Consider the following 115,343-nt stretch of genomic DNA (forward strand, 5'->3'; position numbering starts at 1 on the left):
CGCTTCATCCCTCTGGTCATCCGCATGCCGCGCCGTTGATGTCCGGCGCTGGCGCTGCCAGTCCCGGCACACCCTCCCCACCGTCATCCCGGCGAAGGCCGGGATCCAGGTTCGTCCCCCCACAAAGAACGCTGAACGCCCTGGTCCGGCGGTGATGGCCGACATGGTGGTCCGCACGCCCGGTCGCCTGTCCATTCCCGTGGACGCCTACCTGGATCCCGGCCTTCGCCGGGATGACGGTAGAGGGGGTGTGCAGTGGGTGGCGAGGTTTGGATCGGACATAGAGGTTTGAGGTCATGACCATTTGCTCTGGTCATGGAAACCCCGCAACCCGGTCTCCCGGGTTGTCGGTGGATTCAGCCCTCTGACCATCCGCGCGCCGCGCCGTTGATGTCCGGCGCTGTCGCTGCCAGTCCCGGCACACCCTCCTTACCGTCATCGCGGCGAAAGGCCATCGTCAGCGCCCATGCCGGATGGTGGTGTGCAGCCGGCCGGCTGCGATGCCGCCAGCTTCGACCGGCTGCATGAGCGGTTCCGGCGGGTGGCCGCGGAGCATGGGATCGGGTGGGAGGTGGGGGGCCTGTAAGGGCCGGGTGGTCAAGGCAGCAGATAGCCGGCTTCCTTCTGGTGCCGGAAAGCCAGCACATACACGGCCGTCTCGCCCGGAACATGACGGTAGAGCGCCGCATAGCCGGAGTGACCGAACGGGATCAGCAATTCCCGCAGATCCGAGCCGTCGGAGAACGGGCGACCGATATCCGGGTGAGAAGCCAGCGACACCAGGTATCGATCTATGGTTTGGCCTGCCCGTCGCGCAGCATCGGGCGCCTTGGCCGCCAGAAAGGCCTGGCAGCGCTGGATGCCGCGAACGGCAGTCCTGGTGACGATTACCTGTGGCACCGCGGTGCCGGCGTCTCGCCCTCGGTGCCCCAGCTGTTCAGCCAATCGCTGACTTCCTGGCCGGTCAGGTGCAGGCCGTCCGTCTGATACGCGGCCCAGGAGGCTTCGGCCTCCCGTCGGAAGTCGTCGCGGGCTTCCTCGCGTTCGACATATTGCCGGATCGCTTCAACCGTGACGGCATCGACGGAGCGACGGCGGCGGCCTGCTACCTCGTGGAGGCGCCGTTCGAGGTCGTCATCAATCTTGAGAGAGGTCGACATGACACTCACCTTCCGGAACGATCCCTTGATAATTTAGGCCCCTGTGGGACGGGAATCCAGCCTCTTCGCCTGCTGCCGGCGGTCCCGGCGCCGTCGCTGAACGGGCGGATGCCTTTCGGCTGTGCCGCGGCGGATGGGGCGCGTGAACGGATGGAGATCGCCCAGTGGAAATGTTATACTATTGATATTATTATTGAAAATACCGATAAGAATTGGAGCGCATAACCTGTTATGTAAATGAGCGCGACCCGACGGAAACCGTGCTTTTCGGAGGTCTCTTGACAAGGGTTTGGAAGGAGGGGAGTTTGAAGGCATGACCATTTGCTCCGGTCATGGAAACCCCGCAACCCGGTCCCCCGGGTTGTCGGTGGATTCAGCCCTCTGGCCATCCGCGCGCCGCGCCGTTGATGTCCGGCGCCGTCGCTGCCAGTCCCGGCACACCCTCCCCACCGTCATCCCGGCGAAGGCCGGGATCCAGGTTCGCCCCCCCCACAAAGAACGCTGAACGCCCTGGTCCGGCGGTGATGGCCGACATGGTGGTCCGCACGCCCGGTCGCCTGTCCATTCCCGTGGACGCCTACCTGGATCCCGGCCTTCGCCGGGATGACGGTAGAGGGGGTGTCCAGTGGATGGCGAGGTTTGGATCGGACATAGAGGTTTGAGGTCATGACCATTTGCTCCGGTCATGGAAACCCTGCAACCCGGTCCCCCCGGGTTGTCGGCCGATTAAGCCCTCTGGCCATCCGCGCGCCGCGCCGTTGATGTCCGGCGCCGTCGCTGCCAGTCCCGGCACACCCTCCCCACCGTCATCCCGGCGAAGGCCGGGATCCAGGTTCGTCCCCCCACAAAGACCGCTGAACGCCCTGGTCCGGCGGTGATGGCCGACATGGTGGTCCGCACGCCCGGTCGCCTGTCCATTCCCGTGGAAACCTACCTGGATCCCGGCCTTCGCCGGGATGACGGTAGAGGGGGTGTGCAGTGGGTGGCGAGGTTTGGATCGGACATAGAGGTTTGAGGTCATGACCATTTGCTCTGGTCATGGAAACCCCGCAACCCGGTCTCCCGGGTTGTCGGTGGATTCAGCCCTCTGGCCATCCGCGCGCCGCGCCGTTGATGTCCGGCGCCGTCGCTGCCAGTCCCGGCACACCCTCCCCACCGTCATCCCGGCGAAGGCCGGGATCCAGGTTCGCCCCCCCCACAAAGAACGCTGAACGCCCTGGTCCGGCGGTGATGGCCGACATGGTGGTCCGCACGCCCGGTCGCCTGTCCATTCCCGTGGACGCCTACCTGGATCCCGGCCTTCGCCGGGATGACGGTAGAGGGGGTGTGCAGTGGGTGGCGAGGTTTGGATCGGACATAGAGGTTTGAGGTCATGACCATTTGCTCTGGTCATGGAAACCCCGCAACCCGGTCTCCCGGGTTGTCGGCCGATTCAGCCCTCTCGCCATCCGCGCGCCGCGCCGTTGATGTCCGGCGCTGTCGCTGCCAGTCCCGGCACACCCTCCCCACCGTCATCCCGGCGAAGGCCGGGATCCAGGTTCGCCCCCCACAAAGAACGCTGAACGCCCTGGTCCGGCGGTGATGGCCGACATGGTGGTCCGCACGCCCGGTCGCCTGTCCATTCCCGTGGACGCCTACCTGGATCCCGGCCTTCGCCGGGATGACGGTAGAGGGGGTGTGCAGTGGATGGCGAGGTTTGGATCGGACATAGAGGTTTGAGGTCATGACCATTTGCTCCGGTCATGGAAACCCCGCAACCCGGTCCCCCGGGTTGTCGGCCGATTCAGCCCTCTGGCCATCCGCGCGCCGCGCCGTTGATGTCCGGCGCTGTCGCTGCCAGTCCCGGCACACCCTCCCCACCGTCATCCCGGCGAAGGCCGGGATCCAGGTTCGTCCCCCCACAAAGAACGCCACACACCCGGGTCCGGCGGTGATGGCCGACATGGTGGTCCGCACGCCCGGTCGCCTGTCCATTCCCGTGGAAACCTACCTGGATCCCGGCCTTCGCCGGGATGACGGTAGAGGGGGTGTGCAGTGGGTGGCGAGGTTTGGATCGGACATAGAGGTTTGAGGTCATGACCATTTGCTCTGGTCATGGAAACCCCGCAACCCGGTCTCCCGGGTTGTCGGTGGATTCAGCCCTCTGGCCATCCGCGCGCCGCGCCGTTGATGTCCGGCGCCGTCGCTGCCAGTCCCGGCACACCCTCCCCACCGTCATCCCGGCGAAGGCCGGGATCCAGGTTCGCCCCCCCCACAAAGAACGCTGAACGCCCTGGTCCGGCGGTGATGGCCGACATGGTGGTCCGCACGCCCGGTCGCCTGTCCATTCCCGTGGAAGCCTACCTGGATCCCGGCCGTCGCCGGGATGACGGTAGAGGGGGTGTGCAGTGGATGGCGAGGTTTGGATCGGACATAGAGGTTTGAGGTCATGACCATTTGCTCCGGTCATGGAAACCCTGCAACCCGGTCCCCCCGGGTTGTCGGCCGATTCAGCCCTCTGGCCATCCGCGCGCCGCGCCGTTGATGTCCGGCGCTGGCGCTGCCAGTCCCGGCACACCCTCCCCACCGTCATCCCGGCGAAGGCCGGGATGACGGTAGAGGGGGTGTGCAGTGGGTGGCGAGGTTTGGATCGGACATAGAGGCCAGGCTTTTGGGTGTGGTTTTGCGGGGGCATCCCGGGTCGCGGGGGTGTGTGAGCCGCAGCCGGCAATGGACGGCCCGGTGGAGCCATTGTCCTGTACACTCTCCCCACGGTTATGCCGCTCCGGCGCCCGCCCGTCTTCGCCCGATGCGGCCCACCCCGCTCAGAACACCGTGTTCTCGGCCGTGAACTTGGTCACCAGCCAGCCCTCCATCGCCTCGCTGCCGCCTTCCGAGCCGTGGCCGGACGCCTTGATGCCGCCGAAGGGGACTTCCGGGAAGCCGAGCGGGGCCTGGTTGATCGAGACCATGCCGCTTTCAAGGTCGGCCGAGACCGCCGCGGCCGTGCGGGCGCTGCCGGTATAAGCATAGGCGGCGAGGCCCCAGGGCAGGCGGTTGGCCTCGGCGATGACCGTGTCGTAATCGCGGAAGGTGGCGATGGGGGCGATCGGGCCGAAGGGTTCCTCGTTCATGATCCGGGCGGAAAGCGGCACGCCGGTCAACACGGTGGGCTGGAAGAAACAGCCCTGATTGCCGATGCGGGCGCCGCCGGTGCAGAGCTCCGCGCCCGCGGCCTGAGCATCGGCCACCAGCGCCTCCATGGCCTCCACCCGGCGCATATTGGCGAGGGGGCCCATGCCCACGCCGTCATCCAGGCCGTTGCCGACCCGGATCGCGGCGGCGGCGCGGGTGAAGGCGGCGGTGAAGGGCTCTGCGATGTCTTCATGGACCAGGAAACGGGTGGGCGAGATGCAGACCTGGCCGGCATTGCGGAATTTCTGCGCCGCCAGCGCCGCCGCGGCCTTGGCCGGATCGGCATCGGCGAACACGATCGCCGGGGCATGGCCGCCCAGCTCCATGGTGGCGCGCTTCATATGCCGCCCGGCCAGCGCCGCCAGCTCCTGCCCCACGGCGGTGGAGCCGGTGAACGAGATCTTGGCGATCACCGGATGGGGGATCAGATAGGCCGAAATCTCGGCCGGCACGCCGAAGACCAGGTTGATCACGCCCGCCGGCACCCCGGCATCGGCGAAGGCGGCGATCAGCGCGGCGCAGCTGGCCGGGGTTTCTTCCGGCCCCTTGACGATGATCGTGCAGCCGGCGGCAAGAGCGGCCGCCACCTTGCGCACCACCTGATTGATCGGGAAATTCCAGGGCGTGAAAGCCGCGGCCGGGCCGACCGGCTCGCGGGTGACGATCTGGACATGGCCGGGGGCGCGCGAGGGGATCACCCGGCCATAGGTACGGCGCGCCTCTTCGGCGAACCAGTCGATGGTATCGGCCGATCCCATCGCCTCGGCGCGGGCTTCGGCCAGCGGCTTGCCCTGTTCCAGGGTCAGGATGGGGGCGATGGCGGCCGCGCGCTCGCGCATCAGCCCGGCGGCCCTGCGCATCAGCTTCGCCCGATCGAAGGCCGGCACCCGTCGCCAGCTGCGGAAGGCGCGGTCGGCGGCCGCAAGCGCCCGGTCGAGATCGGCGGTCGAGGCATGGGCGACCCGGCCGATGGCGGTGCCGGTGGCCGGGTTCAGAACCGCCTCGTCGCGGCCGGTGCTGCCGGCGGTCCAGGCGCCGTCGATGAACAGGCGCGTGTCGGGGTAGGAGGTGGCGGCGGGACAGGAGAGAGCGGCGGACATGGGGGGGACGTCCTTGGTCTGTGAAAGCGGGGGCTTGGGTCGCGAAAGATCAGGCGCTGGCCTGGTGGTCGCCGTCCGGTGCGGTCTCTTCATGGCGCCAGCGCAGCCGCACCCCGCCCGAGGGCGTGGGATCGAGGGTCGGGATCGCCTGGAGCAGCCGCTTCGTATAGGGATCGGCCGGGGCGTCGAAGATCCGGTCGCGCGGGCCTTCTTCGACGATCCGGCCCTGGTTCATCACCACCACCCGGTTGGCCAGCTGTTCCACCACCGCCAGATCATGGCTGATGAACAGGCAGGCGAAGCCGTGGCGGCGCTGGAGATCGGCGAAGAGGTCGAGGATCTGGGCGCGCACGGTGGTATCGAGTGCCGAGACCGGCTCGTCGGCGATCACCAGCCGCGGCCGGCGGACGACGGCACGGGCGATGGCGATGCGCTGGCGCTGGCCGCCCGAGAGTTCATGGGGGTAGCGGGCGGCATGGGTGTCGTCGAGCCCGACCTCGGCCAGAACCTCCAGCACCCGGGCGCGGATGGCGGCCCGGTCCAGCCCCGATCCGCGGAGCGCCTCGCCGATCGCCTGGGCGACGGTCATCCGCGGATCCAGCGAGGAATAGGGGTCCTGGAAGACCATCTGGCAGTTGCGGCGATAGGCGGTCCAGGCCGGGCCCGACCGATCGGTCACGGGCTGGCCGTCGAAGATCAGCCGGCCGCCCCCCGGCTTTTGCAGGCTGGCGAGCACCCGGCCGAGCGTGGTCTTGCCCGAGCCCGAGCCGCCGACCACCGCCACCACCTCGCGCGGGCGGATGACGAGGTCGATGCCGTGAAGCGCACGCTTGTGCGCACCACGCCGGAACAACCCGCCGCGGCCGCCGAAATCGACCGTCAACCCCTGCACCTCCACCAGCGGCGGGGCGTCTGCCGCCACCTCGGGCACCTGCCGGCGGCGGGGCATGGCGCCCAGCAGCTTGCGGGTATAGGGATGGGCGGGGGCGCGCAGGATCTGATCGGTCGGCCCCTGTTCCACGATTTCGCCCCGGCACATCACGATGACGCGGTGGGAATAGCGCGCGACCATGGCGAGGTCGTGGCTGATCATCAGCACGGCGGTGTCGTTCTCGGCGGTCAGCGCCACCATCAGCTCCAGCACGTCGCGCTGCACCACGGCATCGAGCGCGGTGGTGGGCTCGTCGGCGACCAGCAGCGCCGGTTTGGGCAGCATCACCGAGGCCAGCATGATCCTCTGGCGCATGCCGCCCGAGAATTCATGCGGCCAGGCCGTCAGCACCCGTTCGGGATCGCTCAACCCCACCCGCCGGAGCATGGCGAGGATGGCGGCGCGGCGGCCGGCGGCATCGAGCCCGGTGTGCAGCGTCAGCGCCTCTTCCAGCTGCCGGCCGATGGTCAGCGAGGGGTTGAGCGAGGTCATCGGCTCCTGGAAGACCATGCCGATCCGCCCGCCGCGGAGGGCCCGCAGCTCGCGCGGGGTCATGTCGTCCAGCGCCCGGCCGTCGATCCGGATGTGGCCGCCGCGGCGGCGGATGGCGGGCGGCGTCAGCCCCAGCACGGCGCGGGCGGCGAGCGTCTTGCCGCTGCCGCTTTCGCCGACCACGGCGACGATCTCGCCCGCCCGGACCTGAAAGCCCACCCGGTCGACCACCAGCCGGCCGGTCTCGCCGATGCCGAGCGACAGCTCCGAGACGTCGAGCAGCGGCGTGGCGGCAGTATCGCGCCCGGTCATGCACCCGGTCATGCAATATTCCTCATCCGCGGGTCCAGGCGGTCGCGCAGCGCGTCGCCGAGCAGGTTGATGCCGAGCAGGGTCAACGAGATGCAGAGCCCCGGGAAGATGCCGAGCCAGGGGGCCTGGCCCATGAAGGCGCGCCCGCCTGAGAGCATGTTGCCCCAGCTGGGGGCCGGCGGCGGCGCGCCGAGACCCAGGAAGGAAAGCGCGCTTTCCGACAACAGCACCCAGCCGAACATCGAGGTCGCGAGCACCGTCAGCGGCGCCACGCAATTGGGCAGGATGTGGCGGACCATGGTGTAGGCCTGGCCATGGCCCATCACGCGCGAGGCCTCGATGAAGGCATTTTCGCGCAGGGACAGCACCGTGCCGCGCATCACCCGGGCGACCGAGGGCGTGTAGGCAAGGCCCAGCGCCAGCACGATGCCGCCGGGGCTTGCCCCCAGCACCACCAGCAGGCCGAGCGCCAGCAGGATGCCCGGGAAGGCGAGCAGGGCATCGTTGAAGGTCATCACGATCCGGTCGGTCCAGCCGCGGAAATAGCCGGCCAGGATGCCGATGATGCTGCCGGCGATGATCGCGAAGACCACGGTGGTGAGCGCGATGGTCATGCTGGAGGAGGCGCCGGCCATCAGCCGGCTGAGCACGTCGCGGCCGAATTCGTCGGTGCCGAGCAGATGGGCGCCGCCCGGGGCGGCAAGGCGGGCGCGCAGGTTCAGCGCCAGCGGATCCTGCGGCGTCCAGACCGTGGCGAGCATGGCCACCACGATCATGACACCGACCAGCACCAGGCCTGAAAGGCCGCGCAGGGACCTGAAGATCATCATCCGGGCCTCCCTCAATTCAGGGTCACGCGCGGATCGAAGACCGGATAGCAGAGGTCGACGATCAGGTTGACGATCACATAGGCGCCGGCGATGAACAGCAGGCAGCCCTGGATGACGGGATAGTCGCGGGCAAAAATGCCGTCGACCAGCAGCCGGCCGAGACCGGGGATGGTGAACACCGTCTCCACCACCGCGATGCCGCCCAGAAGATTGCCCAGAATCAGGCCGATCAGGGTCCAGGTGGGGGCGAAGGCGTTGCGGAAGGCATGGCGCCACAGCACCACCGGTTCCGACAGCCCCTTGGCGCGGGCATGGGTGATGTAATCCAGCCGCTGCACCTCCAGCATGCTGGCGCGGGCCATGCGGATGATCACCCCGGTTTCGTGCAGGAACAGGGTGAGCACCGGCAAGGTGAGGTAGAGCAGCCCGGCCCGGAAATCCTCGGCCAGCGACACATAGCCGATCACCGGCAGCCAGCCGAGTTCCAGGCCGAAGAGCAGCAGCAGCAGCAGGCCCAGCCAGAAGGTCGGGATCGACAGCAGCAGGGTCGCCACCGCGATGAAACCGAGGTCGAGCGCACTGTCCTGGCGCCAGGCGGCGATCATGCCGGCCGGCACCGCGGCGAGGGTGGCCAGCGCCACCGCGATCGCAACGATCGTGGCGCTGATCCCGAACCGGTCCAGGATCAGGGGCAGCACCGGCAGATCGGTGGTGATCGAGCGGCCGAAATCGCCGGTCAGGATCTGGCCCAGCCAGAGCACGAACTGCACCGGCAGCGGCTTGTCGAGACCCAGTTCCCGATGCAGGGCGGCGACCGTTTCAGGGGTCGCCATGTCGCCCAGCATCAGCGAGGCCGGATCGCCAGGGATCAGCCGGATCAGGAAGAACACCGCCGCCGCCACGATGAGCAGCGTGGGCACGCCCATGGCGATGCGTGAAAGAATGAAGCGTCCCATGGCCAGCCTCCTGCCCTGAAGATCCCGCTTGAAAAGGAGGCGCGGCTCAGGCGGCCGCCGCCACCGGGTCGCCGGTCAGGGTGTAGCGGGTGAAGCCCTGCTGCAGCGCCGGCAGGGGGGCCACTTCCATCACGCCCGCCGCCGGGTCCATCACCACCATGGCGACGGTCGCCGACAGATTGCCGGCCTGGTTGGGCCGGGGCGGGCGGCAGACGGCATAGGGCGTGCCGAAATCGTCGAAGAAGGCCCGCTTCATGTCGTCGATGCCGATCTTCGGCCCGGCCTCTTCCAGCAGCCGCTTCACCCGCCAGTCGCGATACAGGCTGTCGGGCATGTTGGCGATGCCGGTGTCGCGCAGCCTGGTGCGGGCGATCGGGCTGATCCAGTGATTGGCGTGAACGATGATCTCGTTTTCGGGCAGCACGGCGAAGGCCTCGTCGGGCGCGCATTCGAAATCGACCGCGAAGCCCTGGGCGGTGCTGATCATGATGTTGTTGGAGCAGGATTTGGGCGTGGTCGCCACCGCCCGGATCGCCTCGGCGAAATGGCTCTGTTCCAGCACCTTGCGGCGGATCAGCGACAGCGGCACGCCGGCGGTGCGGAAATCGCGCTCGCATTCCAGATAATTGGCGGTGATCGCGATGCCGGCCGCATTCAGCCCCGATCGGGCAAGCCCCCCGGCCTCGACGAAGGTCAGCAGATCCGGGCCGTCGGCGCGGTGCACACGCAGCACCACGCCGGTTTCGGCGCATTCCGACCGCCAGTCCCAGTTCTGGCCGTGGATCAGCCGGCCGGTGCGGCTGCGCCCGGGCAGGATGATCGCACCGGTGCAGCCGTCTTCGGGTTCGGAAGGCGCGTCGACGGCGGCGGGCGCCGCCGCCGCCAGCCGGCGGGCCTGCGCCACCACTTCGGTGCGGGCATTGATCATCACCACGTCTTCGAACGAGGTGCCGGACCCTTCTGCGATGCCGCGGATCTCTTCCAGGTAATGGGCGCCGAAAGCCTGAATGCGCGCGGCGAAATCGGCGATCAGCCGGCGGCGGAAATCCGCATCGGCCCCCAGACCGTCCAGCGCCCGGCCATAGATTTCGGCGCTCCGCGCGATCCGGTCGGGTACGGCTGCGCCATAGGCGCAGCCGCGGTCATAGGGCGTGCCCGCGACGGATACGAAGGGGAAGGGGGGGATCGCGGAGAGGGGGGTGGCTGTGGTCATGGGGCGCGGGTCTCGTCTGGCAGAACCGGGAGAGTCGGGGGAGAGGGGCGGGCGCGGCGGCGTCACGCCACCTCCCCCAGCGCCGTGCGGATGGTGTCGACCACCTGGCCCATCTGATCGGGGGTGATGATCAGCGGCGGCGACAGCACCAGATTGTCGCCCGCCACCCGGACCAGAACGCCGTCGTCGAAGCAGCGGTTGACGGTCTCAGCCGCACGCGCGCCCGGGGCGCCGTCGCGGCTGTCCAGTTCGATGGCGGCCAGCAGGCCGATATTGCGGATGTCGCGCAGATGGGGCGCGCCCTTCAGCTGATGGACGGCTTCCTCCCAGGCGGCGCAGATCTCCGGTCCCCGGTCGAACAGCCCCTCCTGCTCGTAGGTTTCGATGGTGGCGATGCCGGCGGCGCAGGCCAGCGGATGGCCGGAATAGGTATAGCCGTGCATCAGCTCCACGGCCGCCTCGGGCCCGGTCATGAAGGCGTCGTAGACGGCGGTGGAGGCGATCACCCCGCCCATCGGCACGGCGCCGTTGGTCATGCCCTTGGCGCAGGTGATCATGTCGGGGGTAACCCCCAGCGCATTGGAGGCGAAGGGCGCGCCCAGGCGGCCGAAGCCGGTGATGACCTCGTCGAAGATCAGCAGGATGCCGTGGCGGGTGCAGATCTCGCGCAGCCGCTCCAGATAGCCGACCGGCGGCGGCAGCACCCCGCCCGATCCGGTCACCGGCTCCACGATCACGGCGGCGATGGTCGAGGCGTCGTGGATCTGGACGATGTTTTCAAGCTCGTCGGCCAGATGCGCGCCCCAGGCCGGCTGGCCGCGCGAGAAGGCGTTGTGGTCCAGGTTGTGGGTGTGGGGCAGATGGTCGACATCGCCCAGAAGCGGGCCGAAATCGCGGCGGTGGCGGGGGATGCCGGCAACCGACAGCCCGCCGAAGCCCATGCCGTGATAGGCCTTGGCCCGGCCGATCAGCTTCACCCGGTTCGCATCGCCCCGGACCTTGTGATACGCCCGCGCGATCTTGAGCGCGGTATCGACCGCCTCCGATCCCGAATTGGTGAAGAACACCCGGTCGAGCCCGGCGGGGGCGAGGCCGGCGATCCGCTCGGCCAGCACGAAAGCGGCCGGATGGCTCATCTGGAAGGACGAGACATAGTCCATCCGCGCCGCCTGATCCTGGATCGCCCGCACGATCCGCGGCTGATTATGGCCGGCATTCACGCACCAGAGCCCGGCCATGGCATCCAGAATCTGCCGGCCGTCGGCGGTGGTGTAGTACATGCCGTCGGCCGCGACGAACAGGCGCGGATCGGCCTTGAACGCCCGGTTGGCCGAAAACGGCATCCAATAGGGCTGGAGATCATTGGGGGCCAGTCGGATATCGGGCGCGTGCCGGTCGGCGCCGGCCAGATCGGGGGCAGGGGACTGGACGGTCATGCCGCATCACTCCGCATCGGTGGGGATGACGGAACTATGATGCTACAAAAAACAAAATGCAAGGGGTGGTGTTGGAGGTGGACAGGGGGCCGTATGCCATCGTCCGTTCATGTCGGGCGCCGGCTCTGCCGGGGTCGTCGTGCCCCCGCCGCCATCGCCCGCCTATGTCAGGGGCCGGCCTTCGCCGGGGTCGCCCCGCCCCCACCACCGTCATGCGCCCATGTCAGGGGCTGGCCCTGCCGGGTTCGTCCTGCCCCTACCACCGTCATCCCCGCGGAGGCGGGGATCCAGGTTGGTTTCCACGGGAATGGACGGGCGGCCGGGCGCGCGGACGGTCATGTCGGCCATCACCGCCGGACCCGGGTGTGCGGCGTTCTTTGTGGGGGGACGAACCTGGATCCCGGCCTTCGCCGGGATGACGGTGGGGAGGATGTGCCGGGACTGGCAGCGACAGCGCCGGACATCAACGGCGCGGCGCGCGGATGGCCAGAGGGCTGAATCCACCGACAACCCGGGGGGACCGGGTTGCGGGGTTTCCATGACCGGAGCAAATGGTCATGACCTCAAACCTCTATGTCCGATCCAAACCTCGCCATCCACTGCACACCCCCTCTACCGTCATCCCGGCGAAGGCCGGGATCCAGGTAGGCGTCCACGGGAATGGACAGGCGACCGGGCGTGCGGACCACCATGTCGGCCATCACCGCCGGACCAGGGCGTTCAGCGTTCTTTGTGGGGGGCGAACCTGGATCCCGGCCTTCGCCGGGATGACGGTGGGGAGGGTGTGCCGGGACTGGCAGCGACAGCGCCGGACATCAACGGCGCGGCGCGCGGATGGCGAGAGGGCTGAATCGGCCGACAACCCGGGAGACCGGGTTGCGGGGTTTCCATGACCAGAGCAAATGGTCATGACCTCAAACCTCTATGTCCGATCCAAACCTCGCCACCCACTGCACACCCCCTCTACCGTCATCCCGGCGAAGGCCGGGATCCAGGTAGGCGTCCACGGGAATGGACAGGCGACCGGGCGTGCGGACCACCATGTCGGCCATCACCGCCGGACCAGGGCGTTCAGCGTTCTTTGTGGGGGGGGCGAACCTGGATCCCGGCCTTCGCCGGGATGACGGTGGGGAGGGTGTGCCGGGACTGGCAGCGACGGCGCCGGACATCAACGGCGCGGCGCGCGGATGGCCAGAGGGCTGAATCCACCGACAACCCGGGGGACCGGGTTGCGGGGTTTCCATGACCGGAGCAAATGGTCATGACCTCAAACCTCTATGTCCGATCCAAACCTCGCCACCCACTGCACACCCCCTCTACCGTCATCCCGGCGAAGGCCGGGATCCAGGTAGGCTTCCACGGGAATGGACGGGCGGCCGGGCGCGCGGACGGCCGTGTCGGCCATCACCGCCGGACCAGGGCGTTCAGCGTTCTTTGTGGGGGGGGCGAACCTGGATCCCGGCCTTCGCCGGGATGACGGTGGGGAGGGTGTGCCGGGACTGGCAGCGACAGCGCCGGACATCAACGGCGCGGTGCGCGGATGGTCAGAGGGCTGAATCCACCGACAACCCGGGAGACCGGGTTGCGGGGTTTCCATGACCAGAGCAAATGGTCATGACCTCAAACCTCTATGTCCGATCCAAACCTCGCCACCCACTGCACACCCCCTCTACCGTCATCCCGGCGAAGGCCGGGATCCAGGTAGGCTTCCACGGGAATGGACGGGCGGCCGGGCGTGCGGACCACCATGTCGGCCATCACCGCCGGACCAGGGCGTTCAGCGTTCTTTGTGGGGGGCGAACCTGGATCCCGGCCTTCGCCGGGATGACGGTGGGGAGGGTGTGCCGGGACTGGCAGCGACGGCGCCGGACATCAACGGCGCGGCGCGCGGATGGCCAGAGGGCTGAATCCACCGACAACCCGGGGGGACCGGGTTGCGCGGTTTTCATGACCGGAGCAAATGGTCATGACCTCAAACCTCTATGTCCGATCCAAACCTCGCCACCCACTGCACACCCCCTCTACCGTCATCCCGGCGAAGGCCGGGATCCAGGTTGGTTTCCACGGGAATGGACAGGCGACCGGGCGTGCGGACCACCATGTCGGCCATCACCGCCGGACCCGGGTGTGCGGCGTTCTTTGTGGGGGGACGAACCTGGATCCCCGCCTTCGCGGGGATGACGATAGAGAGGGCGTGCGGAGGTCGGCCGAGGGGAGGCCGGACAGGGGCGCCGTATGCCGTCGTCCGGTCATGTCCGGCGATGAACGGTGTCGGGCCCGTGCGGTCAGTCCAGCGGGGTCGGTCGGGTCAGGACGGCGGCCTGTTCCAGGTGGCGGCGGATCAGGGCGGCGGCGATTTCGCGCTGGTCCAGTTCCAGGCGGTCCAGGATCTCCAGATGTTCGCGGCACGAGACCTTGACCCGCTCCAGCCCGTAGACCCAGTCGTAATTGGAAAAGCGGCGGATGCGGCTCTGCTGGCGCAGCGCGTTCAGGATGAAGCGGTTGCCCGAGGCCAGGGCCAGACCTTCATGGAAGGCGGCGTTCATTTCAAAGAGCGTGATCGACGAGGTTTCGCTCCAGGGGGCCGCCATGAAGGCTTCGTGGCGGCGGCGCATGTCTTCCACCCAGGCGGGATCGAGGTGGAAGTTCTGCGCCATCACGCTGGCCGGTTCGATCAGCAGGCGGAATTCATAGCTTTCCCGCCGGGCGGCATCGTCCAGCACCGGCAGGAAGGCCCAGCCATGGCCGGGCTTGCGCTCGGCCATGCCGATTTCCGACAGCTGGGCCAGAACCCGGAGCAGCAGCGGCCGGCTGACGCCGTAGCGGCGCATCAGATCGGCTTCCGACACCTCGGCCGGCAGGCGGTTGCGCTGGCGGTCGCCGGCCAGACGGATGCAGAGCTGGTCCACCTCGCCCGGCGGATGCGGCGCCTCCATGGCCGGGGCCTCGGGCACCGCCCGCAGGCTGTAGCCGCGCCGGGGCTGATGGTCCAGCACACCCTGGCGGGCCAGTTCCTCCATCACCGCCCTGACCGGCGTGCGCGAGACCTGAAGATGCTGGGCAAGGGCAAGCTCGGTCACCCGGTCGCCGGGACTGAATCCGTTGCTGCGCAGATAGTCCAGCACCCGTGGCAGCAGATCGCGCTGCAGCCGGCTTGGCCCCTCTGAATCGACAACTGGCTCTTGCGTTCCGTTTTCTTGTCTCATAGCATCTCAAAATACAAAGCGGGGCCAGACAGACCGCCACCCCCGAACCCTGTCGCCCCCACCCTCTCTCACGAAGGCCGGAGACATCATGTCCGACGGGACTGCCGCCAGCTTTGCCGAAGGATCGGCACCGGATCAAGCATCCTCGCTGCCGCTCCACACGCTCGATGCCGGGGCCCAGGCCCGTCTGGTGCGCGAGGGCGGGGTGACGGCCACCCGTCTGGTCGAGGCGTCGCTGGCACGGATCGCGGCGGTGAACCCCGCCGTCAACGCCATCGTCCGGCGGATGGATGACGAGGCGCTGGCGGCCGCGGCCGCGGCCGATCGGGCGGTGGCCGAGGGCCGGCCGCTGGGGCCGCTGCACGGCGTGCCGGTCACGATCAAGATCAATATCGACCAGCAGGGCCACCCCACCGACAACGGCACCGCGGTGCATCGCGACCTGATCGCGCCGGCCGACAATCCGGTGGTCGCCCATCTGAAGCGGGCGGGCGCGATCGTGGTCGGGCGGACCAATGCGCCGGTCTATTCGATGCGCTGGTTCACCGACAACACGCTGCATGGCCCCACCTACAACCCTTGGCATCGTGATTTGACGGTCGGTGGTTCTTCGGGTGGTGCCGCGGCCTCGGTCGCGACCGGCATGGTGGCGATCGCCCATGGCAACGACATCGGCGGATCGGTGCGGTTTCCGGCGATGTGCAACGGGCTGGTGGGCCTGCGCCCCTCTTACGGCCGGGTGCCGTCGTTCAATGCCACGGCCAGGGGCGGCGGCTCGGTCGCGGCCCAGCTGATGGCCGTGCAGGGGCCGCTGGCCCGCACCGTGCGCGACACGGAAACCGCCTTCCGGGTGATGGCCGTGCCGCATGTCGACGATCCCCGCACCAGACCCATGGTAGGGGATCATCCGGCTGTGCCGCGGCGGGCGGCCGTGGTCTCCACCGCGGGCTGGCCGGATTGTCATCCGGCCGTGCGGGACGCGGTGGACCGGGCGGCCACGGCCCTCGCCGCTGCCGGCTGGGAGGTGGAGGAGGTGGTGCCGCCCTCGCTGGACGAGATCCACGATATGTGGGCCGAGATCAGCATTCCCGACATCATGACCCTGCTGGCGCCCGCAATTGCGGCTGCGGGGGACGAGAACATCCGCACCGCCGTCGACTATTGGCAAAGGGCCTGGCCGCGGGAGCTGACCCAGGGCGATGCGCTGGCCGCGGTCGCCCGGCGCCACGGCATGCTGCGGCTCTGGCAGCGCTTCTTCGAAAGCTGGCCGGTGCTGGTGATGCCGGTGTCGCTGGAGCCGGCCTTCCACCGCCTGGCCGATATCCGCTCGCCCGAGGATGCGCGGCGGATCATGCGGGCCCAGGGGCCGCTGATGGTGATTTCGGTTCTGGGCCTGCCCGGGCTGACGGTGCCGACGGGGCTTGCCTCTTTCGACATCGAGGGTCACGCGGTCACCATGCCTTGCGGCGTGCAGCTGGTGGCGGCCCCGGAACGCGAGGATCTGTGCTTCGCGGCCGGTTACGCCATCGAGGCGGCCATGCCGCGGCTCGGGGTCGTCGACCCCCGGCCCGGTTTCTGAACGAGCGGTTTCTGACGGAGGCGTCCCCATGCGCAGCACCCCCGGCCATGGCGAGATCCTGAGCTATTACGATTTCGGCCGCACCACCGTGCAGGTCTGCGCCGCCGATCCGCGCTTTTCGTACTGCGCCTATGTGCCGGAAAGCTACGACGAGGCGGGCGACCGGCGCTACCGGCTGCTGGTTGTCGTCCACGGCACCATGCGCGACAACGCCGCCTGCCGCGATGCCTTCATCGATCTGGCGGAGGCGCAGCAGCTGATCGTGCTGGCGCCGCTGTTTCCGGCCGGCATCACCGCCCCGCGGGAGCTTTCGAGCTATAAGCGGCTGCGCGGTCCCGGAGACGCCGATGCGAGGGGGGCGGGTCCTGCCTATGATCTGATCCTGTTGCAGATGATCCGCGAGATGCAGGCGCTCTACCGGATCGATGCCGACCGGTTTGCCCTGTTCGGCTTTTCGGGCGGCGGGCATTTCGCCCATCGTTTCCTCTATGCCCATCCCGAGCGGCTGGCGGCGGTGTCGATCGGCGCGCCCGGTATCGTGACCCTGCTGGATGATCAGGTCGACTGGCCGGCCGGGGTGCGTGATGTCGAGGCCATCTTCGGCAGGCCGATCGACCTCGCGGCCATGCGGCGCGTTGCCGTGCAGATGGTGGTGGGCGCGGAAGATACAGCCACATGGGAGATCGCCATCACGCGTGACAACCCCTGGTGGCAACCCGCCTTCGAGCGCCACGGTGCCACCCGCATCGAACGGCTGGCGGCGCTGAAGGCGAGTTTCGAGAGCCGCGGCATTCCGGTCACCCACGATCTGGTGCCCGGCACGGCCCACAGGCAGGAGCCCCTGCTGCCGGTGGTGAAGCAATTCCTGTCGGACCGGTTCGCGCAGGGAGAGCGCGATCACCGGCCCTGACGGGCGACGGCAGGGACTGGCCGCAGGCGACCGGGAAAGAGTCGCATCGGCCATGAGAGCAGCCGGCCACCCGATGGGGCCGGGCTGCTGGTCAGACAAAAAGCTGATCTGATAGGGAACAAGGTCATGAGATCAATCGCCCTGACGGGGCTTCGCGGCGGTGCGCTCGCCGGGTCGGCCGCGCTCGCCGCCCTGCTGGCCGCGGCGCCGGCGGGGGCTGCGGACGGCCCGAAACGCGGCGGCACCCTGGTGGTGTCGATGAATGCCGATGCCCGCAGCCTGGAGCCGGGCATCAACCGCGACTCCAATTCCGATGCGGTGGTGAACAACCTGTTCGAAGGGCTGGTCGGCTATCGCACCGATCTGAGCGTCGGCCCGGCGCTGGCCCGAAGCTGGACGATTTCCGAGGATGGCCGCAGCTACACCTTCACGCTCCGCGACGGCGTCACCTTCCACAATGGCGATCCGCTGACGGCCGAGGCGGTGAAATGGAGCTGGGAGCGCAAATCGGGCCAGGAGGGCTGGCTCTGCGCCCGCTTCTTCAACGGCCAGGCCGGCGGGCTGAAGGTGGAGGCGGTAGAGGCGCCCGACCCGAAGACGGTGGTGTTCCGCCTGGCGGAACCCTCGGGCCTGTTCCTCACCCAGCTGGCCAATGTCCAGTGCGGCATGCTGGTGGCGAGCCCGAAGAGCGTCGGTGCCGACGGGACATGGACGCCGATCGGCACCGGCCCGTTCAAATTCGGCAGCTGGAAACATGGCGACCAGATGGTGCTGGAGCGCTATGACGGCTATGTCCCGTCATCCGAACCCGGCAGCGGCTTTGCCGGGGCGCGCCAGGTGTATGTGGATGCGCTGCGCTATCAGATCATCCCCGATGCCGATGCGGCGGCGGCGGCGCTCAAGACCGGCGCGATCGACATCATCCCCCAGCTCGACACGATCAAGATCGACGAGTTGAAGGCGGCGGGCATGAAGGTGATGGCGGCGCCCGGGCTCAACTGGTCGGCCCTGCTGATCCAGACCGAGGATCCGCTGCTCTCCAACCCCAAACTGCGCCGGGCGCTGGCCCAGGCGATCGACATCGCCCAGATCACCGAGGTGCGCACCAACGGCCTCGCCAAGCCCAATCCTTCGGGCGTGGCCGAGAGCATGCGCGCCTTCTCGGCCGATTTCCTCGACTGGCCGAAATACGACCCGGCGGCAGCCGCGACGCTGGCGAAACAGGCGGGTTACAAGGGTGAGCCGATCAGGCTGCAGACCAACCGGCGCTATGTCGGCATGTACGACAATGCGGTGATGATCCAGGCGATGCTGTCCGCCGCCGGCTTCAACGTGCAGCTGGAAGTCCTGGACTGGGCGGCCCAGCTCGACAATTACGTCAACGGCCGCTTTCAGCTGTCGTCGTTCAGCTATTCCGGCCGCTTCGACCCGGGGCTGATGTATGCCGCGCTGATCGCCGACAAGGCGACGGCAAAATGGGCGCAGTGGGGCGACGCGCAGGCCCGCGAGCTCCTGGCCGAAAGCGGCACGCTGACCGACCAGACCGCCCGCGCCGCCATCTTCCGCCGCCTGCACGCGAAGATGAAGGAAGAGGTGCCGATCATCGGCCTCTATTATTCCCCCACCATCGAGGGCGTGAACCCGGCCCTGCATGATTACAAACCCTGGGCGGCGGCGATCCCGCTGGCCTGGGGGGTGTGGAAGGGGTGACGGGGGAGATTTAGGGACGAGATGAGATGGGAAATGCCGCCCCGGGGGACCGGGGCGGTGTTTTCCGTTTGGCGGCTGCGCACACCATCGAACGTGTCAGGTTATGACCGACCCGGCGCCCGACCGTCGCCGCGATGACGATGGAGCGTTTGCGCAGAACTGCGCGACGATGGCCCCGGACAGAAACGCCGGGCGTCTCTACGGGATCTTCTCACCGCCCGTACCGCCCAGGGACCACCCGCGAACCCCAAGCTCCCGTAAAAATCCCGGGAGGTTCGCGGACAAAATTATCCCCATTTTTCAGCCAGTTGAATTGTACATTTTATGCATGTTCATGCCAGTGCATGGCCTCCAACGGGGGTTCGCGCGGATCGCCTTTTTCCGGCGTTCGATTCAGGCTATTAAGAGGGGGTGGGTCGCACCCTTGCGGGTGCGTGGATTGAAACCCTGGCGTCGAGTTTATCCGTGGCAGTGAACCACTTGTCGCACCCTTGCGGGTGCGTGGATTGAAACGCAGTCACGGCCTCCAGCGCGACTGCGACCGTCGTCGCACCCTTGCGGGTGCGTGGATTGAAACGGCAAGGCGGGGTGGAGCCTCAGCGACATGGGCGGTCGCACCCTTGCGGGTGCGTGGATTGAAACTAACGCGGCAGCCGATGGGTTGTGGTATGATAGCGTCGCACCCTTGCGGGTGCGTGGATTGAAACCGTCCACTCTGTCCAGTATTACGCAGTATCAGGGTCGCACCCTTGCGGGTGCGTGGATTGAAACGTATGCGCTCATGACTTCTCCCCCTCGTCAAGGTCGCACCCTTGCGGGTGCGTGGATTGAAACGTATGCATATTCTTCGGAATACTTCTTTCCGGTTGTCGCACCCTTGCGGGTGCGTGGATTGAAACATCGACGCATTGAATGTAAACCTGGCCACGAACAGTCGCACCCTTGCGGGTGCGTGGATTGAAACGAGCCCCAGATCCATCACCTTCATCACCATGTCGGTCGCACCCTTGCGGGTGCGTGGATTGAAACGGGCTGATGGGAGCCGGAGGAACGAGCCGAAGGGGTCGCACCCTTGCGGGTGCGTGGATTGAAACTTTTAATCGTATAGTCTCTCGTAAATGTATTTCCATGTCGCACCCTTGCGGGTGCGTGGATTGAAACCACCACCCCCGTGATCCGGGCGGACACCAGCCCGAGTCGCACCCTTGCGGGTGCGTGGATTGAAACCGGCCCTATGAAGTGCGCCGCACCGTGCGTGGTGGTCGCACCCTTGCGGGTGCGTGGATTGAAACTCGTCGGCTTCGGCCTGCGGCGGCGGCCTGGACGTCGCACCCTTGCGGGTGCGTGGATTGAAACGTGGCGTGTGGCGTGATCGGCAGGCCTGCCGCCCGTCGCACCCTTGCGGGTGCGTGGATTGAAACGATCTCCCGCTCACGGAGGTGGAGTGCGATGGCGAGTCGCACCCTTGCGGGTGCGTGGATTGAAACGATCTCCCGCTCACGGAGGTGGAGTGCGATGGCGAGTCGCACCCTTGCGGGTGCGTGGATTGAAACGAGGTGCCGTGCCCCCTGTGTGGAGCGCGGCAGCGTCGCACCCTTGCGGGTGCGTGGATTGAAACTGCGCGGCGCGCTGGCGGATATGGCGCGGACCATGTCGCACCCTTGCGGGTGCGTGAACCGAGGCCGCACCCCCTCCCCAGCAATGGGGGGCTTCGCTTCTCCCTCCTCACCGCTTGATGCAGAACCAGGCCCAACCGGTTGTTCATGAAAGAAAATCCCGTCATCCCGGCGAAGGCCGGGATCCAGGTAGGCCTCCACAGGATCGGAGGGTGAACACCTGGCGGGAACCGTGCCGTCAGCCACCAGGGGGAATCCTCGGTCAGGGCCGGGGTTCAGGTCGTTGGGCGTTCTTCGTGTGGAGAGGAACCTGGATCCCCGCCTTCGCGGGGATGACGGTGGTACGTGTTGTGCGAGGAATATCGGCGCCCGTGCATGACACCGGCAGTATTCAGATCGGGAGAGCGGCGCTCATGTCATGTTCTCCGCCGGCAAGCCTTCGTCCCACATTTCTGCCGTCATCCCGGCGAAAGGCGGGGATCCGGCTTCCTCGCCGCATCGGAATCCCACACGGGCGGTGCCCGGCCGCTCAGCTGTTGCCCCAGGCTTCAAGCATGGCGACCCAGGCATCGAATTGGGGGCAGTGCCGCCGGATCGTGGCGAGGCCGATGGCTTCGGCGATCACCGGGCCGTGTTCGGTCTTGTTGTAGCTTCCGTCCGCAAAGGCGGCCAGGATCCGTTTAGAAGGCGCGGTTGCGCGGCTGTTGTTGATGTCTTCAGGCGTCGGGAACTGCGCGCGTATGGCGATCAGCCTCTGCCGGACCCCGGCATCCCAGCCGTCCAGAACGTATTGAAACTGTTCGACGTCCGAGAACAGCAACCCTTCGAATTCATGCATCTGAACATAGGGATGGATGAACCGGGTATCGATGCTGGGCGCATGTTTTGTGACATGCGTCAGAATGTCCTGTTCCAGTTCCGCACGCGTGCGGCCGCCGGCATCCTGGAACCCGTAGTAATCCACCAGGGTCGTCAGCCGGCGCGTCTCCCGATACTGATGGGACAGGAAGCGGGCCAGCCGTTCGACCGACACACGGCCACCGCGATGCCCGCCCGATGGCGCGCGCAGGATGGAGGGATAGGCGCTCACACCATGATCCATCAGATGTGGCGCCAGACACCTCTTGACGAACTCCACCTCGGTCGCACCCTCGCAGACGATGCAGACGCGATTCATCCGGCCACCCTGATCATCCGGGCACCCCGACGGGCATTTTCAGCCAGATATCCGACAGGAGATAGTCGTCATCCAGCCATTGCTGGTACTGCGCCCGGGGGAGGTTGCGCAGCGTCGTCGCCCCGTCGCTGGCTTCGGCGACCACGATATTGTCGAGGTCGAAGCAGTCCACCATGTAGGGCGACTGGGTTGCGATAAACACCTGCCGCGTCCTGGCCACCCGCTTGAGCATTTCAGACACCAGAGTAATGGCATGCGGGTGCAGGCCAAGCTCCGGTTCGTCGAAGAACAGGATGTCCGGAAGGCGTTCGTCGGGCAGACTCAACAGGGTCATCAGGCAGAACAGTCGCAGTGAGCCGTCGGAGGTGAGATGCGCGCCGAAGATCTTGTCGCTGTATCTGCTCTTCCAGCGCAGCAGAACCTTGCCCGCCACAGGCTCCAGCACGAAATCCTCCAGCGTCGGAAACACACGGCTGATCTGCTGCACGAGCTGGCGATAGCGCGGGGCGTCGTTCTCCCGCAGGTCGAGCAGGACCGCCGCCAGATTTCCGCCATCCGACCTCAGGCGAACCGAGTCGGAGATATCCCATCGCTGATGCAGCGAGGCATTGGCCGAGGTGTCGTGGAACTGATAGGTCGAACACTGACGCAGAAGTGCGTGGATGGTCTTTGCGGTTCTGTTGTCCTGATCCGGCAGGGCCGATTCTTTTGCCACACCGGACAGACGGCTCCAGGCCGCTTGTCCTGCCTTCCCGTTATCGGAATATCGATAGGCTTCATGCGTCAGCATCAGCGTATCGCCGGCCGACAGATGCGCCATACTGAATTGATAGTCGTTGTATCCTTTCTCGGTGGCGATACGGATCTCTGCGGTGATTTCGGGCGTGACCCGAGACCCCATGAAGAATTGATCGTCGCCACCGCCTTTCCGGAGCACGAACTCCTGGAGATTTCGGCTGCGCAGCATCCAGCCCAGCATCTCGAAAAATCGGATGAAGCTGGACTTGCCGACACCGTTCGCACCGATGAGGACGGTCAATTGCGGAAGCTGCAATTTCTCAATGTGCTTCAGGCTGCGGAAGCCCTGGATGGAAATCTCAGCAATACGTCCTTGCAGTCGATGTGGTTTGCGCTGGTCCATCGTGGTGATCTTCATTGCGACACTCCCTGATCATCCATTATGGATAAACCGAAGCCGCCGGCAAAGCCGTCCGATCACGAGGAGCTGACCCGTGGGCGGGGAGGTTGCCCCCTCACTTCGCCGAAATATGCCGGTTCAGCCGCCGGCGATTTGCGCTGGTCTTGCGGGAGATCACGCCGGTCCAGGCGCGGCCGGCGGCGACCATGGCGCCCATCGGGTCCATCGGGTCGCGGGTGATGGCGGCGCCGGCGGCGGCGGTGGCGGCAACCTGGGCCTGAAGGAAGGCGGCCGGCTTTTCGGCGATCATGCGCACTTCCTCGCCCGCCGGGCCGGTCTGGAACAGGCTCATGCCGGTGCGCATCATCATCACCGTGCCCGCTTCCAGCCACAGACGCACCAACGATCCCATCAGCGCTGCATCGGCAGCACCGCCGCTTTTATATCTCGTCATTCGACCCCGCCTCGCGACTGCCCAGGTTCTGCCGTGATCTGCGCGCGCGTTGTTCGCGCGTCGCGGCCGGTCCTCCCGAACCGGCATCCTCTCAAGCCGTTGAGTGTGCCCTATCCCGCAGGATCATGCGAGCGATTGCAGATGGCGGAACCTGCAGGGCCGGGCTGCGCCGACGGCAGGGGCCGGACCACGTGCATAGCATCAGCCGCGCATGTCGGGGATCAGGCGGTGCGCAGCTGCCGGATCAGGCGTTGCAGGCCGGGATCGCTGCCGGGCAGCGGCTGGCCGCCGCCGCCGCCGTCGGGTTGGCCGGCGGCGCGGGCCTCCAGCGCGGCGCGGCGGGCATCGCGGGGCGACAGGCCGAAGCTGCGGCGAAAGGCGCGGGCGAAGGCGGTGTCGTCGGTGAAGCCCCAGTCATAGGCGATGTCCGACAGCCGGCGATGGGCCTGGGCCGGATCGGTGATCGCCGCGAAACAGCGCCGGAGCCGCCGGGCGCGGATATGGGCGACCACCCCGCCCGAGCTTTCGAACAGGCGATAGAGGGTTGGGCGCGAGATGTGGAAACGCTGCATCAGCGCCTCGGGCGTCAGCTCCGGCGAGGTCAGATTGGCATCGATGAAGCGGTGCATGGCGCCGAGCACGGCATCGCGCACGCCGTGGCGCACCACCTGGGCGGCCTCGCCGTCGGTGGGGCCGGCCAGCGCCATGGCCCGGCGGAAACAGCCGGCGATCAGCCCGGCCGTGCCTTCCAGCACCGGGCCGGCCTCGGCCGGATCGATCAGCGCGCCCTGGGCCACCAGGCTTTGCAGATGGGCGGCCAGAATGCGGCCGGGTCCTGAACTGCCGTCCAGCACCAGCCCGTGCAGATCGTCGGGCGTGTCGACCAGCGGCGCCAGCAGGGTGCGGGGCAGCAGCAGGGTGACGTTCCGGAACCGCCCGGCATCGGTCTGCATGGTCCGCGACAGGTCGAACAGGCAGACATCGCCCGGGCGGACCGCCATGTCGCGGCCCTCGGCCTCTCCGTCGAAGCCACCCTGGCGGTAGAGCTGCACCAGGAAATGATCCAGGCCGCCCCGGGCGATGGTGCGGCCGTCGCGCCGGAAGCGCTGGCCGCCGGCATGGGTGTCGGTGACGACCGCCTGGCCGAAATCATGCGCGACGATGCCGCCCCGGAAGGGATCCCCGCCATCGCGCGGGCGCGAGACGTCGAACAGGCCGTCCAGCGCCAGGCGCCAGCCTTCGAAGGCGGCATCATGGGCCCCGGCATCGGCATCGAACAGCCGGACCACGCCGGCCGCCGGTGCGGGGGCGGATGCGGGCTGGTCCGGGCGGGGAACGGAAGGGTTGGGCACGGTCGGTGGTCTTTCATAACGGCCGCCGCGGATCGAGACGCGGGGCCGGGTATCTGAGACGCCGGGCCGGGTTTGCCGGCGGCGCCCGGGCTATGATAACGCCCTGGCACGCCCGTCGTCTCCCCCCAACAGATGTCCCGGACGTGCCGTTCCAAGGATCGTCGTCATGTCGAACGTCGCACAGTCTGAAACCGCCTTCCCGGTTCTGGAAGCGCTGGCCCGCAGGATCGCCGCCGATTACGCCCTGGCCGAACGGCTGGTCGCCCGCGCCCGCAGATCGGGGCTGAACGCCGCCGCCCTGGCCGAAGGTCATGACCTGAAAGACGTGCCGCTGCTGACCGCGGTGGCGCGCATCGCCGATGCCTTCGACGAGGTTCTGGCCCGCCGTCGCAGCCTCGCCGACGCCCCGCCCCAGCCGGCCTGAGAATCTCACCCACCCTGAGAAACCAGGCGCCCTGAGAAATCACGCACCCAGGGCATCGAGCAGGGCGGCGGCAAGCCCCCGCTGCCCGTCGGCCAGACCGCGCCGGCGGGCGGTTTCCTGCAGCGCGGCCGTCGCCTCGATGAACAGGCGGTACTGCCCGGCATTCTGGGGCACGTCGCGCGAGGGATCGTCGAGCAGCTGGCGGCAACGTGCCGCCGAGGTCGAGGTGAAGGCCCGGCAGGCCGGCGGCCGCACGTCATAGACGGTGCAGCGATCATCGGCGCCCAGAAGCGGGCAGCGCCGCCTCAGCCGCGCCGGATCGGCCATGGCCGCCGCCGCCCTTGCCGCGTCGTCCAGTTCCGCCACCAGCTGTGCCCGCGCCTCTTGCGGGCGGGTGGCGAGGATATGGGCCGCCATCGCCTCGGCCACCCCCGGCGGCACCGCGACGAACAGATGGCAGCAGGCGGCACAGCCGCCCGTGCAGGCGAGCGCCGGCTGGCTGGGAAAGGCCGCCCGGAAGGCGGCCACGGTCGCCTCGGCCATCGCCATCGCCTCAAGCGCCGCATCCGCCATCGTTTCCGCCTGATCGAGCCGCCGGGCGAGTGCGGCGCGAAACCCCCGGAAGATCGCCTCGTACCGCCCCGACAGGCTGCGGGTCAGCGCCCCCAGATCGGCGATGTCGTCGAGAACGGGGGTGAGCGGGTCTGGCTGGGGATCGGGCATGGGCGGGATCTCTGGCTGGGCGCGTGGCGATGATGGTCACACCGGCCGCGCCGGCCGTCCAGCGGATTGAGCCCCCTCCATGGACGCCCCCTATGGCCGGGCGCTTGAGAGAGCGCGGTCGATGCGCGCCGCGCGCGGCTGCATCCATCGCCAGATCCAGGCCATGGCCAGCATGGTGAACAGCCAGGCCAGCACCACATCCGACAGGAAATGGGCGCCGAACAGCACGCGGTTGCCCGCAATCATCATCAGCACGGGGACGAGGATCAGGGCGGCGATCCATCGCAGCCGCACGGGCACGAAGACCAGAAGCGACAGCGCCGCCGCAGCCCCCGCGGCCTCTCCCGAGGGGAAGGAACAGTTGCGCGCACAGGCGGCGGAAAACTGCCAGACCGGGGTGAAATCCGCCGCCCCGCCGGACTCGATCAGCTGGCGCGGCCGGGCGCGGCCGATCAGGGGTTTCAGGGTCTCGGCGATCAGCAGCGGGCCTGCGGCAAAGCTCATCAGCACGAAGAGCGGCTTGTGCGGCCGGCAGACCGCATGGCGCCGGGGCAGAAACCGGTGCGCCAGGATCAGCATCAGCATCAGGCTCAGAATCCAGACCGGGCTGCGGAGGCCGAATTTTCGCACAGCCTTCAGAAACGGGTCCTGCGCCAGAACGAAGACCGATCCTTCGGCAACACCGTGTGAAACCGCAAGGTCGATCGCGGGGAAGATCATGAAGACGAAGCTGATGCAGATGATCGCTCTGGCGATGACGGCCGGCGCCCTGTCGATGCCGTTTCGGGTGCCGTGCCGTGACAGGGGGGCGGAAGCTTCGGGCAGATAGCCCGGTAGGGCGGGTCGCATGCCGGCCTCTCCTTGGGGTGGAACGGCCGCAGGCTGAGGCGCGATTGTCAAGAAACGGCGAAGACCGGATCAAGATCCTGTGCGGACCCGGCCGGCCGGCCACCCGGGCATTGTCGGCAAGGGGCGAAGCCCGTATGGTCCGGCGTCGCTGATGGCGACGACGACCCGGTCAACGGCGGCAAGGTATTGGATATGGAGAATAATCTTGTCCTCCTGGTCGAGGACGAGCCGGCGATTGCGCGGATCCTGGACGGATATCTGGCGCGCGAGGGCTTCCGGACCGTTCAGGCCGCCGATGGCGAAACCGCCCTTCAGCATCACGCGCTTCTGAAGCCCGATATCGTGCTGCTGGACGTGCGCATCCCGAAGATCGACGGCTTCGCCGTGCTGGCCCGGATGCGGCAGACCAGTTCGACCCCGGTGATCATGGTGACGGCGCTTGCCGATGATATCGACCGGTTGAGCGGCCTGCATCTGGGGGCCGACGACTATGTCGTGAAGCCGTTCAACCCGCAGGAAGTGGTGGCGCGGGTCAAGGCCGTGCTGCGCCGGACCCTGGACCGGCCCGATGCCGTGCTCCGCCGCTTCCGGACGATCGAGGTGGATTTCGGCAGCCATGCGGCCTTCGTGAACCGCGACGGCGAGCGCCGGCTGCTGTCGCTGACGCTGAGCGAATTCCGGATCCTGGCGCATATGATCCGCCACCCGACCCAGGTGTTTGCGCGCGCCGACATTCTGGATGCCTGCCTGCCGGAAAGCGATGCGCTGGTCCGCACCGTCGACACCCATATCTCAAATCTGCGCCGCAAGCTGGAAGAGATGGGCGAGACCGGCTTTTTCCCGGCGGTGCGCGGCGTCGGCTATCGCCTGGCGGACCCGCAATGAGCCGGCCGACGCGTCGGCGGACATTCCGCGCCCTGCCGCTCGCCACCCTGACCGCGATCGCCATTGCGACCATGCTGATGCTCAGCGTCGGCATGGCCTATCTCGGCGTCACCTGGTATTCCGCCTATCTGGAAGACAGCATCAATCGCAGCCTGCCGCCCGAGGCGGCGCTCGCCTATACGCGCGTCTACGAGGGGCTGGTGCCCGACGAGGCCGGGCTGAAGACGCTCATCGATCATCTGGAGACGGCATCGGCCGCGGCGGATCTGAAGGTGCAGATCGCCACCCTGGCCTACAGCCTGCTGTCGGCGCTGATCTCTGCCATCATCGGGGTCTATCTGGCGCGGCGGATCGCCCGGCCGCTGGAAGACCTGACCGCGGCGGCCGATGTTCTGGGATCGGGCGATTTTTCCGCCCGCGTCGCCGCCTCGGCCGGCAGCACGCGCGAGGTGGAAAGCCTGGTCCAGACCTTCAACACGCTGGCTGCGAACCTTGAGCGGATGGAGACGCGGCTGCGTTTCAACAATATGGCGGTCGCCCATGAACTGCGCACGCCGCTGACGGTTCTTCAGGGCGGGTTGCAGGGCATACTCGACGGCGTCTTCCCGATGGACCGGAAGATGCTGGCGGATCTTCTGCTTCAGGTCGAAGGTCTGGGCCGGATCGTCGAGGATCTGCGCACCCTGTCGCTGGCGATCGGCCAGCAGCTGGTGATGCAGCGCCAGAGGCTGGATGCGGCCGGGGTGGTGGCGGCGGTTCTGTCGGCCGCGCGGCCGATGCTGGAGGCCGACGGCCTGACGGTCGAAACCGATCTTCAGCCGGCCCCCGTCTCCGCCGATCCGTCCAGGCTTCGCCAGGCCGTGCTGGCGCTGGTCGACAATGCCCGCCGCTATGCAGCCGACGGCGGCTGGCTGCGCGTCGAAACCGCCCCGCTGCCCGATGGCGGCGTGGTCATCCGCCTGCTCGATCGCGGCCCCGGTTTCCCCGAAGACATGGATGCGGTGGCGATCAACCCGTTCTGGCGGGGCGATGCCTCGCGGTCGCGCGCCACCGGCGGCACGGGGCTGGGGCTTTCGGTCGTCCAGGCCATCGCGGTTGCCCATGGCGGACATCTGACGCTGGCCAACCGCCCCGAGGGCGGGGCCGTGGTCGCGATCCATCTCCGCCCGGCATAGCGCCCCGCTACCGGTACCGGCACCTCTCTTCCGTACAGCCTCTGCCCGACATGCGCGCCGCATCGGCGCGCGTGCCGAATTGGCGTTGACATCAGTCCTCAATAAAATAAGCTGATCATTACGGGGAACATAAGTCCATTACAAAAGACATGCGGGCCTGAAGAGGCGGGATGGCGAGGCTGGGGAGCAGGCTCGTCGGCGCTCCGGTCGTGGGTGCTGCATGGCCGCCCGATGCGGCGGTGCACAGAGGAGGCATTGGACATGCGGTTCAACAGGCGTTTCCGCAGGGTCGACAGAGGGGCGACGGGGAAGGGGGCAGGGCGCAATCTTGCCGCCGCCGCCGTCGTGCTGGCGGCCATGGCGGGGCCGGCGCAGGCCGAAACCCTGACGGCGGTGATGCATTCGGGGCTGCGCATGCTCGACCCCATCGTCAGCACCGCGCATATCACCCGCGATCACGGCTATATGGTCTATGACGTGCTGGTCGCGGGTGATGGCGAGGGCGTGGTTCGCCCGCAGATGGCGGATTGGAGCATCTCGGACGACAAACTGGTCTATACCTTCACGCTCCGCGACGGGTTGCGCTTCCACGACGGCGCGCCGGTGACGGCCGCCGATGTCGTGGCCTCGCTGAAGCGCTGGGGCGCGCGCGACGGCGCCGCCGCCTTTCTGATGGCCGCCACGGCCGGCATCGCGGCCGAGGGGGACGACAAGGTCGTCTGGACCCTGACCGCGCCCTTCCCGCTGCTGCTGGAGGTTCTGGCCAAGCCGTCCTCGGTGCCGGCCTTCATCATGCCGGCGCGGGTGGCGGCGACGCCCGCCGATCAGACGATCACCGATTATGTCGGCTCCGGCCCCTTCGTGTTCTCGGCCGCGGATTTCCAGCCGGGGGTGAAGGTCGCCTATACCCGTTTCGACGGCTACAAGCCGCGCAGCGAGCCGGCCTCGGGGCTCGCCGGGGCCAAGGTCGTCAATGTCGACCGCGTCGAATGGGTGACGATGCCCGACAACCAGACCGCGATCAGCGCACTGATGGGCGGCGAGGTCGACCTGATCGAGAACGTCCAGATCGATCTGATCGACATCCTGAAGTCGAGCCCCGATGTGACGGTGGAGACCCGCGATCCGCTGGGCTATCAGGTCTTCGCGCGGATGAATTTCAAGCATCCGCCCTTCAACGATGTCCGCCTGCGTCGGGCGGCGATGGCGGCGCTTGGCCAGGAACAGGTCATGGCCACGCTGATCGGCAACCCCGACTACTATAAGCTGTGTGGCGCAATCTTTGGTTGTGGAATGCCGCTCGGCAGCGAAGCGGGGTCTGAAAGCCTGAAGGCGGGCGGCGATCCGGCCCGGGCGCGACAGATGCTGGCCGAGGCCGGCTATGACGGCACGCCGGTGGTGATCATGCAGGCAACCGATCTGGGCACCGTCGGCACCGCGCCGGTGGTGATCGCCGCCGCCCTGCGCCAGGCCGGGTTCAAGGTCGACCTTCAGGCGATGGACTGGCAGACCCTGGTGTCGCGCCGCGCCAGCCAGAAGCCGCCGGCCGAGGGCGGCTGGAACATCTTCACCAGCTTCATCAGCGGCATCGAATCCAGCACGCCGCTGATCAACCCCATCCTGCCCTCGACCGGCGATACCGGCTGGTTCGGCTGGGCGAACGATCCCGAACTCGAAGCCCTGCGCGCCGCTTACCTCAAGGCCGACGGGCCGGAGGCGCAGAAGGCGGTGGCGCACCGGATCCAGGAACATGTGCTGGACCAGGTGATCTTCGTGCCGCTCGGCAATTATCCCTTCGTGCAGGCGCGCAGCAACCGGCTGACCGACATGCTGCCGACCGCGGTTCCGGTGTTCTGGAACCTGAAGCTCGCCGACTGATCCATCCGCCGGCCCGGCCCTGCCGCCCTGCGGCGGGCCGGGCACCTGCCGCGCCCGGAGCCCAAGCCCATGCCAGGCTATATCGTCAAACGCATCCTCGCGGTCATTCCGGTGATGGCGATCGTGGCGCTGATCGTCTTCCTGATCCTGCGCCTGACGCCCGGCGACCCGGCCGCGATCATCGCCGGCGATGCCGCCACCCCTGAACAGATCGAAAAGCTGCGCCAGACCATGGGCCTGAACGAGCCGATCTACATGCAGTTCATCCACTGGGTGGGGCAGCTGCTGCAGGGCAATCTGGGCACCTCGCTTCTGTCGGGGGCCCCGGTCAATGCGCTGATCGCCGACCGGATCTGGCCCACGCTGAACATCGCGGTGCTGACCATCATTCTGTCGGTGGCGATCGCCGTGCCGCTCGGCACCTTCGCCGCCTGGCGCCATGGCCGCATCGGCGACCGGGTGGTGATGATCATCTCGGTCGCCGGGTTTTCGGTGCCGGCCTTCGTGGTCGGCTATGTGCTGATCAAGATCTTCGCCGCCGATCTGCGCTGGTTGCCGGTGCAGGGCTATCGCGCGCCCTCGGCCGGTTTCGGCGAATTCCTGCGCCACGCCATCCTGCCCGCGCTGACGCTGACCGCCGCCTATGTCGCGCTGACCGCGCGCATGACCCGCGCCAGCCTGCTGAACGTGCTGGGGGAGGATTTCATCCGCACCGCCCGCGCCAAGGGCGTAGGCGAAACCCGGGTTCTGCTGCGCCACGGCCTGCGCAATGCCGCGGTGCCGGTGCTCACCGTGGTCGGCACCGGCTTCGCCATGCTGCTCTCGGGCGTGGTGGTGGTGGAAAGCGTGTTCAACATCCCGGGCATCGGCCGGCTGACCATCGATGCGGTGATGGCCCGCGACTACCCGGTCATCCAGGGCATGATCCTGCTGACCAGCGGCCTGTATGTGCTGGTCAACCTGCTGATCGACCTTGCCTATACGCTCTTCGACCCGCGGATCCGCTATTGATGGCACAGATGTTTCGTTCGATCCGTCAGATGCCGGCACTGATCGTCCCCGGCCTGGCCGTGCTGGTGCTGGCGGCGATCGTGCTCGCCACGCTTCTGGCGCCGCTGCTGGCGCCGCATGATCCGCTGGCGCTGTCGCCGCTGAACCGGCTGAAACCGCCGGGGGGCGATTTCCCGCTCGGCACCGATGCGCTGGGCCGCGACCTCCTGTCGCGTGTGCTTTATGGCGGCCGGGTGTCGCTGCTGATCGGCATCGGCACCGCGGCGGTCAGCATCATGGCCGGCCTGGTCATCGGCCTGGTTGCGGGCTTCTTCCGCACCGCCGATGCGGTGATCATGCGGGTGATGGACGCCTTCATGGCGATCCCGCCGGTGCTGCTGGCGGTGGCGCTGGTCGCGGTCCACGGCGCCAGCGTCCTGTCGGTGATCCTGGCGATCACCTTCTCTGAGATCCCGCGGGTGGTGCGGCTGGTGCGCTCGGTCGTGCTGTCGGCGCGCGAGGAACCCTATGTCGAGGCGGCGACGACCCTGGGCACGCGCATGCCGGTGATCCTGTGGCGGCATCTGATGCCGAACACGCTGGCGCCGCTGATCGTGCAGGGCACCTATATCTGCGCCTCGGCGATTCTGATCGAATCGATCCTGTCCTTCCTGGGCCTGGGCATCGGCACCGAAACGCCCAGCTGGGGCAACATCATGGCCGAGGGCCGCAGCTATTTCCTGCTGAAGCCGTCGCTGATCTTCTGGCCGGGGCTGCTGCTGTCCCTGTGTGTGCTGGCGATCAACATTCTGGGTGATACGGCGCGCGACATGCTGGATCCGCGCATGCGCCGGCGGGAGGGCTGAGCCGATGACGAGCCGATTCAAGACCGCCTGCTTCGACGGGGCCGACGAGGTGCTCGCCATCGACCGGCTGTGCATCGACCTTCAGACCGCCGCCGGCCCCCGGCCGGTGCTCGACGACGTCAGCCTGAAGATCAGGCAGGGCGAGACCGCCTGCCTGGTGGGCGAGAGCGGATCGGGCAAGTCCTTGACCTCGCTTGCGATCATGGGGCTGCTGCCGCCCGGTGTGCTGAAGGTGCGATCCGGCCGGATCACGCTTGAAGGCACCGATCTTCTGACCCGCAGCCCCCGCCAGCTGCGCGGCCTGCGCGGCGACCGGATGGCGATGATCTTTCAGGAGCCGATGACCGCCCTCAACCCGGTGATGCGGGTCGGCGACCAGATCGCCGAGGTGCTGGATACCCATGCCAGACTGAAGGGACCCGACCGGCGCGCCCGGGTGCTGGAAGCGATGGAACAGGTGCATCTGCCCGATATCGCGCGGATCTTTCGTGCCTATCCGCACCAGCTGTCGGGCGGCCAGCGCCAGCGGGTGATGATCGCCATGGCGCTGATCCTGGAACCGGCCCTGCTGATCGCCGACGAGCCGACCACGGCGCTGGATGTCACCACCCAGAAGCAGATCCTGTCGCTGATCGCCGGGATGCAGCGCGCCCACGGCACGGCGGTGCTGTTCATCACCCATGATATGGGCGTGGTTTCCGAAATCGCCGACACGGTGCATGTGATGCGCCAGGGCCGGCTGGTCGAGACGGCCCCCGCCGACCGGTTGTTCCGCGCGCCCGGGCACGACTATACCAGGGCGCTGCTGGCGGCGGTGCCGAGCCTGCGGCCGCGTGCGGCCCGGGATCCGCAACCCCGCCCGCCGGTGCTCGACGTGGCGGGGCTGGGCAAGACCTATCGGAGCGGCGGCTTTCTGAAACCCGTCTCGGCGAAACGGGCGGCCGAGGATGTGAGCTTCGCCCTGAGGCCCGGCCGGACCATCGGTATCGTGGGCGAAAGCGGCTCCGGCAAGTCGACGGTGGCGCGCTGCGTGATGCGGCTGATCGACCCCAGCCAGGGCCGGATCAGCCTGGCCGGCACCGACATCACCCGTCTGAACCCCGGGGCGATGCGTCGGCGGCGCCAGAAGATCCAGATCGTGTTTCAGGACCCGTACCGCTCGCTCAACCCCAGGCGGCGGATCGCCGACAGCCTGATCGAGGGGCCGATGAATTTCGGCCGGCCGCGGGACGAGGCGCTGGCCCGGGCGCGGAGCCTGCTTCAGACCGTGGGGTTGACGGCCGACGCGCTGGACCGCTATCCCCATCAGTTCTCGGGCGGGCAGCGCCAGCGCATCGCCATCGCCCGGGCGGTCGCCATGGAGCCCGAGGTGATCGTGGCCGACGAGGCCGTGTCGGCGCTCGACGTCTCGGTGCAGGACCAGGTGCTGAAACTGCTGGAACGGCTGCAGGACGAGCTGGGCATCGCCATCCTGTTCATCACCCATGATCTGCGGGTGGCGGCCCAGATCTGCGACGAGGTGATCGTGATGCAGCAGGGCCGGGTGGTGGAACAGGGCCCGGCCGGCCGGGTGCTGGTCGCCCCGCGCCATGCCTATACCCATGCGCTGATCGACGCCGCCCCCGGCCGCGGCTGGGATTTCGCCGCCTGCCGCGAAATTGCGCCCCTCCGGCCGGGTGCATAACCTCCAACCGGGTCCGTAACCTTCCCTCTCATTGTCTTCTGTCATCGGGGATCTGATTTTCATGAAGGATTGCATCGTTCTGGGCGCCGGCATGGTCGGTGTCGGCACGGCGCTTGCGCTCCAGCGGCTGGGGGTGGCGGTGACGCTGGCCGATCGCCGCCCGGCGGGCGAGGAGACCAGCTACGGCAATGCCGGCATCATCCAGATGGAGGCGGTGGAGCCCTATCCCTTCCCCCGCCAGACGGGGGAGATCCTGTCGGCGGCGCTGGGCTTCAACGACAAGGTCCGCTGGCGGGCGGGATCGCTGCATCGCTGGGCCTGGCCGGTGCTGCGCTATTTCCTGGCATCGGCCCCCGCCAGCCATCGCCGCATCGCCGCGGTCTACAGCGCAATGATCCGGCAGGCCGGAGAGGATCACGCGCCGCTGATCGAGGCGGCCGGCGCCGGAGATCTGATCCGCCGCGACGGGTTTCGCGACGTCTATCGCAGACCCCGGAGCTTCGATCGGGCGGTGCACGAGGCCGAAAGGCTGCGGCAGGATTTCGGCGTGGTGGCGCGGATCGAAACCGGCCGGGACCTCGCGCAGGCCGAGCCCACGCTCCGCATCGACCTTGCCGGCGCGGTGCACTGGACCGATGCCTGGAGCTGCGCCGATCCGGGTGCGCTGGTCGCCGCCTATGCCCGGCTGTTCAGCGCGCGCGGCGGTGCCACCGTCATCGCCGATGCCACCACCCTCCGCCAGACCGGCAGCACCTGGCGGATCGACGGCCCGGACGGGCCGATCGAGGCCGAACATGTGGTGGTGGCGCTGGGGCCGTGGAGTGCGGACCTGCTCCGGCCGCTGGGCTATCGCGTGCCGATGTTCTTCAAGCGCGGCTATCACCGCCATTTCACCGGCGGCCGCGGCCCCGACCTGCCGCTGATCGATGCCGATCGCGGCATCGTGGTGGCGCCGATGCGCAAGGGGCTGCGGGTGCTGACCGGCGCGGAACTCACCGACCTGACCGCCGGCGCCACCCGCCACCAGATCGACCGCGCCCGCATGGCCGCCGGCGAGCTGTTCGACCTGGGCACCCCGGTCGAATCCGAGGCCTGGTTCGGCAACCGCCCCTGCATGCCCGGCATGCTTCCGGTTGTGGGCCGTGCCCCGCGCCACAAGGGCCTGTGGCTGAATTTCGGCCACGGCCACCAGGGCTTCACCCTGGGCCCGACCACCGGGCGGATGCTGGCGGGGGAGCTGGCGGGGAATGAAAGGGTGCCGGGGGAGTTGGGGTTGGGGGGGTGAGGGGTAGGGGCTCCTGAAGATCGCCCCTGGGTGGCCCATTCATCATTCTGCTCCAGGAGATTGGCGCCGAAGAGCCTTGTGATGGCAGCCCCGCCCGGAAAGATGCCGACGACCTCGGTAGGTGCTTGATCTCGCCGTTCCGGCGCTCGACGCTCAGGGCGGCAAACCGTTCCCGGCCTCTATGACGCAACGGAGCGGTAACGCGCAGCCAGTGGGGATGACCGGCGCTGCCTCGCCACCGTGATCACGGCCGGTGGGGAAGCGCATCGGCTTCGCCATCGTCTGGCACGATCGCCGAAACGCCCTCCCGTTCCGGACTGGTGACGCGCCGCCCCTGTCGTCGCCGGACAGGGCGCCCCATTGACAGTATCTTCTGAAGTAATTACGTTGTAATTACATAGGAGGATTTGGCGATGAAAGTGAACCTGATCCCGATCGGCAATTCCAAGGGCGTGCGGATTCCCAGCTCGGTCATCAAGGAATGCGGCTTCGGCGACGAGATCGAGATGCGCGTCGAGCACGGCGTCGTCGTGCTGGCGCCGGCGCGAGGCACACGCGATGGCTGGGACGGCGCGTTCGCGAGGATGGCCGCAGCCAAGGACGACCTGCCGCTTGTCCCCGACACGATGGAGCATGACTGGGACGAGGAGGAATGGGAGTGGTAGCCGATGTCCGACGCTATGATGTGTATCTGGTGAACCTCGACCCGACGGTTGGCTCGGAGATCCAAAAGACCCGGCCGTGCCTGGTCATCTCACCGGACGAGATGAACCGCCACATCCGCACGGTCATCATCGCGCCGATGACCTCCGTGCGACGTGACTACCCGACCCGCGTCGATGTCACCTTCCAACGGAAGAAGGGACAGGTCGTGCTCGACCAGATACGGACGGTGGACAAGGCGCGCCTTGCAAAGCAGCTCGGACGCCTGCCGGAGCCACGTTGCCGCGAGGTCGCGGAGCTGCTCCAGCAGATGTTTGCTTACGAGTAGCAGATGTTCGGTGTGGGACAGGCCTAGGGTCAAACCCCAACCTCTTGATGATGAGATCATCATGTGACTGGTTGGGTTTTGACCCTAGCCATGTATCCTCCCAAACTGTACCATCATGTGATGAGACAGTCTCGCTAGGGGCATCAGTTTTATGTCTGAACTGAAATTTGAGATTTTGATAGATGAATCTCTTTCTTCAGTAACATCGCTGGCACAGCTTACAGGAATAATTAATAATCATGTAATTAGCCTGATAAATGATTTTGAAGATGCGAAATGGCGTTATCCAAAATTTCAGAGCTACTTGTGGGATAATATCGCTCAGACGGCCCTATCTGAGAAAGAGCGATCTTCTCTTATTAATCAAAGTCATAGTAGTCTGGTCGCAGCGGCTCAGAATCTGAGGCTTACAGACAATGATGAGATTGGGCAAGGCAGTGAAATTGCCGAAGTCTTTTTGTATGGACTGATGCGTCATCGTTTCGGCGCACTGCCCGTTGTCCCGAAAATTTTTTATAAGCAGAATGTTCAGGATAACGCCAAGGGGGCGGACAGTGTTCATATCGTCATTGATGGAGACGATTTCACGCTGTGGTTTGGAGAGGCAAAATTCTACAATTCCATTGAGAATGCTCGCTTGGATTCCGTCGTCACCTCGGTCATGAATTCGCTTTCGACGAACAAGTTAAAAAAAGAAAATGCTATTATAACCAGTGTATCTGATCTCGATAATATATGTGATCTCGACGGCCGACCTATCGCGCCAAACCTTCTCGTCAATATAAAAGCTGCTTTGGACAATAGAGAGTCCATCGATAATTTGAAGGGGAAAATTCATATTCCAATTCTATTATTGCACGAATGTTCGATTACCGCGGGTGCAAGAGAGCTAAGCGACGCCTACAAGGCGGACATTATCAAATTTCATAAAGACCGCGCGGACGCTTACTTTCTTAAGCAAATTGAAAAATCGGGTTCGGTCCACAAATATGATGATATAAATTTTCATATCATCCTGTTTCCAGTCCCTAGCAAGAAGAAAATCGTCAACGCTTTTGTCCAAGCTGTCGCCTTCTATAAGGAGCAGAGCTAATGGATATTTTTGACACCTGCTACGAAATCAACAGGCTTCTGACGCTTAAGAACGAGATCTCCGCCAGAAATCTCCTGATCCGCCTACTGGCAGACCTTGATCAGTCAAAAATCCCTTATCCGCAAGTGGTCAATCATATGATCCGCGCAACGGGGTTATTCCCCTACCTGCAGCTGGAGAACGCTTCATGGGATCAGAAATATGTTCATCATGCATTTGAAGTTGATGTTGGTCGGCGCGTAGCAACACTCCACCGTGAACAGTCGAGTGTTCTCGCCAAGCTTTTTGATGGTAAGAACATAGCGATAAGCGCTCCGACTAGCTTCGGCAAGAGTTTCATCATTGATGCATTTATCGCAGCCAAAAGGCCGAGCAATGTAGTGATTATAGTTCCTACTATCGCCCTAATGGACGAAACGCGCCGTCGTTTATTTAAAAAATTCTCCGAAGAATATAAAATCATCACAGCACCAGATACGAAACTTGGAGCGAAAAATATACTTATATTTCCCCAAGAACGTGCCTTTGGTTATCTGAAGGCGCTTGATAGTATAGACTTGTTAGTGGTCGATGAGTTTTACAAGGCCAGCCGAAAACATGACCGTGATCGTGCGCCCGCCCTCATCAAAGCAATCTTGAAGCTCTCGAAGAAGGCGAAGCAGAGGTATTACCTTGCACCAAACATCAAAAAATTGAGCGAGAACGCCTTTACTCGCGATATGGAATTCATCGAACTGCTTGATTTTAATACAGTATATCTCGATATTAGGGAACTATATAAAGAATTTGGAACAGATGAAGCCAAAAAAGGAGAAAAGTTAATTGATTTGATTTCTCCGCGAACACAAAAATCATTGATATATGCTGGGTCATATTCCGAAATAAAAAAAATATCGAAACTCGTCATATCAGAAATTCAGCCTGTTGAGCGTACATATACAAGCGCTTTTGCCAAGTGGCTTAGGCAGAACTATCAGTCGGACTGGAGTCTGGCCGACTTAGTTGACCGTGCGATTGGGGTTCATAACGGCAGTATGCATCGTTGCCTCAGCCAGCTACAAATACGTCTTTTTGAGTATGATGATGGATTTGATAGTATTGTATCTACTTCTTCAATAATAGAAGGAGTTAATACGTCCGCACAGAATGTCGTTATCTGGAAAAGCAAACTAGGAAATACAAATATCAAGGATTTCACATACAAGAACATTATTGGACGAGGTGGTCGAATGTTTAAGTATTTCGTCGGAAATATATACCTTCTTGATGCTCCACCGAAATCTGAGGAGATTCAACTTGATATCGATTTTCCAGAAGAAATACTTGGAACCCTTGATGAGATGCGGGATTCGGATCAACTCACAGAGCGACAAGTGGAGCGAATAATTGAATATCGCACACAAATGTCCGCGATCATTGGCGAGGAAAATTTTGTGCGCATAAAGCATGAAAACATCCTGCAAGATAGTGATGCGGATTTCTTGCTCCGGCTAGCAATGGATATGAGAAATGATCCCGACGATTGGCGAGGATTCGGTTATCTCAATTCCGAAAACCCCGAACATTGGGACCAGATGCTTTACAAGGTTCTACGGCTTAAGCCCGGGAATTGGGACACACAATTTGGAAAAATTGTGAAGGCAACTAAGGCAATGGCCCGCAATTGGGATCGCGATTTACCTCAAATAATATCAACCCTTAAAGGCGATGGCATCGATATCGACGATTTTTTTAAGCTCGAACGAACCATGACATTCAAGCTGGCGGCCCTTCTGAGCGATACAAACGAACTTCATAAGATGATTGTCAGTCCGTCGGTCGATATTTCTGCCTTTATAGGCAGAATGAGCAGTGCATTTTTACCTAGTGCAGTTTACCATCTTGAGGAGTATGGCCTACCACGCATGATTTCCAAAAAAATTCATACATCCGGTTTGATTAACTTTCAAGATCCTGGCATGGACTTATTGAGGGCAATTGAGCGCTTTAAATCTCTCGGAAAGGATAAAATATTAGCGATTAGGTCACTTGACCGCTTTGACCGCTACGTAGTTTGTTTCTTTTTTGATGGAATTACGCTTGATGATCCGGAGCCAACGAAAAAGGTAGTCTAACCACTAGGTTTTTCGCGGGTGCACTAACGCTTACACCCGGACGAACAGGTCGGATGTGAAGCCGGTCCTCGGCTGCCTTCATCGACGGCGAAAGCGTCAAAATCACGAAACCCGGCGGATTGCGCGCCCCATCTGCCTCCTCCCCAGCTCAAGCCCCCCTCTCAACCCCCCCAACCCCCACCCGATCATGAAACAGATGCCCATAAGCCCGGTCGCCCATCGGCCAGACGGCGGCGCGGAGGTAGCCCGACAATTCGTCGGCGCCGCGGCGCAGGATGTCGAGCAGGTCGTTCTGGCGGGCGTCCAGGTCGGCCTGGGGCAGGATGATGCTGAGGGTGGCGACGCAGTGGCCGTGGCGGTTCAGGATCGGCACCCCGGCCGTGCCGACATAGCGGTCGATCAGCCCGCGGGCGATGAAATGGCCGTCGCGGCGGGCCTGGTCGATTTCGGCGCAGAAGGTCTCGAAGGGCAGGATCTCGCCCGAGCCCAGGCGGAAGTCTTCGTCCGGGATGTTGCGGCGGATCACCTCGCGCGGGATGTCGGCCAGTTGCAGCCGCGCCGAGCCGGTGATCGGCAGGGGATAGCGCGAGCCTTCCACCGTGCGCAGATAATTGCGGCTGCGGCCGGTGGCCGAAATCAGCACCAGCTGCTGCCAGCTGTCGGCGATGTTGATTTCGGTGACCACGCCGGCCTCGCTCGCCACCCGCTGCACCACCTCGCGGGCCACCGGCTCGAACCGCGCATTGCGTGAATAGGCGAGGCCCAGCAGCCCCACCCGATGGCCAAGGCTGATGGTGCCGCTGTCGTCCTGGGTCAGCCAGTCGCGGGCGACCAGCTGGTCGACCAGGGAATAGATCGTCGAGCGCGGGCAGTTCAGCGCCTTGGCCAGCGCATTGCGGCTGACGGGTTTCGTCTCCGTCTCAAGATGTTCCAGAATGTCGAGAATGCGGTCGGTGCCCTTCGCACGCTGCATGAATGCGGTTCTTCTTCCGGTTAAAGAGGTGTCTGTGGCGCAAGCTGCGCGGCGATGGCCGCGCCGTCAAGCCGGCCGGCCTCTGCAATCAGGACCAGGCGGCAGCCTTCCGGATAATCTCCCGAAAGCGGTGCCAGCGTCACCCTTTGTCCGACCATCTGGAGAAGCCAGGTCTGGCCGGGCTTTTCCGTGAAGCGGAAGATCCCCTTGGCGCGGACCAGCACCGGCGCCAGCGCGCCGATCAGCGCCTGAAGCGCCACCAGGCTGACGGGGCCGGCACCCTGCCAGGTGGTGGTGGTGAAGCGGCTGCCCGCATGGCCCCCCTCTCCCTGGCCTTCACCGGCGGCGGTGGCGCTGAAGCGTCGGCCGGGCAGGGCGGGGAGATCGGGGCCGCCATCCAGCAGCAGCGCCACAGGCAGGGGTTCGCGCGCCGTGTCGATCACCGGCGGCTTGGCCCCGGGCGACAGGCTGCGGGCCAGATCCGCCGCCGCCGCCCCGTCCAGCCCGCCGGCCTTGGTGAGGACCACGAAACTCGCCGCCGCCAGCTGCGCCTGCCAGAGCGGATCGCGGCGCCGGGCCGGGTTCGCCGCCAGATCCTCGGCATCCACCACGCAGAGCACGGCATCCAGCCGCGTGCTCTTCCACAGCACCGGGTCTGACAGCGCCTGGATGATGCCGGCGGGGTCGGCCACGCCGCTCGCCTCGACGACGATGTGATCCGGTGCAGGATCGCGGGCGAGCAGCAGTTTCAGGGTGCGCAACAAATCGCCCTGCAAGGTGCAGCACACGCAGCCATCGGCCAGGCCGACGACGGTATCGGTGCGGGCGCGGATCAGCTCTTCGTCGATGTTGATGGCGCCGAAATCATTCACGATCGCGGCGATGCGCCGACCGCCGGCATCGGCCAGCAGGCTGTTGATCAGCGTGGTCTTGCCCGCCCCCAGCCAGCCGGTGACGACCAGGATGGGGACGACCAGGACGGGGACGGTTGCAGGCGGGGTGGTCATCGCGGATCGCTCCGGATCGGCCGGCCGGGGCGGGCGTCGCGGACCAGGTCGCCGCCGCTGATCACCGCCTCGCCATTGACCAGAACATGGACCATGCCCTCGGCCGGCAGATGCATGGCTTCGAAGGTTGCGCGGTCCTGCACCCGGGCCAGATCGAAGACCACGATATCGGCATCGCAGCCGGCTTGCAGCCGGCCCTTGCGGCGGAAGGCGCTGCTGCAGCTTTCCACGATCTGCGCCGGGATCAGCGAGCATTTGGCCATGGCTTCGACCAGCGGCACCACCTCGCGCTCCCGCACCCATTGGGCCAGGAAGCGGGTGAAGGTGCCGGACGAGCGGGGATGCGAGGATTTGTCCGCCGGCAGCGGCCAGTCCTCGCCGTCATAGAGCGAGCCGTCGGGGTTGCTCCACGGCACGGCGTCGGAGGCGATGGCGCCGCCGGGGAAGGTGACCGAGATATCGAGCAGCTTCGTGTCGTGCGGGTCGTCGGTGTCGAGAAAATGCCAGAGCACCAGGGATTCGGGCGCCTCGGCACGGGCCGCGGCCAGTTCGTCGCGGTCGGCGAAACGCCGGCCGGTGCTCACCACCTCGATCGCGCCATAGCCGGTGCCGGTGCGCTCGGCGAAATCGCTCTCCATGAAGAAGCCGGCGCTGAGCACGGTGGAGCCGGTGCCATAGGGATAGGCTTCGGTGGTGACCGGCAGGCCCTGGGTCTGGGCGGTGCGGATCAGCCCGGCCGCCTCTTCGATGTCGCGCAGGCTGGTGCTGTTCAGATGGCAGATATGCATATGCGCGCCGGTCGCACCCGCCAGGCCGATCAGCTGGACATAGGCCTGCACCGAGCTTCTGGGGTCGATATTCGACATATAGGCGATATGGGTATAGGTCGGCCGGTCATAGGCGGCGGCGAGCGCGCAGATCCGGCTCATCTCCTTCAGCCCGGCGCCCGAGGCATAGCCATGGGGAATGCCGATGCCGAGCGCGCCCTCGTCCAGCCCCCGGCGGGTGAGGTCGACGATGGTCTCGGTCTGGGCGGGGGTGGCGGCATCGACCGACCAGCGCATGTCATCGGCGCCTGCGCCCATCATCGCGATCGGCGGCAGGCCGCCGGTCAGATCCAGCCCGATCATCGCCGCCTTGCGCGCAAACAGCCAGGCGGCCGCCGCGCCGTAATTCAGCACCCGGCCGGCCGCCTGCTGCCGGTCATACCAGGCCCCCACCGGCAGGGCACCCACCTCCAGCTCCAGCGCCGTGGTGACGCCGTCGAAGGCCTGCATCCGGTCGGCCGGGATCGACTGGCCATGGGCATGCAGATCGATGAACCCCGGCGCCACCACCAGCCCCGCCGCATCGATCTCGCGCCGCCCGGCCGCGAGCGCCGGCCCCACCGCCGCGATCCGGTCGCCCGTGATCCCGACATCGGCCACGGCATCATGCCCGGTTTCCGGGTCGACCACCCGCCCCCCACGAATGACCAGATCGAACACTGCGGCGTCGGCCATATCCCGTGTCCCTTATAAGAGGCAATGCCCTTTACAATGCCATTGAGTCCACCATGACAGAGGGTGCCCCGGTCTGTCCAGAGCGGGCCTGCCCACCGCGCCTCACAATCTTGCCCGCGTCGTCCGCGGCGTCGCCAGCAGCAGGTTGGTTTCGCTGGCGGTGATGCCGGGGATCAGGCGGATGCGGCGCAGCACCTGGTCCAGATCGGGCAGGCTGGTGGCCGAGAGGGTGGTGATCAGGTCCCAGCGGCCGTTGGTGGTGTGGATTTCCTGGACCGCGGGCATGCCGCTCAACGCCTTGATCACCCGGTCGGCGGCATGGCCTTCCACCTCGATCAGCATGATGCCGCGGACGGGATCTTCCACCGCATCGGCGCGCAGGATGACGGTGTAGCCCAGGATCACCCCGGCCTTTTCCAGCCGCTCCATCCGCGCCCGCACGGTGGCGCGCGAGACCGCCAGATCGATGGCGAGGTCGGAAATGCTGCGCCGGCCGTCATGGCGCAGCAGGGTGATCAGGCGCTGGTCCAGCGGGTCGAGTTCTGGCAGGGACATCGGGGCTCCTGGGGTCGATCCGGATCGGATTTTCAACCAATCCGAGACAAATATTGCTCTGCAGCATTCGGGAGTCGGTGCTTTTGTGCGTTGACTTAGGACTACCCTCCTTTACCATCACTCTCATAAATATAAGAGACAGGCCGAAACATCGGCCGGGGAGGACAGATGAAGAAGGCGCTTGTCGCGTCGTTGATCTTTAGCCTGTCGTGGATGTCCGGACCCGCGCTCGCCGCGGAAGCTTCCCAAGATATCGGCGGTTCCGGTAGAGGCGGTTTTGGCGAAGGCCGGTTTGGCGAGGGCCGGTTTGGCGAGGGGAAGGCACCCTTCGCGCATGACTGGTCGGCCGGCCAGCTGGCTGCCGATCAGGGCGCCCGGCTGGGCATTACGCTGGAAGCGGTGCCCTATCGCAAGGACGGCCGGATCTTCGTCCGCGTCGCCGGGGTCGATGCCGGCTCGCCGCTGGCGGGCACGCTGGCGGCCGGGGATTATCTGTTCCGCATCGACGATACCGAATTGCAGCGCACCCACGACGTGTTCACCGCAATTGCGGCGCATCGGCCGGGGGAGAATGTCACGGTCTATTTCCTGGACCGGGATGATGCGCTGACCGCCAAATCCGTGCCGGTGCGCACCGCATCGATCGATGCTCTGGCCAATGGCCGGGCAGCGGGCACGGCGCTGGCCGCCGTGGCGGCGCCGGCACCTGTCGTCTCGGCCCCCGCTCCCGCCACCGCCACCACCGCCGCCACCGCCGCCACCGCACCGGCCGTGACGCATCGCAGCCAGCCGGTCATCCGCGTGCGGGCCATGGAGCCGCCGCAGACCGAGGCGGCCTCTGCGGGTTTCTGCGAAAGCCGCGCCGGGCTCTGCATCCTGGGTGGCGTGGTCGGTGCGGCGGTGATGTCGGCGCTCGCCGCCTTCCCCGAACCCGACCGGCGGCGGGTGGTCGGCTACATGTCCTGGGCCTTCGGGGCGGCCTGATCCGCAAAGACCTGCCATTTCGGCGGAAAGTGCTGCCACTCCGGTAAATCCGGCAGCGCTTTCCGCCGATCTGCCGTCTCCACTCCGCCGCGCGGCCATGCTTCGATTCCTGTCAGGCGATCACGGGACAGGAAGGGAGCCGCCCGATGACGGACCACGACCAGGGGGAGCGGCCGCGCCATTGCCGGCTGATCGGCGTGCCGCTGGAAGAGGGGGCCGGGCGGCGCGGCTGCGCCATGGGGCCGGCCGCCTTTCGCACCGCGGGCATCGTCGAGGCGCTGGAGGCGCTGGGTCATCGCGTCACCGATGAGGGCGATCTGGCGCCCCGTCGCACTCCGTCGTCCGCACCCCATGACAATCCGGCGCTGAAACACCTGGCCCGCATCGCCGGCTGGACGGCGGCCATTGCCGATGCCGCCTTTGCCGCCAGTGCCGGGCCCGACGATCTGCCGGTGTTTCTGGGCGGCGACCATGCGCTGGCGGCGGGTACGCTGACCGGGCTGGCCCGGCGGGCCGCGGCCGAAGGGCGGCCCTTCTTCGTGCTCTGGCTGGATGCCCATCCCGATTTTCACACGCTGGAGACCACCGTCAGCGGCCATCTGCACGGCGTGCCGATGGCCTATGCCACCGGCCGGCCGGGTTTTGCCGGACATTTCCCCGCGCCCGCGGCGCTGGTCGATCCGGCCCATATCTGCATGATCGGCATCCGCAGCGTGGATGCGGCCGAGCGCGGGCCGCTCGCCGCCTCGGGCATCACCGTGCACGACATGCGCCGCATCGACGAACACGGCATGGTCGCCCTGCTTCGCCCGTTTCTGGACCGGGTCCAGGCGGCCGGCGGGCGGCTGCATCTCAGCCTGGATGTGGACTTCCTGGACCCTGCCATCGCGCCCGGCGTGGGCACCACCGTGCCCGGCGGCGCCAGTTTCCGCGAGGCGCATCTGGTGATGGAGATGCTGCACGAGGCGGGGCTGGTCGACAGCGTCGATCTGGTTGAACTGAACCCCTTTCTGGACGAGCGCGGCCGCACCGCGCTGCTGATGGTCGACCTTCTGGCCAGCCTGCTGGGCCGCCGGGTCATGGACTATCCGACACGGAGTGACCGGTCATGACCGCTTTGCACACCCCCGCCACGCTCAATCTCGTGCCCTTCGTCTCGGTCGACCACATGATGAAGCTGGTGCTGCATCTGGGGGTGGAACGGGTGTTGGCCGATCTGGCCGGCTATATCGCCGATGATTTCCGCCGCTGGCCGGAATTCGACAAGACCCCGCGCATCGCCGCTCACAGCCCCGATGGCGTGATCGAGCTGATGCCCGCGGCCGACCGCCGCGCCTATGGCTTCAAATACGTCAACGGCCACCCGAAGAATACCGCCACCGGTCGCCAGACCGTCACCGCCTTCGGTATGCTGGCGGATGTTGCGACCGGCTATCCCGTGCTGCTGACCGAAATGACCATTCTGACGGCGCTGCGCACCGCCGCCATGTCGGCGCTGGCCGCCCGGCATCTGGCGCCTGAAGGTGCCACGACCATGGCGATCATCGGCAACGGCGCCCAGTCGGAATTCCAGGCGCTGGCCTTCCGCGCCCTGCTCGGCATCGACCGGCTGCGGCTCTGGGATACCGACCCGGCGGCGACCGCCAAATGCCGCCGCAATCTGGAGGCTGCCGGTTTCTCCATCACCGCCTGCCGGTCGGCCGAGGCGGCGGTGGAGGGGGCGGAGATCATCACCACCGTCACCGCCGACAAGCGCCGCGCCACCATCCTGTCCGACAATATGGTGGGGGCGGGCGTGCATCTGAACGCGGTGGGCGGCGACTGTCCGGGCAAGACCGAGCTTGCGGCCGGGATCCTGACGCGGTCCGACATCTTCGTCGAATACGCCCCGCAGACCCGCATCGAGGGCGAAATCCAGCAGCTGGCCCCCGACCATCCGGTCACGGAGTTCTGGCAGGTCCTGACCGGCGACGCCCCCGGCCGCAGCACAGCCGATGCCGTCACCCTCTTCGACAGCGTCGGCTTCGCGATCGAGGATTTCTCGGCGCTGCGCTATATCCGCGACCGCGTGGCCGAGACGCCTTTCGCCCAGGATCTGGATCTGCTGGCGGATCCGGATGATCCGCGGGATCTGTATGGGATGGTGATGCGGGCGGGGCAGGGGTGAGGCGCGGCCATCCCCTCCCTCCCATACATCACCTGTGAAGATGGTTATGATCATTTCAGATCATTTTACATGATTACCGGCCCCGCCTAACCTCCCGGATATATCGGGCAGGCATGATGGCGGGAGGAACACATGCAATGGCGGGATAACGGGCTCGGCTTTTCGCCGGTCACCATCGTGCTGCACTGGATGGTGGCGGCGCTGCTGGTGGCGATGCTGGGGCTGGAGATCGCGATGGCCGCGGCGCCGGGTGCCGCGGTGCATACCGGGCTGGCGGAGGTGCAGAACCTGCTGGGCCTGGTGCTGTTTCTGGTCTCGATCTACCGGTTTTATGCGCGGATCACCTCGTTTCATCCGCTGCCGGTGGGCAGGCCCAATCCGGTGGAGGTGATCGTCGGCCGGTCGGTCGCGGCGGCGCTGGCCCTGGCCATGGTTCTGCTGCCGGCGGCGGTCTGGCTGTCCAGGGCGGCGGGTGGCGCGGCGGTCGTTCTGCCGGGCGGCCACGCCCTGCCGCGGCTGATCGATCCCGCCCCGGGGCTGAAAGCCCTGGTCGACACGCTGTTCGTGATCGGCGGGACGGCGTTTCTGGCCGGGCTGGCCCTGCACCTGTTCGGTGCCTGGAAACATCACGTCGTGCTGAAAACCCCGGCCGTGCAGCGGATGCTCGGCAGGCATGTGGAGTTGTGAGAATGGGCGAGGCGCGTGACCATGCCGTCGCACGGCTCTGCGGTGTCCGCCATCCGGTGTTTCTGGCGGGCATGGCGGCGATTTCGGGGCCCCGGCTGGTGGCCGCGGTGGCGAATGCCGGGGGCATGGGCGTGCTCGGCGGGCTGCGCCTGCCGCCCCAGGCGCTGAGGGGATGGATCCGCGAGACCAGATCCCTGACCGACCGGCCCTTCGGCGTCAATCTGGTGCCGCAATTCGGTGGGCCCGAGGTCTTCGAGGCACAGTTCCGGGTGGTTCTGGAGGAACGGCCGCGGCTGCTGTCGCTGTTCTATGCCGAGAATTACGGCGCCGACATGATCCCGCGGGCCAGGGCGGCGGGGCTGGTGGTTATGGTGCAGGCGGGCACGGTGGCGCTGGCCCGCAAGGCGATCGCCCATGGCGCCGACATCATCGCCGCCCAGGGGGCGGAGGCCGGCGGGCATCTCAATCGCGGCACCATCGGCCTGATGGCGCTGCTGCCGGCGATCATCGCCGCTGCCGAGGGGCGGCCGGTGCTGGCGGCGGGGGGCATCACCACACGCGAGGATGTGAGGGCCGCCATGGCGCTGGGCGCCGCGGGGGTGCTGGTGGGCACGGCCTTCGTGGCGAGCGCGGAATCCGAGGCGCACCCGCTCTACAAGCGGAAGATCGTCGAAGCCACCACCGACGACACCGAATATCGCACCGGATATTCCTTCGGCTGGCGATACGGCACGCCGCATCGCGTGATCCCCAATCGCGACCGCCGGAACCTGTTGCGTTTCGTGGGCGGCGGCGCGCGGGCCATCGACCGGCCGGCCCTGGCGCGCAAGCTGTCGCTCTATGCCGGGCAGGGGGTCGGCCGCATCCACGATGTCGTCCCCGCCGCGGACCGCATGGCGGAACTCATTCAGGGTCTGCCGGCTGCGGCGGCGGCGGAAGAGAGGGTACCTGGAACGTTGCCCGCGCCAGCGCGATGAAGGCTTTCAGCGCAGAGCCGACCGGCGCGTCCTGACGGCGGATGAAGACGGTGGTGACGGCGGCGATCTCCGCCGGCAGTTCATGGCAGTGCAGCGCATCGGCCAGGCTGGATTGGCGGGCCACGGATGCCGGCAGCAGGGTGATGCCCATGCCCGAGGCGACGCAGGACAGGATACCGTCCAGCGTGCCCATTTCCATGACCTGCCCCGGCACCAGCCCGGCCTGATGGCACCAGCTTTCCAGCGTGGAGCGGTAGAAGCAGCCGGCCCGGAAGACGAACACCGTCTGATCGGGGAGGGTGTCGAGCAGGGCGTCACGCGATGTGATATCGCTGGTGCTGATCAGCGCCAGCTCTTCGTCGAACAGCGCCTCCTGAACCAGGGCCGGGTGCTGATGCCGGCCGCCGATGAAGGCGCCGTCCAGCTGGCAGCTTTCCACCGCCCGGATCAGCTCGGCCGTGGTGCCGGTGGTGAGCGACATCCGCACCTCGGGATGGCGCGCGCGATATGTGCCGAGCAGCCGGGGCAGGCGGATGGCGGCGGTGGTCTCCATCGCCCCCAGCCGCAAGGGGCCGGCAGGCCTGCCGCCATCCTGCAGGGCGGCCCGGCTCTCTTCGGTCAAGCGCAGGATGCGCCGTGCATAGCCGAGAAAGACCTCCCCTGCCGCCGTCGTCACCACGCCGCTCTTCCGCCGGATGAACAGCGCCTGCCCCAGCTCGGCCTCCAGCTCCTTCACCCGCATGGTCACGTTGGACTGCACGGTGTGCACGGCCTCTGCCGCCGCGGTGAAACTGCCGTGATCGACCACGGCACAGAAGATGGTCAGCTGGCGCAGGTCCATGGGGTTCCGATCACCATGACTGATGCATCAGGGGTTGATGCATCAGTCTACGGCATCGGGGCGGGGGCGTATAGCCGGGCAGAGCCCGACCACTCGTTCCTCATCCTGGAACATGCATGGATTGCGACAGCCGTCTTAAATCCGGACGGCGCCTCCTTGCGGGTCATAACACCAGAACTGATACATCCCGAGAAACGCATCCGGATGATCGGCTTCGAAGGCGGCCCAGCGGTTGAGATCGGTGGCGGTGGGGTCTTCGGGGAAGCGATGGCGATAGGTGTGGAGGATTTCGGGCCGGCCGGTGCTGAACCCGGCAAATGTCAGGCCGAGGCGGTCGAGGTGGTCGCGGATCATCGCCGGCGTGAAAGTCAGTTCCTGTTCGTGAAACAGCAGGTCGCGCAGATGGTAGAGATTGTGGATGTCGCCGAAAGCCTTCAGCGGTTCCAGCGCCGGATCCAGCCGGCCGGCGACCAGCTCCTGCCGGAAACGGCGGATCTCGGCCGGGGTTTTGCCCCGGTTCTGCTCGGCCAGCCAGGCGCGTGCCCGGGTGACGGTGCGGCGCGCCGTGCGGCTGTAGAGCCCGATCCGCATCCAGCCGCCGGGGCGGAGCAGATCGCGCAGCACCTGCCAGCCGCGGAATGGATCGGCCATGTGGTGCAGCACGCCCACCGCCTCGATCAGGTCGAAACTGGCCGGCGGCAGCAGCGCCGGCAGGTCGAGGATGTCGGCGCGGGCAAAGCGGATCCGGTCGGCCAGGCCAAGCTCGCGCATCTTGACCGCGGCATAGGCAAGACTGTTGTGGCTGAGATCGATGGCGAGCAGAGACCGGCAGGTGGTCGCGCTGGCCGGGTTGCGGGATGACGGCCGGTGCCGCAACCGGCGATCAGAACATCGGGCTGCGCAGGCAGGGCGCGGGCCAGGGTGTCGGGGAAATCCGTGATATTCTTCACCACGCCGCGCCAGCGCGGATAGGGGGCGGTTTCATACTGGCTGCGGACACGCGCCGACACGGCATCCGTGGTTGCCGTTTCCGCGCGTCCGAGCATCTCCACCGGCTCGGCCGCCAGCGCCAGGGGCTCGTCATGGAACCGGGCGATGAAGGCGGCGATACCCTCGTCATCCGCAGCGGCGGATCGGATCTGCGCAACCGCTGCGACGGGTGGTGCCTCATAAAGGGCGAGGGTCATCACCAGGCCGGGGGCTGCCCCCGGTACCACGGCCTCCGCCCCCGTCAGAGCGGTCCGCAGCCGGTCTGCCACCGCCGCCTCGTCGGTCGGCCAGTCGACAACGTAATCGTCATTGGCGAAACCGATGGCAAGATCCGCCAGCAGCCCCGGCGGCAGGGCGGGACCGCGCTCAAGCCCCGCGGCCAGGCGGCGCAGGCGGAGCATCACCGCCTCGATCGCCGGGTCGATGTTGCGGCACGTCCGCAGATACAGGCGGAATAGCCGATTACTCGTAATGGTCGCAATCCGCGCGTCATCCAGCCCCATATCGGCGGCGATCCCGTGTCGGCTGGTCAGCACCTGGGTGATGATCCGGGCCGCCTGGAGATCATCGATCTGCCCTGTTTCCAGCACCGCGATCAGATCGGCGCTGATGTCGAAGGGCGGCGGGAAACGCAGCCGGCCGAGACAGGTTTCGAACCGCGCCGCCACATCCCTGTAGCCGGGCGCGCGGCGCCGCAGATCGTGAAAGACGATCAACGCCATCTCGACATGGCCGTTGCGCATATGGTGCCGGCCGATCTGATAGCGCAGCTCGGGATCATCGGGCGCCAGCCGCAGCGCCGCCGTCAGATCGGCATAGGCCTCCTTCATCCGCCAGGCCCGGCTGAACGCCGCACCGCGCCGGGTCAACTCGGCCGGTGACAGGGCAATCGGATCGGCCATGGGGCCTCCGGGCTCAGGCTGTTGAGACCGGGCGATGATGGCCGGGCGGGCAGGGGAAGGAAAGTCCTGATCGGGGGGGCGGAGGGGCTGGCCACTCAATCTTCCGGCTCTGGCGGCCACTTTTGGGAGGTGTGCAGCAAGGCGATCACCCGGACCGCATTGGTGGCGCCATCCACCTCGTAGACGATGCGATAGCTGACGTGGGGGAACAGTTCGCGGGTGCCTGGTATTTTCCGCGGCAGGCCAAGATGGGGAAAGGTACTTAACCTTCTGACCTTCGTTGGAAAGGTCTTCTATCCGAAGTGCCGCATGCGGGTTGTCGGCTGCCAGGTCTTCGATGATATCGGCCCGGTACCGTGTTGCCGCGACAGTCCAACGGACCTTCAGGCGTCGGCCTCACCTATGCGACGAAGCAGTTCTGCACGGCGTGCAGCCGCCTCGGCCTCAGCTTCTTCATTGGAGACGTGCAGGCCAGCGTCCCATTGTCTGCGGCCAATCTCAACCTTGCGGCGGAGGAAGTCGTCATAGTCCCGTGCTTTCTGGTGGCGGTCGATATAGTCGCGCATCAGTTCGCGCATGACCTGGGCTGCGGGGCGGTCATCTGCCGCCGTTTCGGCCATGAACCTGTCGCGCAATTCCGGCTCCAGCTTCATCGTAAAGACGACTTTTGAGGACATGATGAGCCTCCGGTATCAAGGACTACATCCAGTATATACCCATGCGTTACGGCCGTCGGCTCAGTTCCATCGCGCGACTGTGGAAGATTAGAGGCCGACAACGCGATCTCTAAAGGGATACGCTTGCCATCGTCAACCTTCATAATACTCGCTTAATCAAATGTAAATCTATCTCTTTGCGCGCATTTTTGAGCATTATGCTATGCGAGAACATCAGAATGATCAGTATCGACGTGAAAAGCCCTGACGGCCCAAAAGTCTTCCCACTTATGTAGGTTCCAAATTGCATGTGCATACATATAAAATGCGGTGCCTAATATGTCTCTCAAGGATAAGTACGCATAGATCAATCCAGATAAAATTGAAACAGTCAGATAAATGCTAATTTTATTCAAGATATTTTCGATATTTTTTGAATGTTTTATGAGACCTTCTCCATGTTGAACATTACGAAATTAGATCTATTAATAATAGAAATCAACGATAATAATAAATGTCATATGTAGGTAAAATTGATTAATTCTGGCGCTTCATTTTTGCAAGATCTGATACAGAATCTAGATTCTGTATCAGATCAAGTCACCATTGCGGATCAAATACTGCAGATGTAGGGGTTTAATTCGGCATAAGATGGCAGTTTCTCGCCATTTTTCACCTTCTCGTACAAGTGTCTGACACCCTTGCGTATGTCGTCAACGTCGGTCTCGAAGAGATGTGGCATGACGTCCACCAGTTTGGGCAGGTAAAAGATTCGATGCTCCGCGAGATGTTTTAGCGCGCGTTCGCGGGCGGTGCCGCTTGCCCAGATATCGGGGGTGTTCGGTTGAGGGAAGTATGACTGTCCGGTGATGCCCTCGATCCACAACCAGGGATCAAGGCGCTCGGTCCCCGCTGCTGAGATTCGCCACATCGGCAGGTAGTCACGCGAAAATATTACCTGAGATCCGTCGTTCAGTGTCCAGTAGCCGTAAGGTAGCCAGAGGCGTGATGGAACGAAATCTGCAAGTGGTATTTTCGGTGTGACCACTTCAAAGTCGCTGCGGGTACCAAATCCGGTGTCGAACAGAACGTGTGTTGGTTTGCCTCCCTTTCGAAGGTAACACGGCATGCCCTTGCCATACGCACGATCTTTCACGATTGTACCGGGTTTGCCGCGCCCGGGCGGACCAAACACCCGCTGTCGCCAGATCGCGCAACGGATGCTAAGTTGCTCAGCCAAAGACCATTGATCGTTCCGAAGCAGGTGCGACCGACTGATGATGTATTGGACATCCACAGCGTCGATATTCAGCCGATCTGACAGGCGTAGAATGACCTCTACCGCATCAGTTGGTGTGGGCGGTGGAGATGTGGTGGGGGCAGCGCATGAGCGCTCGGTAGACGTAAGATCATGCCAGCCCCGATAACCAAGGGCCTGAGCGATTACTTCATGTACAGTAGATAATTTCAGAGTGGATGACGTCTTGGTCAGGTATTTGGCGGCCTGCTTTGGGCGCGCCAGATCTGCGAACTGGATACGCATAGAACCCTCCGTGCGGTGCTAAGAATGGCGTGTCCACTAGGCCTGCGCACCTTGGGAAGAGTTTCAGGCGCGGTCTTAAAAAGTCCTGCTCGGGAGCTTTGCCATTGTGGACGGCACGGCCGGGTCAGCCATGCAATTACGTTATCACAGAAACTGGGGTATGCAAGCTGGAAGAAGCGACAATATGGCACATGACCGAGATCCCAGCGTCCACAGCGACGCCATCACAAATGCTGATCGACATCCATTGCAGCATGCAGAATGCGGATGACGTCGATTGTCCCCGGGCCAGGGACTGGTCTGAACCAGCCGCTCAACCGCCATACCGTGCGGTCATCCGGGCCAGAAAGGCCTCGTTGTCCCAGGGGCGCGGTTCGCCGGAGCATTCGCCGGCATGGAGGGCGTTCATGAGCGCATCGACGTCCGCAGTGTCCGCAGCCCCGGCCATGCCACGCAGCAGCCTTTCCCGCCGCGCCGCCGCCTGGGCCTCGGCTTCGTCATTGGAGACGTGACGGCCGGCATCCCAGTCCATGCGGCCGAGCTCGACCTTGCGGCGGAGGAAATCGTCATAGTCCCGCGCCTGCCGGCGGCGGCCGACATAGTCGCGTATCAGATCGTGCAGAACCTGTGCGGGCGGACGGCCGTCTGCCGCCGCTTCGGCGATGAACATGTCATGCAGTTCCGGCGTGAGCTTCATCGTCACCACGATTTTTCCGGACATGGCGGGCCTCCGATCGATGGGCTGCCGCCATCATATATCGGGACGGCGCCCCATGTCCGGGCCGTAGCCGGCTCGCCCGGTGTTCTTCACGCGGACGCGAACCTGGATCCCGGCCTGCGCCGGGATGACGGCAGAGATGTTGTGCAGAGGCTGGAGAGTGCGGCGCCAGGCATGGCGTTCGCGCCGTTACGAAGCCCCCGGCCCCCCCTCCAGATACCCCCTGACCACCCCCGCCAGCACCTCCACATGCGGCGGCATCATCATCGACGCATGGTCGCCGTCCATCCAGGCCAGCGTCACCCCGCCGCCGAAGCGGTCGCGCCAGCCGTTCCAGGGGTCGCCGGGGAGGCCCGGGGCCTGGGCGGAGGGGGTTCTGGGGCGGACCAGGAGGGCGGAGAGGCGGTCGAGGCGGGAGACGCGGTAGCGGATGGCGGCGACGGCGTTGTTCTGGAACACCGCCAGCAGGCGGCGCATGGCGTCGCGGTCCACGCCGTCGGGCAGGCCGAGGGCCGCCTTGCCGCGGTCGATCAGCAGGTCGAGCCGGCCTTCGGGGTCGAGCGCGCGGAAGGTGGCGGCATCGGCGATGCCCATGCCGGCAAACAGGGTCGCCAGATACTCGGCATCGTCCCGGGCCAGAAGGTCGCGGATCGGATCGGGCGAGGCGACGGCGTCGAACAGCAGCACCCGGCCGATCGGGCTGCCCGTCTGATCCAGCCGGCGGGCGGCCTCGACCGCCAGCAGGCCGCCGAAGCTCCAGCCGGCGAGGTGGAGCGGCCGGCCCGCGGCGAAACCGGTGATCTCGTCGAGGGTGGCGGCGGTCATGTCCTCTACCGACGGCTCGGGCGTGTCGTCGGCGTCGAGCCCTGCGGCCTCGACCATCGCCACCGGCTGGTCGGGGCCCAGAACCGCCGCCAGCGCCTGATAGCAGAGCACATTGCCGCCGACCGGATGGAAACAGACGATCGGCGGCCGGGTGCCCGCGGCATTGACCACCACCAGCCGGTCGCGGCGGCCGCGCGCCTGGCGGGTGAGGCGCCGCGCCAGGCCGTCGACGGTTGCATGGGCGAAGAGGTCCGAGAGCGGCAGCTTCACCCCGAAGTCCCGGCGCAGCCGGTCGACCAGCTGCACCGCCAGCACGCTGTGGCCGCCCAGGCGGAAGAAATCGGCGCCGGCATCCTGGATCGGCACCTCCAGCACCTCGCCCATGATCCGGGCGACGCGGCGTTCGGTGTCGTCGGCGAGCGGGCGGAGCGGGGTGGCGGCGGGCTGCCCGGCCGCGGCCGGCCGCGGCAGCCGGGCGGTATCGACCTTGCCGTTGACGGTGAGCGGGATCCGGTCGATGGCGATGATCCGCGACGGGATCATCACCGCCGGCAGCCGCGCCTCAAGATCGGCGCGGCAGCGGGCCTCGTCGAAGCCCGGCACGGCCACGATATGGGCCAGAAGCGTGCCGTCGGCGAGGGTTGCGACCGCGGCGCGGATGAAGGGATGGGCGAGCAGCGCGCTTTCCACCTCGCCAAGCTCGACGCGGTTGCCGCGGATCTTCACCTGGCCGTCCTCGCGCCCGATGAAGGCGATGGCCCCCCCGGCGAGCCTGCGGCCCATATCGCCGGTGCGGTACCAGCGCCGGCCGTCGGCATCGGTGACGAAGCGGGCCGCGGCCTCGCCGGCGGCCCCCAGATAGCCGCGGCCGACGCCGCGCCCGCCGATCACGATTTCGCCCGCCACACCCGGCGGCACCGGCCGGCCGGCGGCGTCGCGGATTTCGATCACCACGCCGGGGAAGGGCATGCCGATCGGCGGCGGCAGGATTTCCCGCCAGCCATGGGCGGTCATGGCATGGGCGGCGGCGGCGACACAGCATTCGGTCGGGCCATAGGCGTTGATCAGCCGCAGCCCGGCATGGGCCGGGTCGGCGAAGATCCGCTCCACCAGGGCCGTGGTCACCGGTTCGCCGCCGAGAACGACCTGGCGCACCGGTGCATGGGTGCCGCGCGCCCGCCAGTGGTCCAGCAGCAGGGTGAACTGGCTGGGGGTGAGGTCGATCATGGCGATGTCGCGCGCGCGCAGGAAGGCATCGAGCGCCGCCGGGTCGCGCCGGGTGTCGTCGTCGGGCAGATGCAGCCGGTGGCCATGGGCCAGCACCGGCAGGGTCTGGATGATCGAGGCGTCGAAGGCGAAGGGGGCGATGCAGCAGAGATCGAGCGGCTCCGCCTCGGCGGAAACGAGCGGCGCATAGAACACCTGCGCGGTTGCCGCCGCCAGATTGGCGAGCGCCTCATGCCCGATCATCGCCCCCTTGGGCACGCCGGTGGTGCCGCTGGTGAAGACGACATAGGCGAGCCCGTCTGGGGCGGGTGGCGCCGGCGGCGGCTGCATGGCGGCGGCCGCCAATGCCGCCCGGCCGTGATGGCTGTGGCGGGGCGGTGCCGCCGGCGCGGTTTCGTCGCGCCTGAGCACCAGGTCGTAGACATAGGGGCCGAGGTCGAAGCCCGGCACCTCCAGCGCGCTCGCCCGGGCGCTGAAGCCGCCGCGGCGGGCGGCCCAGTCTTCGAAGAAGCGGCGGGGCACGAAGAGGTCGTCGGCGGCATCGAGCCGCGTGCCGATCTCGGGGCTGCCTGCATGGCTGCGTGCAAAGCCGGCCAGATCGGCCAGGAAGGCATCGCGGCGGTCCAGGTCGCGGACATTGCCCAGGAAGATGGCACCACCCGGCGCCAGCAGCCCGGCCGCCCGGGTCAGCACATCGGCCAGATAGCCGAAGCCCGGGAAGCTTTCGATCACGCTGTTGAGCACGATCAGATCGAAGTCCCGCCCCGCCAGCAGGTCGAGATCATGCGCGGCGAGCGCCTTCAGATCGACCCGGTCGAGGCCGAGCCGGCGCGCGACCCCGCCCGCCCGCTCCACCGCCCGGCGCGAGATGTCGGTGGCGAGATAGGGGCCGGCGAGCGGCGCCAGGGCGCGGAGTGTGAAGCCCGAGGCGCAGCCGATTTCCAGCACCCGGCTGGCAGGCGTGACGAGGCCGGCCAGCTTGCCTGCCGCGGCCCGGCCGAAATCCTCCATCACCGCCTCCGCGATCGGCTGGCCGGTGAAGGGGCTGCGCCAGCCCGCCGCCGCGACGTCGTCGCCCGCACTGCCTGCCAGATGGTCCCAGAGTTCGGCATTCATCCGCGCGCCATGGGCCTCGGTCGGGCTGTCGAGGTCGTCGAGATCCGGGCAGACGAGATGGGCGATATCGGGGCAGGTCCAGGCCAGCCGGCGGGCATCGCCCATGCGGTCGCGATCGGCGATGATCATGGCAAGCCCGGCGGCCCGGGCGATCATCTGCCGGCGGGGCAGGGGCAAGGCGGGGTCGAGCGGCACGAAGGCCGCCCGCGCCATCATCACCCCCAGCACGGCGGCGATATACTGCCGGCTGCGGCCGGTCATCACCCCCACCCGGGCGTCGTCGCCAGGACCCGCCGCGGCGATCAGGCCGGCGATCGCGCGGGCCCCGGCCACCAGCCCGGCATAGCTGACCGCCCCGTCGGCATCCTGTACCGCCATCCGGTCGGGATGGGCGGCCGCCTGGCGCAGCACGGCATCCAGCACCGTGCCCTCTGCGGCCGGGGCTGCCGCCTCGGCCGGGCGCGGCTTCGGGGTGATGTCATCGAGCAGCAGATCGCCGATCTTCATGGGGGCTCCGGTGGTCAGACGTCGTCGGGATGTGAGGCGACGGCCGTGGCGATGCGCAGAAGATACCCTGCCCAGGCCTCGATGGTCGCCGCGTCGAACAGATCGGTGTCGTAGTCGAACGAGACCCTGGCCTGGTCGCCGCCATCCTCGAAGAACAGGATCAGGTCGTGTTTGGCGGTGGCGGCATCGACCAGCCCGGCGGCGGCGGGGCCGAGCAGCCCGCCATCGGCCGGCGGCGCCGGCAGGGTGGCGTCGGTCGCGACCGCCTTCACGTCGTCGAAGCGCTGATATTCGAAGATCACATTGGCGAGCGGCTGGCGGCCGCCGGCACGGCCGGGGGCCAGCGCCCGGACCAGCCGGTCGAAGGGCAGTTCGCGCCGGTCCAGCGCCTCGGCCAGACGGTCGCGGGTAAGGTCGATCAACTGGCCGAGCCCGGTGTCGTCGTCCAATTGCAGGCGGATCGGCAGGACGTTGACGAAGAAGCCGATCAGCCCTTCGGTTTCGGCCCGGTCACGGCCGGCGACGCCCATGCCGATCACCATGTCGCCCTGACGGCTCAACCGGTAGAGCACGGCCGCGAACAGGGCGAGCCCGACCGCGGCGAGGCCGGTATTGTGCCGGCGGGCGACCCGGGTCAACCCCGCCAGCACCTCAACCGGCAGCGCGCGCCTGTGCGTGGCGCCGCGGCCCGAGGCATCGGGGCGGGGCGGCCGGTCGGTCGGCAGCGCGATGGCTTCGGGCGCGCCGGCCAGCCGGTCGCGCCAGCCGTCGATCGCCGCCTGCCAGTCGCGGCCCTGCTGCCAGCGGGCATAATCGGCATAGCTGACCGGCAGGGGCGGCAGCGGGTCGCCACGTCCTTCGGTTGCAGCCTGATAAAGAGCTGCAAGTTCTGCGAGCAGAATGCGGCTCGACCAGCCATCGCCGACGATGTGGTGCAGCACCAGCAGCAGCAGGCTTTCGCCATCGGCCACCCGGATCAGCCGGGCGCGGAACAGGGGCGCGGCGGCCAGGTCGAAGGGGGTGGCCGCCTCCAGCCGGGCAAGGCGCAGCGCCTCGTCGGGGCCGTCGGGGCGGTGGCGGAGATCGTCGACGACCAGTGGCGGCGGCGCCTCGGCCGCGACCAGCTGGACGATGCCGTCATTCGTGGTGGCAAAGCCGGTGCGCAGCGTCGCATGGCGGGCCGACAGCCGGTCGAGCGCCAGGCGCAGCGCCCGGGCATCGATGGCACCGGCCGGCAGGGCGAAGAGCATCAGCCAGGCGGGGCTTTCGGGCTGCATCTGCTGCAGCAGATAGAGCCGTTGCTGGCCATGGCTGGCCGGGTGAGCACCGGGGCCGGCGCCGGGCAGGATAGCGCCCTCTGCCGCCATATCCTCTGCCGCCGCCCCCGCCGCCTCGCCCAGGCTGCGGGCGATGCCGGCCATGCTGGCGTCGGCGAAGAAGGCGCGCATGGACATGCGGATGCCGGTCGCCGCCTCCAGCCGGTTCACCACCCGCATGGCCAGCAGGCTGTGGCCGCCAAGGGCGTGGAAATCCGCCGCCGGGTCGGCAACCGGCCGGCCCAGCACCTCTGAGACCACGCCGAGCACGGTGGCGAGGTGGTCGGGGTCGTGCTCCGCCTCTGCCCTGGCGGCAAGCGGCGGGGTGGCGGCAATCAGGGCGGCGAGGGTGGTGTCGTCCTCGGGCAGGCTGTCGAGCAGATGCCAGGCCCCGGGCACCAGTGCCGGCGGCAGGATCGCACCGGCCGCGCGGCGCAGGCGGGCCGCATCGGGCCGGGTGCCGGTGATCGCGGCGACCAGCGTATCGGGGCGCGGCAGGATGCGCAGGGCGCGCACGCCCGGCAGGCCGGAGAGCTGCGCCTCGATCAGCGCCGGGTCGAGCAGATGGCCCTGCCAGCGGGTCAGGCGGTCGATCCGGCCGCCGGTCTCGATCCCCGCCAGATCCAGCCGCCAGCGCGCCCGGTATCCGGTCGGCTGCCAGCCGTCATCGGTCAGCCGGTGCAGATGGCCCCAGACTCCGGGCGGCAGGGGCTGGCCCTGATCGTCGGGCACCGACAGCCCCTCTGCCGCCTCGCGCGCCGCCAGCAGGCCCTGCGTCGCATCGTCGAGGAGCGGCAGCCGGCCGACGGGCTGGTCGGGATCGGCGGTCAGCCCGCCCAGGATCCGGCGCAGCATCGGGCCGAACGCCTGCATCCGCGCGGCATCGAACAGGCCGGTATCGTATTCCAGCACCAGGCCGAAGCCGTCGCCCTTGTCGGCGATGAACACCGACAGATCGTTCTTGCCGTCGGCGCGGACCACCCCGCGCAGGCGGAAACCGCTGCCGTCCAGCGTGCCGGCTGCGGTTGCGGCATGGTTCATATACGAGATGGAGACTTCCGAAAGCGGGCTGCGTTCCGGCATCGCCGGGGCCCGGAATTCGGCCAGCATCCGGCCGAGCGGCAGGGCGTGATGGCTGAGCGCGCCGGCCTGGCGGTCGCGGATATGGGCCAGAAGATCGCTGCCGCTGCCGTCGGCCGGCACGCGCATCCGCACCGGCACCAGGGCGGCATGCATGCCGACCACGCCGTCGAAACCGGCCGCCGCACGGGTGTTCACCGGCAGGGCGACGGTGATGTCGTCGCGGCCCGTCAGCCGGGCCAGCAGCACCGCCCAGCCGGTCAGCAGCACGGTGAAGGGGGTCGTACGCCGGCGGGACGCCAGATCGCGGATGTCGCGCGAGAGCGCCGCCGGCAGGTCGAAGCCGATTGCCGCGGCATCATGGCCATGCACCGGCGGCCGCGGCCGATCGGCCGGCAGGTCGAGCCGGGGCAGGTCGCGGCCATGGGGGGTGGCGGGGAAGATCCCGTCCCACCAGGCACGCGCGGCCTGGATCGCCGCATCGCCGCGCATGGCCGACAACCAGCCGTAATCGCGCAGATCCACGGCCGGCGGCGGCAGGTCCAGGCCCTGATAGAGCGCGCCCAGATCGGTCAGCAGGATCTCGACCCCCTGGGCATCCGACATGCTGTGATGGATGTCGAAGGCCAGCACCATCCGGCCGGCCGGGTCGCGATGCAGCGACCAGCGGGCCAGCGGCCCGCCATCGGGTGTGAAGGGCCGGACCGGGGCCGCCGGCGCCGAGCCGGCGGCCGTGGCCATCGGCCGGATGTCCAGGGCCGGGGTGGCGGCGGCGGCATCGACCGGCACCATCCGCCAGTCGTCGCCCCGCTGCGAGAGGTCTTCCCGGGCGGGATCCAGGCGCATGATCCCGGTGCGCAGCGCCGCATGCCGCCGGACCAGCGCCGCCACCGCGGCGCGCAGCCGGGGCAGATCGACATCGTCCGGCAGGTCGATTTCATGGGGCAGGTTGAAGGCGGTGCCCATATCGGCCAGCGCCTCGGTCTCTACCACCGCACGCTGTTCCCAGGCGAGCGGCCAGGCATCCAGGCCGGCCGGCGCCTTGCGCGGGTCGCCGGGTGCCCGCTCTTCGATGGATGCCCGCTCTTCGGTGGATGCCCGCTCTTCGGATGCCGGTCCGGTGGCCTCCGCTTCCGGCGTCGTGGCCGCCGGTGCCAGGGCGGCGGCCAGGGCGGCAGGCGTGGTGTGATCGAACAGCAGGGTGAGCGTGGCGGTCAGGCCCAGCCGCGCGGTGATCAGATCGGCGATTTCCATGCCCGAGAGCGAATCGCCGCCCAGGTCGAAGAAGTCGTCGGTCAGCTCCACGGTCTCGTGGCCCAGCACCTCGGCCCAGATCGCGGCGATCCGGGCGGCGGGGGTGGGCAGGGCAACCGGCTCGGGCGTCAGCCTGGCTGCGAGCGCGCGGGGGGTGGCGTGGTCGAACAGCATCTGCAGGGTGACCGGCTGGCCGGTTTCCCCCGTCAGCCGTTCGGCGATGTCGAGGCCCGAGAGCGAATCGCCGCCGAGGTCGAAGAAGTCGTCGTCCATCCCCACGGTTTCATGGCCCAGCACCTCGGCCCAGACCCGGGCGATCCGGTCGCCCAGGCCGGCGGGCGGCAGCGCGGGCGCGGCTGCGGGTTCGGAACGGGCAGGCGCCGGCGGCGCATCCGCGGTTGCGGCAAGCCCCGCCGGCAGCACCACCACCTGGGCGGCGCCGGTCGAGAGCGCGCCGATCATGGCGCCCACCGCCTGGGCGGGGGAGATCACCGGTGCGCCGGCACCGCGATCGGCCCCGGCTCGCGCCGCCATGCCCTGATCGGCCAGCGTGCACCAGTCGATGGCCAGCGCCGGCAGACCGGCCGCGCGGCGGCGGCGGGCGAAGCCGTCGAGCCAGGCATTGGCCGCCGTATAGGCGGTGTGGCCGGCAGCACCCACCAGGCCGGTCAGGCTGCCGAAGACCACGAAGGCGGTGACGGGATCCTGCCGGGTGAGGGCATCGAGATTGCGGGCACCCCGGATCTTGGGGGCCATGACGGCGTCGAAGCCCGCCATGTCGCGCACCGCCAGCATGGCGCCGTCGGCAATGCCGGCCATGTGCACCACGGCGGTGATCGGCCCCAGATCGGCGCGCACCCGGTCGAGCGTGGCGGCAAGCGCCGTCTGATCGGTGATGTCGGTTGCATAGAGCCGCACGCGGCCGCCGCGGGCCTCGATGCGGGCGATGGCCGCGGCGAGCGTGTCATCCGCGGTGGCGCGGCGGGCGAGCAGGGCAAGGGTCACCCGCCCGCCATGGCTCAACGCTTCGGCGAGGGCGGCCGCGAAACCGCCGGTGCCGCCGGTCACCACCGCCACGCCGTGATCGGGCCAGGCGGGTGCCCCCTCGGCGGCGATCGGGTCCAGGCGGCGGATATGGCGCAGACCGTCGCGCCAGAGGCTGAGGCGTTGCGGGCGTGCCGCCGCCCATTCGGCGGCGACCGCGGCGGCGGCGGCATCCCCGGCCACGTCCAGATAGCGCAGATCCTGATGCCGGGTCTCGTGGGCGGCGGCGATCACCACCCCGGCCGCGGCGGCGCGCTCGGGATCGGTGTCGGTGCCGGCGCCGATGACGGCGATCCGCTGCACACCCGGCCGGGCCATGGCGATCTTCAGCAGATCGGCGGTCCGGCGGGCAAGATCGGGGCCCGTCGGCAGCGCCAGGATCAGCGAGGCCGTGGCCGGGGCTGCGGCCAGATCGGCATCGCTCCGGATGATCAGGCTCTCGGCGGGCAGGGCGTCGGACGGACGGGCAGCCGGATCCAGCGGATCCGGTGTCCAGACCGGGGCCAGAAGCTCGGGCGCGGCACGGCCGTCTGCCGCCACGAAGCGCAGGCCGTCGATCAGCAGGCACGGCCGGCCGGCCGTGTCGGCGAGGCGGATATCGACCAGCCCGTCGGGCCGGCGGTCGGCACGGGCCATCACGGTTTCAGGCAGGGGCGCCAGAATCCGGATGGCGTTCACCTCGCGCGGGACCTCGCCCGGTGCGGCGAGCAGGCTGGCCGCGATGTCGAGCAGGGCCGGATGCCAGGGCCAGAGCCCGCGATCGCCGGCATGGGCTTCGGGCAGGGCCAGCCGGGCCACGGCACGGCGGCGATCGGGCGCTAGCCAGATCGCCTGCCGGCAATCCCAGCGCGCGCCCACCTGCATCACCCCTTCCGCCCCGTCGAAGGGGGCGAGGTGGAGCGCGATCAGGCCGTCGGTCGACAGGTCCACGGCAGAGAGATCCGGCGCGGATGCCGTCTCCAGCCGGGCCTCGGCCGCAACCGCCCAGCCGCCTTCGGCCGTGGCGTGGCCGGCGGTGACCGTGCCGTCGCGGGCGATCACCAGGCTCGCCTCACCCGATCCGGCATGGAGCGGCCGGCGCCAGACCAGGTTGCGCAGCACGCAGCCCGCGCCCCGATCGGCGGCGACGAGTGCCGGGATCGCCATGCCGACAAGGGTCGGCCGGCCGGCAAGGCGGTGGTCGGCCACCGGCCAGAAATCCGGATCGGCCAGCGGCAGGGCCAGCGCCCGCCCGCCGGGGAAAGAGGTCCAGCCCAGGGAAAAAGTTGTATTCGATGCCGCATTTACAGCTGGTGCGGGCAGGTCGAGCCGGCAGGGGATGCGGCTGAACGGCGCCGGCGGCAGATGATGGCGGCGGGCGGGCACGCCTTCGGGCCAGACCGGCACGGCGCCGGCCAGCACGGCGCGGGCGGCGGCTTCGGCCGCAGCCCGGCCGGCATGCCAGGCGGGCACGTCCTGGTGGCGGGCATGGCGGCCGGTCGCGACCTCGGCGGTGTCGCGATCATCGCCCCGGGCCAGCCGGTCCAGGGCTGAAAGCAGCGCCGCCCGGTCGGAGACGGCGACCGCGAACCGCCAGCCCAGATGGCTGCGGCCCCGGGCGAGCGTGCAGGCGATGCCGGCCAGATCGAGCCCGGCATCCGTCGTGATCCGGTCGTGCAGGGCACGGGCATAGCGGCCGAGCGCCGCCCGGTCGCCGGCCGAGAGCACGATGACCGCATGGCCCTCGGGGCCGATGGCCGCCGCCGGCCGGGCGGGTGCCGCCTCGATCACCGCATGGGCGTTGATGCCGCTGAGGCCGAAAGAGCTGACGCCGGCCCGGCGGGGCGTGCCGCGATCGGGCAGGCGGCTTGCACGGGCCGCCACCCTGACCGGCGCCCGGGCGAAATCGATCGCCGGGTTGGGCCGGTCGAAGAAGGGTTGCGGCGGCGCGGTGTCGTGGGCAAGGGCCGCCACCGCGCGCACCAGGCCGAGCGCGCCGGCCACATTGTCCAGATGGCCGTAATTGCCTTTCCCTGAGCCGATCAGCGCCGGTTCGGAGAGGACGGCCGGGCCCGCGGCCCGGGTCAACCCCTCGATCTCGATCGGATCGCCCAGCCGGGTGCCGGTGCCATGGGCTTCGATGTAGGACATGCTGGCGAAGGGCACACCGGCCCGGTCCCAGGCGGTGCGGATCACATCGGCCTGGGCGATCGGGTTGGGGGCGGCGGCGCCGGCGGAGGCGCCGTCCTGGTTGACGGCGGTCGCCAGGATCACCCCATGCACGGGGTCGCCATCGGCAAGGGCGCGGGCCAGCGGCTTCAGCACCAGGGCCACCGCACCTTCGCCGGCGCCGGTGCCGTCGGCATCGGCGGCAAAGGCATGGGTGCGGGCGGTGCTGCTTTCGATGGTGAAGCGGGCGCCGTCACCCTGGGGAACCAGGATCAGCCGCGCCGCCCCGGCGATCGCGACATCGGCCACGCCCCGCACCAGATCGCGGCAGGCGGCATCCACCGCCACCAGCCCCGAGGAGCAGGCGGTGTCGACCAGGCTCGCCGGCCCGTGCCAGTCGTTCAGGAAACCCAGCCGGGTTGCGATGTTGGAGGGCACGTTGAGCGCGAAAGCCTGTTCCAGCCGCGCACCCGAAAGATGGCGCAGCGCCTGGCGGTGCAGCGGGTTCGCATTGCCGCCGACATGAACCGCGACCCGGGCGCCCTTCAGCGCCGTGCCGCCGAGGCCGGCATCTTCCAGCGCCCGTTGCGCGGTTTCCAGGAACAGCCGCTGTTCGGGGTCGAGCAGGGCGGCATCGGCGGGGGAGAAGCGGAAGCGCCGGGCGTCGAACCCGTCGATATCGGCAAGCCAGGATGCCTCTCGCGGTGCGGCCGGCATGGCGATCCCGGCGGCGGCGGCGATGCGGCGGGCGCTGTCGATGCGTGTCGCGGGCAGCTGCCCGATCCTGTCGGCGCCGGCCGCGACATCCCGCCAGAAGCCCGCCAGATCCTCGGCGCCCGCCACCTGCAGGCCGATGCCGATGATCGCGATCGCCCCGTCGGTCGATGCGGCCGCTTCCGTGCGGGCCGTGGTGTCGTCATCGTCCAGCAGGGCGGCCTGGGCGGTGATGGTCGATGCCGCGAACAGCCCGGCCAGGCTGAACCGGCCCGGCCAGCGCGCTTCCAGCCGGTCGTGCAGCCGCAGCAGCATCAGCGAGCTGCCGCCCGCCTCGAAAAACCCGTCATCGGGGCCGAACACCGCCTCGGGCGGCAGCACCTCGCGCCAGATCCGGGTGATCTCGGCCTCGGCCGGGCGGGCCGTGCGCGCGGGCTTCACCACGGCGCCGGCGGCGAGCGGCATGCCCGAGAGCGCCTTGCGGTCGACCTTGCCGTTGGGCGACAGCGGCACCTGATCGATCCGGAACCAGCGGGTCGGGATCATCGCCGCCGGCAGCCGGTCGGCGAGTGCCGCGCGCAGACCGGCAGGCGTAAGCCCGTCCGAGCCGATCACCCAGGCTTCCAGTTCGGCCAGGCCGTCGCGCCGGCCGACCCGCACCAGGCCGCGCACCACGCCCGGGCAGGCATCGAGCGCGGCTTCGACCTCGGCCGGTTCCAGCCGCACGCCGCCGATCTTCACCTGATCGTCGATCCGGCCCAGATACTCGACCACGCCGTCGGCCGTCCAGCGGCCCAGATCGCCGGTGTGATAGATCCGCATGCCGGCGACATCCGGATCGGGGCGGAAACGTTCGGCGGTCAGATCCGGCCGGCCGCGATAGCCGCGGGCGACCTGGGGGCCGGCCAGCACGATTTCGCCCGCCACCCCCGGCGGCAGGTCGCGGCCGCTGCGGTCCAGGATCAGCACCCGGGTGTTGGCGACCGGGCGGCCGATCGGCACCGATCTGGCCGCCGGATCCCAGGGCGTGCAGGGCTGCCAGGTGACGTCGACGGTGGCCTCGGTCGGCCCGTAGAGATTGTGCAGCGCCGTGCCGAAGCGGGCATGCAGCAGCCGGTCGAAGCGGGCGGCGGTCGCGGCATCCAGGGCCTCGCCGCTGGCGAAGACCAGGCGCAGCGTGGCAAGGTCCGCGGGCCTGATCCGGCCGTCGTCCAGCGCATCCAGGAAGGCACGCAGCATGGCCGGCACGAAATGGATCACGGTGACGCGATGCTCGCGGATCGCCGCCGCCAGCGCCTGGGGGTCGCGCTCGATGCCCGGCGGCGGCACCGCGACGGCGGCACCGGTCCAGGCCCACCAGATCAGTTCCCAGACCGAGACGTCGAAGCCGGCCGGGGTCTTCTGCAGGATCACGTCGCCGGTACCGGTGGACCCCGGGCCGATGGGGAAGGTCTCCTGCATCCACAGGATGCGGTTGGCGAGCGCCCCCCGGGTGATCTCCACCCCCTTGGGCCGGCCGGTGGAGCCCGAGGTGAACAGCACATAGGCAAGGTCATCCGGCCCCGCCGGCACGACCGGCGGATCGGCCAGGTCGTCGCCGGCCAGGATCAGCCGCGCAGCCGGCAGGCCGGCGGCGTTCTCCGCATCGCTCAGGAACCAGGGCTCGCCCAGATCCTCGATCATATGCGCCCGGCGCTGCGGCGGCAGGTCGGGGCTGAGCGGGCACCAGGCGGCACCGGCGGCCAGCACGGCATGGATCGCGATCAGCAGCCCGGGGCTGCGCGGCAGCGCCACCGCCACCACATCGCCCGGCTGCACGCCGGCCGCCAGCAGCCGGCGGGCCAGCCCGCCGACCCGGCGGTCGAAGCCCCGATTGTCGAGGGTGAGGCCGGGGGCGATCAGCGCCGGGGCGGCAGGATCGCCCGCAAAGCGCAGCTGCGCCAGGGGGCGGCTGGTGTCGAAGGGCCGGGCCGTGCCGTTCCAGCGATCGAGCGCCGCCCGGTCGGCATCGGTCATCAGCGGCAGTGCCCCCAGCGGTCCCTCGCCCAGGCCGGGTGCCGTGGCCAGTGCCGCCAGCCGCCCGGCCAGGCTGCGGACGGTGGCCGTCTCGAACAGCTCGGTCGCATATTCCAGATGCAGGCGGATCGCGCCGCCCTCGCGCTGGAAATGGAAGGAAAGGTCGAATTTGGCGAAGGGCAGGATGCAGTCCAGCGGCCGGACCGTCAGCCCCGCCATCGCCGGCATGGCCGGCATGTCGTCCTGCCAGGTGACCAGCACGTCGAAGAGCGGGTTGCGCGCAGGGTCGCGATCGGCGCCAAGCGCCTGAAGCACCGCTTCGAACGGGGCATCCTGATCGGCCACCGCCTCGGCCAGCCGGTCGGTGGTGATCGCCAGATGATCGGCGAAACGGGCGGCCGGATCGATCGACTGGCGCAGCACGACGGTGTTGACCAGGAAGCCGACCAGGTCTTCCGGCACGGGCGCCCCCCGTCCGGCGACCAGCAGGCCGAGGGCGATGTCGCGCGCGCCGGTCAGACGGTAAAGCAGGGTCTGAAGCAGGGCGGTCAGCACCGCGAAGGGGGTGACGCCTGCCCGGGCAGCCAGACGGTCGATCGCGGTGGTCGCGGCGGCGGGCAGGGTCAGGCTCAGAATGTCGCCGGCGAAGCTGCGCACCGCCGGGCGGGGGTGATCGGTCGGCAGGTTGAGCGGCTGGGGCGGCGGCGTCAGCCGGCTGCGCCAGCGGTCGATCAGGGCGCGGCCCTGGGCGCTGGCGGCGCGCGCCCGCTGCCAGACGGCGATATCGGCGAACTGGCGGGCGGGCGGCGGCCGATCGTCCGGCCGGCCGTCCACCGCACCGGCATAAAGCCGGCCCAGATCGCGGAGCAGCACCGGCAGCGACCAGCCGTCGGCGATGGCATGATGCAGGACCAGCAGCAGGCGGTGGTGGTGTTCGTCGATGCGGATCAGCACCGCCCGGGCCAGCGGTTCGGTGGCCAGGTCGAAGGGCCGCGCAATTTCGCGGGCGACCGCCTGGTCGGCTGCGGTCGCATCCAGGCGGAGCCGGCAGGCGGTCAGGGCGCCCGGTGCCGCCACGATCTGCCGCACGCCATCGCCATCCTGCGGGCGGGTGACGAAGCGGGTGCGCAGGGCGTGATGGCGGGTTTCCAGCCCGACCAGCGCCCGATCCAGCGCATCGGGGTCGAGAGGGCCGTCCAGCGCCAGCAGCATCGGCACCGAATAGGTCGCCAGCCCGGGATACAGCCGGTGCAGCACCCAGAGCCGCAGCTGCCCGGGGGAGAGCGGGTGCTCGGTGCCGGTGGCGCGGGGGATGGCCGGTTCCGCCGCTGCCGCGGGCAGGCGGTCGAGCAGGGCTGCGATCGCGCGCACGCTGCGCGCGGCCATGATCTGCGCCAGCCCGGGGCGCCGGCCGGTCGATGCCTGAAGCAGGGCGGAAAGCCGCATGGCGGCCAGGCTGTGGCCGCCCAGATCGAAGAAATCGGTATCGCTCTCGATCCGGACCCCGGGGAACAGGCTTTCGAAGGCGCCGGTCACCGCCCGGGTGAAGCCCGTAGCCGCGACGGCGGGCGGGGTGACGGGGGTGGCTGCGGACAGCATCGTGACCGCCTGCCGGCGATCGGCCTTGCCGTTGGCATTGACCGGCAGCCGGTCGACCAGCCGGAAACGTTCGGGAACCATATAGGCCGGCAGCCGTGCTGCGATGGCCGCCCGCCAGCCGGCCTCGTCCGCCTCGTCGGCCGCGATCAGCGCCGCCAGGATCTGATCGGCGCCCTGGCCCACGCCCACCACCACCGCCTCGCGCACGGCGGGCTGCGCGGTCAGGATCGCTTCCACCGCGGCGGTTTCGATCCGCTGGCCGCGGATCTTCAGCTGACCGTCGCGCCGGCCGCCGAAATCGATGGTGCCGTCCGCCCGCCAGCGCGCCCGGTCGCCGGTGCGATAGACCAGGGTCTCGCCCGTCCCGCTCAGGGTGACGAAGGATTTCGCCGTCAGATCCGGCCGGCCGGCATAGCCGGTCGCCAGCCCGTCACCGGCGGTGACCAGTTCGCCCCAGAAGCCGATCGGAAGCGGCTGGCCGCGGCCGTCGACGATATGCACCCGCGTGCCGGGCACCGGCCGGCCGATGGGCACCGGCCCGCCGTCCAGATCGGCGGCGGTGATCCGGTGGATGGTGGTGAAGGTGCCGTTCTCGGTGGGGCCGTAGGCGTTGTAGAGCGCAAGCCCCGGGCAGGCGGCCATCGCCCGGCGGACATGATCGGGGCTGATCACCTCGCCGCCGGTCATCAGCCTGTCGAGGCCGGCGAAGGTGCCGGGCCGCTCGTCGACGATCTGATTGAACAGGCTGGTGGTGATCCACATCGTATCGACGCCGTCCTCGCGGATCCTGCGCTCCAGCAGCGGCGGGTCGAACATGGTGGTCGCCGGCAGCACCCGCACCCGGCCGTGATTGAGCAGCGGCGCCCAGAGTTCCAGGCTGATCGCATCGAAGGCCATGGGCGCCGCCTGGGTCATGCAGCCCCCGGGCCGGCAGAAGCCGCCATAGGCGAGGCGCAGGATCGCCCGATGCGGCACCACCACGCCCTTGGGCATGCCGGTCGAGCCCGAGGTATAGAGCAGGCAGGCGGGATCTTCGGGGCCGCGCGGGCCGGGGGCCAGGTCGGCCCGGCCGGTCGGCAGCGGGATCAGCGTGATGTCGGGGGCGAGTGCGGCCCAGCGGGCCAGGCCCGCACCATCCGCCACCAGCGCCGTGCAGCCGGCGGCGGCCAGCAGCTCCCGCGCGGTCGCCACCGGGAAAGTGGCGGCGAGCGGCAGGAAGGCGTTACCGGCCCAGATGATGCCCATCAGCGCGGTGAGACCATCGGGATCGCGTTCCACCGCCAGCGCCACCGGTGCGCCGGGCCGCACACCCGCGTCGGCGAGGGCTGCCGCGACTCCGCCCAGCCGGGCGCGCAGATCCCCGGCCGCCAGGGCGCCTTCATCATGGACAAGGACGATGCGGTCCGGATCGGCCCGGAGCACCTGGTCCAGCTGCTGCCCGAGGCCGGTGTCGCGCGGCCAGGCGAAGTCGGTGGCGTTCGCTGAGGCGATGACCGCGCGATCCTCGTCACCCAGCAGGTCCAGCCGGTCCACCGGGGTGGCCGGATCGGCGGCGGCGGACGCAATCAGCCGGGTGATCATTGTCTGCAGCCGCCCGATCCAGGCGCTGCCGAAGCGGGCCGGGTCGTATTCGATGTTGAGTGCGGCCGCATCGCCCTGCCACATCAGCCCGATCAGCAGCGGGAACTTGCCGGTGGCGAAGGAGATGTCGGCGGCTTCCAGCGCCGAGAGGTCGTTCTCCAGCGTGCAGACCACATCGATCGGCTCGGGGCCGCGGCCAGGCACCACGCGCGCCCAGTCTGCCGACAGCCGGGAGAGCGGATAATCCTGGACGGTCAGCACCTGAGAGATGTCGCGGCCGATCCGCCGGGCCAATTGGGACAGGGCCTCACCCGCGGTCGGTTCAACAACCACAGGAAGCAAATTCACAAAACACCCGATGGCATCGGTCGTGTCGCGGCGGCCACGCCCGGCAAAGGCGATGCCGATCGACAACCGTTGCGTGTCTTCCAGAATTCGCCAAAGGGCTGTGGTTGCAATGGCGGTCCAGACCGCCGTGGGCGTGGCGCCCCGGCCGGTCAGGCCGTGCAGTGCCCGGGCGGTTTCCGGTGTCAGCCGGATCATCGCCCGGCGGCCGTCTCCCGGCGGGACCGGATCCGGTTCGGCGGCAAGGGCCCGTTCGGGCAGCCGGGCGAGGCGCGGGGCCCAGAAGGCGCGCGCGGCCTCTTCCGCCGCCGCGTCGAGCGCACCGGGATCTGCCGGCGCCGGCGGCGGCAGGGGCTGCCCGGTCAGCAGGGCGGTCAGCTCCCGCTGGAACACGGCCCGGCTTTCGCCGTCGAAGACCAGATGATCGGCCACCACCCGCAACCGCTCGGGCTGGCCGGCATCCCAGCCGAAGCGGATCAGCGGCCCCGTCGCCGGGTCGAAGGGCGCCAGCATGTCTGCCGCATCGTCATAACCGGCCAGCCGGATCGGCGGCACCGGCCCGACCCGCTGCATGACCTGTCCGCGGGCGTCCTCGGCGAAGGTCGAGCGCAGGGCCGGATGCCGGTCGAGCAGCCGGTGCAAGGCCTGTTCAAGTACAGCTGCCGTGGTCCCGGCCGGCAGGTCGCAGATCAGCCCGATGGAATAGCTGGTGCCGGGCCCGGCATCGCGGCGGGCAAGCCATTGCCCCTCCAGCCGGGCCGGCAACCGAAAAGAATTTATTTCTGTCGATGAATCACCCTTTGTATGTTCGGTCTCTTCGGCCGCGGCCGCCTTGACCGGCGCGTCGGCGGTCGCCGCCTCAAGCCGCCCGAACAGATGGCCGACCAGGGCTGCGGCCGAGGGATGGCCCAGAATGTCGGCCACGGTCACCTCGCGGCCGCTCAGCCGGCTGAGCGGCGCCACCGCGCGGATGGCGCGCAGCGACTGCAGCCCGTGGGCGGTGAGATCGTCGTCGGCGCTGAGCCCCGGGGCATCCAGCAGGCCGGCGAACAGCCGGGTGACTTCGGTTTCAAGCGCCGTGCGCGTGGCGGTGTCGATCAGCGGTATCGCCGGCTGCGGCGGGATCGTCGCGGCGATGTCGAGGGGTGACGGCAGGTCGCCCGCCGGCAGGTGATCCACCGGCTGCGTCGGATCGGCGAGGGCGGCATCGAGCATGGTTTCGAATGCGGCGGCCAGCCTTTCCACCCGGGCCTGGTCGATGCGGGCGGGCGGAAAGCTCCACTGCATGTCCGAGGCATCGGCGGCGCCATAGGTCCGCAGACAGGCCATCACGTCGTGCAATTCGCCGAAGATCGAGTCCGCCACCCGCACCTGCAGCCCGTCGAAGCCATAGGTCGCGGGCAGGTCCATGGCATTGAAGATCGCGCCGCGGCTGGCCGGCCTGTCGGGGATGAAGCCGGCCTCGGGCCAGCGCATCGGTGCCAGGCGCATATGCCGGAGGTCGCGGCGGGTCATGGCATCGATCCGCCGGGCGAGCCCGGCCAGGCTTTCGGTTCCGTCGATCCGGGTGCCGGTCGGAACGGTATAGGCGAATTCGCCCGGGGTGCGCCGCTCCGCGCGCCCCATGCGATTGCCGAGCGGCATGTTGCAGACGGGCGTGTCGGTGCCGGCCACCCGACCTAGCAGCACCAGAAACAGCGCCAGTGCCAGGCTGCTGCGCGAGGTGAGGCCATGCGCGCGCGCCACCTGGTCCATGGCCGCCAGCCGTGCCGCGCCGAGCGGGCGGATCACCGATCCGATCCGCCCGTCGGGGCGGGCGGCGGCGGTGGCTGCCGGCCGGAAGCCGGCCGCCGCCGGCAGCCCGTCCAGACGGCTGCGCCACCATGCGGCATCGGCTTGGGCGCCCGTGCCGGCGGCATGGGCGGCTTCGCGCGCCAGATGGTCGGTGAAAGCCGGCAGATCCGGATCCGGCAGGGCTTCGCCGCGGATGAGGGCGGTATAGATCCGCCCCACCGTGCCGGCCAGAATCATGCCCCCCTGACCGTCCAGGATCAGGTGATGATAGCAGCGGATCCAGCGATGGCGATCGGGCGCCAGCCGCAGCAGCTGATGGCGGCAGAGCGGCCCGTGGGCGGTGTCGAAGGGGCGGGCCTGCAGGGCTTCGAAGGCTTCTCTGGCGAGCAGCTCGGGGTCGTCGGCGTCCGACAGGTCGATCCGGGCGAAATCAAACCGGCCGGGCGCATCGGCGAGCCACTGCCAGGGGATGCCGGTCTCGTCGACCATGAACCGCAGCCGCACCACCTCTGCCGCCTGATCGGTCAGCCGGATGGCGGTGCAGAGCGCCGCGGGGTCGAGCGGCCCGTCCAGATCGATCCGGTCGGCGATGTTGTAGCCCGCAGGGCCCACCCCGCCCGACATCAGATCGGCCCAGATCCCCGCCTGCGCACCCGACAGCGGCAGCGGTGATACAGCTGCGGCCTCTGCGATGGTCTCTGCCGCCGCATCCTGCCGCCCGCCCGGACCTGCCCGACCGATCACACTCACGATAGCCTCCCGCTGCCCGATAGCCTTGGCCTGCCGATCAGACAGCCTGCAGCCTCTATTGGGGAGCAGAGTAAGGTGCCGGTTGTGTCACTCGCAAGTCGGGTGCTTGGCAAAAATCGATCATCATTGACCCGACGATGCGGCATGTCTGCACGGTCCGGGCCTGCGGCGCCCGTCCGCGGCCATTGCCTCTCGTCCGGCCGGCATACCGGAGCTCTCCGGGACGGGTGCCGGAAGCGACGCCTGGCATCATTACAAGGGCTGCAAATATTCAGCACAATTGCACGATTCGTGAACGGCGTAGCGTTCTGCCATATGTTCCGCAATTTAATCCAATCTTCATCAAATTGAGGATAACTAGCTCAAATTGGCATGAATCCGGCCCGCCGGCAGGCGGCCGACGCGAAAATGTAAGCGCATACACATATCGGGAGGCAGGATGTTCCTACAAAGCTGGATGCGGCGCCGATTGGCCGTGAAGATCGTCGTGCCGGTGCTGCTGGTCCTGAGCCTGGGGCTGGGCCTGTCGACCTGGTTCGGCGCCTCGCGCGGCGGCGAGACCATCGAAGATCTGAGCGAAACGGTGGTCGAAGGCGTGGCCGGCGAGGCCAGGGAACAGGTTGCCGGCATCATCGACGGCGCTTTCGGCGTGGGCCGCGGCATCGGTGCCACCGCATCCGGCGCGATCGCGGCCGGCAAGGCCGATCGCGCGGCCATGATCGCCATGCTGAAGCTGCTGCTTCAGGACAATCCCAACCTGGTCGCCACCTGGATCGCGTTTGAGCCCGACGCCTTCGACGGCGCGGATGCCGCCCATAAGGGCCAGCCCGGCCATGACGCGACCGGCCGTTTCATTCCCTATGTCTCGCGCAGCGGCAGCACCATCAATCTGGACCCGCTGATCGATTACGAGACGCCGGGGGCGGGCGATTACTATCTTCTGGCCCGCAATACCCGCCGCGAGCAGATCATCGAGCCCTATTTCTACGAGATTGCCGGCAAGCAGGAGCTGATCACCACCCTGGCGGTGCCGGTGGTGCGGGACGGCCGGGTGATCGGCGTTGCCGGCGTCGACCTGAAGCTGCCGGTGCTGAACGACCTTCTGGCGCAGATGAAGCCCTTCGGCACCGGTACCGTGTCGCTGATCTCGACCGGCGGGCTGTGGGTCGCCTATCAGACCCCGGCGGAGCTGGGCAAGCCGGTCGCGAATGTCGAGCCCGAGCTTGCCGATGCGATCCGCGGGGCCGACGGCGGCACGATGATCTTCGAGGACAAGCCCCAGGCGGTGACCGGCACGCTGGTGCATCGCATCGTGCTGCCGGCCCGTTTCGGCAAGGTCGATACCCCCTGGTTCGTGACCGTCGACGTGCCCGAGGATGAAATCAGCGCGCCGGTGGATGCGTTGACCCGCGGGCTCGTCACCACCGGCCTGGTGGTCGTGGCGGTCCTGGGGCTGGTGATCGCCCTGCTGATCCAGCGTCTGGCGGCCGCTCCGGTCGGCCGGCTGACCGCCGCGGTGCGCCGGCTTGCCGCCGACGAAACCGATGTGGTGGTGCCGCTGACCGGCCGTGCCGACGAGCTGGGCGTGATGGCAGGCTCGATCGACTATTTCAGGGACCGGCTGGTCGAGGTGAAGCATCTGCGCGAAGAGCAGGAGGCGGCCAAGGAACGCGCCGCCGCCGGGCGCCGGGCCGAGATGATGCGCCTGGCCGGCACGTTCGAGACCGCGATCGCGGGGGTGGTCGACGGTGTTGCGCGCGCCGCCGGCGATCTTCAGGCCAATGCCACCGAGCTGTCGGGCACGGCCGACGAGGCCAGCCGCCAATCGGCGGCGGCGGCGGCGGCGACCGGTCAGGCGTCGTCGAACGTGGCCATGGTCGCCGGTGCGGGCGAGGAACTTTCGGCCTCGATCGCCGAGATCAGCCGTCAGGTGGCGGAAAGCTCCACCGTCACCCGCCGGGCGGTGGAGGATGCCGAGGCCACCGGCCGCACGGTCGAGGGCCTGGCCGATGCCGCGCAGCGCATCGGCGGCATCGTCCAGCTGATCAGCGACATTGCCGCCCAGACCAATCTTCTGGCGCTGAACGCCACGATCGAGGCGGCGCGCGCCGGCGATGCCGGCAAGGGCTTCGCGGTGGTGGCGAGCGAGGTGAAGAGCCTGGCCGACCAGACCGCCCGCGCCACCCAGGACATCTCGGCCCAGATCGCCGGCATGCAGCAGGTGACGAAGGGTGCGACCGAGGCGATGACCCAGATCCGCGCCACCATCGCCCGCATCGATGAAATCTCCACCGCCATCGCGGCTGCGGTGGAAGAGCAGTCGGCCGCCACCAGCGACATCTCCACCAACGCCCAGCAGGCGGCGCGCGGGGTCGACGAGGTGTCGCGCAGCGTCACCGGCGTCAGCCGGGTGGCCTCGGAAGTGGGGGCCACCGCGGGCCGGGTGCTGGCGGCTTCGTCCGACCTCTCCACCCAGTCCGACGCGCTCCGCCGCGAGGTGGGGGCGTTCATCGAGGGGGTGCGGCGGGCGTGATGTCGGGGGCGTGATCGGGTGGGGCCGCTTATTCCGGCGGTCCCACCAGCAGCAGCCGGGCCGGCGTTTCGGCCACCGCCTCGTGAATGGTGCCCGCCGGCACGATCAGATGGTCGCCGGGGCCGAGCAGATGTTCGGTCCCGCCCGTCCGGGCACGGAGGCGGCCGTCCAGCACCACGACCAACTCGTCGGCCATAGCGGCATGGGGCGGGATGGCGCCGTCCACCCGGGCATCGACCACCAGCAGCGGCGCGGTGGCGGGGCCCAGGCGGGCGGTGATCCGTCCATGGAAGCCGGGCATGGTGATTTCGGCGCCCGGCATCGCCGGCATCACCGGCTTGCGGGCGGTGATCAGATAGCCCACCTGGCGGACCGGCTTCACCTCGCCCGGGATCAGCCCCACCGCCGCCATCCAGCCGGCCAGCGTGTCGGGGGCATCCAGGCGCATGCGGGCGGCCACCGGGCCGAACCAGCGTTTCAGCATCGCCGCCTGTTCGGGCGGGGTGGTGACGATGCCGAGCCGGCCGCCGGGGGCCAGCACCCGGGCCATTTCGGCGATGGCCGCCTGCGGTTCGGGGAAGAAGAAGAAGGCGTTGAGCGAGGTGACCAGGGTAAAGGCCGCATCCCCGAAAGGCAGGCGGGCGACATCGCCCTGGTGCAGTTCCAGCCGGCCGGCGGCGAGGGCTGCGGCATTGCGCCGCCGGGTTTCCGCCACCATGTCGGGGCTGTGGTCGAGCCCGGCCGCGCCGGCCCCCCGGGCCAGCACCCGTTCGAGGAAAACGCCGCCGCCGCAGCCGAGATCGAGCAGCCGGTCTTCCGGCCCCGGATGCAGGGCATCCAGCATCATCGCGAAGCTGGTCTCGTGACCGGCGGGGTGGCGGTAGATCAGCCGGCCGATCAGCCCGCCGGGGCGGCGGGCAAGGCGATCGGTCAGGCGGTCCATGAAGGTCGCGCTCATGGGGATATGGCCTTGCAGAGGGTCGGGGATCAGGGGGCGGATCGGTCGTCGAGCTGTCGCAGCGCCGGGCGGGCGAGCATGGCGCGGGTGACGACGAGCCCCGCGGCACCGGCCGCAAGCACGGCGGCCAGCGCGCCCGCATAGCCGGTTCCGGCGGCGATGCCGGTGGCGACGCCGCCGCTCAGGGTCTCGCCCGCCACCTGTGCCGCCTGGGGGATGGTGACATCGGTTCCGGCCTGGCTGCCGCGTGCGGCGAAGCGCATCATCAGCGTGGCGGCCGCGGTGGTGGCGGCCCCGCCGGCGGTGCCGAGCAGGATGGATGCCGGCAGCACGACCGCCAGATCGGGGGCCACCAGCCCCGCCACGGGCAACAGCCACAGGCCGAGGGCGGCAAGTGTGAGGACCAGGGCCGAGACGAGGGTCGGGCCGGTGCCGTGGCGGCCGATCATCCGCACCGCCAGCGGGCAGCCGATCAGGATCATCGCCAGGCTGCCGGCGATGCCGGTGAGCCCGATCCGGTCCAGCGCCATGCCGGCATCGGTCAGATAGAGTTTCGACAGGGCGAGCCCGCCGGAATAGGGCAGCGCGAAGCCGATGCCGGCGATCAGCACCGGCCAGGCGCCCGGCCGGCGGAAATAGGCGCGGAGCCGCGCCGGATGGCGGTCGTCGTCGGTCGTGGCCCGGGGTTCGGCCCAGGCCAGCACCGGCAGCAGGGCGGCGATCAGCAGCCCGGCCAGGACGGCGAGCGCGGCTTGCACGCCGATATGGCCCGAGGCCCAGAGCAGCCCCGATCCGCCGAGCATGAAGCCCGCCATCATGCCGCCGCTTTGCAGCGCATTGGCGCGGGTCAGCCGGCCGCCATGCAGCCGTTCGGCGGCCAGCCCGTCGGTGGCGGTGTCCTGGGTGGCCGAGGCGACGGAGGCGATCAGCGTCAGCGCCACCACCGGCAGGGCCGCCGCCTGCCAGTCGGTGATCATGGCGAGACCGGCCATGGCGGCTGCCAGGATCAGCTGCATGGGGATGATCCAGGCGCGCCTGCGGCCCAGGCGCGCGCTGCCGCCCAGATTGTCGACCAGCGGCGCCCAGAGCGGTTTCAGCACCCAGGGCAGCCCTGCGAGCGACACCCAGGCGATCACCTCCAGCGGCACGCCCGCCTGGCGCAGCAGCACGGGCAGGGCTTCGAAGGCGAAGCCGATCGGCAGGCCCTGCGCCAGATAGAGCGCGCCGATCAGCAGCAGGCCGGGGGCGGGAGAGGTGGCAGGACGGGTCATGGCGCGCTCACCACCGTCCGGTCAGGGTCAGGCCCAGGCTGCGGCCGCGCCCGGCGACGCCGACATCGCTGCCGCCCATGTCGTAGTAATAGGTCAGATACTCTTCATCGAAGAGGTTGCGGGCCCAGAGCGCCGCCGCCCAGGCGCCGGCATCGAAGCCGATCCGGCCGTCGACCAGATGGGTCTCGCCCTGGCGATAGTCCGAGGCGGGGGTGAAGCTCATCGACGAGCGCCAGGAATAGTCGACCCCCGCCACCAGATCGACCCCCGGCGCCACCGGCCGGGTGAGGTCGAGCCCAAGCGCCAGGGTATGTTCCGGCGCATAGGGCAGGTCCTGGCCGGAATAATCCGCGCCCTGAATGCTGTCGACGAAATCGTCGAACCGGGCGTTCAGATAGCCATAGGCCAGGCGCAGCCCCAGCCCTTCGGCGATCTGCGCCCGGGCCTCGACCTCGGCCCCTTCCGAGGTGGAACGGGCGGCGTTGCGCAGCACCCGGGTCAGCGGGCTGGTGTAGATCACCACCTGCTGATCCTTCCAGTCGTTGCGGAACAGGGTGAGGTCGATCGCCAGCCGGTCGTCCAGCCACAGGGTCTTAGCGCCGATCTCGAAGGTGGTGACGGTTTCCGGGTCGTAGCGGTTGATGCTGCCGTCCAGCTCCGGATAGGGGCTGATGCCGCCGGATTTGAAGCCGCGGGCGACGCGGGCGAAGGTGGTGACGCCATGGGCCACCGGCCGCCAGCTGATGGTCATCTCGGGCGAGAGATCGTCGAAATCGGCATCGCCCGACACCCGCATCGGCGCGCCCATCATCATATTGCCCGACGGGCTGGTGATCTCGGACGTGGTCTCTTTCCACTCGCGGGTATAGCGCAGCCCGGCGGCGACATCGACCGAGGGCAGCAGCCGCAGCCGCGCCTCGCCGAAGGCCGAGGCCGTGTCGGTGGTCTGGTCGAAACCGCTGCGGCTCCAGTCGGCGCGGGGTACGGTGGTATAATCGTAGAACTGCGCCGCCTTGAAATCCTCGCGCATGTAGAACAGCCCCGTGCTCCAGCCGAAGCGGCGGCCGTCCTCGGGGCTCGACAGGCGGAGTTCCTGCGAGATCTGGCGCTGTTCCTCGGTCTGGGCCTGGATGTAATAGGGCAGGGCCATGAAGTCGCCGTCGAGCACATGGTCCATGTCGTGGCCGCGGATCGCGGTCACCGAACTCAGCACCACCGCCCCCAGATCATGGGTCAGCCTGGCCGACAGCCCGGCGGTGTCCAGGCTGCGCTCGCCTTCGGTGTCGTGGGTGGAACGGTGATCGAAGGCGAGCGGCAGGGGCGCATAGGCGAGCCCGCCATCATCGCGATCGCGCGACAGATCCGCCCGGATCATCACCTCGGTCGCATCACTCAGCATGCCACCGATTGCGAGTTTCACCGCCTTGCGGTCGGTGCGCCCCAGGCGATTTCCCGAGGCATCGTCGCGGATGAACCCGTCGTCGCGGGTGAGGCCGACCACGGCGCGCACCGCCAGATCGGCCGCCGCGCCCGCATCGCCGAGCGGGGTGTCGAGCACGCCCTGCATCTCCAGCCGCCGGTCGCTGCCCAGACCCAGCGTGGCGGTGATCCCCGGATCGGCACCCGGCACCGGCGAGACCAGATTGACCGCGCCGCCGATGGTGTTCTTGCCGTAGAGCGTCGATTGCGCGCCGCGCACCACCTCCACCCGGTCCAGATCCTGAAACGCGGTCGGGTAGCCGTTGGGCCGGGCGATATAGACATCGTCGACGAACAGCCCGACGCCGGGCTGGCGGTCGACACCGCCGCTCATGCCCAGAGAGCCGATGCCGCGGATGGTCAGTGGCCCGCCCTGGGGGCTGAAGGTCGCGTTCGGCACCGCCCGCGCGGCATCGTCGAGATCGCGCACCCCCGCCTCGCCCAGACGATCGGCGCCGATCACCGTCACCGAAACCGGCGCCTCGCTTGCCTGCTCCGCCCGGCGGCGGGCGGTGACGGTCAGCGGTTCCAGGGTGACGGCGCTGCCGGCGGCGGCCTCGCCCGCCGCCTCTTCGGCAAGCGCGGGGGCCGGCATCAGCGGCAGGGCGGCGGCAAGGGCGGCGCCGGTCAGCAGACGGCGGGCCAGGATCGGGCGTCTTGGAGCAGATGGTGTCGGCGTGGTCATCTCTGGCATCCCGCAGGTCATATGCGAATGAGACGCATTAACGACCATAAGTCTGCCGCCGTCCATCGGAGCGGCTTTCGCGATCCGGACTCAGTTTTGCGCGTTTGCGCCGATGCCCGTCAGCACCGATGCCCTTCAGCACCGACGCCCGTCAGCGCCGGCGGTCGCAGGCGGCGCTGGGGGGCAGGCCGTGGTGTTTGCGGAAGGCGGTGGAGAAATGCGCCGGGCTGTAGCCGACGCGCCAGGCGGCTTCGGCGATGCCCAGCCCCTCGTCCTCGATCAGCCGGCGGGCCTCGTCCAGGCGGCGGGTCTTGACGAAGGCATAGACCGGGCTGCCGAACAGTGCCTGGAAGCCGCGGCCCAGCTTGCGGGCGTTGAGGCCCACGGCGCGGGCGAGATCGGGCACCGATGGCGGGGCGGCCAGATCGCGCAGCAGCAGCTCCCGCGCGGCATGCAGCCGCTCGATATCGGCGGGGGAAAGGGCCACGCCGTCACGGCCCGGGCGGTCGCCGCCCGCGCCGTCGGCCCCGCCCGCCCCGCCTGCCTCGCCCGCCTCGACCACATGGCCCAGCAGGTGCAGTGCGGCGGCGGTCAGATGCAGGCGCCGCGCCGTGGCCGGGCCGGTGATGCCCAGCATCCGCCAGACCAGGCCCATGGAGACCGGCACATAAGCCGCGGCCCGGCCGGCGCCCCCGGTCAGCCGCGCGCCTTCAGGCCCCAGCAGATCTTCCACCGCATCCGGCAGCACGCGCAGGAACACGCCGGCAATGGCACCATCGGCCAGGGCGGTGTGCCGGCTCTCGAACCCCTCGGCCGCCCAGAACCGGGCCGCCGACCCGGGCGCCCAATCGGCGGGCGCCGGCCCGCCATCGCGCATGCCGCCCGCACCTTCTGCCCCGTCGACCACCACCCGCCCGGCCGCCAGTGTGCCCAGCCACAAGCCCGGCGCCACCACCGACGACCAGCACTCGCCCTGCCGGATCCGGCTGCGATAGAGATAAATCTCCAGCCCTGCGGCGGCGACGGTTTCCATCCTGGGGCCTTTTCTGGGGGGAGAGGTCCCGGGATGATGGGGAGGGCAGGGGCGGGGTGTCAATCTGGATGACGAGCGGCCCCGCCTCCGGGTGATCCGCTCAACGCCTGAACAAGATTGCGGGCAATGCCGGGCAGTGCGGTGGTCTCCAGCCTGGCAGCTGCCGCATCGACGGCCAGGAGATCATCGTCGAGCAGATGGTCGAACTTGTTTTGAATCTTATTGCCGATCCGTTGCGCCAGGATCAGCGGATCCGGTGGCGGAGCGTCGGCGATCCGGCATAGCGCCTTCAGCACATCCCCGGGGTCGGCGCGCAGATCGAGCGCGACGCCGTCACCGGTCCCTCGAATGCCTTCGGCATCGAGTGCGAGCAGCAGTGTATTGCGCCTGATCGATCCCAGCCAGGGTAGCAGGATCATGCCCTTGTCGCCCGGCAGCATGCTGCATCGGGCAACATCATACCGGGTGAAAATCTCGCGGCCGGCCAGAAGTGCGTCGCGGGCACCGGCATCCAGGAAGGCCGGGATGTCATTCCCGCTCAGGACCGTGAACATCTCGCGGGCCAACCGGTCGTGCATGGGGCCGGCCTCCCCCCCGTTGAATGCCGGCGGCCGCCCGCCGGGAGCCGGCACCACCTCCAGCACACGCTCGGCGGCGCGAACTTCCGCCACGATCCATCGGCGGCCGGCGAAGATGATCATCATCTCGGGTGCAACCGGCCGGTCGAGGGGCAATTGGCCGAGGGTCTTTCTGCCGGTGACGACCCGGTATTCCTCAGGGGTCTGGAAGACCGCATAGAAGCTGTAATGGCTGACCAGCCGTTCACCCCGTTCACCCAGCATCAGCTCGGCCGTCGGCGCCTGTTCGATCAGCCGGACAGAGGGGTGGCCCAGGCGGCGGAGCAGGGCGGCGAAGGTACCGGCGGCCACCTTCCGGAATGGTCCTTCGACGCAGAGCAGCCGGTGGGCTGCCTGCGGCCGGATGCCACCGCGCTCGGCAATCAGGGCCAGCACCTGATGAGTGAGCGTGGAAAGATGCAGCGCCGCCGGTCCCGGCGGTTCACACCAACCCTGAAGCAACAGCCGCACGGCTGCGATCGCCTGAATCGTCGGCAATTGCAGCCGGTCGACCAGCGGTGTCTTCTCACCTGCATCCGGACCGGCGGTGTAGATGCGCAGGATCGCGGGCTTGCCCGCGCGCCGCCCCGATCGCCCCAGGCGCTGCCGCAGGCCGGCGATCGATCGGGGTGGGCCGATCTGCGCCACGCTTTCGACATCACCGATATCGATACCGAGTTCCAGAGTGGTGGTACAGATGGCGGTGGTGGGCAGGCTGCCGTCTCGCAGTCTGGCCTCCACCTGTTCGCGCAGGCCGCGCGCAAGGCTGCCGTGATGAGGAAAGAATTCTTCAGGCACGCCAAGCCGCTCACTCAGAACGCGCAACTTGTCGGCGTAACTCTCGACGGTCTGGCGGGCGCCGGCGAAGACCAGATTATGGCGCCCGCGCAGGGTTTTGAAGAGGTGGTCGGCGATCAGGGCCTCGGCGTCGGGGGCGGTCTCTTCGGTGGCATCGCGGTAGGTTCGTACCTGCAGGCGGATCTCGCGACCATCGGCCGTGCTGGTCAGCCGGGCGACGCCGGCGCCGTCGCCCGGACGCAGACAGTCTGCCGCCAGCCCGGCATCACCGATCGTGGCTGACAGGCCGACGCGCGGCACCCTGCGGTTCAGCGCCGCTTCCAGCCGGGTGAGCAGGGATTGCAGATGCATACCCCGCTCGGTACCGATGAAAGCGTGCAGCTCGTCGATGACGACATGACGCAGGCCGTTGAACAGGCGTGGAATGTCGAGCCCGCCACGTATGAACAGGGCTTCGAGCGATTCGGGCGTGATCAGCAGCAGGCCTTCAGGGTGGCGGCGGGCCGCCTGTTTGCGGCCGGCGTCGACATCGCCGTGCCAGCGCACGACCGGCACGCCCGCCATCTCGCACAGTCCGTCGAGCCGTCGGAACTGGTCGTTGATCAGTGCCTTCAGCGGCCCGATATACATCGCCTCGAACCCGCCGGGTGGCCCGGCACCGTCCCGGGCGAAGGCCGCCGCCGACAGGATCGGCAGGAAGGCTGCCTCGGTCTTGCCGGCGGCCGTCGCCGCCATCACCAGCACGTCCGGTCCGGGCGCGATCAGCAGGGGGACGGCATCGTCCTGGATATCGCGGAGTTCGTTCCAGCCCTGCCGCCAGATCCAGCGCTGTACCACGGGATGCAGCAGATCGAAAGAGCGTGCCGCGGGCCCGGATGAATCAGAGGCGGAAGGAGGCGAGGTCGTCATCCGCGTCACCGCCTGCCGTTGCGCCCTCCGTGGCGCTGGTGCGTGTACCCTCGTCGTCCCGGCCCTCGTCGTCCGAACCGGTGATACCGTCAATGGCGGTTGTGTCCTGTGCCGCCATCTCGTCGGCTGCCACGGGCACCTCGTCCAGCAGATCGGTCCATCGGCTGCCGGGGTTCTGTTCCAGCACCGACAGCAGGTTTACGAAGGCCTTCACCGTGTTGCGCGGCGTGCGGAAATAGGCGTCGCCGATCCGGGTGGAGCAGTGGTGCATGAAGGCCGTCAAGGCATCATCCGGCACCAGATGCCGGGCAGGATCGCCACCGGCGAAGACGGTGCGGATGTTGGCGAGCAGGACGTACAGATCCTCGGGCGTCAGCGATTGCAGCCGGATCACCGGGCCCGACAGATCCACCAGGCCGCTACGGGCGAAGCTGTTTTCTGCAAGCCGCGATTGCAAGGCGGCATAGCTGTAGAGGCCGCGGCGGGTGTCCATCAGGAATTCAGGCGTGCCCCCCATAACCACGCCAAGCCCGGCGGCGCCGCCTTGCAGCACGTCGTTCAGGATGCGGAGGATCTGCTCGTAATTGGCCGCGCGGGCCTGGGCGCTCTGCAGTTTGTAGAGATTGACCATCTCGTCCAGCACCACCAGCATGCCCTTATAGCCGGCCAGACGCACGAAGGCGGCCATCAGCTTCAGATGATCATAGACGCCGGCATCGTCGATGATGGTCCGTACCACCCCAAGTGCCGCCCGCGCCTCGGTCCGCGTCGACCATTCGCCGCGCAACCAGCGCAGTGCCGCAAGCTTACGCGCTTCGTCGCCTGCATCCGAGGCCCGGGCATATTCAGTGATCACTGCCGAGACGTCGTAGCCTGAGACCAGTTCCTCCAGCGGCGCCAGTTTTTCGCGGATCAGATCGGACGTTTCCCGCCCCTGGCGGGCGGCATCGTCATGAGATTTGCCCACGAAGCGTTCCACCACGCTGGCCAGCGCACCACCTTCCGGTCGGGTGCGGGTCGCCATGTTGCGCATCAGTTCGGCATAGAGCGATCGGGCCTGTCCGCCGCTGGCATGCAGCCGACGATCGGGCGCCAGATCCGCATGTACGACCACCAGCCCTTTTTCCAGCGCCACCAGCCGGACGAGGTTCAGGAAGAAGGTCTTGCCGGCGCCATATTCGCCCACCACCACGCGGAAGGCCGACCCGGCATCCGACACACGCTCCACATCGGAGACGAGAGCCGCAACCTCACGCGCCCGGCCGACCTGGATGTGGCGCAGGCCCAGACGCGGCACGACGCCGGCATTCAGCGCCTGGATGATCGCATCGCGATCCTTGCTTTTAATCGGGTGGGTCATGCCAGCTGTCCGCAGCTTTGGGAGAGAAGGGCGATATCGACCACCAGCGGGTCGCCGTCTTCCAGGATCGGAGCGTCGAAACGGTCGAACGCCCATTCGTTGAGGGTTTCAATGGTGCCGTCGGGCATCAGCCCGGCGGAGCGGCACAACTCGCTGAATGTCTCGCGGGGGATCTCGCCATGCGCCGCGATCTGCCGGAGCAGGGTTTCGTGGCGCCGGTCCAGCCCGTCGAAGGCATCACGATCGGTTCCTTCGTCCACTGCCGGCGCGGGTTCGGGCTCGGGTGGCGCTCCGGCCTGGGTCTCGTCGACGAAGATCCCGGACAGCAGCGCGGAAACCTGGGCGGTGTCGTGACGGATGCGTTCGATGCGCGACATGTCGAGCCGGACGCCGGACAACTCCTCGACGGGGTCTGGCGCCGGAGCTTCGGCCGGTGGCGGCGGTATGCGGCGCCCGGTTGCGCTGGTCGTTGCCGGCTGCACCACGCTGATCGCATCATCCTCCGCCTCCAGGGCATGAATATCGGCGAACAGTTGCGTCGGCTCCAGCCCCACCAGTTTGTAGAGCTTCTCCAGAAGCTTGAGTTCAGATACCGCGACCTGGCCGTCAGCGGCCGCCAGTGCCAGCAGAAAGGTCATGATCTCGTGGCGGCGGGCCTCGGGCAGTGCCGTCAGCCGGCCTTGGACGGAGGCGAGGGACGGGGGCGCTTTCAGCATCCGGGTGACATGGGCATCCAGACGGCGCCGTTCGGGAGCGGACAGATGCACATGCGCCGCTGCGAGCCCGGCCAGATGGCGTTCTTCCTCGGATGTCACGACGTCGTCGGCATGGGCGACGATGGCGCACAGCGTCAGGGCCAGGGCAGCAGCCTGATAGGCGTCTCCCGGCGTATCGGCGGTGGTGGCATCGGCCTGCGGAAAGAACACCACCAGTTCGTCGCGGCGCGGCGTGCGCGCGCCATGGCGCACATCCGGCTCCATGCCGAAGCCCAATTCTGCCGCCATCTCCGCCACTCCGCGCATTGCCGCCTTGCCGATGCGCTCGCCCGCCTCGACGCCGAAACGTGGCAGCGCCTCGGCTACGGTAACCACCGGCGACTGCATCAGCCAGGCCCGCAGCGCGCCCAGCGCGCCGCTCTCCATGTCGCGCAGTTCCGGCGGCAGAAGCAGCCGTGCCTGTACCGATCCCGCCGCTTCCGGATCCCGCCCCAGAAGCCGGCTGTAGGCATCGAGATCGGCGGTGCAGGTCTCGATCAGCGCCTGGGCGTCGGTGACCGGTTTGGTCAGACGTTCGATGCTGGGCCAGCGGCTGAAACTGCCTTCGAGTTTGACCTCGAAATCCTGGCTCGCGACCCGGTAGGCGAGCGTGCCGATATTGGTCCGCGGCCGTGCAAGCCTCAGCCCGCCCGGGTGAAGGGCGTCGAACCGGGCCCGGAACAGGGCACATAATTCGTCGAAAGCCCGGCGTGCCGGGGTTCGCAGGCGCGTTTCCGGATGATGGAGCGCCCAGGCCATCACCCACTCCGCATCCAGCGGCAGGCCGCGGTCCAGGCGATGGCCGATGCCCAGGATCAGCCATTGCGGCAGATAGAACCCGCCGGCAGCATCCAGAATGGGGCGCTCGGGAACGCCTTCGCCTTTCAGCAGGCTGACGGCGAACAGGAAGTCGCGGGAATAGCGTTCGAAGGCGTCGTTGGTGCCATAGATGCCGCGCAGGCGCTCGACTTCAGAGATGATTGCATCTGCGTCAGACATTGCGCGCTGAAGCAGGATCCGCCGTTCCAGACCGTAGAAGTAGATAAAGACGTAACCGATCGCTGCCCGTGGATCATTGCGTCCGGATGCCAGCCAGTCGAGAAAGGCGGCACGCTGATGGCCATCGAGCCGGGAATATGACGGCCAGTAGCCCAGATCGTCGATCGCGATGTCCGCGGCGTGCGGCGACAGCGGATAATCCCGGTCGATCAGGCATCTCGGCGCCGAATAGGGGTCGCGCCAGCTCCCGACATAGAACATCCCCCCGCCGATCGACCGCCCCCCGATGGTGACGACCTCGTGTCGTTCCAGCCAGCGCAGACCGTCGCCGGCCGGCCGGTGCTTTTCGGCGGGTGCGGGCGCAGGTAGAGGCGGTTGCCAGCTGCTCCGGGATGACGTGGTCGGCGGAGGTGCCGATGGCGTGACGGGGGCCGGTGTCCTGGTGGGTGCCGGCGTTGTGACGAGGGGGGGCTGCGTGGCCGGCATCGCCTCGCGCGGCTCCGCCTGTACCGGCCTGTCTGATCGCGGCGCGGCGCCGGTGTCCGCAGAGCGTTGCGGGTCACCGGGCTGCCGGCCGGTCCGTCGGCTTATGATCAGGGCGATCCACAGAACGATACCGGCGGCAACGATCCAGATCAGTATGTCGCGCTCCATATTCCACCCCGGTCGGCGCCATTCCATGTGTCAATGAGTTCACTCTAGTGTCAGCGCCGGCAATATAGCAACCACAGGGAATCAGAATCGCGCGCAAAGGGCGTATAAGGGACGGGCGTATGCCCCATATCAAACATGCCCCACCCACTCCCCCCGCGCCTTCAGCGCCTCGGCATAGCGCCGTCCGATCCGGGCGATGCGCTCGGGTGCGAAGTTCTGCTGGGCCAGCGCCATGCCGCGGTCGAAGACTTCCGAATAGCGGCGGATCAGGCCGTCGGGTGACAGGTCCAGGCAGGCGATGCCGTCGAAGCAGACGCGGGTGCCGGCCGCTTCCGGGGCGGTGGATCGATAGCTGAAGCGATAGCGGGCATAGGCGCGGCCGGGGCCGGCCAGCACGTCGTGGAACTGCCAGCGGAAATCGCAGCCGCCTTTGTAGAAGCCCGCCAGAATATGGGCGATACCCTCCGGGCCCTGTTCGGGGCCGAAGAAATAGTCGTCATAGATGCCGTCGGCGGTGAAGCAGGCGGCGAGCGCCGCGGCGTCGTTCGCCTCTACGGCGGCGGCGAAGCGGGCGAGCAGGGCGCCGGTGTCCAGGGTGGCCGCCCTGGTGGCGGTCGCAGCGGCGGTATCGGCAGAGATATCGGCGGTGGCGGTCATGGCGGTGTCGTCCTCAGTCCGGGGGAGCGGGCGGCGGTCCGTCTTGCGCCGCCTCATCCTCCAGTATGGATCAGCCCGGAAGAGACGTCATGCGGCCATCCCCTCCCCCGGTCAGCGGCCGAAGCGGTCGTGGAACAGATCCCAAGATCTGGGGCCGATGCGCGCGATGCGGGCTGCGGCGGCCTCCATCGCCGGCATGTCGTCCGCCCTGGCGGCGGTCTGCAGGGCCTGGCCGGCCGCCATCAGCATCATCAGCCCGCAATTGCCGGCGATCGAGATCATGTCATGGCCCACCCGGCGCAGATGATCGGGGTCGGGAACCGAGACGGCCTGTGCCACCTCCGCCAGCTGTTGCCGGCCCAGGGTTTCGAAGCTTGAAACCATCGATGCCCAGGTCTCGGGCGTGGTCAGCTTGCGCAGGGCGGTCATGGGGCCCTCGTCGATCAGGTCTTCGTCGGCCACATCCTCGCCGATCCCATCTTCTCCGGTCCCATCTTCGCGGGTCGGCCCCATGCCGCCCCTCTCGCTGCCGGGCACCGGTTCCGGCTGCCGTTGCGCCCAGCGGGCCGCGACCGCGAGCAGTTTTTCGGCGCGGAAGGGTTTGGGGACGAAATCATCCATGCCGGCGGCCATGTATTCCTCGCGCATGCCGCTCATCGCATTGGCGGTCATGGCGATGATCGGGACGCGTCGCCGGCCGGTCTCCGCCTCGGCGGCGCGGATGCGGCGGGTGGCTTCCATCCCGTCCATCACCGGCATCTGCACATCCATGAAGACCAGATCGACATCCGCCGCCGCACAGGCCTCGATCGCCTCGGCGCCGTTCTCGGCCACCGAGACGGTATAGCCCTGCTTCTCCAGGATGGTGGAAGCGACCGCCTGGTTGACGGCGTTGTCTTCCACCAGCAGGACCCGGCCGCTGACGGCGACCGCGGCGGCTGGCCCTGCCGTTGCGGGCAGTGCCAGGCCGAAGCTGCGGGCCAGCGCCGTGATCAGCTCGCCCCGGCGGATCGGCTTGGTCAGCACGGCGTCGAACACCCGCGCCGCCTCGGCCGTGGGGGTGGACGACGCGGCCAGGATCATGCGCACCGACTGAAAGCGCGGATGCAGCCTGAGCCAGGTGCCGAGCGTCGCGCCGTCCATGCCGCCCAGATTGAGATCGGTGATCACCAGATCGAAGGGCTGGCCGGCCTGGACCCTGTGCTCCAGCAGGCGCAGGCTTTCGGCCATGTCGGCGGCCTCGCTCAGCACCATGCCGAACTCGCCCAGGTGATGGGCGAGAATGCGGCGGTTGAGCGCCAGATCGTCGACGATCAGCGCCCGCCGGCCGCGGAGGCCCGAGACGAGACCGTCGGTTGCAACCGCCCGTGCCGGCGGGGTGCAGCGGTCGAGCGGCACCTCGAACCGGAAGACCGAGCCGCGACCGGGTTCGCTGTCCACCGATATGCTGCCGCCCATCAGCTCCACCAGCTTGCGGCAGATCGCAAGCCCCAGCCCCGATCCGCCGAAGCGGCGGGTGATCGAGGCATCGGCCTGGGCGAATTTATGGAACAGCCGCGCGGTCTGGTCGGCGGTCATGCCGATGCCGGTGTCGCTGATCTCGAACAGAAGGCGCCGGCGCATGCCCATGCGGCCGGCATCTTCGCAATCTTCGCCATCCATGTTGCCAACGTCTTCGCAATCTTCGCAACCGGCGGCCCCCAGGTCGCGCACCGTGACCGCGACATGGCCGCGTTCGGTGAACTTCACCGCATTGCCGGCCAGGTTGAGCAGGATCTGGCGCAGCCGCGTGGGATCGCCGGTCCAGCCGGCACCGGTGCCGGGTTCGGCCATGCAGATGATCTCGATACCCTTGTCGCGGGCCTTGGGCGCCAGGATGGCGGCGACGCCGTCCAGCAGGTCGGTCAGATCGAAGGGCAGGTGTTCAAGCTCGACCTTGTCCGCCTCCAGCTTCGAGATGTCGAGGATGTCGTCGATCACCCCCAGCAGGGCCTCGGCGCTGTCGCGCACGGTTTCGGCATAGCCGCGCTGCTCGTCGTCGAGCCCGGTGCCGAGCAGGATCTGGGTCATGCCCAGCACGCCGTTCATGGGGGTGCGGATTTCGTGGCTCATATTGGCGAGGAAGTCGGATTTCGCCTGGTTGGCGGTTTCGGCCACGATCCGGGAAAGCTCCAGGGCCGAGGCCAGGGCGGCAAGCTCGCTCGCCTGCTGTTCCAGCTGAAGATTGGCTTCGCGCAGCTCGATGATGGCGTGGTTGCGGGTGGTCAGGTCGGTGATCGCGCCCACGAACATCCGGCCTTCCTCGGTGACGAATTCGCCCACCGACAATTCGATCGGGAAGGTGCTGCCATCCTGCCGCACCCCCTCCAGCTCGCGGCCGATGCCGATCGCGCGGGGTGGGCTGCCGGCGATGTAGCGGGCGATGTCGCCTTCATGCGATGCCGCCAGCTCGGGGCTCATCAGCATCGACACGTTCCGGCCGATCATCTCGCCGGCCGGCCGGCCGAACAGCTTTTCGGTGGCGGCATTGACCATCGTCATGCATCCGCGTGCGTCGATCACCACGATGCCGACACCGACGGTGCCGAACAGCGCCTGCAGCCGCGCCTCGCTTTCGCGCAGCTGCACCTCCCGGCGCCGGGCATCGGTGACGTCCGAGAAGGTGACGACGCAGCCGTCGCCCAGCCGCACGGCCTGGACGCGGAACCAGCGTTCGCCATCGGCCCGCTGGGCGGCATGATCGAACAGTGCCGGCTCTCCGCTCTCCACCACCCGGGCGTAGCGTGCGACCAGATCCTCGCCCTCGCGGCCGCGCAGGCTGCGCAGGCTGCCGCCGATCGCGGCGGTGAGAGAGATGCCCGATTTGCGCTCGAAGGCGGCATTGGCCATCACGATCCGGAAATCGGTGATGTTGCCGGCATCGTCGCGCATCGGGTCGAGCGTCATGATCGCGTTCAGCGAGGCATGCATCACCCCGGCCAGCATGTCGCGCGCCTTCACCACCTCGGCCTGACGCCGGCGGTCATCGGTCACGTCCACGCAGCTGGCGACCAGGCCGCCGCGCTGCATGGGCCGAAGCCGGGTCTCGATCACCCGGCCGTCGGCATGGGTGGTCTCGAAGACTTCGGCCGCCATGTCGGTGCCGCCAGAGGGGTGACGCAGCCGGGCGAGATCGGCGGCCGCGCCCGGGGCACAGGCAGCCTCCACCACTCCCAGATCCTGGCCGACCGCCAGCTGGCCGGGGGCGATGCCGTGCAGCTCCTCGAACCGGGCATTCCAGGCCAGCAGCTGCAGATCGGGGCCGAAAGCGGCGATGCCGTTGTCGATGGTGTGGAAGACGGCATCCAGCAGGGCCTCGCGCTCTGCCAGTGCGGCCTTGGCCTGCATCTGTTCGGTCAGGTCGCGGCCCGACCCCCGAAAGCCGACGAACTCCCCGTCGGCACCGAAGACCGGCTCGCCACTGACCTCGACATGGCGGATGTGCCCGGCATTGTCGTACATGTCGTAGGCAAGGTTGCGGAAGCCGCGTCGTTCTGCCAGGGCCTCCACATAGGCGCGAAATTCGGGCTGCGACGGATCCACCGCCAGATCCCGGCGGTTGCGCCCGATCATGCGGGCGGGATTGAGGCCGATCTTCGTCACGCCCTTCGACATGGTGGTGAAGCGGCCCTCGGCATCGGTTTCCCAATACCAGTCGGAGGACAGCTCGGTCAGCGCCTTGAAACGGGTTTCGCGTTCGCCGAGTTCAGCCGTGCGCAGCGCCACCTGGCGTTCCAGATCGGCGGCCAGCCGTTCGGCGTCCACCGCCGACTGGCGCTGACGGGCCAGCCGCGTCAGATGCGTGTTCAGCAGGGCCGAGATCAGCAGGGCGATGACGGCGAGCGCCAGGATGGTGTGCAGCGGCTCGGCCAGGTTGAGACTGTCGGCAAAGCCCTCGCCGGCCCTGACCGCCACCTCCCAGTCCCGGCCGAAAATGGACATCCGCAGGGTTTCCTGAAGCACATGGGGGCCGTCGAACCCCTGTGTGCGGTAGAAATCGGCGGCGGCGGCATCTTCGGTGACGTCGCGGAGCGAGAGGTGGAGCAGGGCGTTCCCGGCATCCAGATCCCCCACATCCAGATCACGGAGCAGGTTGTCGATCACCAGCGGCGCGTAGGTCCAGCCGGTGGTGGCGGCGATCCGGCTTTCGGCGTCGGGCGGCGTGCTGCCGCCGGCATAGACCGGCAGCAGCAGCAGGAAGCCGCGATTGCGGGCGCCGGTCGCCTGGACCAGGGTGATGGGCGCGGTCAGCCTGGCGCTGCCGGTGGTCATCGCAGCTTCCGCCGCGGCGCGGCGGGCGGGTTCCGAGGCGATGTCGAGGCCGGCGGCACCGGCATTGGTGGCGGCGGGCTCTATATAGCGGATGATCCAGCTTTCGCCGTCATGTTCCTGCAACCGCCGGACGGCGAAGGATGGCCGCCCGTCCGCCCGTTCGCGTGCGACGAACGCCTCGGCCTCCGCGGCCGCCACCCGGGTGATGACCCCGAAACCAAGCGCGCCGGGAAAGGTCTCGGGCAGGTTGCGGCTTTCGGTGTAGAGCCGGAACCGGTCGAGCGTCATCTCGCGGTCGCCGCCGACCAGCAGGGCGCCGCGGGTGCCGGTCAGGCCGTATTCATAGGTCCGGATGTGATCGCCGATCTGCACCACGATGTCGGCCGCCGCCGCCCGAAAACGGTCGCGGGTGACCGCCCGGTTCGACTGATCCTGCAGAAGCCCGCCGATGATCGCGGCCAGCAGGCCCAGGGCCAGGACGATGAACACAGGCGGGCGCGGCCGCCGCGTCTGATCCGCAGCCCGGATCGCCCCGCCGATTTTATCTTCCGTCGCACTGGACACGGGTCGCCTTCCCGCATGATGAGTTCATCCCGGACGACAATCATAATCATCAAAGCGTCACGAAGCGGTTAACGACAGCGCAGTTTTATTCATGCATCACATAGTATTCAGTCACGGATGGCGGGAGCACCGCGATCAGCCCCGTTTTATGCTTCGGGAACTTGATCTCCATTGCATTGATCATCCTGCCGGCAAGATCTGTACCCGGTGGCGGGTGAGGGCGGCGGCATGGCTTGCATTTCGCGGCGCAGCAGGCTAAACCCGGTCGTGCTGCACTGCGGTGCGGCTCTTCCCTCCACGAATTTTGTGACGCGCCCCACCGATGTAGACCCGGACCGGTACCGCCCGCGACATCATCCGACCAAGCCCCGGCACCTGCCGGCGGATGGGCATTGTCGCGCCGTACCCTCGGCATTCCGTTCGTCCATCGCCCCTCCGCGTTCTCTCGTCCCCGTCTCAGAAGACCATCTCCCCGACCGGCGGCACCCGTTCAGCCTTCTGCTGCGGGGCGTTTGTGCCGCGCGGTCGCAAAACCGTCCGGAGACTTCGCCTTGACTTCTCATCCCTCCTCATCCGCCGGGCCGCGCAGCCGGCCCGGCGCCGAATGGTTCGGCAATATCCGCGGCGACCTGCTCTCGGGTCTGGTGGTCGCGCTGGCGCTGATCCCCGAGGCGATCGCCTTTTCGATCATCGCCGGTGTCGACCCCAAGGTCGGGCTCTATGCCTCGTTCTCGATCGCCGTCATCACCGCCATCGCCGGCGGCCGGCCGGGCATGATCTCGGCCGCGACCGCCGCGACCGCCGTGCTGATGGGCTCGCTGGTCCGCGAGCACGGGCTCGATTATCTGCTGGCGGCCACCGTACTGGCCGGCCTGCTCCAGATCCTGGCCGGGCTGATCCGCTTCGACTATGTGATGCGGTTCGTGTCGAATTCGGTGATGACCGGTTTCGTCAATGCGCTGGCCATCCTGATCTTCATGGCCCAGCTGCCGGAACTGATCGGCGTGCCCTGGATCACATACCCCATGGTCGCGGCCGGGCTCGCCATCATCTATCTTCTGCCCCGTCTCACCCGCGCCGTGCCCTCGCCGCTGGTCTGCATCGTGGTGCTGACGGTTGTGGCGCTGTCGATGGGGCTGGAGCTGCGCACCGTGGGCGATATGGGCGAGCTGCCCTCCACCTGGCCGGCTGTCCTGATCCCCGACGTGCCGCTGACGCTGGAGACGCTGAAGATCATCCTGCCCTATTCGGCCGGCGTCGCCATGGTCGGCCTGCTGGAAAGCCTGATGACCGCGCGGATCGTGGACGAGATGACCGATACCGGCAGCAACCGCCGCCGGGAATGCTATGGCCAGGGCATCGCCAACACCCTGACCGGGTTCATCGGCGGCATGGCCGGCTGCGCGATGATCGGCCAGTCGGTGATCAACGTGAAATCCGGCGGCCGCGGCCGGCTGTCCTGCTTCTGTGCCGGCGTGTTCCTGCTGCTGCTGATCGTGGTCACCGGTGATCTGGTGGCGCAGATCCCGATGGCGGCGCTGGTCGCGATCATGATCATGGTCTCGATCGGCACTTTCCGCTGGTCGTCGCTGAAGGAACTGGCGACCCATCCGCGGGTGTCGAGCCTGGTGATGGTGGCAACCGTGGTGACGGTGATCGCCACCCATAACCTGGCGATCGGGGTGGGCGTGGGCGTGCTGCTCTCGGGCCTGTTCTTCGCCTGGAAGATCTCGCGCATCGTGCGCGTCACCTCGACCCTGTCCGAAGACGGCCGCACCCGCACCTATCTGGTCGAAGGCCAGGTCTTCTTCGCCTCTGCCGAAATCTTCCAGTCCGGCTTCGATACCAAAGAGGATCTGGAGCGGGCGGTGATCGACGTCTCCCGCGCCCATATCTGGGACATTTCCAGCGTCGCGGCGCTGGATGCCGTGGTGCTGAAATTCCGCCGCCACGGCACCCGGGTCGACATCCTGGGCCTGAACGAGGCCAGCGCCTCGATCGTCGACCGCCTGGCGCTGCACGACAAGCCGGGTGCGGCCGGGCGGCCGGCGGGGCATTGAGCCGCACCGTCCGGTTCCGCGTGCGGATCTGCCCCACACCCCTCCGGTCGGGACCGTCCCGGCCGGCGGGGGGCATATGGCCGGGGCCATCTGTCATCGACAGCATTCGCCGGACGCGCCCTTCGGGCAGACGGCTTCGGCAGACCGGCCGGCGTCGAATGCGATGGCACCAGGGTACTGACAGCATCTATACTTTTTCAGCACAGATACCTTGGGGGAGACGTGCCGTGCCTAAGGAAGCTGTCTTTACGATGAAGCTGGAGGCCGAGTTGCGCGCGGCATTCATGGCCGAGGCTGCGGCAGAAGATCGCCCGGCATCGCAGGTCGTTCGCGAATTGATGCGCGACTATATCGAACGGCGTCGTCAGAGCCGTGACTACAACACCTATCTGCACCGAAAGGTTGAAGCCGGACGTGCGTCGATACGTGCCGGACAGGGCCGGCCCAATGACGAGGTCAAAGCTGATTTCGCGGCGCGTCGGGCGCGGCTGGCAGGGTCCGACGCGTGATCGTGCTCTGGGCGCCTGAGGCGGAGCAGGACCGCGCATCAATCTGGGAGTACATCGCGACGGGCGACCCGCATGCCGCCCGACGTCTCGACGAACTGTTCGACCGTGCAGCAGATCGCCTGACAGCATATCCCGAGATGGGCAAAGCCGGCTCATCCCAGGTATGCGTGAGTTGATCCCACATGAAAGCTATCGCCTGATCTACGAGATCCATGGCGGTGCCGTCTGGATCATCGCCCTGGTCCACACCTCTCGCCAATGGCCCCCGCTGATCACCCCGCCCCGAACCGGTCGATGATCGTCACCCCGGTGCCGGGGAAGCGGTCCATCATGGTCAGCAGGCGGGTGCCTTCGTCCAGGTCGACGCGGGCGCCGATCAGCTTTTCCGGCTGAAGCCGGCCGCGGCGGATCATCTCCAGCATCGCCGGGTAGCGATGGGCCTGCATGCCGTGGCTGCCCAGCAGCTCCAGCTCCCAGGCGATGACGCGGTCCATGGGGATGGCGGGGCGGGCCTGGTCGGCCAGCAGCAGACCGATCTGGACATGCCGTCCCCGGCGGCCGAGCGACAGGATGGAATTCACGCAGGTCGCCGGGTGGCCCAGCGCGTCGATCGACAGCTGCGCGCCGCCGCGGGTGATCTCGTGCACCTGACCCGGCACATTGCCGTTGCCCGTGGCGTCGATGCTGGCGACGGCGCCGAGGCTCCGCGCCAGATCCAGCTTCGCAGGGTCGATGTCGATCGCGATCACCTGCGCGCCGGCGGCGGCGGCGATCATCACCGCCGACAGCCCGACCCCGCCGCAGCCATGGACCGCGACCCATTCCCCGGCCCGCACCCGGCCCTGATCGATCACGCCGCGGAACGAGGTGACGAAACGGCAGCCCAGGCTGGCGGCGACGTCGAAGCCCATCTCGTCGGGCAGCGCCACCAGGTTGACATCGGCATGATCGATGGCGACATGGTCGGCGAAGCTGCCCCAATGGGTGAAGCCCGGCTGGAACTGGTTCTCACAGACCTGATGCTGGCCGGCCGCGCATTCCCCGCAATGGCCGCAGCCGCCGACGAAGGGCACCGTCACCCGGTCGCCTTCGGCCCAGCGGGTGACGCCGGCGCCGACCGCCACCACCGTGCCCGCCAGCTCGTGCCCCGGCACATGGGGCAGGCGGATATCGGTATCATGGCCCATCCAGCCATGCCAGTCGCTGCGACAGAGCCCCGTGGCCCCCACCTTCAGCACCACACCGCCCGGCCGCGGCGCCGGGTCGGGCAGGGTGGTGACGGTGATCGGTCCCTGAAATCTCTCGAAGATGGCGGCGCGCATGGGGGCTCTCTTGGGAACGGGGTGGTTGCCTCACGGAGGTTCTAGCACGGCGTTGCGACCAGGGGGAGGGGACGAGAGCATCCTCCGGTGTTGAGACTGATTTGCAAGCGCACTAAACTGCCCGGATGTGCCCAGAGATGCATCAGCCCGGGAGCAATGCCATGGCCGGCAGCGGTTTCGTCCCGCGGATGGACAGCCGGATCGAAGGGATCCGGGTGATCGGCGATCTGCGCTGCCGCAGCTGGTCGGGCATCGTCGCCGATGTCTGGGAGGTGGACTGCCAGGCGGATGCCTGCGGCACCTATGTGGGGGAACACCCCCGCCTGTTCGTGGCGCTGGAGCGGACCGGCCCGGGCGCATTTCTGGTCGGACCGCGGCCGGAGCTGCCGGCCGCCCGCCCGCGGCTGGCCGGCCGGCTGATGAACTATGTCCCCGCGGGCATGCGGCTCTGGGGCCAGGGCGTGGGCGCGCACCGGCTGCGTCATCTGGATGTGCATTTCGATGTGGCGACCCTGGAAGATCGCATGGGAGAGCCGGTCGACCGCCAGGCGCTGGAGCGGCCGCGGCTGGGCTTCACCGATGATCGCCTTCTGGCCCTGGCCCGGCTGATCGCGACCGAGGTTGAACGCCCCGATCCGCTGCATGCGCTCTATGGCGACGGGCTGGCGGCGGCCCTGTTCATCGACCTGATGGCGCAGCAGCAGCGCGGCGTCGTGCGGCCGCGCAGCCGGCTGACCCCCCGCCAGCTGCGCCGGGTGACCGATTTCATCGAAGCCAATTGCCTGCGCGCCATCCGCCTGCAGGAACTGGCCGATCTGCTGGGCCTGTCGCAATCCTATCTGGGCCAGGCCTTCAAGGCCGCCACCGGCATGGCGCCGCATCACTGGCAGATGCAGGCCCGCATCCGCCGCGCGCAGGAGCTGTTGCAGACGGGGGCCGTATCGCTGGCCGAGGTGGCGGCACAGACCGGCTTTTCCGATCAGGCCCATTTCACCCGCGTCTTCAAGCAGGTGACCGGTGCCACCCCCGCCGCCTGGCGGCGCGATCTGGCCCTGTGATCCCGGGCCGTGACCAGATTTTCAGCGCGGCCCCGTGCCATTCGTCGTGAAAACGTTCAAACCCGTCCCGATCCGGTCAAGCCCGGGCCGATATGCGAGTGATATACACTCGCAACCGATTACGCCGGCAGGCAATGGCGACAGGATCAAGGCATGGGCACCGACCGCATCTCTTCGACCCGCTCCCGGCGGCGCTTCTTCGCACGAGCGTCGTTCAACCGCAGTCTCAGGGGCAGTGCCGCCCTGGTGGCGCTGCTGGCGGCCATGCCCCATGTGGCACAGGCCGATGAGGCCGTGGTTCTGCCGCAATTGCAGGTGGAAGACGACATCCAGACCGCCAACGGCCCGATCGACGGCTATGTGCCGCGGCGCAGCGCCACCGGCTCCAAGACCGATGCCGCGATCACCGAAATCCCGCAATCGGTGTCGGTGGTCGGCCGCCGCCAGCTCGACGATCTGCCGGGCAACAAGCTCGACGAGGTGCTGGGCTATACCGCCGGCGTCAAGGCCGGGCAGTTCGGCACCGACAGCGATACCGACTGGCTGATGATCCGCGGCTTCGATGCCGGGCAGACCGGCGTGTTCATGAACGGGCTCGGCCTCTACCAGTACGGTTTCGGCAATTATTCGATCGATCCCTTCCTGCTGGAACGGATCGACGTGCTGAAGGGGGCGAGTTCGGCACTCTATGGCGGCGCCAATGTCGGCGGGCTGGTCAACCTGGTCAGCAAGCGCCCGACGGGGGAGCGGCTGCGCCATGTCGAGACCGGCATCAACAACTGGGGCAATGCCTATCTGGCTTTCGACATCGGCGATGCGCTGGACGCCGACAGCGCCTTCCGGGTGACCGGCAAAGTCTCGGGCGGCCATTGGGAGACCGAGACATCCGAGGATTTCCGCGGCGTCATCGCACCGTCCTACACCTGGAAGGGTGACAGCACCCGCGTCACCCTGCTCGGCATGTATCAGGACCAGGATCTGACCCATACCGGCGGGTTCTGGCCCTATGTCGGCTCGGTGGTGCCGGCCGCCTTCGGCCGGATCCCGCGCGATTTCTATTACGGGGAAGAGGATGTCGACCTCTACCGCCGCCAGCAGGCGATGATCGGCTGGGAGGTGGAGCACGACGCGTCGGACAGCGTGACCCTGCGCCAGAATTTCCGCTACAGCCGGGTCCATACCCGCGAGCGCGGCCCCTATCCCTATGGCTGGCGGGTGCCCGGCGCCCCCTATGAGGGCGGTGGCACCGAGCCTGTGGCCCCGGGCAACGAGCTGTTCCGGATCGGTTTCGAACACGAGACCACGGTGAATTCGGTCACCGCCGACAACCAGGCCGAATGGCGGGTCACCACCGGGGCGGTCGACCACAGAATCCTGGGCGGCATCGACTATCGCTATTACATGATCGACCATGCCCAGAAGTCGGGCGGGGGCACGCCGATCAGCGTGACCGACCCGGTCTATGGCGCCCCCCAGGGGCCTGCCTTCACCTATCTGGACCAGGAGCTGAGCATGCATCAGCTCGGCGCCTATCTGCAGGACCAGATGCGCATCGACGGCAACTGGATCCTGACCCTGACCGGCCGCTATGACCGGGTCTGGACGAAATCCGATGACGCCTATGTCAGCCCCTGGACGCCGAATGCCTATAACTACAAGGGCGAGGAGGGCGCGTTCAGCGGCCGGGTGGGGCTCGGCTATGAATTCGCCAATGGCGTCACGCCCTATGTCAGCGTCGCGACCGTGTTCAACCCGCAGATCGGTGCCGACCGGCTGGGCACGCCCTTCGAGCCCGAAAAGGGGCTGCAATACGAGGCGGGCGTGAAATACATGCCCGACGCGTTCGACGGCCTGTTCACCGCCTCGGTCTTCGAACTGACCAAGGAAAACGCCCTGGTCCCCGATCCGGTCAACACCAACTACAAGATCCAGCGCGGCGAGGTCCGCTCGCGCGGGATCGAGCTGGAGGCGCGGACGGAGCTGGGCGGCGGCTTCAGCCTGCTGGGCCAGGCGACCTTCCAGGATGTCGAGGTGACCGAAGACAGCAACAAGGCGCTGGTCGGCAAGACGCCGGTGCTGGTGGCCGATACCAGCGCCTCGCTCTGGCTCGACCATGCCTTTCAGGCCGCCGTTCTCGACGGTGTGAGCGCCGGCGCCGGCATCCGCTATCTGGGCGAGAGCTGGGCGAACGAGACCAATACGCTCAAGGTGCCGGATGCGACGGTGGTCGATGCGGCGATCCGCTATCGTCAGGCGGGCTGGGGTGTCTCGGTCGATGTGGTCAACCTGCTCGACAAGGAGTATGTCAGCGGCTGCGGCTCGATCTATCAGTGTGGCTATGGCGCCGGCCGCACCGCGACGCTCACCCTGTCGCTCGACTGGTGACGGAGACGAGATGACCGATCAGCCCCCCGGCCCCCCGGCCCTTTACGACCTCGACGGCGTGACCATCGCCGTCGACGGCCGCCCGGTCATCGACGGGCTGACGCTCAGCCTGGAGGCGGGGAAGGTCTGTGCGCTGGTGGGGCCGAACGGGTCGGGCAAGAGCACGCTGATCCGGGCGCTGGCCGGGCAGCAGCCTCTGGCGGCGGGGCGGATCCTGCTGCAGGGGCAGCCGGTCGGAGCCCATGACGCCCGCGGCTTCGCCCGGCTCGTCGCCTATATGCCGCAATTCACCCCCGCCGCCGAGGGCATGACCGTGGCCGAGCTGGTGGCGCTTGGCCGTTTCGCCTGGCATGGCGCGCTCGGCCGGTTCAGTGCCGCGGATGGCGAGAAGGTGGCGGCGGCCTTGAGGGTGACCGGGGTTGCGCAGTTCCGCGACCGCATGGTGGAGGCTCTTTCGGGCGGCGAACGTCAGCGGGTCTGGCTGGCGATGATGCTGGCCCAGGACACCAGGGCGCTGCTGCTCGACGAGCCGACCTCGGCGCTCGACATCGCGCACCAGGCCGGCATGCTGGCGCTGATCCGCGACCAGGCCCGGGCCCGCGGCCAGACCGTGGTGATGGTGCTGCACGACGTGAACATGGCGGCCCGGGTCGCCGACGAGATCCTGGCGCTGGCGGCGGGCCGCATCGTCGCCCGCGGCCGGCCCGATGAGATCCTGACGCCCGGGGTGCTTGGCCGGATCTACGGCCTGCCCATGGGCATTTTTCCGCATCCCGATACCGGGCTGCCGGTCGCCTATGTCCGCTGAGCTTACCCGCCGCAGGCTGCTGATCGGGGCCGGAGCCGCGCTCGCCGTCTGCGGTGGCGGGCGGCGGCTGTCGGCGGCTGCACCCGAACGTCTGGCGGTCATCGACTGGGCGCTGCTCGAAACCGTGCTGGCGCTCGGCATCGTGCCGGTGGCGGCGGCCGAACTCCGCCAGTTCCGCGAAACCGTGGTCGAGCCGCCGGTGCCCCAGGGCGTCGCCGATCTGGGCCTGCGCGGCGCGATCAATTTCGAGCTGCTGCGCCTGGCCGAACCCGATCTGATCCTGAATTCCGCCTTCCATGCCTGGGCCGAACCCAATCTCGCCCGCATCGCGCCGGTCGAGACGATCTCGATCCACCGGCCCGGTGCGGCCCCTTATGATGCGGCCGCGGCGGCGGCCCGCAGCCTCGGCGCCCGGCTCGGGCGGGGCGATGCGGCCGCGGCCCTGATCGCCGATACCGATGCCGTGATTGCCGCCGCAGGGGCGGCCGCGCGGGCGGCTTCCGGCGGCCGGCCGGTCTTTCTGGTCACGCCCGGCGATGCCGCCCATGTCAGCGCCTTCGGGCCGGATTCACTGCCGGGTGCGGTCGCCGGACGTATGGGGCTCGTCAATGCCTGGGGGGCCGATACCCGCTACAGCGGCACCGCGCCGGTCGGCATCGAGGCGCTGGCCGCCCGGCCCGAGGCCTGGATCGCGCTGATGGCGCCCATGCCGCCCGACACGCTGCGCCGGCTGGGCCGGGCCACGCTCTGGCAGGCCCTGCCGGCGGTGCGCGAGGGGCGCGTGCTGATCATCGACCCCGTCAACCCCTTCGGTGCCCTGCCGACCGCCGCGCGCTTCGCGCGGCTGCTCTCGGCCGCCATGGTGCCCCATGGCTGAGCGGCTCCGCCCGTTCAGCCTGGGCGCGCTGGTCTGGCCGGGCGCGCTGATCTGGCTGGGGGTCGCGGCCATGGCGGCGCTGCTGTCGGCACTTGCCCTCGGCCGCAGCTTTTCGGCCGATCCGGTGCTGGATGCGATCATCCGCCGGGATGGCGTGGCACCCCGCATCCTGGTCTCGATCCTGGCCGGGGCGGCGCTCGGTTTCTCGGGGGCGCTGCTGCAACGGGTGCTGCGCAATCCGCTGGCGGAACCGGCCACGCTCGGCATCGCCTCGGGCGCGCAGCTGGCGCTGGTGCTGGCGACGATCCATGCGCCGCTCTGGCTTGCGACCGCGCGCGAGGGCATCGCCGCCACCGGCGGGCTCGCCGCCGTCGCGCTGGTGCTGGCGCTGACCTGGCGGCGCGGGCTGGAGCCGGTCTCGGTCGTGCTTGCCGGCATGATGGTCACGCTGATCGCGGGCGCCATCGCCGCCGCCGCGATCCTGGCCGATGGCCGCTATATGATGTCGCTGTTCATCTGGGGCGGCGGTGCGCTCGCGCAGCAGAGCTGGGGGCCGGCGATCGGGCTGGCGATCCGGCTCGGCCTTGCGGTTGGCGTCGGCGCCCTGCTGATCCGCCCGCTCACCCTGTTTGCGCTCGACGACGGCGCCGCGCGCAGCCTGGGTCTGTCGCTCACCCGGGTGCGGCTCGCCGCCGTCGCGGTGGCGGCGGGGCTCGCCGCCTCGGTGGTCTCGGAAGTGGGGGTGATCGGCTTCGTGGGCCTGGCCGCCCCCGCGCTCGCCCGGGCGGCCGGTGCGCGCAGCCCTGCCGGGCAGCTGGTCTGGAGCCCGGTGATCGGCGCGGTGCTGCTCTGGGCGACCGATGGCGCAGTGATGCTGCTTGAAGCCCATGGTGTCGCCGGCCTGCCCACGGGGGCCGCGACCGCGCTGCTCGGCGGGCCGCTGCTGCTGTGGCTGCTGCCCCGGCTCCGGATGATCGAGCGGCCGCCCACCCGCGACCGGACCGCGCGCGACATGCACCAGGCCCGGCCCCGGCTGGTGCTGACGGGGCTTTTGCTGCTCGCCCTGGTGCTGGTGCTGGCGGCGCTCTCCCTTGGCCGCGGCCCCGACGGGCTGCACCTTGCGACCGGCACGCTCTTCGCCGATCTGCTGCCCTGGCGCCTGCCGCGGGTGATGGTGGCCGCCGCAGCCGGCGCCATGCTCGCCGCGGCGGGCGCCGTGATGCAGCGGGTCACCGCCAACCCGCTCGCCAGCCCGGATGTGCTGGGGGTGGGGGCCGGGGCCGGGCTCGGCCTCGCTCTGGTGCTGCTCGGCCTCGACCTGCCCTCGACCGGTGCCCGGCTTGCCGGGGCCGCGGCGGGCTCGGCGGCGGTGCTCGTCTTCATCCTGGGGCTTGCCGGCCGGTCGGGTTTCGGTGCTGAACGGCTGCTGCTCGCCGGCCTCGCCACCGCGGCGCTGGCCAATGCGGTGCTGGTGGCGGTGATCGCAACCGGCGGCTTCCGCGCCTTCGAACTGCTGGGCTGGCTGGCCGGCTCCACCGCCGCGATCACCCCCGCCGATGCCTGGATCGCGGCGGCGGCGGCCCTGCTGCTGATCCTGCCCCTGGGAGCCGCGGGCCGGGTGCTCGCCCTGCTGCCGCTCGGCCCTGCGGTGGCACAGGCCGCGGGGCTTCGGGTCGGCCCGGCCCGGGGGCTGCTGGTGCTGCTCTCGGCGCTGCTGACCGCGGCCGCCGCCCTTCATGTCGGCCCGCTGGGCTTCGTGGGGCTGATCGCCCCCCATGCCGCCCGGCTGCTGGGGCTCAGGCGGCCGCTGGTTCAGCTGGCCGGCGCCGTGCTGGTCGGGGTTGCATTGATGGTCGCCGCCGACTGGCTCGCGCGCATGGCGGCCTTCCCGTACCAATTGCCGGTGGGCCTGTTCGCGTCCATACTCGGCGGCCCGTATCTGGTCTGGCTGCTGGGGCGCGGAAGGCACCGCCGGTCCTGACGACCCGGTCTTCGCATAACGACCTCTTCCCGCGTCACTCCGCCAACCGCAACGTGCCTGGGACCCTCCCCCGATGCTTCGACAGTTCTTCGCCTATTACACCCCCTATCGCGGGCTGTTCCTGCTCGATTTCGGCTGTGCGGTCTTCGCCGGCCTGCTGGAGCTGGGCTTTCCGGTCGCGGTCAAGTTCTATGTCGACGAGCTGCTGCCCGGCGGCGACTGGGGCTGGATCATCGCCGCCGCCGTGGCCCTGCTGATCGTCTATCTGCTCAACACCGGTCTGATGGCGGTGGTCACCTATTGGGGCCATATGCTGGGCGTGAACATCGAAACCGAGATGCGCCGCCGCAGCTTCGACCATCTTCAGAAGCTGTCCTTCCGCTTCTATGACGAGAACAAGACCGGTCATCTGGTCGGCCGGGTCACCAAGGATCTGGAAGAAATCGGCGAGATCGCCCATCACGGGCCGGAAGATCTCTTTATCGCGATCATGACCTTCATCGGCGCCTTCCTGCTGATGCTGTGGGTGAATGTCGATCTGGCCCTGCTGACCGCGGCGGTGGTGCCGCCGATCATGTGGGTCGCCACCCATTACGGCAAGCGCATGGCCGGCAACTGGGATGCGCTCTACGGCCGGGTCGGCGATTTCAATGTCCGGATCGAAGAGAATGTGGGCGGCATGCGCGTGGTCCAGGCCTTCGCCAACGAGGATCACGAGCGCAAACTCTTCGCCCGCGACAACGACCGCTACCGCTCGACCAAGCTTGCCGCCTATAAGATCATGGCGGCCAGCATGTCGCTCAACTATATGAGCATCCGGCTGATCCAGCTGGTGGTGCTGATCGCGGGCGCCTATCTGGTGCTGAACGAGCAGCTCTCTTACGGCGGCTTCGTCGGCTTCCTGCTGCTGGTCGGCGTCTTCGTGCGGCCGATCGAGAAGATCAATGCGGTGATCGAGCTTTACCCCAAAGGCATCGCCGGGTTCCGCCGCTATCTCGACCTGCTCGCCACCGAACCCGACATCGCTGACCGGCCGGGCGCCCGGCCGGCGCCGCGGCTGGCGGGCAATATCCGCTTCCACGAGGTCTCGTTCTCCTATGGCAGCCGGCCGGTGCTCGACCGGGTGAGCTTCGAGATCGGCGCGGGCGAGACGGTGGCGATCGTCGGCCCTTCGGGCGCCGGCAAGACCACGCTCTGCTCGCTGCTGCCGCGCTTCTACGATGTCGAGGCCGGGGCGATCACGGTCGACGGCATCGACATCCGCGACATGACGCTGGCCTCGCTCCGCGGCCAGATCGGCATCGTTCAGCAGGACATGTTCCTGTTCGGCGGCACGATCCGCGAGAACATCGCCTATGGCCGGCTGGGTGCGGCGGAGCCCGAGATCATCGAGGCCGCCCGCCGCGCGCGGCTGATGGATCTGATCGACAGCCTGCCCCAGGGGCTCGACACGGTGGTCGGCGAACGCGGCGTCAAGCTCTCGGGCGGGCAGAAGCAGCGCATCGCCATCGCGCGCATGTTCCTGAAGGATCCGGCGATCCTGATCCTCGACGAGGCGACCTCGGCACTCGACACCGAAACCGAGCGCGAGATCCAGAAGGCGCTGGCCGAGCTGTCGGTCGGCCGCACCACCCTGGTCATCGCCCACCGCCTCGCCACCATCCGCGGCGCCGACCGCATCCTGGTGGTCGACCGTGGCGGCATCGCCGAACAGGGCGCCCATGACGAACTGCTGGGCGCGGGCGGGCTTTACCGGCGCCTCCACGAGGCCCAGTTTGGCACCTGAAGCTTCGGGATCTGAAGGGCAGCCAGCGCCGCCAGCACGCAGGCGACGCCCAGGATCTGGGGCAGGCTGACCGTCTCCCCCAGCACCAGGGCGGCCAGCGCCACCGCCGAGACCGGGGCGAGGGCGGTGAAGGGGGCCGCCTCCGCCCCGCTCACCCGGGCGGCGCCGGCATACCAGAGCACGAAGCCGATCACCGTCGGCACCAGCGCGTACCAGACGACGCCGACAAGCGCCGCGGCCTCGGGTACGGCCGCCCAGGGCCGTTCCAGGATCAGCGCCGGCAGGGCGGCGGCGATGAAGCCCAGCCCGGTCATCACGGCAGACAGCGCAAGCGGCGCGATCGGGATCCGCAGCTTCTTGTTCAGCAGAATGAACAGCCCCTCGCAGACCACCGCACCCAGCACCAGCAGCGCGCCCACCGGCGACGAGGTGCCGCCGTCAGCCGCGCCGTCCCCGCCCGCACCACCGGCGGCCACCGCCATCATGCCCGCCGCGGCAAGCGCGATCGCCGCCAGCAGCCGCCGCCCGGGCCGTTCGCCCAACACCACCACCGCGATCGCGGCGGTCACCACCGGCAGGGTGCCGATCACCACCCCGGCATCGGCGGCGGAGGTCCGGGCCAGCCCTGAAATCAGCAGCGTGGTATAGCCGACACTGCCGGCCCCCGCCTGCACCACCAGCACCGCCAGATCGCGCGGCGCCGGCCGCGGCAGCCGCACCCCCTGCCAGCGCATCAGCAGCAGAAACACCGGAAAGGCGAGCGCAAAGCGCAGCGCCGTGGCGGTGAACGGCCCCATCCCGCCGGCAAGCCCTCCTCCGGCAATGGCTTTCGACGCAATCACCGTGGTGCCGACCAGCACCATGGCACCGGCCAGACAGGCAAACCCGATCCGGCGATCGGCCGGGGTGCCATTGGCAGAGGTGCCATTGGCAGAGGTGGTTTTGGCAGAGGTGGTGGTCATGGGCGGCACGCATCCTGAACGGTGGCGGGATCGCCAGAGGATGCGCGGGGCGGGCGGGGGCGGTCTTGAACGGAATTGCGGCGATCACTTCGGCGGTGGCTGACGCCAATAGGCCTCGACATTCCGACCACGATAAAGGATGTCGATCACCGTCAGGCGATCGACGTCGTGACGATATGCGATGGTGACACGCCGCTCGAAAACCGCGACCCGTAGCCCCGGCATGACGTCGCTGCGGTTCCGCCCCAGCCGGGGGAAGGTTGCCAGCAGCCCACAGAAATCGTCGATGCGTTGCAGGTATCCGCGGGCGCGCTCTGGCCCCGACGCTTCGGCAATGTAGCCATAGAGCGTCGTCAGCTGGCGTCGTGCATTCGGGGAATAGACGTGGCGGTACACTCAGCCGCCTTTCAGGCGGGCGAGGTAGTCGGCGTGGATGACGTCGAGAAGATTTTCCGAGGACACGGCCTGATCAGGGTTGTCCAGATATTCTTGCCAGGCCCGGGGCACGTCATCATGCAGCCAGCGTTCGACATCCTCATCCCACGCCAGTAGGGCGCGTGCGCTCGCTTCGAGGAAATCATCCGTGGAGCCATACCGCCCCGTGTCGATTTCCTTGTCCATCGCGGCAGCGACATCAGCCGGGAGATTGACTTCAAGTCGTCGTGTGTTGGCCATGTGTACCTCCGATGCAAGAAGGATCGGCTTTCGCCGCGACATTTTCAAGCGGTGCGGCCCCCGTCCCAGGGGTATCGTATTCGGCGGAGGACTGAGCTTGCGAGCCCGTCGAACCATTCGGCCCGCTTCCCATGAGGCAATCAGGGGCGGCCGACCAGCACCAGCGCACCGGCCAGGCAAGAAAATCCGGCCCGGCGCCCGGCCGGGGGCGTTTTGAACGGAATTGCGGGGCTGGTCACCCGCAGGGTCTGGTGTGCCATAATCTGCTGACGGAGCAATGCCGGGGGTCAGTATGGCCGAGACCACCTTTACCTTTCAGGTCGATGAAGGACTGAAGGATGCGTTTGCCGAAGCGGCGAAGGGCAGTGATCGTACCGGCGCCGAACTTCTGCGTGACTTCATGCGGGACTATGTTCGGGACCAGGTCGAGGCGGCAGCCTGTGACCGGTGGTTCCGGCGTGAAGCAGAGGCGGCCATCGCCGAGGCTGACGCGGGCAACGTCATATCCAATGATGATGTTGAAGCTGATGCCGATATCTGGCGGGCAGAAATGCAGCGCAGGTTGAACGGCGCCGCTTCGTGAAAATTGTCTGGACGCCCCAGGCACTCAGAAGCCGACAGGAAATTTGTCGCTACATTGCTGCTGATGATGTGGCAGCCGCACTTGTACTGGACGAGATTTTCCGAGCAAGGGCTCTCCAGTTTGTGCTCTATCCATCTCTGGGACGGCCTGGTGGTGTCCATGCACATGCGAGCTGATGGTCCATCGCAACTACATCCTGGTCTATCAGCTGAGCGTTGATTCGGTTCGGATATTGCACGTGCTGCATGCCGCCCGCCGCTGGCCTCCCGGGTCGCGCTGACTCCGTTCCGTCATACCTCTTTCCCCGCCCAAACCCCCGGCGTCGCGCCCAGCCGGCGGGTCATGTGGCGGGTCATGTGGCTCTGGTCGGCGAAGCCGGCTTCGGCGGCGGCTTCGGCGAGGGGCGTGCCGGTGGTGATCAGGCGGCGGGCGAGCTGTACGCGGCGTTCCAGAACATAGGCATGGGGGGTGAAGCCGGTCGCGCGGGTGAAGCTGCGGATCAGCTGGAAGCGGCCGGTTTGCGCGATGGCGGCAAGCCCGGCCAGATCGTGGGCGGCGGCGGGGTCGTCGTCGATGGCGGCGCGGGCGCGGGCGATGCCGGGGGGGATGGCCGGGCGGGCGGCCGGCACCAGCAGCCCGCCCAGAAGATCGGCGAGCAGCACGGTCAGGCGTTCCTCGCGGGCGAGGGGGGCCGCGGTGGTGGTGGTCGCCCGGGCGGTCAGGCTGTGGAAGGCGGCGAGAAACCGCGCCGCGGTGGCGGGGGCGGTTGCGGCCGGATGGTGGAATTCGGCATCGCCCGACCGCATCAGATCGGCCGCCACCTCTGCCAGCACCGGCGGGTCGATATAGAGCATGCGCCAGGCGCGGCCGGTATCGCCGATCGGCCAGCCGTCATGCACCTCGCCCGGGTTGACGGTGATCACGTCGCCCGGCCCGGCCTCCACCGGCCCGCGGCCGCTGGCCGAGCCCTGGGCACCGCGGGCGATCACCCCGATGCCGAACTGGTCGTGGGTGTGGCGGGCGAAGCGGCGGGTGGTTTCCGCCGTCACTGCCTCGATCCCCGGCAGGGCGGTGGCAAGGCGGCGGAAACGGCTGGCGGGGTGCGGCATCGGGCAGGACCTTGGGGGCGGCACCTTCCGGGCGGTATGGGCACCCGTAGTCTGTCAGATCCACCGCCCGTCCGGCTAGTGGGAGGGTGGCCAGCGCCTTGCATCCCGCCACGCCGCCCCCGCCCCGATCAGCGCCGCTGCGGCCGCGGCCCCTGCAACCGCGCCGAAGCCGATGCCCTCATAAGCCAGACCCAGCAGCAGCGGCCCCAGGAAGACCGCCGTGTAGGTGACGGCCGAGTGCAGCCCCATCACCGCCCCGCCGGCCCCGGCCGCGCGGCGCGAGAGCAGCAGCACCAGCATGTTGAGCCCCAGATGGTTGACCATGCCCCAGACCGCCGCCACGGCGAGGGCCGTGGGGAAGGCTTGCAGGGCGGGGTTGAGGATCAGATAAACCCCGGCGATCGCCACCATCACCCGCGGCAGCAGCCGCGCCGGGCCGATCCGGTCGATCAGCGGCGCGGCCAGGCTGGCCAGGCCGAAGCCCGCACCATAGGCCAGTACGAACAGGCCGGCGGTGCCGGCATCCAGATCCAGCGCCCGGCGGAAGGCATCGCCCACAAAGGCATAACAGCCGTAGAAGGCGGTCATGAAGGTGAGACAGACCAGCAGCAGCGAGGCCACCCCCGGCCGGCGGAGGGTGGCGAGCGGCGAGGCGACCCGGTGGCGTGTGCTTGCGGCGATGGCGCCCGCCGGTGTGGCCGGCAGCCGCCGGCAGCCGAGGCAGGTGGCGGCGGCGATCACCGCCAGCACGACATAGGCGACCCGCCAGCCGGCCAGATCGGTGATCGCGGCAGAGGCCGGCACGCCGGCCACCAGAGAGATCGCCCAGCCGTTCAGCACCCGCCCCAGCACCCGCGCGCCCCGCGCAGCCCCCCCAAGGCTGGTGGCGGTGGCATAGATCGCCGGCAGCAGCATGCCGGCGGTGATGCCGGCCAGCATCTGGGCGGCGGCCAGCACCGGCCAGGCCGGGGCGGCGGCGCTGGCGGCAAGGGCAAGCGCCATCACCGCGGTGGTGGCGACCAGCACCCGCTTTGCGCCGAACCGGTCGACCGCGGTCGACAGAAACAGGGCCGAGATCGCGGTCGCGGCACCATAGGCCGAAATCACCCGGGCGATGGTGACGGTATCGGTGCCGAAATCGCGGGCGACATCGATCAGGATCGGGCTCAACAACAGGGCATTGGAGCCGACGGTGACCACCGCCGCGATCAGCAGGCCGATCAGGCCGCCGGAGGGCGATGTGTCGGGAAGGGGGGCGTCGGGGGCGGTGTCGTCCATTAAGGTCTCTCTTCCGGCCGGGGAGGGGCGCGCTCCGGCTGTCGCACACCCGCCGCCTGCGTGCAAGCCTTGCCGCAACCGGCCGGGGCGGCCCCGCTTTCCCTTGCGGCCGCTTTCCCTCTATGATCGGCGGCCGTCCCCGACCCCGGTTCCGACGGTGCCGGGCGGAGGACCCAGATCAGACCCGGACCGGAGTTGATGCGCGTTTTTGCAATCTCGGACCTGCATGTCGATTACGACGAAAACGACCGCTGGGTGGCGGAACTGTCGACGGCGGATTATGTCGACGATCTGCTGATCCTGGCCGGCGACGTCTCCGACATGCCGCAGCGTCTGGGCCGCACCCTGGAACGGCTGGCGATGCGGTTCCGCACCGTGATCTATCTGCCCGGCAATCACGAGCTTTGGGTGGTGCGCGACCGCACCCATGACGATTCGTTCGCGAAGTTCGACGAGGTCCGTCGCATCGCCCATGAAAGCGGCGCGGTGCAGCAGGTCTGGCACGGCGCCGGGCTCCGCATCGTGCCGCTTTACGGCTGGTATGATTTCTCGTTCGGCGAGCCCGCGCGCGATCTGCGCCTGGCCTGGACCGATTTCCGCGCCTGCCGCTGGCCCGAGGGCATGACGCCGGCGCTGATCACCGACGCCTTCCTGGCCCGCAACCCGGCCCCGGTGGCGGCAGCGCATGCGGTGACCATCACCGTCTCGCATTTCCTGCCCCGGATCGACGTGATGCCGGATTTCATCCCGCCGGCCAAACGCATCGTCTATCCCGTGCTCGGCACCCGCAAACTGGAAACCCAGCTCCGCGCCTGGGGGCCGGTCACCCATGTCTATGGTCACAGCCATGTCAACCGCGATCAGGTGATCGACGGTGTGCGCTATGTGAACAATGCCTTCGGTTATCCGGGGGAGACGCGGATTGCGGCGAAGCGGTTGCTGTGCCTCCGGGAGGCGTGACCGGATTGCGTCTGTGTGAATTCACTTTTAAGTTTCATGGAAGGGCTTTCTGTCGCCTGGGAGGCACGACGTGGCGGAATGCGGGGAAACACCATCCGTCATTCTGGGTCTGAAGGCCGCCGGCCTGCGAGGCGTGCTTGCATCGCTTGTGCCGGTGGCAGTGCTGGCGGTGTTGTCCGCGCTGCTCATGGTGCTGGTGCCCTGGCTCTTCGCCCGCCTGATCGATGATCTGGCGGCCGGGGGTGCAGAGGATCTGCTGGCGGTGGTGGCGGCATATGCGTTGCTGCTGGGGTGTGGGTTGGTCGTCAGGCATGTGGTGGAATATCTGGGCGATATGTGTGCGGAGCGCATATCCTCGACCATCAGCATCGCCTTCTTCGAGCGGCTGATGCGCAAGACCCCGGCCTTCTTCGTCGACAACAACATCGTCGCGATCCGGCAGGCCCAGGCGCGGGGTGCCATGGCGATGAACGTCGTCGTCCAGCTGGGGTCGGGGGTGCTTCTGACCGGCCTGGTGCAGTTCCTGGCCACGATCGTGATGCTCGGTGCTGCCGTGACCCCGGCGATTGCCGCCATCGTGGCGGCCTATGGTCTGGCCTTCACCGGTGTTACCTGGCTGGCCGCGTCACGCACGCGCGGGCATCTGGATGCCGCGATCGACGCCGATCAGCAGGTGGCGCAGGTCTTCGGCAATGTGATCGGCGCCGTAGAGGCGGTGCGGCAGGCGGGCGGCACCGCCTGGGCACGTGATCATCACCACGCGCAGATGCATGGGCTGCTGGATCGCTGGGCTGCCTATTGCCGGCGGCGGATCGCCTATGCCGCGATATATGGCCTGGCGCTGGCCATGCAGATCGCCGTCACCTTCGGCCTGCTGCTGCCGGCCTGGCGGGCGGGCCAGCTCACCATCGGCGAGGTGGTGCTGTTCAACACCCTGCTTCTGCAGCTCAATCAGCCTTTCGAGGCCGCCGGCCATGCGATCGATGATGTGGTTCGTTCGCTGGCGCGGCTGCGGCCGCTGTTGCGCATGTGGCAGGCGCCGGAAATGCCGATGCGGCCCCAGGCGCAACCGCTGGTGATCCGCGACGGGACCGTCACTTTCGATCATCCCGGCTATGTTCATGCCGACGGGCGGGGGCTGTCCGGGCTTCGGGCGACGGCGCGGCGCGGCCATGTCACCTGGATCATGGGAGAGACCGGCGCAGGCAAGACCGCGCTCATCCGATTGTTGACCCGGGCGCTGGAACCCGGCACCGGGCGCATCCTGATCGACGGCACGGATCTGGCCGGGATCGACCCGGAGGCCTGGTACGCGATCGTGGGCATCGTCCCGCAGGAGCCGGTCCTGATCGCGGACAGCGTGGCGATGAATGTGACCTTCGGCCGGCCCCGGGACGAGGGGCGGCTGAATGCGGCGCTGGCCGCAGCCCGGATGCTTGAGCGCGTCCAGGCCATGCCGGCCGGGCTTGAAACGGTGGTGGGGGAGCGGGGTTTCCGCCTGTCGGGTGGCGAGCGTCAGCGGATTGCCATCGCCCGCGCGCTTTATGGCGACCCCGCCGTGCTGCTGCTCGACGAGGCGGGCTCCGCGCTCGATCCGGCGACGGAGGAGAATATTCTCGACGGTATCCGCCAGATTGTCGATCGGGTGACGGTGATTGCGGTCACCCACCGGCCGGGGGTGATCCGGCCGGGCGATACCGTGATCACGCTGGCCAGTGGCGGATCACCGGTGGTGCGGGAGGGCATATGATGAGACTTGCGCTGTTGGGCGGTGTCGATGGCAGCTGGGCCGCCATGCTGCGTGCCGGCGGCCATGTTCTGACCTCGATATGGACGGCCGGCGGTGGTCAGGTCGGCGAGATCACCGCAGCGCTTGCCGCGGAACATCAGTGCCCGGTCTTCTTCCATCGGTTCCGCCGTGATGATCTGGCGATGCTGCGGCAGACCGGCACCGGGCTGGTGGTGGTGGTCGGCTATCCATGGCTGGTACCGGTCGACCCCGCCCTGCCTGCGGTCAACATCCACCCAAGCCTGCTGCCCGACGGGCGCGGACCCGCCCCTGTGCAATGGATCCTCGCGAGCCACCCGGCATCGGCGGGGATCACTGTTCACAAGCTGACGGCAGAGGCCGATGCCGGGGACATTCTGGCGCAGGAGCCGATGACCCTGACCGCCACCGATGATCTGCACACGGTGTTCGCGCGGACCTATTGGCGATCGGCGCAGATGATGGCGGCGATCCTGGCGGATTTTCCACGCGCCTGGGCGGCGGCGGTGCCGCAGCCCGCAACCGGCCGCTGGACGGCGGATCACCCCGGGGTCTTCACCATCGGGCCGACGACCCGGGTGGGCGATGCGCTGCATCACTGGCGCGCCTTCGGCCCGGGGCTCGTCGCCTGGAGGGAAGGGGAGGGGCGGACCCGCTGGCCGGTGGCGGTGCGCGGCTGGCTGGAGGCCCATGGCCTGGCCCCCGGCATGGTGGTCTCGGATGACGGACGGATCGCGACGCTGGCGGTCGTGGACGGCTTCCTGCTGATCGAGGCCCCGGGGTGACGCCCGTAATCATTGTCTTATGGCATCATAAGAGTCGTTATTTGACCAGATCCATCAACCCCGCCACCACCGGCCCGTAATCGCTGCCGGACGCACGAAGTGCGGCCTGGATGGTCGGGCGGTCGGTGGGTTTGTTCTGGCTGAGCTTCTGCATGCAGTCGATCCGCTCCACCCGGATGCGGAGGCCGATGACGCCCTGGATCAGCCGGTCGACATGGGGCTCCGGTGCCGCATCCAGGGTCCAGCCGGTGGCGGTGCGGGCCTCGAAGGCGGCGATCTGGCGGCGCATCAGGTCGATCAGGCCGTCGCGGTCGTCGATGACCGTCAGCCGGCCGCGGATCTGCAGGCCGACATAGTCCCAGGTCGGCACGTTGACCGGGCTTTCATACCAGGCGGGCGAGATATAGGCATCGGGGCCGTTGACCACCAGCAGGGCCGGCATGCCGGTCGACAGCGCCGCCGCATGGGGGTTGCGCCGGGCCATATGGGCGGCGATGGTGAGACCGGTGATGTCGTGGGGGGGCTGATCTTCAGTGGTGCCCTGACCTTCGGTGATCACCGGCAGCGAGGTGGCGAGCGGCAGGCCATCGGCGCCGGCGGTCACCAGCGTGCCGAAGGGGAAGCGGGCCAGCCAGCCCAGAATGGCGGCGGGGTCGTCGGTGCGGTAATGGGCGGGCACGTACATCGCGGGCGGCATCCATTGGAGGAGGGGCAATGCGGATATTGTATTTTGACATAACGAAAGTCACAATAGCCGCGATATCCCCCTCCGACCGGAGTTTCCCCGCATGACCGACGACGCACTCGATCCCGCGCTCAGGGCGATGCTGAAGGCCGCCGCCGAGGCCCCCGCCGGGCCGAGCATCCGCGACCTGCCGGTGCCCGAGGCGCGCGCCGCCTATCGCGAGCGCTATCTGATCCGCGGCATCCGCGCCCCCGAAGCGCCGGTCGCCATGACGGAACATGTGCTGGAGCTGCCGGATCGGGTGATCGATGCCCGGCTCTACCGGCCGGCGCGGGCGGGCGATGCCCCGGTACTGCCGCTGGTGATCTATTTCCACGGCGGCGGCTTCGTGGTCGGCGACCCGGCGGCCTATGACAACCAGTCGCGCTGGCTGGCCGACCGGCTGGGCGCGCTGGTCCTGACCCCGGATTACCGCCTGGCGCCGGAACATCCCTTCCCGGCGGCGGTGGCGGATGCCTGGGACGTTTTCACCCTGGTGGCCGGCGATGCCGCGGCCTGGGGCGCCGATCCGGCCGCGATCGGGCTTGCGGGCGACAGCGCCGGCGGCTGCCTGACCCTGGTCACGGCACTCACCGCCCGCGACCGCCC

General features: G+C 68.2%; 76 protein-coding genes, 3 pseudogenes and 1 CRISPR repeat array (1 of these 80 cut by a window edge). Of the genes and pseudogenes, 35 read left to right on the forward strand and 44 right to left on the reverse strand.

What is annotated here, in order from left to right:
- Positions 1-597 precede the first annotated feature (597 nt).
- The 9 genes from P7L68_RS03290 to P7L68_RS03330 form a co-directional block, all read right to left on the reverse strand.
- Positions 598-861, reverse strand: a complete 264-nt coding sequence (locus tag P7L68_RS03290; protein ID WP_371999950.1) for a type II toxin-antitoxin system RelE/ParE family toxin — start codon at positions 859-861, stop codon at positions 598-600.
- Between the two features lie 26 nt (positions 862-887).
- The gene (locus tag P7L68_RS03295) at positions 888-1,160 is read right to left on the reverse strand and encodes a CopG family ribbon-helix-helix protein (protein ID WP_371999713.1); all 273 of its coding nucleotides are present in this window, start codon (positions 1,158-1,160) and stop codon (positions 888-890) included.
- A gap of 2,804 nt (positions 1,161-3,964) precedes the next feature.
- Positions 3,965-5,434: an NAD-dependent succinate-semialdehyde dehydrogenase gene (locus P7L68_RS03300; protein ID WP_371999715.1), complete on the reverse strand. Its 1,470-nt coding sequence runs from the start codon at positions 5,432-5,434 to the stop codon at positions 3,965-3,967.
- A gap of 49 nt (positions 5,435-5,483) precedes the next feature.
- A complete protein-coding gene (locus tag P7L68_RS03305) occupies positions 5,484-7,181 on the reverse strand; it encodes an ABC transporter ATP-binding protein (RefSeq protein WP_371999716.1) in 1,698 nt (565 codons plus the stop codon).
- A complete protein-coding gene (locus P7L68_RS03310) occupies positions 7,178-7,996 on the reverse strand; it encodes an ABC transporter permease (RefSeq protein ID WP_371999718.1) in 819 nt (272 codons plus the stop codon). The genes P7L68_RS03305 and P7L68_RS03310 overlap by 4 nt, the downstream gene beginning before the upstream one ends.
- Positions 7,997-8,010: 14 nt before the next feature.
- The gene (locus tag P7L68_RS03315) at positions 8,011-8,955 is read right to left on the reverse strand and encodes an ABC transporter permease (RefSeq protein ID WP_371999720.1); all 945 of its coding nucleotides are present in this window, start codon (positions 8,953-8,955) and stop codon (positions 8,011-8,013) included.
- Between the two features lie 46 nt (positions 8,956-9,001).
- A complete protein-coding gene (locus tag P7L68_RS03320; protein WP_371999722.1) occupies positions 9,002-10,168 on the reverse strand; it encodes a C45 family autoproteolytic acyltransferase/hydolase in 1,167 nt (388 codons plus the stop codon).
- A gap of 62 nt (positions 10,169-10,230) precedes the next feature.
- Positions 10,231-11,604, reverse strand: coding sequence for an aspartate aminotransferase family protein (locus tag P7L68_RS03325; RefSeq protein ID WP_371999724.1), 1,374 nt, complete (start codon positions 11,602-11,604; stop codon positions 10,231-10,233).
- A gap of 2,285 nt (positions 11,605-13,889) precedes the next feature.
- Positions 13,890-14,729 carry a GntR family transcriptional regulator gene (locus P7L68_RS03330; RefSeq protein ID WP_371999726.1) on the reverse strand — a complete coding sequence of 280 codons (840 nt, stop codon included), beginning with the start codon at positions 14,727-14,729 and terminating at the stop codon, positions 13,890-13,892.
- 169 nt (positions 14,730-14,898) lie between these two features.
- On the opposite strand from P7L68_RS03330, the gene P7L68_RS03335 reads away from it, so the two are divergent.
- The 3 genes from P7L68_RS03335 to P7L68_RS03345 all read left to right on the forward strand — a co-directional run bounded on the left by P7L68_RS03335 (position 14,899) and on the right by P7L68_RS03345 (position 19,009).
- Positions 14,899-16,389 (forward strand): amidase, encoded by a 1,491-nt coding sequence (locus tag P7L68_RS03335; protein ID WP_371999728.1) that lies wholly within the window; start codon positions 14,899-14,901, stop codon positions 16,387-16,389.
- 28 nt (positions 16,390-16,417) lie between these two features.
- Positions 16,418-17,299, forward strand: a complete 882-nt coding sequence (locus P7L68_RS03340) for an alpha/beta hydrolase (protein ID WP_371999730.1) — start codon at positions 16,418-16,420, stop codon at positions 17,297-17,299.
- 126 nt (positions 17,300-17,425) lie between these two features.
- Positions 17,426-19,009 (forward strand): ABC transporter substrate-binding protein, encoded by a 1,584-nt coding sequence (locus tag P7L68_RS03345; protein WP_371999731.1) that lies wholly within the window; start codon positions 17,426-17,428, stop codon positions 19,007-19,009.
- A gap of 415 nt (positions 19,010-19,424) precedes the next feature.
- Positions 19,425-20,692: a CRISPR direct-repeat array (repeat unit 31 nt; unit sequence GTCGCACCCTTGCGGGTGCGTGGATTGAAAC).
- Positions 20,693-21,154: 462 nt separating this feature from the next.
- Here P7L68_RS03345 and P7L68_RS03350 read toward each other — a convergent pair.
- The 4 genes from P7L68_RS03350 to P7L68_RS03365 all read right to left on the reverse strand — a co-directional run bounded on the left by P7L68_RS03350 (position 21,155) and on the right by P7L68_RS03365 (position 24,746).
- On the reverse strand, positions 21,155-21,802 hold the full coding sequence (locus P7L68_RS03350) for a DUF4276 family protein (protein WP_371999733.1): 648 nt from the start codon (positions 21,800-21,802) through the stop codon (positions 21,155-21,157).
- Between the two features lie 13 nt (positions 21,803-21,815).
- Positions 21,816-22,958: an AAA family ATPase gene (locus tag P7L68_RS03355; protein ID WP_371999734.1), complete on the reverse strand. Its 1,143-nt coding sequence runs from the start codon at positions 22,956-22,958 to the stop codon at positions 21,816-21,818.
- A gap of 97 nt (positions 22,959-23,055) precedes the next feature.
- Positions 23,056-23,394: a hypothetical protein gene (locus P7L68_RS03360; protein ID WP_345959446.1), complete on the reverse strand. Its 339-nt coding sequence runs from the start codon at positions 23,392-23,394 to the stop codon at positions 23,056-23,058.
- Between the two features lie 221 nt (positions 23,395-23,615).
- Positions 23,616-24,746, reverse strand: a complete 1,131-nt coding sequence (locus P7L68_RS03365) for a helix-turn-helix domain-containing protein (protein ID WP_371999735.1) — start codon at positions 24,744-24,746, stop codon at positions 23,616-23,618.
- 166 nt (positions 24,747-24,912) lie between these two features.
- Between P7L68_RS03365 and P7L68_RS03370 the strand changes: the two genes are divergently transcribed.
- Positions 24,913-25,170, forward strand: a complete 258-nt coding sequence (locus P7L68_RS03370) for a hypothetical protein (protein ID WP_371999736.1) — start codon at positions 24,913-24,915, stop codon at positions 25,168-25,170.
- A gap of 39 nt (positions 25,171-25,209) precedes the next feature.
- On the opposite strand, the gene P7L68_RS03375 is transcribed toward P7L68_RS03370, so the two are convergent.
- Together P7L68_RS03375 and P7L68_RS03380 are read right to left on the reverse strand one after the other, a co-directional pair.
- Positions 25,210-25,893: a YkgJ family cysteine cluster protein gene (locus P7L68_RS03375; protein WP_371999738.1), complete on the reverse strand. Its 684-nt coding sequence runs from the start codon at positions 25,891-25,893 to the stop codon at positions 25,210-25,212.
- Between the two features lie 90 nt (positions 25,894-25,983).
- On the reverse strand, positions 25,984-26,742 hold the full coding sequence (locus tag P7L68_RS03380) for a phosphatase PAP2 family protein (protein ID WP_371999740.1): 759 nt from the start codon (positions 26,740-26,742) through the stop codon (positions 25,984-25,986).
- A gap of 192 nt (positions 26,743-26,934) precedes the next feature.
- Between P7L68_RS03380 and P7L68_RS03385 the strand changes: the two genes are divergently transcribed.
- The 7 genes from P7L68_RS03385 to P7L68_RS03415 all read left to right on the forward strand — a co-directional run bounded on the left by P7L68_RS03385 (position 26,935) and on the right by P7L68_RS03415 (position 35,505).
- The gene (locus P7L68_RS03385; protein WP_371999742.1) at positions 26,935-27,627 is read left to right on the forward strand and encodes a response regulator; all 693 of its coding nucleotides are present in this window, start codon (positions 26,935-26,937) and stop codon (positions 27,625-27,627) included.
- The gene (locus tag P7L68_RS03390) at positions 27,624-28,802 is read left to right on the forward strand and encodes an ATP-binding protein (protein ID WP_371999743.1); all 1,179 of its coding nucleotides are present in this window, start codon (positions 27,624-27,626) and stop codon (positions 28,800-28,802) included. The genes P7L68_RS03385 and P7L68_RS03390 overlap by 4 nt, the downstream gene beginning before the upstream one ends.
- Before the next feature lie 261 nt (positions 28,803-29,063).
- Positions 29,064-30,680, forward strand: a complete 1,617-nt coding sequence (locus P7L68_RS03395) for an ABC transporter substrate-binding protein (protein WP_371999745.1) — start codon at positions 29,064-29,066, stop codon at positions 30,678-30,680.
- Positions 30,681-30,749: 69 nt separating this feature from the next.
- Positions 30,750-31,691 carry an ABC transporter permease gene (locus P7L68_RS03400; RefSeq protein ID WP_371999746.1) on the forward strand — a complete coding sequence of 314 codons (942 nt, stop codon included), beginning with the start codon at positions 30,750-30,752 and terminating at the stop codon, positions 31,689-31,691.
- 8 nt (positions 31,692-31,699) lie between these two features.
- Positions 31,700-32,536, forward strand: coding sequence for an ABC transporter permease (locus P7L68_RS03405; protein ID WP_371999952.1), 837 nt, complete (start codon positions 31,700-31,702; stop codon positions 32,534-32,536).
- Between the two features lie 4 nt (positions 32,537-32,540).
- A complete protein-coding gene (locus P7L68_RS03410) occupies positions 32,541-34,220 on the forward strand; it encodes an ABC transporter ATP-binding protein (RefSeq protein ID WP_371999747.1) in 1,680 nt (559 codons plus the stop codon).
- 61 nt (positions 34,221-34,281) lie between these two features.
- Entirely contained in the window at positions 34,282-35,505 is a 1,224-nt protein-coding gene (locus tag P7L68_RS03415; protein WP_371999749.1) for an NAD(P)/FAD-dependent oxidoreductase, read from the forward strand.
- A gap of 26 nt (positions 35,506-35,531) precedes the next feature.
- Here P7L68_RS03415 and P7L68_RS03420 read toward each other — a convergent pair.
- Positions 35,532-35,656: pseudogene (locus tag P7L68_RS03420) on the reverse strand (transposase); the annotation flags it as partial.
- Positions 35,657-35,918: 262 nt separating this feature from the next.
- On the opposite strand from P7L68_RS03420, the gene P7L68_RS03425 reads away from it, so the two are divergent.
- From P7L68_RS03425 to P7L68_RS03440, 4 genes are all read left to right on the forward strand, one after another.
- Complete coding sequence (locus P7L68_RS03425) at positions 35,919-36,170, forward strand: AbrB/MazE/SpoVT family DNA-binding domain-containing protein (protein ID WP_371999751.1); 252 nt, start codon at positions 35,919-35,921, stop codon at positions 36,168-36,170.
- A complete protein-coding gene (locus tag P7L68_RS03430; RefSeq protein ID WP_371999752.1) occupies positions 36,158-36,496 on the forward strand; it encodes a type II toxin-antitoxin system PemK/MazF family toxin in 339 nt (112 codons plus the stop codon). Before P7L68_RS03425 ends, P7L68_RS03430 begins: the two co-directional genes overlap by 13 nt.
- A gap of 151 nt (positions 36,497-36,647) precedes the next feature.
- Positions 36,648-37,589 carry a DUF1837 domain-containing protein gene (locus P7L68_RS03435; protein ID WP_371999754.1) on the forward strand — a complete coding sequence of 314 codons (942 nt, stop codon included), beginning with the start codon at positions 36,648-36,650 and terminating at the stop codon, positions 37,587-37,589.
- Complete coding sequence (locus P7L68_RS03440; RefSeq protein WP_371999756.1) at positions 37,589-39,703, forward strand: DEAD/DEAH box helicase; 2,115 nt, start codon at positions 37,589-37,591, stop codon at positions 39,701-39,703. Before P7L68_RS03435 ends, P7L68_RS03440 begins: the two co-directional genes overlap by 1 nt.
- Positions 39,704-39,851: 148 nt before the next feature.
- On the opposite strand, the gene P7L68_RS03445 is transcribed toward P7L68_RS03440, so the two are convergent.
- From P7L68_RS03445 to P7L68_RS03460, 4 genes are all read right to left on the reverse strand, one after another.
- Positions 39,852-40,676, reverse strand: coding sequence for an IclR family transcriptional regulator (locus tag P7L68_RS03445; protein ID WP_371999757.1), 825 nt, complete (start codon positions 40,674-40,676; stop codon positions 39,852-39,854).
- 20 nt (positions 40,677-40,696) lie between these two features.
- Positions 40,697-41,683: a GTP-binding protein gene (locus tag P7L68_RS03450; RefSeq protein WP_371999758.1), complete on the reverse strand. Its 987-nt coding sequence runs from the start codon at positions 41,681-41,683 to the stop codon at positions 40,697-40,699.
- Positions 41,680-43,185 carry an amidohydrolase family protein gene (locus P7L68_RS03455; protein ID WP_371999759.1) on the reverse strand — a complete coding sequence of 502 codons (1,506 nt, stop codon included), beginning with the start codon at positions 43,183-43,185 and terminating at the stop codon, positions 41,680-41,682. Before P7L68_RS03455 ends, P7L68_RS03450 begins: the two co-directional genes overlap by 4 nt.
- A 102-nt stretch (positions 43,186-43,287) precedes the next feature.
- Complete coding sequence (locus tag P7L68_RS03460; protein ID WP_371999760.1) at positions 43,288-43,740, reverse strand: Lrp/AsnC family transcriptional regulator; 453 nt, start codon at positions 43,738-43,740, stop codon at positions 43,288-43,290.
- 168 nt (positions 43,741-43,908) lie between these two features.
- Here P7L68_RS03460 and P7L68_RS03465 point away from each other — a divergent pair, with 168 nt between their 5' ends.
- From P7L68_RS03465 to P7L68_RS03485, 5 genes are all read left to right on the forward strand, one after another.
- Positions 43,909-44,724 (forward strand): PDZ domain-containing protein, encoded by an 816-nt coding sequence (locus tag P7L68_RS03465; RefSeq protein ID WP_371999761.1) that lies wholly within the window; start codon positions 43,909-43,911, stop codon positions 44,722-44,724.
- Positions 44,725-44,870: 146 nt separating this feature from the next.
- Entirely contained in the window at positions 44,871-45,836 is a 966-nt protein-coding gene (rocF, locus tag P7L68_RS03470; RefSeq protein ID WP_371999763.1) for an arginase, read from the forward strand.
- The gene (locus tag P7L68_RS03475) at positions 45,833-46,891 is read left to right on the forward strand and encodes an ornithine cyclodeaminase (protein ID WP_371999764.1); all 1,059 of its coding nucleotides are present in this window, start codon (positions 45,833-45,835) and stop codon (positions 46,889-46,891) included. Before rocF ends, P7L68_RS03475 begins: the two co-directional genes overlap by 4 nt.
- A 132-nt stretch (positions 46,892-47,023) precedes the next feature.
- Positions 47,024-47,578: a cytochrome b gene (locus P7L68_RS03480; protein ID WP_371999765.1), complete on the forward strand. Its 555-nt coding sequence runs from the start codon at positions 47,024-47,026 to the stop codon at positions 47,576-47,578.
- Positions 47,579-47,580: 2 nt separating this feature from the next.
- Positions 47,581-48,555: an NAD(P)H-dependent flavin oxidoreductase gene (locus P7L68_RS03485; protein ID WP_371999767.1), complete on the forward strand. Its 975-nt coding sequence runs from the start codon at positions 47,581-47,583 to the stop codon at positions 48,553-48,555.
- On the opposite strand, the gene P7L68_RS03490 is transcribed toward P7L68_RS03485, so the two are convergent.
- From P7L68_RS03490 to P7L68_RS03525, 8 genes and pseudogenes are all read right to left on the reverse strand, one after another.
- Positions 48,482-49,396 carry a LysR substrate-binding domain-containing protein gene (locus P7L68_RS03490; RefSeq protein ID WP_371999769.1) on the reverse strand — a complete coding sequence of 305 codons (915 nt, stop codon included), beginning with the start codon at positions 49,394-49,396 and terminating at the stop codon, positions 48,482-48,484. The genes P7L68_RS03485 and P7L68_RS03490 overlap by 74 nt on opposite strands.
- Positions 49,397-49,531: 135 nt before the next feature.
- Positions 49,532-50,272, reverse strand: coding sequence for a class I SAM-dependent methyltransferase (locus tag P7L68_RS03495; RefSeq protein ID WP_371999771.1), 741 nt, complete (start codon positions 50,270-50,272; stop codon positions 49,532-49,534).
- Positions 50,273-51,383: 1,111 nt separating this feature from the next.
- On the reverse strand, positions 51,384-51,530 hold the full coding sequence (locus tag P7L68_RS03500) for a type II toxin-antitoxin system RelE/ParE family toxin (protein ID WP_371999954.1): 147 nt from the start codon (positions 51,528-51,530) through the stop codon (positions 51,384-51,386).
- Between the two features lie 141 nt (positions 51,531-51,671).
- Positions 51,672-51,941, reverse strand: a complete 270-nt coding sequence (locus P7L68_RS03505) for an antitoxin of toxin-antitoxin stability system (RefSeq protein ID WP_371999956.1) — start codon at positions 51,939-51,941, stop codon at positions 51,672-51,674.
- Between the two features lie 616 nt (positions 51,942-52,557).
- Positions 52,558-53,487 carry a hypothetical protein gene (locus tag P7L68_RS03510; RefSeq protein WP_371999772.1) on the reverse strand — a complete coding sequence of 310 codons (930 nt, stop codon included), beginning with the start codon at positions 53,485-53,487 and terminating at the stop codon, positions 52,558-52,560.
- A 439-nt stretch (positions 53,488-53,926) separates the two neighbouring features.
- Positions 53,927-54,184 (reverse strand): annotated as a pseudogene (locus P7L68_RS03515) (antitoxin of toxin-antitoxin stability system); the annotation flags it as partial.
- Positions 54,185-54,394: 210 nt separating this feature from the next.
- Positions 54,395-57,880 (reverse strand): AMP-binding protein, encoded by a 3,486-nt coding sequence (locus P7L68_RS03520; RefSeq protein WP_371999773.1) that lies wholly within the window; start codon positions 57,878-57,880, stop codon positions 54,395-54,397.
- 14 nt (positions 57,881-57,894) lie between these two features.
- On the reverse strand, positions 57,895-73,521 hold the full coding sequence (locus P7L68_RS03525) for an amino acid adenylation domain-containing protein (protein ID WP_371999775.1): 15,627 nt from the start codon (positions 73,519-73,521) through the stop codon (positions 57,895-57,897).
- 475 nt (positions 73,522-73,996) lie between these two features.
- Between P7L68_RS03525 and P7L68_RS03530 the strand changes: the two genes are divergently transcribed.
- Positions 73,997-76,054: a methyl-accepting chemotaxis protein gene (locus P7L68_RS03530; RefSeq protein WP_371999958.1), complete on the forward strand. Its 2,058-nt coding sequence runs from the start codon at positions 73,997-73,999 to the stop codon at positions 76,052-76,054.
- Positions 76,055-76,082: 28 nt separating this feature from the next.
- Here P7L68_RS03530 and P7L68_RS03535 read toward each other — a convergent pair whose 3' ends face one another.
- From P7L68_RS03535 to P7L68_RS03575, 9 genes are all read right to left on the reverse strand, one after another.
- Entirely contained in the window at positions 76,083-77,012 is a 930-nt protein-coding gene (locus tag P7L68_RS03535; RefSeq protein WP_371999777.1) for a methyltransferase domain-containing protein, read from the reverse strand.
- 29 nt (positions 77,013-77,041) lie between these two features.
- Positions 77,042-78,283, reverse strand: coding sequence for an MFS transporter (locus P7L68_RS03540; RefSeq protein ID WP_371999778.1), 1,242 nt, complete (start codon positions 78,281-78,283; stop codon positions 77,042-77,044).
- A gap of 7 nt (positions 78,284-78,290) precedes the next feature.
- Positions 78,291-80,447 (reverse strand): TonB-dependent receptor, encoded by a 2,157-nt coding sequence (locus P7L68_RS03545; protein ID WP_371999780.1) that lies wholly within the window; start codon positions 80,445-80,447, stop codon positions 78,291-78,293.
- 151 nt (positions 80,448-80,598) lie between these two features.
- Positions 80,599-81,480 carry a helix-turn-helix domain-containing protein gene (locus P7L68_RS03550; RefSeq protein ID WP_371999782.1) on the reverse strand — a complete coding sequence of 294 codons (882 nt, stop codon included), beginning with the start codon at positions 81,478-81,480 and terminating at the stop codon, positions 80,599-80,601.
- A 59-nt stretch (positions 81,481-81,539) separates the two neighbouring features.
- Complete coding sequence (locus tag P7L68_RS03555; protein ID WP_371999784.1) at positions 81,540-83,804, reverse strand: DEAD/DEAH box helicase; 2,265 nt, start codon at positions 83,802-83,804, stop codon at positions 81,540-81,542.
- Positions 83,776-85,164 (reverse strand): ATP-binding protein, encoded by a 1,389-nt coding sequence (locus P7L68_RS03560; RefSeq protein ID WP_371999786.1) that lies wholly within the window; start codon positions 85,162-85,164, stop codon positions 83,776-83,778. Before P7L68_RS03560 ends, P7L68_RS03555 begins: the two co-directional genes overlap by 29 nt.
- Positions 85,161-87,599 carry a TerB N-terminal domain-containing protein gene (locus P7L68_RS03565; RefSeq protein WP_371999788.1) on the reverse strand — a complete coding sequence of 813 codons (2,439 nt, stop codon included), beginning with the start codon at positions 87,597-87,599 and terminating at the stop codon, positions 85,161-85,163. The genes P7L68_RS03560 and P7L68_RS03565 overlap by 4 nt, the downstream gene beginning before the upstream one ends.
- A gap of 102 nt (positions 87,600-87,701) precedes the next feature.
- On the reverse strand, positions 87,702-88,229 hold the full coding sequence (locus P7L68_RS03570) for a nuclear transport factor 2 family protein (RefSeq protein ID WP_371999790.1): 528 nt from the start codon (positions 88,227-88,229) through the stop codon (positions 87,702-87,704).
- A 111-nt stretch (positions 88,230-88,340) separates the two neighbouring features.
- On the reverse strand, positions 88,341-93,104 hold the full coding sequence (locus P7L68_RS03575) for a CHASE domain-containing protein (protein WP_371999792.1): 4,764 nt from the start codon (positions 93,102-93,104) through the stop codon (positions 88,341-88,343).
- A gap of 551 nt (positions 93,105-93,655) precedes the next feature.
- Between P7L68_RS03575 and P7L68_RS03580 the strand changes: the two genes are divergently transcribed.
- The 3 genes and pseudogenes from P7L68_RS03580 to P7L68_RS03590 all read left to right on the forward strand — a co-directional run bounded on the left by P7L68_RS03580 (position 93,656) and on the right by P7L68_RS03590 (position 95,971).
- Positions 93,656-95,164 (forward strand): SulP family inorganic anion transporter, encoded by a 1,509-nt coding sequence (locus P7L68_RS03580; RefSeq protein WP_371999794.1) that lies wholly within the window; start codon positions 93,656-93,658, stop codon positions 95,162-95,164.
- A gap of 227 nt (positions 95,165-95,391) precedes the next feature.
- Entirely contained in the window at positions 95,392-95,673 is a 282-nt protein-coding gene (locus P7L68_RS03585) for a hypothetical protein (RefSeq protein WP_371999795.1), read from the forward strand.
- Positions 95,670-95,971, forward strand: a pseudogene (locus tag P7L68_RS03590) (type II toxin-antitoxin system RelE/ParE family toxin). The gene P7L68_RS03585 and the pseudogene P7L68_RS03590 overlap by 4 nt, the downstream one beginning before the upstream one ends.
- On the opposite strand, the gene P7L68_RS03595 reads toward P7L68_RS03590, so the two are convergent.
- Complete coding sequence (locus tag P7L68_RS03595; RefSeq protein WP_371999797.1) at positions 95,946-96,995, reverse strand: zinc-dependent alcohol dehydrogenase family protein; 1,050 nt, start codon at positions 96,993-96,995, stop codon at positions 95,946-95,948. The pseudogene P7L68_RS03590 and the gene P7L68_RS03595 sit on opposite strands and share 26 nt — an antisense overlap.
- A gap of 137 nt (positions 96,996-97,132) precedes the next feature.
- Here P7L68_RS03595 and P7L68_RS03600 point away from each other — a divergent pair, with 137 nt between their 5' ends.
- From P7L68_RS03600 to P7L68_RS03625, 6 genes are all read left to right on the forward strand, one after another.
- Positions 97,133-98,053, forward strand: a complete 921-nt coding sequence (locus P7L68_RS03600; RefSeq protein WP_371999798.1) for a helix-turn-helix domain-containing protein — start codon at positions 97,133-97,135, stop codon at positions 98,051-98,053.
- Between the two features lie 153 nt (positions 98,054-98,206).
- The gene (locus tag P7L68_RS03605) at positions 98,207-100,438 is read left to right on the forward strand and encodes a TonB-dependent siderophore receptor (RefSeq protein ID WP_371999799.1); all 2,232 of its coding nucleotides are present in this window, start codon (positions 98,207-98,209) and stop codon (positions 100,436-100,438) included.
- A gap of 10 nt (positions 100,439-100,448) precedes the next feature.
- Complete coding sequence (locus tag P7L68_RS03610) at positions 100,449-101,246, forward strand: ABC transporter ATP-binding protein (RefSeq protein WP_371999800.1); 798 nt, start codon at positions 100,449-100,451, stop codon at positions 101,244-101,246.
- A complete protein-coding gene (locus P7L68_RS03615) occupies positions 101,236-102,123 on the forward strand; it encodes an ABC transporter substrate-binding protein (protein ID WP_371999801.1) in 888 nt (295 codons plus the stop codon). The genes P7L68_RS03610 and P7L68_RS03615 overlap by 11 nt, the downstream gene beginning before the upstream one ends.
- Positions 102,116-104,104: a Fe(3+)-hydroxamate ABC transporter permease FhuB gene (gene fhuB, locus P7L68_RS03620; protein ID WP_371999802.1), complete on the forward strand. Its 1,989-nt coding sequence runs from the start codon at positions 102,116-102,118 to the stop codon at positions 104,102-104,104. Before P7L68_RS03615 ends, fhuB begins: the two co-directional genes overlap by 8 nt.
- A 73-nt stretch (positions 104,105-104,177) precedes the next feature.
- Positions 104,178-105,890, forward strand: a complete 1,713-nt coding sequence (locus P7L68_RS03625) for an ABC transporter ATP-binding protein (protein WP_371999804.1) — start codon at positions 104,178-104,180, stop codon at positions 105,888-105,890.
- Here the strand turns inward: P7L68_RS03625 and P7L68_RS03630 are convergent.
- The 3 genes from P7L68_RS03630 to P7L68_RS03640 all read right to left on the reverse strand — a co-directional run bounded on the left by P7L68_RS03630 (position 105,854) and on the right by P7L68_RS03640 (position 107,527).
- Positions 105,854-106,852: a DMT family transporter gene (locus P7L68_RS03630; protein WP_371999806.1), complete on the reverse strand. Its 999-nt coding sequence runs from the start codon at positions 106,850-106,852 to the stop codon at positions 105,854-105,856. The two genes, P7L68_RS03625 and P7L68_RS03630, sit on opposite strands and share 37 nt — an antisense overlap.
- A gap of 84 nt (positions 106,853-106,936) precedes the next feature.
- The gene (locus P7L68_RS03635; protein ID WP_371999808.1) at positions 106,937-107,248 is read right to left on the reverse strand and encodes a type II toxin-antitoxin system RelE/ParE family toxin; all 312 of its coding nucleotides are present in this window, start codon (positions 107,246-107,248) and stop codon (positions 106,937-106,939) included.
- Entirely contained in the window at positions 107,249-107,527 is a 279-nt protein-coding gene (locus tag P7L68_RS03640; RefSeq protein ID WP_371999810.1) for a CopG family transcriptional regulator, read from the reverse strand.
- A gap of 292 nt (positions 107,528-107,819) precedes the next feature.
- Here P7L68_RS03640 and P7L68_RS03645 point away from each other — a divergent pair, with 292 nt between their 5' ends.
- The gene (locus P7L68_RS03645; protein WP_371999811.1) at positions 107,820-108,110 is read left to right on the forward strand and encodes a hypothetical protein; all 291 of its coding nucleotides are present in this window, start codon (positions 107,820-107,822) and stop codon (positions 108,108-108,110) included.
- 290 nt (positions 108,111-108,400) lie between these two features.
- Here P7L68_RS03645 and P7L68_RS03650 read toward each other — a convergent pair whose 3' ends face one another.
- Both P7L68_RS03650 and P7L68_RS03655 read right to left on the reverse strand, forming a co-directional pair.
- A complete protein-coding gene (locus P7L68_RS03650) occupies positions 108,401-109,219 on the reverse strand; it encodes an AraC family transcriptional regulator (protein ID WP_371999813.1) in 819 nt (272 codons plus the stop codon).
- A 75-nt stretch (positions 109,220-109,294) separates the two neighbouring features.
- Positions 109,295-110,497: an MFS transporter gene (locus tag P7L68_RS03655; protein WP_371999814.1), complete on the reverse strand. Its 1,203-nt coding sequence runs from the start codon at positions 110,495-110,497 to the stop codon at positions 109,295-109,297.
- Positions 110,498-110,695: 198 nt separating this feature from the next.
- Here P7L68_RS03655 and P7L68_RS03660 point away from each other — a divergent pair, with 198 nt between their 5' ends.
- From P7L68_RS03660 to P7L68_RS03670, 3 genes are all read left to right on the forward strand, one after another.
- Complete coding sequence (locus tag P7L68_RS03660) at positions 110,696-111,457, forward strand: metallophosphoesterase (protein ID WP_371999815.1); 762 nt, start codon at positions 110,696-110,698, stop codon at positions 111,455-111,457.
- Between the two features lie 70 nt (positions 111,458-111,527).
- Positions 111,528-113,207 (forward strand): ABC transporter ATP-binding protein, encoded by a 1,680-nt coding sequence (locus P7L68_RS03665; RefSeq protein WP_371999816.1) that lies wholly within the window; start codon positions 111,528-111,530, stop codon positions 113,205-113,207.
- Positions 113,207-114,010, forward strand: coding sequence for a formyltransferase family protein (locus P7L68_RS03670; protein WP_371999818.1), 804 nt, complete (start codon positions 113,207-113,209; stop codon positions 114,008-114,010). The genes P7L68_RS03665 and P7L68_RS03670 overlap by 1 nt, the downstream gene beginning before the upstream one ends.
- A gap of 37 nt (positions 114,011-114,047) precedes the next feature.
- On the opposite strand, the gene P7L68_RS03675 is transcribed toward P7L68_RS03670, so the two are convergent.
- Complete coding sequence (locus tag P7L68_RS03675; protein WP_371999819.1) at positions 114,048-114,695, reverse strand: FMN-binding negative transcriptional regulator; 648 nt, start codon at positions 114,693-114,695, stop codon at positions 114,048-114,050.
- Between the two features lie 103 nt (positions 114,696-114,798).
- Between P7L68_RS03675 and P7L68_RS03680 the strand changes: the two genes are divergently transcribed.
- Positions 114,799-115,343, forward strand: the 5' portion of a protein-coding gene (locus tag P7L68_RS03680) for an alpha/beta hydrolase fold domain-containing protein (protein ID WP_371999821.1). It continues 448 nt past the right edge of the window; 545 of the gene's 993 nt are visible here — the first part of the coding sequence; it begins with the start codon at positions 114,799-114,801; its stop codon lies beyond the right edge, outside the window.

Source organism: Tistrella mobilis (genome assembly GCF_041468085.1).
GTDB lineage: Bacteria > Pseudomonadota > Alphaproteobacteria > Tistrellales > Tistrellaceae > Tistrella > Tistrella mobilis_A.

Bases quoted from the DNA above. Each gene is read 5' to 3' on its own strand.
- P7L68_RS03535 (WP_371999777.1), bottom strand. From the start codon at position 77,012: ATGAGCGCGACCTTCATGGACCGCCTGACCGATCGCCTTGCCCGCCGC.
- P7L68_RS03325 (WP_371999724.1), bottom strand. From the start codon at position 11,604: ATGACCGTCCAGTCCCCTGCCCCCGATCTGGCCGGCGCCGACCGGCAC.
- P7L68_RS03430 (WP_371999752.1), top strand. From the start codon at position 36,158: ATGGGAGTGGTAGCCGATGTCCGACGCTATGATGTGTATCTGGTGAAC.
- P7L68_RS03395 (WP_371999745.1), top strand. From the start codon at position 29,064: ATGCGGTTCAACAGGCGTTTCCGCAGGGTCGACAGAGGGGCGACGGGG.
- P7L68_RS03345 (WP_371999731.1), top strand. From the start codon at position 17,426: ATGAGATCAATCGCCCTGACGGGGCTTCGCGGCGGTGCGCTCGCCGGG.
- P7L68_RS03520 (WP_371999773.1), bottom strand. From the start codon at position 57,880: ATGAAGATCGGCGATCTGCTGCTCGATGACATCACCCCGAAGCCGCGC.
- P7L68_RS03630 (WP_371999806.1), bottom strand. From the start codon at position 106,852: ATGACCACCACCTCTGCCAAAACCACCTCTGCCAATGGCACCTCTGCC.
- P7L68_RS03300 (WP_371999715.1), bottom strand. From the start codon at position 5,434: ATGTCCGCCGCTCTCTCCTGTCCCGCCGCCACCTCCTACCCCGACACG.
- P7L68_RS03670 (WP_371999818.1), top strand. From the start codon at position 113,207: ATGAGACTTGCGCTGTTGGGCGGTGTCGATGGCAGCTGGGCCGCCATG.
- P7L68_RS03445 (WP_371999757.1), bottom strand. From the start codon at position 40,676: ATGCAGCGTGCGAAGGGCACCGACCGCATTCTCGACATTCTGGAACAT.
- P7L68_RS03415 (WP_371999749.1), top strand. From the start codon at position 34,282: ATGAAGGATTGCATCGTTCTGGGCGCCGGCATGGTCGGTGTCGGCACG.
- P7L68_RS03545 (WP_371999780.1), bottom strand. From the start codon at position 80,447: ATGACCACGCCGACACCATCTGCTCCAAGACGCCCGATCCTGGCCCGC.
- P7L68_RS03335 (WP_371999728.1), top strand. From the start codon at position 14,899: ATGTCCGACGGGACTGCCGCCAGCTTTGCCGAAGGATCGGCACCGGAT.
- P7L68_RS03595 (WP_371999797.1), bottom strand. From the start codon at position 96,995: ATGCGCGCCGCCATCTTCGAGAGATTTCAGGGACCGATCACCGTCACC.
- P7L68_RS03440 (WP_371999756.1), top strand. From the start codon at position 37,589: ATGGATATTTTTGACACCTGCTACGAAATCAACAGGCTTCTGACGCTT.
- P7L68_RS03555 (WP_371999784.1), bottom strand. From the start codon at position 83,804: ATGACGACCTCGCCTCCTTCCGCCTCTGATTCATCCGGGCCCGCGGCA.
- P7L68_RS03475 (WP_371999764.1), top strand. From the start codon at position 45,833: ATGACCGCTTTGCACACCCCCGCCACGCTCAATCTCGTGCCCTTCGTC.
- P7L68_RS03370 (WP_371999736.1), top strand. From the start codon at position 24,913: ATGTCGAACGTCGCACAGTCTGAAACCGCCTTCCCGGTTCTGGAAGCG.
- P7L68_RS03640 (WP_371999810.1), bottom strand. From the start codon at position 107,527: ATGGCCAACACACGACGACTTGAAGTCAATCTCCCGGCTGATGTCGCT.
- P7L68_RS03490 (WP_371999769.1), bottom strand. From the start codon at position 49,396: ATGGACCTGCGCCAGCTGACCATCTTCTGTGCCGTGGTCGATCACGGC.
- P7L68_RS03460 (WP_371999760.1), bottom strand. From the start codon at position 43,740: ATGTCCCTGCCAGAACTCGACCCGCTGGACCAGCGCCTGATCACCCTG.
- P7L68_RS03560 (WP_371999786.1), bottom strand. From the start codon at position 85,164: ATGACCCACCCGATTAAAAGCAAGGATCGCGATGCGATCATCCAGGCG.
- P7L68_RS03645 (WP_371999811.1), top strand. From the start codon at position 107,820: ATGGCCGAGACCACCTTTACCTTTCAGGTCGATGAAGGACTGAAGGAT.
- P7L68_RS03570 (WP_371999790.1), bottom strand. From the start codon at position 88,229: ATGACCGCCACCGCCGATATCTCTGCCGATACCGCCGCTGCGACCGCC.
- P7L68_RS03305 (WP_371999716.1), bottom strand. From the start codon at position 7,181: ATGACCGGGTGCATGACCGGGCGCGATACTGCCGCCACGCCGCTGCTC.
- P7L68_RS03375 (WP_371999738.1), bottom strand. From the start codon at position 25,893: ATGCCCGATCCCCAGCCAGACCCGCTCACCCCCGTTCTCGACGACATC.
- P7L68_RS03600 (WP_371999798.1), top strand. From the start codon at position 97,133: ATGCATCAGCCCGGGAGCAATGCCATGGCCGGCAGCGGTTTCGTCCCG.
- P7L68_RS03360 (WP_345959446.1), bottom strand. From the start codon at position 23,394: ATGACGAGATATAAAAGCGGCGGTGCTGCCGATGCAGCGCTGATGGGA.
- P7L68_RS03295 (WP_371999713.1), bottom strand. From the start codon at position 1,160: ATGTCGACCTCTCTCAAGATTGATGACGACCTCGAACGGCGCCTCCAC.
- P7L68_RS03455 (WP_371999759.1), bottom strand. From the start codon at position 43,185: ATGGCCGACGCCGCAGTGTTCGATCTGGTCATTCGTGGGGGGCGGGTG.
- P7L68_RS03310 (WP_371999718.1), bottom strand. From the start codon at position 7,996: ATGATCTTCAGGTCCCTGCGCGGCCTTTCAGGCCTGGTGCTGGTCGGT.
- P7L68_RS03410 (WP_371999747.1), top strand. From the start codon at position 32,541: ATGACGAGCCGATTCAAGACCGCCTGCTTCGACGGGGCCGACGAGGTG.
- P7L68_RS03355 (WP_371999734.1), bottom strand. From the start codon at position 22,958: ATGAAGATCACCACGATGGACCAGCGCAAACCACATCGACTGCAAGGA.
- P7L68_RS03550 (WP_371999782.1), bottom strand. From the start codon at position 81,480: ATGGAAACCGTCGCCGCCGCAGGGCTGGAGATTTATCTCTATCGCAGC.
- P7L68_RS03485 (WP_371999767.1), top strand. From the start codon at position 47,581: ATGGGCGAGGCGCGTGACCATGCCGTCGCACGGCTCTGCGGTGTCCGC.
- P7L68_RS03435 (WP_371999754.1), top strand. From the start codon at position 36,648: ATGTCTGAACTGAAATTTGAGATTTTGATAGATGAATCTCTTTCTTCA.
- P7L68_RS03405 (WP_371999952.1), top strand. From the start codon at position 31,700: ATGTTTCGTTCGATCCGTCAGATGCCGGCACTGATCGTCCCCGGCCTG.
- P7L68_RS03385 (WP_371999742.1), top strand. From the start codon at position 26,935: ATGGAGAATAATCTTGTCCTCCTGGTCGAGGACGAGCCGGCGATTGCG.
- P7L68_RS03510 (WP_371999772.1), bottom strand. From the start codon at position 53,487: ATGCGTATCCAGTTCGCAGATCTGGCGCGCCCAAAGCAGGCCGCCAAA.
- P7L68_RS03315 (WP_371999720.1), bottom strand. From the start codon at position 8,955: ATGGGACGCTTCATTCTTTCACGCATCGCCATGGGCGTGCCCACGCTG.
- P7L68_RS03390 (WP_371999743.1), top strand. From the start codon at position 27,624: ATGAGCCGGCCGACGCGTCGGCGGACATTCCGCGCCCTGCCGCTCGCC.
- rocF (WP_371999763.1), top strand. From the start codon at position 44,871: ATGACGGACCACGACCAGGGGGAGCGGCCGCGCCATTGCCGGCTGATC.
- P7L68_RS03565 (WP_371999788.1), bottom strand. From the start codon at position 87,599: ATGGAATGGCGCCGACCGGGGTGGAATATGGAGCGCGACATACTGATC.
- P7L68_RS03320 (WP_371999722.1), bottom strand. From the start codon at position 10,168: ATGACCACAGCCACCCCCCTCTCCGCGATCCCCCCCTTCCCCTTCGTA.
- P7L68_RS03605 (WP_371999799.1), top strand. From the start codon at position 98,207: ATGGGCACCGACCGCATCTCTTCGACCCGCTCCCGGCGGCGCTTCTTC.
- P7L68_RS03650 (WP_371999813.1), bottom strand. From the start codon at position 109,219: ATGCCGCACCCCGCCAGCCGTTTCCGCCGCCTTGCCACCGCCCTGCCG.
- P7L68_RS03610 (WP_371999800.1), top strand. From the start codon at position 100,449: ATGACCGATCAGCCCCCCGGCCCCCCGGCCCTTTACGACCTCGACGGC.
- fhuB (WP_371999802.1), top strand. From the start codon at position 102,116: ATGGCTGAGCGGCTCCGCCCGTTCAGCCTGGGCGCGCTGGTCTGGCCG.
- P7L68_RS03660 (WP_371999815.1), top strand. From the start codon at position 110,696: ATGCGCGTTTTTGCAATCTCGGACCTGCATGTCGATTACGACGAAAAC.
- P7L68_RS03380 (WP_371999740.1), bottom strand. From the start codon at position 26,742: ATGCGACCCGCCCTACCGGGCTATCTGCCCGAAGCTTCCGCCCCCCTG.
- P7L68_RS03615 (WP_371999801.1), top strand. From the start codon at position 101,236: ATGTCCGCTGAGCTTACCCGCCGCAGGCTGCTGATCGGGGCCGGAGCC.
- P7L68_RS03505 (WP_371999956.1), bottom strand. From the start codon at position 51,941: ATGAAGCTGGAGCCGGAATTGCGCGACAGGTTCATGGCCGAAACGGCG.
- P7L68_RS03465 (WP_371999761.1), top strand. From the start codon at position 43,909: ATGAAGAAGGCGCTTGTCGCGTCGTTGATCTTTAGCCTGTCGTGGATG.
- P7L68_RS03450 (WP_371999758.1), bottom strand. From the start codon at position 41,683: ATGACCACCCCGCCTGCAACCGTCCCCGTCCTGGTCGTCCCCATCCTG.
- P7L68_RS03480 (WP_371999765.1), top strand. From the start codon at position 47,024: ATGCAATGGCGGGATAACGGGCTCGGCTTTTCGCCGGTCACCATCGTG.
- P7L68_RS03350 (WP_371999733.1), bottom strand. From the start codon at position 21,802: ATGAATCGCGTCTGCATCGTCTGCGAGGGTGCGACCGAGGTGGAGTTC.
- P7L68_RS03425 (WP_371999751.1), top strand. From the start codon at position 35,919: ATGAAAGTGAACCTGATCCCGATCGGCAATTCCAAGGGCGTGCGGATT.
- P7L68_RS03625 (WP_371999804.1), top strand. From the start codon at position 104,178: ATGCTTCGACAGTTCTTCGCCTATTACACCCCCTATCGCGGGCTGTTC.
- P7L68_RS03400 (WP_371999746.1), top strand. From the start codon at position 30,750: ATGCCAGGCTATATCGTCAAACGCATCCTCGCGGTCATTCCGGTGATG.
- P7L68_RS03340 (WP_371999730.1), top strand. From the start codon at position 16,418: ATGCGCAGCACCCCCGGCCATGGCGAGATCCTGAGCTATTACGATTTC.
- P7L68_RS03655 (WP_371999814.1), bottom strand. From the start codon at position 110,497: ATGGACGACACCGCCCCCGACGCCCCCCTTCCCGACACATCGCCCTCC.
- P7L68_RS03540 (WP_371999778.1), bottom strand. From the start codon at position 78,283: ATGACCCGTCCTGCCACCTCTCCCGCCCCCGGCCTGCTGCTGATCGGC.
- P7L68_RS03675 (WP_371999819.1), bottom strand. From the start codon at position 114,695: ATGTACGTGCCCGCCCATTACCGCACCGACGACCCCGCCGCCATTCTG.